The following is a 110766-nucleotide window of genomic DNA, read 5'->3' on the forward strand; positions in this document are numbered from 1 at the left end:
ACTTTGAGAAGAATAAGTTGGCGAGCCGCGGGCGGCGCCGCGTTACCGGTCCCGCTACTGGTCCTTGTGGAGGAACCAGCCGATGGCGCGGTCGCTCCGCCATCGGGAAAGCGGCAATTGCCGCACGGAATGAATCCGGGTGATCGCCCCTTCGTCATCCGTGCCGACATCCATGCAGGCGCAGTCATAGCCGTGACCGGCATTCGTATAGACATATTCGCCGCTCGTCAGGTCGGAAATCTTCAGGCAATCTGGTCGTCGGTCCCTCCGCGCACCACTATGCATACCCCTCGCCGGGCAAGGCAATCGTCCCCAAGCGAAAGACCGCCTCACCTCAGCCGTCCGTCGAACGCCTGTTGCGCCTTACGATATCGCCCGCGTGGAATGGTTGAGGTTCAAGAGCCGTCGTGACCAGCAACCTTACTCCGCCCGCGCAAACAACTGCCGGTCGCGGGCGCGGATGGGGTCGGTCCAGTCGCGTTCGAACCAGGGCGTGCCGCCGGGCTGAGGCGGGCGTTTGAGTTCCAGCGGGCGGGCAGCGCCGTCGCTCGCTTCGGAGGCGACGCGGAAGATGTAGTGGTCGTACATCCTGAGCGCCTCGATCATGTAGCTTGTCGCCACCGTGCGGTCGCGGACGAGGACGAGGTTCTCTCCGTTCTCGTCATCGGCGGGTTCGGAGAAATTGTAGGAGCCGAGATAGACCCGCGCCGTCGGCTTGTCGAAGTCGAGCACGACGAACTTGTGGTGCATCCTCGTGCCGCGCTGTTTGCCGTCGACGCCTGACAGACCCGAGGGCTCGGTCACGAAGGGCGGCGGCACGTTGCCCGTCAACGCCGCCGACCGCACCACCCGCCGACGGTTGTCGGGAGTGAGCACGGTGAGACCCAGATTGCCCGCCCGCACCTCGGCATCGGCAATGCCCATCACATGCATATCGGGACGCTCCAGGGCGCGCCCCAATGCCGGGCCGATCGCTCCCTTGGTCATCTGGCCGAGAAAGGCGAGCGAGAAGAACACGCTGGACCGCGCAGTATCGATATCGGCGCCGATCTCGTCCAGCCGGCCATTGGCGTCGCTGTGCGGAGAGAAAGCGACCTTGGCGTCGACGCCGTCAAGGCCGAGATCGATCCAGCCGGCGGAACTTGGCGAGTCGCGGAAATCATCGGCGCGCTTGGCGGTGAAATAGCTCTCGAAGGCAGCGAAATAATCCTCGATCGCCTTGTCGCTGTGGACGGCGAGGCTGTTGTTCGACTGCACATAGAGCCCGCGCCAGCTGAGATTCGTAGAACCGTAGAGCACGGTCGAAATGGCGCCGCCGCTGACCGCGATCGATTTCTGATGCTGCAGGTTGGCCATATGCTGGCGCTTGACGTTGGCAGCCCCCGCCGAGGCGATCAGCCGCTCTGCCGCCTTGGTCTCCGGCGAATTCGGGCGGCCGTGACCCTTGGTGCGGGCGCTGTCGTCGATGATGATCTTGAGCTTTGGCCCCAGCGCTTCCAGCCGGGTGACCACCTCGGGCAGGTTGAGGTCATAGGCGATGGCGCGCACCTCGGCGCCTGCAGCGTGCGCCCTGTCGAGCAGATCGAGCGTTTCGGCACGCGCCTCGAAACCCATCCAGGCGAGCGCCCGCTCGGCATCGGCATGGGTCAGCACGAAGTCCAGCCCCAGGTCGCCATCCGGTGGCACCAGCGTGATGATGGGTCCGCCGGCGGCAAAATTGTGCACGAAGGCCTGCGACGAGACAAAGCCACGGGTGAAGGCGACGTTGAGCTTGCCGGGAATGGTTTCGCGCATCAGCGCCAGTTCCGCCTCCTGCGCCTCGCCCGATGTCAGCGCGCCTGCTGCGTCCATGAACTTTGGCGTGATGCGATAGGTGAACTTGCCGGGCAGATCGGCATTGAAGGGAAAGTGCACCCAGCGGAACTTCTGGATCGGCGCCTCGGTGGTGCGAATGCCGTCCTCGGGAACCGGCTGGCCGGGAAAACCGATGCGGTTGTGAACGGCCTTGAAGAAGTCCGTGCCCGGCTCGCGATACTGGATGCCGAAGCCGACGAAATCGACCGGCGGCCGACCGTTCTTCCAATCCATGCCGAGCAACACCATGCCGTCGCCGCGATGGATGGTCAGCGCAAAAAGCGCAGCCGCATTCCCGCCGGTCACACGAAAATCCGTATCCATGCCCGCCTCCCCTCAATATCGGAGAAAATCTAGCATGGTTCCGTGACAGTAAGGAGATATGTCGGTGAAATTTTGCGCGCAGAAGGTGCAGGGGGCGACTGCGTGGCGCAAGCGCGTTCTGGGACGGCGCCCCTGTCGCACAGTCGTCAATCGTTGGCTCGATGGTCGACGACCGGCGCCGCCTTGAAAGGAGATTTGCGGTTCGCCAGACTTACAGGCGGACCGCCGTCCTCCTGCCCCCACGGACGGAGGATACGGCGGGGCCGCCCCTACGCTTTGCCTTTGGTGCTCTCGGCCCGAAACGCCGCCTCGCCGGCATCTGACACCTCGACCCATTTCTTGTCTGGCTCGGCGTCCGGCACATAGCTGTCGTGCCAGTTCCACCACTTGTAGGTCGGGGTCTGCGGATAGCCCTCGGGCGAATCCTCCCAGACTTCCTGGCGGCCCAGTGGCGTGATGTCGAGGTAGTTCCAGGTGCCGCCCATCTGCTCGTCGCCGCGGTTGTTGATGAAATAGGTGCGGAAGATGCGCTCGCCGTCGCGGTAGAACACGTTGGTGCCGTGCCACTCGTCGACGCCGAAGTCCTTGTCGAAACTGTCGGTGATCGTGACCCAGGGCATCGTCCAGCCCATGCGCGCCTTCAACCGTACAATGTCGGCCTGCGGCGCGCACGAGGCGAAGACCAGCGTCGTGTCGCGGGCGTTGAGATGGGCGACATGAGCGACCTGATCGGCCACCATCGAGCAGCCGCGGCAGGCATGTTCGGGCCAGCCGAACACGCCGGGCTCGTAGAAGGCGCGGTAAAGGATGAGCTGATGCCTGCCTTCGAACAGCTCGAGCAGGCTGACTTTGCCCTGAGGACCTTCGAACGCATAGCCCTTCTCGACAACCATCCACGGCATGCGTCGGCGCTCGGCGGCGAGCGCATCGCGGGCGCGGGTCTCAGCCTTTTCCTTCACGAGCAGCTGCTCGCGGGCCGCCTCCCAAGCCTGCGGCGACACGACCGACGGTTTGTGCATGGCTTGTTCGCTTTTTCCATTCTCGGCTGAAGCAGTCATGGCTTTCATCTCCTCATCAGGGCGATTTCCCGGGCTTGAAAGCCCGGTTCATCGCGCATTGGTCTGAGATAGTTTCGCATCGGAAATCGAATAGGGGGAGTAACAAGTGTGACCGTATTCCCTGGAACCGCCGGTCGCAGCCGTGGTGCATGAGTGGTGCTGGCGGGGAGCGCATCCATTAGCGTAATCTTGTTTACGAATGGGTCGCGTGCTAAAACGCCACAAAACGGCGCATGCCCCCCAATCAAATCGAGATCGTGCCCGTGAATGTTTTTATCGCGACTGTTGCTGCGTTTGTCATTGGCGTTATGCCCTCATGGGCAGGTCCTTTGCACGAAGCGGCCAAGGATGGCGATATCGCCCGCGTCACACAGTTGCTGGGCCAGAGCTCCGATCTGGCGGAGCCCGATGAGGCGGGCGAGCCGGCGCTGATTATCGCGTCATTGGCGGGCCATGCCGATGTCGTCGCTCTTTTGCTGGATCGCGGCGCCGACATCGAAGTTCGCAACAAGGGTGGGCTGACGGCACTGCATGCGGCAGCCTATGGAGGAAATCTGGAGGTGGTGAAACTGCTTGTCGCAGACGGAGCTGATGTCAACGACAGGAAGAATTTCTATCAGATGTCGCCGCTGCACGGCGCCGCCGAAGAGGGCCGCACCGACGTGGTCGCTTTTCTGTTGACTAAAAATGCGGATGTCGAAGCGACGGAAAGAAACGGGTACACGCCTCTCACTCAAGCCGGGTGGCGGGCGCATTGGGATACGGCCAAATTACTCATGGAAGCCGGTGCTGTTTGCCAGAAAGCCGAGCTTGTGGGCGAACCGCTCTACAAGGAATGCTCCAAACGGCAATAGCATTTCGCTTGAGGTAACAGACCGCGTCCGGGAACGGAGCTTGTTATGTCTTATCATGTGCAAAAATGCGGAAGGCGGATGGGCGTGGCTGTTGGCGCTGCGGTCATGCTGCTTTCCTTCCTTCAGCCTGCGGGGGCGGAGGAATTCGTCAATACCGGCTATTTCGGAGATATCGCGATCAAGGGTTATGATCCGGTTGCCTATTTCACTGAAAACCAAGCCGTCGAAGGATCCGAGACATATTCCTACCACTGGCTTGGCGCGACCTGGTATTTCGCCAGCGCTAGAAATCGCGATCTCTTCAAGGGCGATCCGTCCAGATATGCGCCGCAATATGGCGGCTATTGCGCCGACGGCGTGTCTTTCGGGACAGTGACCACCAATATCGATCCGAAAGCCTGGCGGATCATCGATGGCAAACTGTATCTGAGCTATGATCCCGGGGCGGCGGAAGGCATGGAGAAGAACCCGACCAAGGTGACCGACTCGAAGAAACATTGGTCCGAAGTTCAGCAGACGCTGATTTCGGAGAAGATGCACACCGTCTGGCAGCAACCGGCAACGAAATGAAGCCGCAACGCCTGGCTCCTTCAGGGTGCGGGTGAAAAGAACGTCAGGGCGCGCGGCGTCACATGTATGTACTGCCTGTCGCCCTGCTCGCCTTTGGTATTGCGGTAAACATATCCGCACACCATCCGGTCGAGGAAATAGCCGTCGAATTTTTCACAGATTCTGTCGCCCCGCACCTCGACAATGCCGGTGATGTTGGTATTGGCGCTGCGATAGGCGGTGTTTCCGGCCTTGTCGAAATACTGGATGAAATCCGTGCCGTTCTTGTGCTTGCCGGTCCAGCTCTTGCCGTCGACGAGATTGCGCAGGTCTGCCTCGACGAGCCGGTCGGCTTGATTGCCTGTAAAGCCGAAGGGCCATTCGGGAATGCCGGCCTTGCGCAGTCCGGCCAGATGGCGCTTCAGATCGCCGTCCCGCCAATAATCGTAGAGATAACCGTAATAGGTCAGATTGCTTTCCGGGAAGAGCTCCAGCAGCTTTGCCGTCTCCGCTGCAGCCTTGGTTTCATTGCCCTGGTCGGCATAGGCCGCCGCCAGATATTCGCGCGCCGGCTCGACCTTCGGCAGGCTGTCGAGCGTCGGCTCTATCAGCGAGATCGCGCGCCGATCGTCACCCGCGGTATAAAAGACGATCCCTGCCAGCAGTTGAAAGCTCGACGCGGGCGAAGGATCGAGCCGCAAAGCTTTTTCGATCTCAGTGATCGCCTGCCCGCTGCTTCCGGTGTGGACCAGGATGAGAGCGAGGTTGGCGGCGGCCTCCGCATCGTTCGGCTCCATCGCAACCGCCATGTTGGCGGAGTTCCTGGCCTCCGTCTCCCGCCCGTCCACCCATTGCAGCAGGGCAAGCACGGTGTGCGCCCTGGCATTGTTGGGATCCAGCTTGAGGGCCTGCCCGGCGGCGTCATAGGCGATCTTGCGGGCGACGGCGGCCGACCAAAGGTAGTTATAGTCGTTGCGCCAGACATCGACGGCGACGCGGGCAATTCCCGCATGGGCATTGGCAAAGCCCGGATCGAGGTCGATCGCCTTCTGGTAGAAGGACAGGGTCCGGCGATAGGTGTCGACATCCCTGAAGATGAAGCCTTCCTGCTCGGCCCGCATGTAATAATCATAGGCTTCGAGATTTTCGGTCGGGATCCGGGCCAGTTGATCGCGCTCGCGCGCGCTGAGCTTGACCGACAGGGCCGAGATGATCTTGCCGATCACATCGTCCTGAACGGCGAAGAGGTCGGCATATTGGCGATCGTAGCGCTCGGCCCAGAGCGATAGGCCGGTGACCGCGTCGATCAGTTTGACATTGATCCGCAGCCGTGGCCCGGCCCGCTGCAATGTCCCTTCGAGCACGTATTGAACACCGAGTTCGGCGGCCACATCCTGAATTTTGCCGACGGAGTCCTGGATGGCGAAGACCGAATGGCGGGCGATGACGAAGAGACCCGATACTTTGGACAATTCGGTGATCAGGTCGTCCGTCAACCCCTCTGCCAGATGATCATGCTCGGTGTCGCCGCTGACATTGATGAAGGGCAGAACCGCCACCGAGGGCCTGTCCGGCAGCGGATAGGCGAAACGTTCGCCAGGCCCCGGCGGTTTTGCCGCCATCCACGGCTGCCACCAGAGTGCTGCGCCCGCAAAAGCAAGGACGACGGCCGCTGCTATGCCGGCAACGAGGCGGCGTCTCGGCGGGCGCCTCCGGCTTGGGAGGGTTTTGCCGGCGGCGGTCGGGTCAAGCAGGACGCGATAGACCCGGACCGGTTCGGTGATGCTCTTCAGCCGCTGCTCGCCGAGCGAAGCGAAACCGACTGGGATTTTCGATTTCACCTGATCATATGTCGTGCCTGATATCGCGATGCCGCCTGGCTCGGCCAACGCCTGTATTCGATCGGCGATATTGACGCCGTCACCCTGGATGTCCTCGCCCTCGACAATGATATCACCGAGATTGATGCCGATCCGGAATTGGAGCCAATGCTCCGGCAGCGCCGCGGCACTCTGCGTGGCTTTCAGTTGCTGAACCTCCACCGCGCAGCGCAAGGCATCGACGACACTCTGAAATTCGACCAGCAGACCATCGCCCATGGTTTTGACCAGCCGGCCGTGATGACGCTCGATCGCCGGCTCGAAGATATCGTTCTGGTCCGCCTGAAAACGCGCACGGGTGCCCTCTTCGTCGATCTGGCTCAATCGACTGTAACCGACGACATCAGCGATCAGGATTGCTGCAAGACGGCGCTCCATCCCCGGTCTTTCCTGGAGAGCGAATGTATTGTTAACAATATCCTACAGGAGGTTCCATCGCGATGCTATCGCCGGGCCGTACGATATTCAATTTGGCGGTGATGTCTCTGATCAGGATGGCGCCGGACGAAATACTTCAAGCCATCGTTGTCTTCGATGATTGGGAGAGTTGCCAAAAGCAGGAGAGTGTCGGAAGCTTGTTTTTTGGCTATCAGGCGATGGATTTGGAGATATGACGACAGCCTCATCAAGCGAGCCATCCAGGCACGGCAGCGCCAGGATCTGCCGCGGCTGTTGGGACCAGATGCATATGCCGATTCCGATCGGCGGCCCGCTCGCCTTGCCCTTCCGCGCCTTCGGCATCACCCGCAGCAAGATGAACCCCGATATCTGCACGATCTGCGAGCGCTCCTTCCAATATGTCAAGAAGCAGCGCCAGATCACTGTCGACGCCACCATCCTGTTTGCCGATATCAGGGGTTTCACGGATCTGTCGGAGCGCATCGAGGCTGTGCAACTGAGCGAGATTGTCAGCCTGTTTCAGGATCGCTGCGCGCAGGCGATCTGGGCGCATGATGGCATCGTCAACAAGCAGATGGGCGACGGCCTGATGGCGATTTTCAATTTTCCGATCGTCAGAAAGGATCACGCTGGCGCCGCGATCCTGGCCGCGCAGGAGATCCAGCGAAACTGTGCCGCCGCGCTGAGCGGTCTGGTGCTCGAGGCATTGCCCGGCCGCACCCTCGGCGTCGGCGTCGGCATCCATTCCGGCGAGGTCCAGATCGGCGAATTCTCAAGCTTTCGCAGCGATTTCACCGCGATCGGCGGCGTCGTCAATCAGGCCGCAAGGCTGGAATCCCAGGCCGCAGCCGGCGAGATCCTGATCTCGGCCGAAACGGCCGCAAAGGCGCCCGATCTCACGGCAGGCGCCGAAACGCGCATGCTTGTGCTCAAGGGCATCGAGCAGCCGGTGCAGGCACGAGTGCTGGCCAAGCCCTGAGCTGCCAACCGCGCCGCTCACCTCTGCCAAGCTTCTATACTGCCTTCAACGTGGCAGCCGCCATTGCAGAGCGCCGGTTGCGGATCATTCGAGGGCCTCCGTCTTATGGGGATGGCGTTGATCAAGGTGATGTGTTTTCGCGTGGCGGCGACGATGGCGATCGCCATATAGACTGCCCTGACACATGCGCCTATATCGGTGCTGCGAGAGCATCGCGTCACCGAGAGTGATCGAGAGGTATCGGGAAGCCCATGCCATCCACCTTCGTCGCTAAGGGTGCCGAGGCCTATGAAGCCAGCATGGGGCGCTGGAGCCGGTGGCTGGCCGCGCCCTTCCTCGATTTCGCCGGCGTGCCATCCGGCGGCCGCGTCCTCGACGCGGGCTGCGGCACCGGCAGCCTGACGCTCGCTCTCTCCGCTCACCCTGAACTGGAAGCCGTCGAAGCCCTTGATTTCGAGGAGAACTTCGTGGCGGCTCTGCGCTCTCGCACGGATGATGCGAGGATAAGGGCGCAACAAGGCGATGTCTGCGCCCTGCCCTTCGAAAGCCAGACCTTCGACGCTGCCTATTCCCTGCTCGTACTGCACTTCGTGTCCGATGCACACAAGGCAGCGCGGGAAATGCGCCGCGTCCTGCGATCGGGTGCTGTCGCCGCGGCCGCAGTCTGGTCCTACGACGGCATGCCGAGCTGGCGCCTGTTCTGGGATACGATCCTCATACTTGAGCCGGAAGCCGCCGGCAATGGCGCGCCCTCCGGCAGGCGGCCGCTGACGGCCGAGGGCGAATTACGCGAACTCTTCGAGACTGCCGGCTTCAAGGATATTGCCGAAACCACGCTCGCGATTAGCATGGACTATGCCAATTTCGAAGATTTCTGGCTTCCAAAGCTCTACGGGCAAGGAACCTTCGCAGCCTTTTTTGACGGGTTGCCCGCGGCGAGGCGGGAGCGGCTTCGGGATGCGATGAGAGCAGCCTATCTCACGGGCGAGCGTGAGGATGGTCCTCGTGGGTTTGAGAGCGTGGCCTTTGCGGTGCGGGGCACTGCCTAGCGTCGTTGCACCGATGGCGGCTGCAGCTGGTACTTCCAAAGCCAAACAGTGCCTGGCCGTAAACCAATGCCCTGTCCCACGTTACGCCTTCCTTGTTGAAAGCAGACATAGGGCAGTGAGATTCAGCATTGCCGGATGGAACCATTGGATGGCCCGTCCAAGGCTCCTGTTTCTCTCGTCAGTACTTCATGTTCCGCAATTCCGGAAAATCATAGTAACGCAGCCGCTTATCGTGGCAGCGATAGTCGTTCTTTTTCAGGTACAATATCATGTTGTGTTGCAAGCCCAGGCCGATATAGGACCAGTTTGGGTAGGCACGTTCCGTCGTGCGCGTGCAATAAGCATATATCTGCTTTTCCGGATTAAGCAGAACCACGCTGGAAATCTCGGCCTTTACGAAATTCCCCGATTTAATGGTTCCCCGCAGGGCGTCGACGTACTCGCGTCGAACTGCGCTGGAAGGCGGCTGCTGGGAATCTACAACTGACTGCGGCGCCGGAGTCTGGCAGCCGGCCAGTGCCAGCAGAACAGCGCAAGCAAGGAATTTGATTTTCATTCAGTCGGATCTCCCTCTATTAAAGTTGATGGACCGGGTTTCCCGAAGGCGATGGCTGCAAGCAGCAACGCCGCATCCCATGCCCTGAGCCTCCGCCCCAGGGGCTGCGCACCTCAGCACGAGGAAGGTTGGAGGATGCCGCGCCCCAACGACACTAAATGCCTGTCGCGCGCCGCTCAACAAAGCCTTGAACAACGACGCGGCCGGAGCCCTCGCCCCTGCGTCAGGTCTTCATGCCGGTCAGCTCAGGAAACGGGTAGTAGCGCAGCCGCTTGTCGCGGCAGCGATCGTCATTCACCGTCGCGCCTAATATTTTGCCATCCGTGAAGGAGACGCCGAGATAGGCCCAGTCTCCCCAGCCGCGCTTGGGCACTAAACGCACGCAGTAAGCATAGATATTTTTCTCAGGTTCAAGCACCACCACGCTGGAAATGCGGGCCCATACGACTTCTCCTGCTTCGTGCCGGTAGCTTCTCTTGAACACGATGTTGATGAAGTTCTGCCGGACGTCATTCGAGGGAGGACGCTGGGAATCTGCAACGGATTGCGACACGGGGGCGTTGCAGCCGGCCAGCATCAGCAGAGCGGCACAAGCAAGGACTTTAATTCTCATTCAGTTGAATCCCCAAAGAATCGGAACGCGGCGACGCTGCGTATTTCTTACAAACACAGCGGGAATAATATTTGCAATACATGAAAGGAATATTGTTGGCGCTGCGGAATACCGGGCCGCGTGAAGTCTGGATGTAGCCGGCGTCGCTCCTTCTATGCTGGAGGATTCACAACCGCGGCTTCTGCCCCGTCTTCATCATCATTGATCGACACGCCGGCTTCCAGCGCGGCCAGGATGAAAGCCTGCCGCACCGTCTCGGCCGGCATCCGCCCGGCAAGCCAGGCGCGGCAGAAATCGATCGCCCTTTGCTGGTGGACGCCGCCATTGACCGGCCAGTCGGAGACGAGTGCATACAGCGCATCCTGCGGTGAGCGAAGAACCAGCCGTTCGCCGGAATCAAGGTCGATCGAGATGGGGTTTTCCCAGAAGGCAGAATGATCGCTAATTGCAGTTGCACCTGAAGCTGAAGTGACAGGAAACTAACTGCGGAAGGCCGATTCTGGTTCCGATACGAGGGGCAGACGATTGCCGCGCGGCATTGCACGAATGCCGCCGGGCCGATCTCGATGGTTGCGGCCCCGGCCGTCAGCTGGGCAGCTTGCAGCCCTTGCTCATTCCAGCGGACTGCATGGCCGATACTTTGCCTTTGGACGCGGCAATTTCCCCTTCCTTGTCTCCCCCCGCGACGCTGCCGATGGGGACGCCGACGAGGAAGACACCGAAAGCATCGCCGTTCGCTGCGCTGATCTGCTGCTTGGACAGGTCGTCGAGCTTGGCCTTCTCTTTCTTGAGTTCCACGGCAAGCGCCTCGCAACTGAGGTTCGTATAGGCCGCCATCGGAATATCGACCTGGACGATGGCGTCAGGACGTTTGGCGCAGCCGGCCACTGCCGCGGCCGCCGCGAATGCAATGATTATCTTGTTCATGAATGGTCCCCAATTCCCGCAGCAGCTGTAACATCGGCGCGCGCAATGCGGGAGGCAGCAGAGCCTTCAACCACAGACTTTTATTTATCGACACTTTCCATTTCGGCTTGGCATTGCTGGCGATGCCCCCATTGATATCCGGAGTTTGCATGATAGCCGGCACGCCTACCGCCCCGTTAGTTTCCGCGCTTGATCTCCGCGCACGGCCTCTACCTAAAAGACCGACTGCTATGCAAAGGAGGCTCCGGTGTCGGTACCCATTGAGGACTACGCGCTCATCGGCGATTGCGAAACCGCCGCACTCGTCTCGAAGAACGGCTCGATCGACTGGCTCTGTTTTCCGCGCTTCGATTCCCCCGCCTGTTTTGCCGCCCTGCTCGGCGCCGAGGATAACGGCTTCTGGTCGCTGTCACCGTCAGGTGAAAACGTCCGCGTCACGCGCCGCTACCGCAACGACACGCTCATTCTCGAAACCGAGTTTCAGACCGAGACCGGCACCGCCGTTCTCATCGACTTCATGCCGCTTCGCGATGGCACGAGCGATCTGATGCGCATCGTCGAGGGCAAGAGCGGCACTGTCGCCTTCGATATGGAGCTCAACCTGCGCTTTGATTACGGCCGAACCGTTCCCTGGGTCACGCATGGCGAGGATGGCGGCATCACCGCAATTGCCGGCCCGGACAGGTTAACCCTGAATTGCGCCGTCCCGCTCGAAGGCCGCGGCCTGAGCACGGTCGGCTCCTTCCAGGTTGCCGCTGGCGAGAGCCAGATCTTCACCCTGACCTGGTCCCCCTCGCATATGCCGCAGCCGGCTCAGCGGCAGGTGGAATATGCGCTGCCGGACACGGAGGAATTCTGGCAATCCTTTGCCGCGAAATGCCCGAAAGTGGGCCGGTGGACGGAACAGGTCAAACGCTCGCTCATCACGCTCAAGGCACTGACCTACATGCCGACGGGCGGCATCGTCGCCGCGGCGACAACCTCCCTGCCGGAAAAGATCGGCGGGCCGCGCAACTGGGACTACCGCTATTGCTGGCTGCGCGACGCGACGCTGACCCTGCTCGCCCTGATGAAACTCGGCTATTACGAGGAAGCCAGTGCCTGGCGCAACTGGCTGCTGCGCGCGGTCGCCGGCGCCCCGGCGCAGATGCAGATCATGTATGGCGTCGCCGGCGAGCGCAATCTGCTGGAATGGCAGGTTCCCTGGCTGAGTGGCTACGAGGGCTCGACACCCGTACGCATCGGCAATGCCGCTGCCGAACAGGTGCAGCTCGATGTCTATGGCGAGGTGGCCGACGCCCTGCTGCAGGCCCGCAAGGGCGGGCTTCCGCCGCATCACCGCGGACGCGAACTGGCGGCGGCCATTTTGCCCTTTCTCGAAAAAATCTGGATGGAGCCCGATGAAGGCATCTGGGAGGTGCGCGGCCAGCGCCAGCATTTCACCTATTCGAAGGTCATGGCCTGGGTGGCCTTCGACCGCGCCGTCCAGATTGCCGAGGCGGACGGCGAGCCCGAGGCCGCCGCACGTTGGCGCACGCTCGCAAATCACATCCATGCCGAGGTTTGCGAGAAAGCTTTCGATCCCGAACTCGGCTGTTTCGTGCAGGCCTACGGCTCCAAGGCGCTTGATGCCAGCCTGCTGCATCTCGGTATGGTCGGCTTCATCCCGCCTGATGATCCGCGCTATGTCGCGACAGTCGAGGCGATCGAGCGCAGGCTGCTGCGTGATGGCCTGCTGCTGCGCTACGAGACGCAGGAGGTGGACGACGGCCTGCCGCCAGGCGAAGGCGCGTTCCTCGCCTGCAGCTTCTGGCTCGTCGACGCCCTCGGCATGATCGGCCGCCGCGACGATGCGCTGCGCCTGTTCGAGCGGCTGCTTTGTATCTGCAACGATGTCGGGCTTCTGGCGGAAGAATATGATCCCGCCGCCCGCCGCATGCTCGGCAACTTCCCGCAGGCCTTCAGCCATGTCGGGTTGATCAACAGTGCGTTGAACCTCGCGCGGCTCGGGGGGCCGGCGGACCAGCGTTCGGCTTGATGATATGCTCGGCTTGGTTATTGGGAGACGACCGGCGGGAGAACACCCGCCGCTGCCCAAGGCGAGGTTAGCGCCCTTAAGAGACACCACCCAGAGTTCAGCTCGGAACCGACTTGCGAAACTGGATGTAGCCCGAGCGCTCGGCGACTTTTTCATAAAGCGCGATCGCCGTGGCGTTATCCTCCTGCGTTTGCCAATACACGCGCGACGATCCAGCCGCAGCCGCTTGTTCACACACATGGGCGATCAGCGCCCGGCCATAACCTTTCCCGCGAACCGTCGGCGCGACAAATAAATCCTGTAGATAACAGGAATTGCTGAGAGTCCAGGTCGAGGGATGGAAGATATAATGCACGAAGCCCACCGCTTCGCCGCCAGCCAGGGCTAGCGCACAGTGCATCGGTTCCCCTTCTTTCAACAGACGAGTCCAGGTGCGATCATGGACCCCGGCATCGAGTGTACTGCCATCGAAATTCAGATATTCCGTCCACAACGCTCGCCATTGCGCTTGGTCGTCCTCTTGCAACATGCGGATCATTGCGCTCCTCGCTCCCCTCATCATGCACTGATACGTTGCAGCGAGGCATGGCGCAAGCACACTCTTGGCAGCCCGATCATCGACGGGAGAAGAGGGAGCAAGCCGCGATCTCAGTTATCCCACAGGATAGCGTTTCTCCGGCTTTTCCCGTTTTGGCGATCGTCCTAATTGTTAGCGTTGCGGCGGTATTCCCAATCTGTTTAACAATTTCTGTGTTGAACATTCGAGACAGGGACCAGCCTTCATGACCTATGGTCAGCGTTTAATTTGCAGCGTAGCTTTTGCCTTGACGGCGCTCTCAAGCGGCGCAGCTTGCGCGCAAACGCCGGACGATTTGCACGATTTCAAATTGGGTAGCTCGTTTGCCGATGCCCAGCGGAATGCGAACGAAAAAGGTTGGAAATTGAAGGAGCTTTCTTCCTTCCATCCCGATCTTTCTTCTTTCCTTCCAGGTCAATGGGTTGTGGAAGGGTCGAATCTCGGTCTTTTCGTATGCGACGACAAAATCGCCTCCATCCAACAGCACCGCGATGGCGGAGTTGATGACTTCGCATTGATCGTGCTAGGCTTTCGAACAAAATATGGCGAGCCGGCAACGACCATTGTGACATTCCCGTTTGGGGCGACGTGGATATCGAATATCGATGCCAGATTCGTTTCACCCTCGGGGGAAAGCGTCAACGTCCAGCTCAGCAGTACTGCCGGAAAGCTCGGCATTCATCTCAACTTCTTCAATGCGAATATGAGTTGCTCGACGGAAACCAAGCCTTGAGGGTGCACGACCGCTATTGGCGCAAAGGTGCACTGCCGGTAGGCAGGGGAGCAAGGCGCTGCCACATACCTCTTCTCCCCAGCGGGGAGAAGTGCCGGAGCGATAGCGAGGCGATGAGGGGGTGAGCGGCAGGGCCGCGAATGTCCTGAGCGCAAGCGAAGGGCAATAATGAGTGGCGTGCCGTGCGGTCCCCTCATCCGACCCTTCGGACCACCTTCTCCCCGCTGGGGAGAAGAGGGAGCAAGCCGCCACCTCCGTTATCCCATAGATAGCGTTTCTCACAGCTTCCTAGTTTGGCGCGCTGCCCGCCCGTGCCCAAAACTATTCACGCTTTCGAACGCACAATTCGTTTCCCTTTTGTACTCTTTCCCTCTTCACTTTCGCGCTGACTCTCTCCATATTCGCCGCATGGCCAGATCTCCGAAGAAATCCCCCGCCCCGAATGGCTTCGAGGAAGCCCCTCAATCGTCTTTTGAGGGAGCCCCTCTCTCAGGCTCGGTTGCCGATTGGGTGAAGCAACTGGAGGCCGATGCCGAAGCCTCGGGCGTCGAGACCCAGCGCCAGATCGCCTCCAAGGCCGGCAAACATCGCAAGAAGGTGGAAATCGCCGCCAGGACGAAAACCAGCGACGGCGGCGTCAGCGCCTCGAAATCGGCGCGCGGCACCTCCATGGGCGGCTCCACCGACCCGAAGACGCGCGCCGCCGCCGGCCTCAATCCCGTTTCCGGCATGGATACGACGCTGGAGGAGGCCTCGTCGCTGCAGGCCGGCACCGCCGTTACCGCCACGGTCGAGGCGCTGTCGGCGCTGATCGAGAGCGGCAATCCGCTGCACAAGAACGGCAAGATCTGGACGCCGCACCGCCCTGCCCGGCCCGACAAATCCGAGGGCGGCATCGCCATCCGCATGCAGTCGGATTACGAGCCGGCCGGCGACCAGCCCACAGCCATCCGCGACCTCGTCGAGGGGCTGGAGAATGGCGACCGCAGCCAGGTGCTGCTCGGCGTCACCGGCTCCGGCAAGACCTTCACCATGGCCAAGGTGATCGAGGCGACGCAGCGCCCCGCCGTCATCCTGGCGCCGAACAAGACGCTGGCCGCCCAGCTCTATTCCGAGTTCAAGAATTTCTTCCCCGACAATGCGGTGGAATATTTCGTTTCCTACTACGATTATTACCAGCCGGAAGCCTATGTGCCGCGCTCCGACACCTATATCGAGAAGGAATCCTCGATCAACGAGCAGATCGACCGCATGCGCCACTCGGCGACGCGCTCGCTGCTCGAGCGCGACGATTGCATCATCGTCGCTTCGGTCTCCTGCATCTATGGTATCGGCTCGGTCGAGACCTATACGGCGATGACCTTCCAGATGTCGGTCGGCGACCGGCTGGACCAGCGCCAGTTGCTGGCCGACCTCGTCGCCCAGCAATATAAGCGCCGCGACATGGATTTCACGCGCGGCTCCTTCCGGGTGCGCGGCGACACGATCGAACTCTTCCCCGCCCACTTGGAAGATGCCGCCTGGCGCATCTCGATGTTCGGCGACGAGATCGACGCCATCACCGAATTCGATCCGCTCACCGGCCAGAAGGTCGGCGACCTGAAATCGGTGAAGATCTACGCCAATTCGCACTATGTCACCCCGCGCCCGACACTGAACGGCGCCATCAAATCGATCAAGGAGGAGCTGCGTCTTCGCCTCGCCGAGCTTGAGAAGGCCGGCCGCCTGCTGGAGGCGCAGCGCCTGGAGCAGCGCACCCGCTACGATATCGAAATGCTCGAAGCCACAGGCTCCTGCCAGGGCATCGAGAACTATTCGCGTTACCTCACCGGCCGCGACCCCGGCGATCCGCCGCCGACCCTGTTCGAATACATCCCCGACAACGCCCTCGTCTTCATCGACGAAAGCCATGTCACCGTGCCACAGATCGGCGGCATGTACCGGGGCGACTTCAGGCGCAAGGCGACGCTGGCCGAATACGGCTTCCGCCTGCCCTCCTGCATGGACAACCGGCCGCTGCGCTTCGAGGAATGGGACGCCATGCGCCCCGACACCATCGCCGTCTCGGCCACCCCGGGCGGCTGGGAGATGGAGCAGTCGGGCGGCGTCTTCGCTGAACAGGTGATCCGCCCGACCGGCCTGATCGACCCGCCGGTCGAGGTCCGCTCGGCCCGCAGCCAGGTCGACGACGTGCTCGGCGAGATCCGCGAGACCGCGGCCAAGGGCTACCGCACCCTCTGCACCGTGCTGACCAAGCGCATGGCCGAGGACCTGACCGAATATCTGCATGAGCAGGGCGTGCGCGTGCGCTACATGCACTCCGACATCGACACGCTGGAGCGTATCGAGATCCTCCGCGATCTCCGCCTCGGCGCCTTCGACGTGCTGGTCGGCATCAACCTCTTGCGCGAGGGCCTCGACATTCCCGAATGCGGCTTCGTCGCCATTCTCGACGCCGACAAGGAAGGCTTCCTGCGCTCGGAGACCTCGCTGATCCAGACCATCGGCCGCGCCGCGCGCAACGTCGACGGCAAGGTCATCCTCTATGCCGACCAGGTCACCGGCTCGATGAAGCGGGCGATGGAGGAAACCAGCCGCCGCCGCGAAAAGCAGATGATCTATAACCAGGAACACGGCATCACCCCGGAATCGGTCAAGGCCAGGATCAACGACATCCTCGACAGCGTCTACGAACGCGACCATGTCCGCGCCGATATCTCGGGCGCCTGGGGCAAGGGCTTCGCCGATGGCGGCAACCTCGTCGGCAACAACCTGCAGACCCATCTCAACGCGCTCGAAAAGAGCATGCGCGACGCCGCCGCCGACCTCGACTTCGAAAAAGCCGCCCGCCTCCGCGACGAAATCAAACGCCTCAAGGCTGCAGAACTGGCGGTTATGGACGATCCCATGGCGCGCGAGGAGTCGAAGGCGATGGAAGGCGTAAGACGGAACGCCAAAGCGACCAGCGAGTCCCTTCTCCCGGCGGGGGTCCGAAGGACGGATCGAGACCAGCGGCTCGATCCCGGTCAGGTGCCCGGCAGGGCGGATGAGGGGGCCGCTCCCTCCTACTTCTCCAGACCCAGCCTCGACGACATGGGCCCAGGCACCGACGCCACCACCCCCCTCTTCCGTAAACCCGCCCTCGACGACATGGGTCGCGACATCGCCGAACCCGCCAAGAAGACCCTCTTCCGCAAAAACGACCTCGACGAAATGACCGTCGGCCGAACGGAAAAGCCAGTCATCGGACAGGTGCCGGAAAAGCCCGAAGCCGCCAAGGGCACGAAGCGGTTTTCACCGCTGCTTGAAGGACAGCCGGACCGCGATGACGTGCGGCCGGTCGTGCGCGGGAAGACGGGTGTCGGGAGCTATGAGGATCCGGGCGAGCAGAAGCGCAAGAGCCGGACGAAGGGGAAGACTGGGCGGCCGGGGCGATAACGACAAACGGGCCAACCAGGCGGCCGGGTTTCAGATAGATTGTCAGTCGATTGGTCAGCCGCGCGTTCACAATCCGGCGGGTTGATCGAATCTCGGGTGCTGACGCCATGGGTGCGCGTCTAGGCAGTTGAGGCGTCCTTATGGACGATTTGGCGGATCAGCCCCTCGGGCTTGCTACGTGGCCACAGGACGGAATTCCCATGCCAGACCTCCGCATCGACCCTTTCCCCTCCGCTGGCGAATTCAACGCCCTCTGGTCCGCCGCCTGGGGCACCTCCGCCCCGCGCGACTTCACCCCGATCCTCTCACGCAGCCTCGCCCATATCGGCGCCTACCACGACAGCCAGCTCATCGGCTTCGTCAACGTCGCATGGGATGGCGGCATTCATGCCTTCATCCTCGACACCTCGGTTCACCCTGATATGCGACGACAGGGGATCGCGACGCGGCTGGTCAGGGAAGCGACGCGGGTTGCCCAAGAGCGGGGCGCAGAGTGGCTGCATGTCGATTTCGAACCGCACCTGGCCGGCTTCTACCGTGCCTGCGGATTTGCGTCGACAGAGGCGGGCCTCATCAAGCTCGCATGAGACCGGCCGCAGTGGAGGCGACGCATCTTCGCTTTGCCGTGTTTGACTGGGCTTGACGCTGACAATCCGTTTGGAGCTCCTCAAAAATGCCGCTCCACCTCAGCGCCCGATTCCGCTATGATTCACCGCTCATCGAGGAGAGCCCGCATGCGCCTGCCCACATTCATCCTCGCCCTCGCCGTCTCGGCGCTCGCAGCCTTGCCCGCATCAGCCGCGACCTACAAGACGCCGAAGGCGCTGCTCAAGGCGCTCTATAGCTACGACACCGACAACAGCGACGCCGAGGCGCCCTCACCTTATTCGACCTTCTTTTCCGACCACCTGAACAAGCTCCTCCAGACCGATCTCGAGGGCGATGTCGGCGCGATCGACTTCGATCCCGTCATCGCTGGCCAGGATGGCGCGGCGAGCGACGTCAGGATCGGCCAACCGATCCTGCTGAATGACAAGGCCGAGGTGGAGGTGCAATTCGAAAACGGCGAGGAGGTGACGCTCTTCTACACCCTGGTGCGTGAACACGGCGGCTGGAAGGTCGACGATATCGCCAATCAAAAGGGTGATAATCCGTGGAGCCTCGGCGCGTTGCTGGGCGACGCGCAGTAGGCGGGCGGCCCGGGCGCCCTCGTGGCTCCCTGCGTTTGCCACTGCAATCGATTTCACTGGATCAATTGCTCCGTTCCTCACCCCACCATGAAGACTGATCGGTGTGCCCGCCGCCCCGACCGCCCCACGAAATCCCTGCCCGGCTATCGAATCCGCCCGTCATCTCGTTTCGGCACGGAATCCCGATATGGCACAGCTGTTCAGGAATCCGTTAACCCATGGTCAAGTATCTGAATCTTCGGCATTTCCCGGTATCGATGCGGGCATGCCACAATAATCCCGCTTGCTTTTTGCCCGAAATGCTGGCACGAATTGACTTACTCGGGCATTTGCATGCCGGTGACTGGACTGATGTGGTAATCCCTTCCGTTTGGAAGGCGGCGCGGGACTACCCGCCTACGTAGACGTTCTTTCCCCGTACGTGACTTCTCCGACTGACCCTTCGTCCCAATCGATCGGGGCGAAAGCTAAAGCCGTCCGCTTCCTCTCGGGGGCGCGGATACTACACAGACTAAGGGAAAAGGACGATCCCAATGGCCACCAAGGGCACCGTAAAATTCTTCAACCAGGACAAGGGTTTTGGTTTCATCACGCCGGACGGCGGCGCAAAGGACGTTTTCGTCCATATCTCTGCGCTGCAGGCTTCTGGCATCCAGTCGCTGCGCGAAGGCCAGCAGGTTACCTTCGACACCGAGCCGGATCGCATGGGCAAGGGCCCGAAGGCTGTCAACATCTCGGCTTCGTAAGTCAGACAATCGCTTCGGCGGCATGAACGGCGCTCCGCAAGGGGCGCCGTTTCTGTTTGTGGTGATCGGCGGTCATTTGTGGATCGCATTGGCAAGTGTTATATGCGCGCATTATGGATGCCCGCCCCTGCGGCGGTGGGCGCCGCGCTGCGGCCCCGGTAACAAGGAACAATGGAAACGTCGATGACGCAGAAGAGGCCGATTTTTGCGGTCGCCCCGATGATCGATTGGACGGATCGGCATTGCCGCTATTTCCACCGGCAGATCAGCCGCGAGGCGCTGCTCTATACCGAGATGGTGGTGGCCGATGCGATCATCCACGGCCCGCGCGACCGGCTACTCGGTCATGACGCCGCCGAGCATCCGCTGGCGCTGCAGCTCGGCGGATCGGACCCGGCAAAGCTTGCCGAGGCGGTGAAGATCGCCGAACCCTACCTCTATGACGAGATCAACCTCAATGTCGGCTGCCCCTCCGATCGCGTGCAGTCCGGTACCTTCGGCGCCTGCCTGATGCTGACGCCGGAGACGGTGGCCGCATGCGTCGCTGCGATGAAGGCGGTCGCGACCGCGCCGGTGACGGTGAAATGCCGGATCGGCGTCGACGAGCAGGAGCCGGAACAGGCGCTGCCCGAGCTGATCAGCCGTGTTCTCGATGCCGGCGCCGACGCGATCTGGATCCATGCGCGCAAGGCCTGGCTGAAGGGCCTGAGCCCCAAGGAAAACCGCGAGATACCGCCGCTCGACTATGAGATCGTCTATCGGATGAAACAGCGCTGGCCCGACGTTTTCATCGGCATCAATGGCGGCATCCGCACGCTCGACGAGGCGGCAACCCACCTTGCCCATGTCGACGGTGTCATGCTCGGCCGCGCCGCCTATCAGAATGCCGCGATCCTTGCCGACATCGACCAGCGCTTCTTTGGTGCGCCTGCGGCCGAACCGGATTGGGAGGCGCTCTGTAACCGGATGATGGTCTATGCCGAACGCCACATCGCCAGCGGCGGCCGGCTGCAACACGTGGCCCGCCACATGGTCGGCCTCTTCACCGGCCTGCCCGGTGCCCGCCGCTACCGCCAGATCCTCTCGACCGATGCGGCCAAAACCGGCGCCGGGCCGGAGGTGTTGGCGGCGGCCTTCGCGGCGGTGGATTTTTCGGGGACCGAGCAGGAGGCGGTCAGCGCCTGACGTAAGTGACGTCTTGTCATGGCGCCGAAGCGCGGCGTCATGAGCGCGCCATCGGCAGCAAGATCTTCTTCTCGATCCTGCCCGCCACCGAAAACACCAGGATTTCCGTGTCCCTGCCGATCCTGCTGCCATCCATCAAACGGACGATATCATCGACGCCGCCGACCGGGCTGCCGTCGATGGCGAGGATATAATCGCCCTCCTGCAGCCCTCCCTTTGCCGCTGGCCCCTCCGGCTCGACGCGCCGGATGCGAACGGAGGTCGTCTGCACCGTGCCCGCAGCAAGTGCCACCCGGCGCGGCAGCACGATCGTATCGCCTGCTATGCCGATGAAGGCGCGTCTGACCTGGCCATAGCGGAGAATCTCCGAAACGACGAAATTGGCCGTATTCGACGCCACGGCAAAGGCGATGCTCTGTGCGCCCTGGATGACGGCAGTGTTGACGCCGATGACCTCTCCGCCTGACGACACTAACGGCCCGCCCGAGTTGCCGGGATTGAGCGCCGCATCGGTCTGGATGACATCGTCCATCAGCCGGCCGCTGGCCGCCCGCATCGACCGGCCGAGCGCCGAGACGATGCCGGCGGTAACCGTCCATTCGAAGCCGAGCGGGTTTCCGATCGCGATCGCGATATGGCCCCTGCGCAGGCGCTGGGAGTCTCCGAGCTTCGCCCAGGCGCCGGTGCTTGTATTGGTGCGAATGAGGGCGATGTCGGTATCGACGTCGCGGCCGAGCACGCGGCCCTCGGTAACGAAGCCGTCGGGCGTGGTGATGCGAACGACCTTGGCGTCGTCAACGACATGGTTGTTGGTGATGATCAGACCGTCAGGCGAGACGGCGAAGCCCGACCCGTGCCCTTGCCGGCCGCCCACCCTCTCAATCCGGCTGACTGCCGGCCCGACGATATCAACTGCTGCAGCGATCGATTGCGAATAGGCATCGATCAGCGCCCCATCATTCTGAGGCGCTATGTCCTTATCCATGTAACCCATGATTTGATCCTCAGGCGGCAATAACGGCCGTCCCGCCGCCGGCGAAGCGGTCGCGATTGCGACGGTTCGCCATTGTGCTGTTGTGAGAGGATTAGATGGTTGGGCATAGACCCGTGTTCAAGTGAGCGCCGGCGGCGGTCTGCAATGCGCGCAACGCAGAGAATGCCGACACACCTAGTCGGACAGATATCTTGAACTACCCGGACAGATATCTTGAACGAACGGCAAAAAATTGGCTCATTGCAGCTGCTTTCGCTACGCCATGACGAACCTGCCTGGGGTGTCCAACAGGCCGACATACGGAGATCAAAAGAATGTTCGCAAAACGAAGCAGCCGGGCGAGGATCGCCAAATCCCCGTCCCGACTTGCGAGATGGACGGGCGCTGCACGCCCAATTCGTGGAGACATACAAACTTCTGTTATATCAATAGAATAGAAATAGCAGTTCAATAAGAACATCAGCATATTCAGAGCCGGTTGATCCCCTCAGGCGCGACCTTCTTGCCCCAAGCCTCCGGCGCAACGGCGCTCGTGGCCTTGCCAATTCTGCCGGCAACGGCGCAAACTTCTGACCGCATGATCCAATCCAACCCAAACAACGGAGCCAAAAGATGAGCACAGTCACAACCAAGGACGGCGTCGAGATCTTCTACAAGGATTGGGGGCCGAAGACCGCTCAGCCGATCATGTTCCATCATGGCTGGCCGCTCTGCTCCGACGACTGGGATGCCCAAATGCTGTTCTTCCTTGAGAAGGGCTACCGCGTCGTCGCCCATGACCGGCGCGGCCACGGCCGCTCCACCCAGGTCGGCGACGGTCACGACATGGATCATTACGCCACCGATGCCGCAACCGTCGTCGAGCATCTCGATCTCAGGAACACCATCCATGTCGGCCACTCTACCGGTGGCGGCGAAGCGACCCATTACGTCGCCCGCCACGGCCAGCCGAAGGGCCGTGTCGCCAAGCTCGTGATCATCGGCGCCGTGCCGCCCATCATGGTGAAGACGGATGCCAATCCCGGTGGTCTGCCGATCGAAGTCTTCGATGGCCTGCGCAAGCAGCTCGCCGCCAATCGCGCGCAGTTCTATTACGATCTGCCGGCCGGTCCGTTCTACAGCTTCAACCGGCCGGGCGCGAAGGTCCTGGAACCGGTCATCAACAATTGGTGGCGCCAGGGCATGATCGGCGGCGCCAAAGCGCACTACGACGGCATCAAGGCCTTTTCGGAAACCGACTTCACCGAAGACCTGAAGATCATCACTGTGCCGACCCTCGTCATGCACGGCGACGACGACCAGATCGTGCCGATCGCCGACTCCGCCCTGCTCTCGGCCAAGCTCCTGCAGAACGCCACGCTGAAGGTCTACGAGAAATTCCCGCACGGCATGTGCACCACCCATGCCGACATCATCAATCCCGACATCCTTGCCTTCATCAAAGGTTGATCCGTGATGTTACCGGGCGCCGATCAGGCGCCCGGTAGCCGGTATGGTTTGCCGACCCACACCCAGGCCACCGGGCCACGTCGATCGATTGGCCAATTCCTCATTTTCCATGAAACCGTTTTCGCCGATTTGCGTTTAGCGGCCATGAAAAGAGAACGTGAACCTTCATCAAAGGCTTACCGGCAGGATCGTTTCGAAAACACCGAGCGCGCCGCCAAGGAAACTATCGAGGCGGAGCAACGGGCCCGCCGGGAAAAAACCAAGCGGCTGAAAGAGCTGCGCCTGTCCCAGCAAGACGCCAAAGGCCCCGCAACCAAATAGATCTCACGCCCGCACTATCCGGTCGACAAGCCTATCGGTCTCATATCCATGCCCTGCCGCCCTCGCCCGCATCTTCCCGTGCGTGCCCAGAATTGTTTTTGAATTTCGGACCTTCGCCCATCTTGCAGAGCAAAGATCGCGAAATTATCTTTTTTCACGAAAGCGATTCACGGCATCCAAAAAAGGGCAGATTGCGATGTCAGACAAGCTGTTCAGCACGCGTGACGAACCGCTCGCCTCGGAAGACCTCGATGTGTGCAGGCGTGTCCACGAAGCTCTCTGTAGCGGGCTAAAGATCGACCGATCAGGCAAAGAGGCCGACCGCTTAGGCGCCCTCATCATCGAGCTTTACCGCCAGGGTGTGCATGACGAGAACCAGCTTCGATTGCTGGCCGGCGGAAGGCGAGCCTGATAGCGGCCCCACGTTAGCAAAACGAAGGGCGGGCCGACTCCTCCCGCCATTTACCGGCGCCGACAGGCACATGGAGAGACCCAGGGCGCAGAAACTTGCGCCGCCGCTGCATGAACACACGACGATGGGGTCGGCGCAGTCATTCCAGTTCGGCACCTAGCGCATAAGAATCTTGTCCCTGTCCCAGGACATTCCATCGGAAAAGTCGATCCTTTCAATGCCCCAATAGCCCTCGGCCAAGAACTGCTTCTCGACGGTGATCACTTCGCCCGTGGGCTTGACGATCACCATCAGCTTTGCCGCATCCCGCAGCAACATCACGTCGGAAGCGGTGAGATCGCTCAGGCGAAGCGTGTCGATCTCGTTCGACATGTTGACGATGTCATCGATGACGTCGGAGCCATGGCCGCTGGCATAGACATAGGTGTCGTCGCCAAACGATCCGGAAAGCGTGTCGTTTCCTTCAAGCCCGATGATCACATCGTCGCCCCTCGTGCCTTCCACGGTTTCCTCGCCGGACGTGCCGGCAATACCCCCGGGCTGAACCACGCTGATATGCGCGGCGATGTCCTGCTTCGACCAGATTGTCCCGTCACCGAACCTGATGCTTTCGATCCCCTTCTCGCCGCCTGATCGTTCCGACTCGATGAGGATCGACCCGCCCGCGGCCATACGTGCGGCAGTCCTTTCAAGTGCCCAGGCGAGTCTGCCGTCGCTCTTAGCCGCAAGCCTCGCTTCCTCGAGAATTGATACGTTCTTGGCGGCATCTGCCGCACTCATCCTGATCGCAATGATGAGATCGTCGCCCTCCTGGCGAAGGCCGATATCGCCGGGGCCGATATCGGAAAAGATCAGCGTGTCGGCGTCGCCGCTATCCTCGATCGTTTCCACAATGGTGTCGTTGCCGTCGCCGCGGGCATAGCCGTAGGTGTCGTTGCCGGTGCCGCCGGTCAGAAGATCGTCATCCTCGTTGCCGTAGAGCGTGTCATCTCCCTCGTCACCTCGGATTTCATCCTGTCCGCCTCGGCCATACACCACATCATCGCCCGCACCGGCATGGATCTGTTGGTTACTGTCGGGATCGGATGTAAGGATGATGTTGTTGACGACCCGCCCGCTGTCACGCGATGTCCTATCGTAGATGCTTATCGACAAAATCAGGCCCAACCCAAGGATCAGGGCCGTCCGCCGCACGCGCAAATTCAGCATTCTTCCAGTCCCCGACAAGACACGCCCCGGTGGCATCGATCGCCGCCGGTAGCCAAGCCCTTTTTGGAAGGAATTACCACCCTGAGATGTCTGCTGCGTTAACGGAACTATTGCAAGAATGACCGGTCCCCGCGCTTCTCCAGTAAATCCAGTCCCCCTCTGGGCCTTTTCGGTCCTTTCTAGGGGTGAACATGCTGTTCCACGCCCTGCCACCCTGGTCTTCGTTATGAAGGTGGCCAGCGCCCTCTTCCTTGTCGCACTCGACCTGCGGTTGCTCTGGAGTGCCCGCGAGACGGCGTAGACCTGCCGTTCAGGAACGGTGCGCATCCCTGCTGCGTTAGCATCCACGCACATACACCGCCTCATTTCATCCCAAAATGAAACCTATTCCCTTCCCCTGCGTTATTCCCTCGATACATCCGTTTACCCAAGGTGAGTGAAATGAACAGATTCGCCATTATTGCCCTGTCGATAGCAACGGCCTTCTCCGGAATGCCGGCCTCGGCAGGTCCGGCTTTCGTGCCGAACCCGGCGCAATCGGCGCAGCCGTCGTCTCAAAATACCGATGCCCGCATCATGACCATCGGCTGCAATAACTTCACGAACTGCCCGGGTCAGTTCGGTAATAATGATCGCAGGTGGTATCGCAACCGCCACCACTATCGCGACCGGAACTATTACCGCGACGACCGCTATGGCTGGGATCGTCGCTACGATCGCCGATATCGCCGCCACGACAACACCGGCGCCATCATCGGTGGCCTGGCAGCCGGCGCTATCATCGGCGGCATCATCGCTTCGCAGCCGCGTGCGCGTGCCTATAGTTCTGGTTCGCATGCCGAGTATTGCTATAGCCGCTATCGGTCGTACCGGGCCTATGACAATACCTACCAGCCGAATTACGGCCCACGCCGCCAGTGCCGGTAATCCGGTCTATCCATCAGAGCAAGCCTCGCATGAAGATGCGGGGCTTTTTTGATGGCCGAAAGCCCATTGCGCGGCTTCCCTTCTTAGAATCGTCGCAGTCTAAAAAAAATGGCGATTGTCACGCGCAATGGGCTTTCAACACCGATTGCCTCAGAATTCGTTCTCGCGTATTTCTCGACCCCGCGTGGAGCGCGCCACGCGACACATCTCTAAGTTCATCCGACGCCGTCCAGCAAATCGTTTTGCCTGCTATCACCCCAGCCCTGGATGTGTTGAAAGCATGATACGTTAGTAGTTACGCACATACGCCGCCTCATTCCATCCCAAAATGAAACTTAATCCCTTCCGCCGCGTTATCCCCTCGATACATCCGTTGACCCAAGGTGAGTGAAAATGAACAGATTTGCCGTCATTGCGCTGTCGATAGCGACGGCCTTCTCCGGAATGCCGGCTTCGGCAGGCCCGGTCTTCGTGCCAAGCACCGCGCAATCGGCCCAGCCGGCGCCTCAAAGTACCGATGCTCGGATCATGACCGTCGCCTGCAACCCTTACTCCATCGTCTGCTCGGGCAACGGCGATAACCGCAGATCCTACCGCAACCGCGACCGCGACAACGATCGAGACCGCGACCGCCGCAGCTACCGCGACCGCCGCTACGACCGCGACGACCGTTATGGCTGGGATCGCCGCCACGATCGCCGGTATCGCCGATATGACAACCGATATGACAATAACGGTGCCATCATCGGCGGCCTGGCAGCCGGCGCCCTTCTCGGCGGCATCATCGCTTCGCAGCCGCGCGCACGTGCCTATGGTTCTTCGCATGCGGAATACTGCTATAGCCGCTACCGGTCATACCGCGCCTATGACAATACCTACCAGCCGAACTACGGCCCGCGCCGCCAGTGCCGCTAATCCGGCCCATCCATCAGAGCAAGCCTCGCATGAAGATGCGGGGCTTTTTTGATGGCCGAAAGCCCGTTGCACGGCTTCCGGTCGCCGCTCGGTCTTGTCCGCGCGGCCAAGATTGGTCGGCCCGCTTAGTTAGGCGACGCGAACCTAGGGGCGAAATGACATCGGTAGAAACAGCAAAGCCCGCCGGCCCCGTCGTCCTGCTGCCGCCGGATCTGGAGAACCTGTCGGGCTTCGAATCGGCGCTCGCCGCCGGCTGGTCTCCTGATCCGCGCCGCGCGGGCGATGAAACCTATGTTCGCGGCGAGCTTCAGCGGCTGCGCCGGGACCGGGCGAAGTTCCTCGACGATCTCATTCCTGATGGCAGGCGATGCACCGGATCCGGACCGCCACCTCTGACCACCCGTCTGTTCTGGATCTGGGACGGCGAATTCTGCGGCAGCATCAGCCTGCGCTTTCAAGCCGGCAGCGAGGAACTGCCGCCCGAGGTGTCGGGCCATGTGGGATATTCCGTCGTGCCGTGGAAACAGGGCAATGGCCACGCGACCGCCGCGCTAAGCCTCCTGATGGCCGTGGCATCGAAGGAAGGCCTCGACCGCCTCGTCATCCTCTGCAACGAGGACAACGACGCCTCGCGGCGCGTGATCGAGCGCAATGGCGGCGAATTGTTCATGCGCGGCCCGCATCCCTCCGACAGGCCCGATCAGATCAAACTTTATTTCTGGCTGAAGCCCGGAACCGCCGACTGACGTGAATCGCGACGGATTTCCAGACGGACGGAGCACAAGCCTTGTCCGCCTTTGCTCCGTCCGTCCCGTCAGCCTGGGGCTGGCTGAGTGCTGGTCGCGGAGCGGCTGCCGCCGCCGCCGCGCATCGTCTCTCAATAGGTCGCGGCCGGTTTCGGCTTCTTCTCGGTCCATTGCGGCGGCGCGCCGTATTTGGCAGCCACAGCCCCCATCAGTCCGGGCGGCCGGCCGAAGGCGTCGCAGGCGGCGTATTTCGGTTTTCCGCCGAGCCAGGATTTCATCCGCTGGCCTGAGGGCAGCGAGATATCCAATCCCTTCGGCTCCTTGCCTTTGATCAGCATGCGGGAAAATTCGCTGCTGAATTTCGAAGCTAGGCTATAGGCGTCGCCAACTTCGGAAACGCGGGGATTGTTCTGCAGCGAGTTTGCCCCGCGCGACCAAACGATCGCCGCCCGCTGCACGCCACCGCTGTCGACGGCTTCCGCCTCGACCGCCAGTCCGCCGAGGCCGGCCGGCAGCCGCGGCACGCCAACGGGCAGTACGAAACCGGTGCCGACGGTCACGACGGTCGAAACACCCGCCATCGCCTTGTTGGTCGGCACGATGTCGGTGACGACGGAGCGGATCGTCAGGTCCGCCGGCTGGCCGGCAGAGACCAGCTGGTATTTGTCGCTGAGCGAAATGCAGAGCGCCCGGTCCAGGACGTTTGCCACCATCAGCCGGTCGGCGTCCGATTTGACGCGGGTCGCGGCGTTGAAGGCGAAGGTCGTCGGCACGATGCTGACCGTGTTTGCCGGGCTGAGGCGCATGCCATCGACATAGACGCGCGATTTCGACAGCTTGCCCTTCGGCGCGCCGAGTTTGCCATAAGAAGAAAGCGTGCCGGCCTCCTTCAGCGGCACCGAGCTGCAACCGGCCGCGGCCATGGCGAGCGCCAGCGGCAGAGCGAGCGGCAAGCCTCTCGACGCCAGTGGGAAGGAAAATGGGAATGGATTGCTGCGCACGCTGTCTGGCCTCCGTCGCCGATAAACTCGGGCGAAAGTGGCGGTCGAGAATTGCCGCAACATTACAGTTTTCTTCCCAGAGCCTTTCCTGGTCAGACCCAGGTGGATGCTGATCAGCAGTCCCGACCTTATGCGAGTTCGATCGTCACCCGCGTCCCGGCAGCATTGCTCTCGATACTGACCTCGCCGCCATGGTTTGCGGCGACCTGCTTGACAAGGCTGAGGCCGAGACCGGCGCCCCTGCTCTTCGGGGTGACGCGATAGAAAGGCTCGAAAACCAGCTCCCGATGTTCGGCCGGAATACCCGGCCCTTCGTCGGCAACACTGAGCCGGCCGCCGCCGGAAGGTGCGCGCGATACCGAAACCGTGATCATCCCCCTGTTGCCGCCGTGGTCGATGGCGTTGCGCACCAAGTTGCTTACCGCCCGCGGCAGCGCCGAAGGGCTGCCCCGGCGCTCAAGGCTCTCCGCCTCGCTTAGAAACGAGATTTGATAGCCGTCGGCAATCGCCAGCGGCGCGAGATCGGCAACGACCGTTCGGGCGACTTCGACGAGATCGATCGTTTCGTGCAGATCGATCGCCTGATTATTGCGCTCGAAATCGAGCAGTTGTTCGGCAGTTTCGGCGAGGCGCGCGACGTCATCGAGCAATCGTCTTCGGTCCTGGCCCTCGGGTGTTCCGTCGATCCGCGTCTGCATGATCGCAATCGGCGTCCTGAGTTCATGCGCCGCATCGATCAGGAAGTGTTGCCGTTTGCGGAATTCATTTTCCAGCCGGTCAAGCGCCTCGTTGAAGGCAATCACCAGCGGGGCCACCTCCTTGGGGATACCGTCCAGAGGCAGGCGTGCATCGTAGCGGCGAGGTTCGATCTCCGATGCCTTGCGGGCAACCTCGCTGACACTGGCCAGGGCACGCCTGACAATTCGCGGAACGGCAAGGAAAATTGCCGGCAAGGCAACGGTGAGCAGCGAGACATAGATCGGATAGACGGCGCCCATAAGGACAAGAACGGGCCAACCCTTGTCAGCGACGCCGCCAAACAGAACTCGGAGCTCGCCTATGGCAGTCTCCACGTTTTCAACGGACGCGATCTCGTTCGTGCCGACCGATCCCCTGATATCTGCGCCCTGGAACAAATGGGCGAGATGCGCAATTTCGCCATAGGCTGCAGGGATCGCGCCATAGGATACGGAAGAACCGTTCGTCGTGGCGGCGACATACCAAAGCCCGTCATACTGCTCCTTGAGCGACGCCAGCTCTGGCGTATCGCGTATTTCAAGCTGGCCCTGCGCATCGAGCGCGACGGACCGGGCCAGTACCGCGGTGATATGATCCTCCAGCGCGACATTGGGAGAGAGGATCGTGGCGCCATAAACGCAGAGGCCGAAGATCACCGCCGCCACCACGGCGACGAAGACAATGCTGAGCTGCCAGCTGAGCCGCCACCAAAGCGATGGATTGGCGTATTGCGTCTTGGCCATCATTCTTCCTTCATGAGATAACCGACGCCGCGGATATTGTGGATCGCAACACCGGCGCCGGCATCGATCAGCCGCTTGCGCAACCGCGAAATATGCGCGTCGAGCGCATTCGACTGGATTTCCTCCTCGTAGTTATAAACCGCCGCCTCCAGCGTCGAACGCAGCACGGTCTTCTCCTTGCGCCTTGCAAGTGCCGCCAGCACCAGAAGTTCGCGTCGGGGCAGGTCCAGCGGCACGGCATCGACGGTGACACTCAGATGCAGCGGGTCGATCACCATCCGTCCGGCCGTGATCTTGAGTTCGGCCAGTTCAGGCGATCGCCGCAGCACGGCCCTGAGCCGCGCCATCAGTTCCTCCACCAGGAACGGCTTGCCGAGATAGTCGTCGGCCCCGAGGTCGAGGCCTTCGATCCGCTCCTTCGGTTCGTTGCGCGCCGTCAGCACGATGATCGGCGTATCCTTGCCCGTCCGCCTGAGCTCCGGAATGAAGCTTAGCCCCTCCCCGTCAGGCAGGCGGCGGTCGAGCAGGATCGCATCGTAGCCATTCTGCCGCGTCAACTCGACGGCGTCTGCCAGTTGCATCGTGTGATCGGTGACGATCCCGTGTTTGCCGAGTGCGGCCGACAGCGCCTCGGCCAGCTCCCTCTCATCCTCTATCAGCAGTATCCGCATCGCCCGTCCATTGTCTCGCTCACCCCCTCTGTGTGCCACAAGAGTTGCGGCAGCATTGCGGAGCTTGCAAGGCAGCCGGTCATGCTGCTGCAATTGTTGAAGTCCAGCACAAGGAATATTCGCGGCAGCTGGAGATCAAGATGATCCGACCTATCCTCCGTCTCCTGACGAGACACTTCCTCTCCGCCTTCATCCTCGCCGCACTGCTCGCAGCCCCGCTCGTCATTCTGCACACGCTTCATGAAAAAGCGGCCTTCGAGAGCGGTCTCCTGATGGAGCTGCGATGAGGGAGCGCGAAACTCAGACGCTCTCGCTGCCTGCCATGCAATAGGCCGAGAACGCCTGAAGATAGGCTTGCACCTTGGAGCAGTTCTCCGCTGTTTCGACGGTCCTGAACACATCAGCTGGTTCCAGCTTCATCACAGGAAGCCGGAGGAAGATATCGACCGCGAACCGGTCGGAGATAGTCGCAAGAACGGTGCGAAGACCGGCCAGCATGTCGTCGCCCCGATGCGATGCGTGCAGCAGGGCAATCGGCTTGTGGACGATCTCATCTCCCGATACGAGCCAGTCGATCGCATTCTTGAGGCCGCCAGGAATGGATCGCACATATTCCGGGCTGGCAATGATCACCCCGTCGCTCTTGGCGATCGCATCGATGAAATCCCGCACCGCCGCCGGCAAAGATTCTCCCTCGAGGTCAGGCGAGAATACCGGCAACCGCCCCACGCCGTCGAAGATCGAAACCTCGATATCGCTGGGCGCTATGGCACGGATCGCCCGCAGCATAGCCGTGTTGGTGGAATTGAGCCGGGCGCTGCCGGATATTGCGAGAATCCTCATGATCCTAACAGGAATCGATTGATCATGGCTGTCAACGCAAAAGGCTAGGTTCGATTGAGTAACGCCAAAAAAGCGACTTTTGCTTGAACTGGCCAAGCCCCGCGTTAGCCTGGGTATTGCTGCCGAATCGGCTGGAATTACCCTCGAGGAAATACACATGACGGCTTTGATCGAGGCACGGGGCGTCAGCAAACGCTTCCGGCAGCACAAGCGATTTCCGGGCCTGCTGGGCGCTTTGAAGACGCTGGTGACCAGCGAATACACCGAGGTTCAGGCCGTTTCCGACATCGGTTTCGACATCGCGACGGGCGAGGCCGTCGGCTATCTCGGCCCCAATGGCGCCGGAAAATCCACGATGATCAAGATGATGACCGGCATTCTGGTGCCGAGTGCCGGCACGCTCTCCGTGCTCGGCCGGACGCCGCATCTGAAACGGATGGACAATGCGCGCGAGATCGGCGTTGTTTTTGGCCAGCGCAGCCAGCTGTGGTGGGACCTGCCGCTGGTCGACAGTTTTACCTTGCACCAGCGCATCTATGATATCCCCGTCGCGCGTTATGCGGATAATCTCCGGCGATTCAGCGAATTGCTTGATTTGACGCCCTTTCTCGACCGCGCGGTGCGCCAACTCAGCCTCGGTCAGCGCATGCGCGCCGAGATCGTCATGTCGCTGCTGCACGATCCCAAGATCCTCTTTCTGGACGAACCGACCATCGGTCTTGATGTGGTCGCCAAGGATGCGGTTCGGCGCTTTCTCGCCGAAATCAACCGCGAGCGCGGCGTCACCATCATCCTCACCACCCATGACCTGCAGGACATCGAGACCATCTGCCCTCGGCTGATCATGGTCGATCACAGCAGGCTCATATTCGACGGCGAGTTGAAGAGCCTGCGCGCGGCATTGGGCTCTGCCCGGCGGCTGACACTCGAATTTGCCAGTGACCCTGGACCGCTGCCGTTGCGTACCGCCGCCCTCGTCAGCGACGAGGGCTTGCGCAAGAACTATCTCATCGAGCGTGAAGACATCTCGCTGGTCGCAATCCTGTCGGAGGTCGGCAGTGGGCGCGACCTCAAGGACGTGGCACTGCACGAGCCCGACATCGAAGAGGTCATCCGCACCTTCTACCAGCGCCGCAACGCCGACCAGCGTAGCAATGCCAAGGCCCGGGCATCATGAGCGCCTATTTCGCCTTCGCGCGCAGTTCCTTCCATTCGCAACTCGCCTACCGCAACGAAGTATGGGCCAATATCTTCGGCAAACTCGTGCAGGTTTTCGCGCGTGTCGCCATCTGGCAGGCGGCCTATGCCGGCGTCGGCGCAATCGTGGTCGACGGGGTCTCCCTGCAGCAGATGGTGACCTATGCGCTGCTCGGCGGTGCGGTGATGGGCGCAACCCGCCCCGAAAGGATCATCGGCGAGATCGGCCGGTCGCTCAAGACAGGCGATATCGCGGTTTGGCTGCTTAAGCCCTTATCCTATCCGCTCTATCTCTTCGCCAACGAATGCGGCAGCTTCGGCTATCGCCTGATGACCCAGGTCATTCCGACCGTCGCCTTCACCGCATTGTTTTACGGCATGCTGCCGCCGGCAAGCCTATTCGATGGCCTGATGTTCATCGCCTTCTGGGCGCTGTCCTTTACCCTGCTGTTCCTGATGTCGGCGCTCTTCGGCCTCGTCGCCTTCTGGCTGATGACGAGCTTCTCGCTGGACTGGATCCTGGGCGCCCTGCTGCAATTGTTCTCGGGCCTGCTGATACCGTTCTGGTTCTTCCCCGAACCCCTGGCAACGATTGCCCGCCACCTGCCCTTCGCCTGGGTGGTCTATTATCCCAATGCCGTCTATCTCGGCAGGCTTTCCACCGCCGATGCCTGGCTCCATCTCGGCCTGGGCCTTGCCTGGGCCGCGTTGTTCCTTACCGGCGTCCTCTGGCTGTGGCGCCGAGCCTCCGTCCGCATCACCGTGCAGGGAGGTTGATCGTGCTCATTCATCACCTGCGCGTCCTTCCGCTGCTGGTCCGGATGCATGTCCGCTCCCAGATGGAATATCGCGGCGCCTTCTGGCTCGATCGTCTTGCGCAGATCCTTTCCTATGGCAGCGTCTTCGCCACCATCGGCATCCTGCTCGCCCGCTTCGACACGCTCGGAGGCTGGACCTGGCCGGAGCTTGCGCTGTTGTTCAGCTTCCAGCTGCTGGCTTATTCGCTCGGCGCCGCGATGAGTTTCGTGCAATTGCGCGACCTCGAAGAACTGGTGCGGCTCGGCACTTTCGACACACTGTTGGTCAAGCCATTCAGCCCCTGGGCCTATCTGGTCTTTTCCGGCCTCAATATCGGCTATACCGGCCACGTCATCCTCGCGGTGGCGCTGATGGGCTGGGCCGTTCTGTCCGTCGACTTCGCCTGGTCGGTCTGGTCCGCCTCGTTCCTCGTTGCCGCGCTCATCAGCGCGACGTTGCTGACCGCTGCGCTCATCACCATGATCGGCGCCACGGCGCTGATCTGGGTACGCTCCAACCATCTGTTCTCGATCTTCTTCGGCTTTTGGGAATTGACGCGCTACCCGCTCAACATTTTCCCCGGCGGCATCCAGACCATCCTCATCACCGCGGTCCCGCTCGCCCTTACCAGTTCGGTCCCTGTCGGCGCCCTGCTCGGCAAGCCCATCCCGATCCTCGGGGACTGGGCCGGGGCCGTATCCCTTGTGGCCGGCCCGATTTGGGTGTTGATAGCAATCGCTTATTGGCGGTACGCCACCAGCAAATACCAGGGTGCCGGAGGCTGATCGGGCCGACTACTTTCCTGTATATTCAGGATGCCTGCGACAGTGATCTCGCGCGAACCTCTAGGAACGCCGCCGTCAGCTTCGCCAGTACGGGCGAGGTGCATGTGCCGTTGGCGCCGCCGATCGGATCGACGATGTGGATCTGCCGGAGATCGTCCATGAATTCGTCCCAAAGCGGCGGCCCGCCTTCTTCGAGAAGCTGCGCGCGGATGCTCAGCTCCTCGCTGACCGGTAGATGGCGTCGCCCCCAGGCGCCGATCATGGCGAAGACGGGAACGAGCTGAATCGCTGGCTCCAGGAGGCTGTAGATCGCTTTCTGACTGTGGCTCGGATCGTCCCGCTTGCTGATGAACCCGAGCGAAAGCAGACGCTTCAGCCTGGCGGCGAGAATATTGGAGGCGATCCCCTCCTCCGAATGGGTCAGAAGATCACGGAAATGGCGGCGGTTGCCGAACATGATGTCCCTGATGATGATGAGGCTCCACCGGTCGCCCAGCACTTCCATCGTCAGGTTGATCGGGCAACCCGACCGCACTTCGATATCCACGATATTCTCCTTCGAAAAACTGGTTGCAATATAGGATCACTTATGCGACAACGCAACTAGTTTCATAATGCAATCACATGGAGGAGAGCATGCCCAAGGTGCGTGTCGCAGCATTTTCCCTTTCCGTAGATGGTTTCGGCGCCGGGCCGGAGCAAAGCATGAGCGATCCGCTGGGCAAGCGGGGGACGGAGATGTTTGAATGGTTTTTCCGCACCCGCACCTTCCGCGCGATGATCGGAAAGGATGGCGGTTCTGAAGGCGTTGATGAGCATTATGCGGCTCGCGGCATGGCCAATTTCGGCGCCTTCATTCTCGGGCGCAACATGTTCGGCCCCATCCGCGGCGATTGGCCGGATGACGCCTGGAAAGGCTGGTGGGGGCCGAACCCGCCCTATCACGCGCCGACCTATATCCTGACGCATTATCCCCGCGAATCGATCGTCATGGAGGGCGGCACGACGTTTCACTTCGTCACCGGCGGCATCGAGGACGCGCTTGAAAAGGCCGTGGCTGCGGCCGGCGACAAGGACGTGAAAATCGGTGGCGGCGTCAGCACCGTCCGCCAATATCTGCAGGCTGGCCTGATCGACGAATTGCATTTCGCCATCTCGCCGGTCGTCCTCGGCAAGGGCGAAGCGATGTTCACAGGCATCGACCTCCCCGCCCTCGGCTTCCGCGTCGGCGAGCATGTCGCGACCGAACACGCCACGCATATCGTGCTGGCGAAATAAACGAGTCGAAGCAATCCTGGCAGGTGCCGCCCTGACGGCCGCCTGTCGGGATCGTTCGGCTGTCACCAAGCCGTGTCAAAATGGCCGTGGTATTGCTGCGGAATGAGCGTAGAGTAAACGCCATCGGATCATCGACGCGACCGCTTGAGAGACATAGGTGCTCTTGCCGCTTCATGGAGGATACGAAGATGCTCCTGTCGCTCATCTCGCTCAACGATGATGAAATAACCATCGTCACCGATGCCGTTCGGCAATGGTGCTGCGAGAGGAAGCTCGACATCGACAGCATAGAAGGACGCCACGCCATCACCGTCGCCGTCGATCTCGTCCAGATGAACACTAACCACGACGGGCTTTTTGCCGAGCTGTCGAAGCAACTGGACCACCAGTAGAACCCTCTCCCTCCATCTAAGCACCATAGCATTCTGCGATGACAGGCGCTGGGATGCAGCGCTTTCGCTTACCGCTCCCTCGCGCCGCCGCCCCGGAACACCAGCATCCAGGAGCACCAGGCCCAACAGATCGCAGCCGGAACATCATGCCCCGTCCCGGCCAGCCCTAAGCTGTTCGAGGTAGGCACAGAACATATCGGCCATGGCGTCGGCATAGGCTTCGATCTCCGCATCGCTCCGGGGTGCCTCCGAGAACTGCTTTCCCACTGTGCCGAGGGTCGTGGTGATCAGGTCGCCGGCGAGCACCCGTGTCGCCTCCGGCGCAGAAGGCAGCACTTCCTGCATGAACAGTTCGACGATGCGGTCGCCCGATGCCCTCGCCGCCTGCGCCTCCGGTGCATCGCGATAAAGAGGTGCTGCGTCATGGAGCGCCACGCGCATCGCCGCCTCCTCGCACTCCGAGCGGAGGAAGGCATGGACGAGGCGGCGCAGCCGTTCGAGCGGCGGCCTTTGCGCATCGGCGAGGATGCCGCCGAGCATGTCCGTTGTCTGCCGCCATTCGTCGCTCTGCAGCCGGAAGAGGATCGCCGCCTTGTTGGGGAAATACTGGTAGAGCGATCCGATGCTGACGCCCGCCCTTTCGGCCACCCGCGCCGTGGTGAAGCGCTGGGCGCCTTCCCGCGCCAAAACCTGAGCAGCCGCATCCAGGATCGCCGCCACGAGCTCCGTCGAGCGAGCCTGCTTGGGCTGTTTTCGTGAGGAAATCCGGGCCCTTGGACGATCGGTCATGGCAGCGCTCCGCAATGCGAATAGCAGATGCGACGAATTACTCGTATTTTTTGCTCCACACAAGAAGCTGTCACCAAGGAGATATGACATGACGACACTGACCACCGCCCCGCTGGCACCCCTGCTCAATGGCCTGTTCGAAGAGGCCGCCACGGCGACGAGCCCGGCAATGTCGGCCCTATCAGGTGATGAGCGAATGCGCCTGATCGGCAGCAAGACCGAATATCTCGACCTTTACGGGCGCCTGAAGGATCTTTGGCTTCCCGTCTCCAGGGAGGCCGGCGCGCTGCTCTACATGCTGGCGCGAAGCAGCCGCGCACGAACGATCGTCGAGTTCGGCACATCCTTCGGGATCTCGACCCTGCATCTCGCAGCCGCGCTGCGCGACAATGGCGGCGGCCGGCTGATCACCAGCGAGTTCGAGCCGTCGAAGCTGGTCCGCGCCCGCGCCAACCTGACGGCCGGCGGCCTCATCGACCTCGTCGAGATCCGCGAAGGCGATGCCCTTGAGACCCTGAGCACGGATCTCCCGAAAACGATCGACCTGCTCTTCCTCGACGGGGCCAAGGCGCTCTATCGCGATATCCTGGAACTGGTGGAAGACCGCCTGAGGCCGGGCGCCCTCATCGTCGCCGACAATGCCGACCTCTGCCCGGATTACCTCGCCCGCGTACGCTCGCCCGCAGCCGGCTACCTCTCGACGCCATTCGAAGAGGATATCGAGCTGTCGATGCGGACCTGATGATCCCGGGTTGTCGCCGGCCAAGCGCGCGCCGGCCGGGCGACCGCCCGTTTCATTGTCGGAGCTTCACCGCTGTACAGCGCCGTAGCGCAGCCCGTCGACGAGCAGGGAAACCATACGCCGGGCATGTTCGGACCCTTGGGCGTAGGCGTGCATACTAAGGCTTGCGGCCGCATTCAAAAGATCCTCGGCGGCGATATCGGTGCGCACCTCGCCGGCGGCAGCGGCGGCGTCGAGAAGCGAGCGAAGGGCCGGCTGCAGCCGCTGCTGGAAGTAGGCGGGCAAGGCATCGAAGGCTGGGTTGCCGGAGTGCAGGGCCGCCGCAAGCCCGCGCTTGGCCGCTATGAAATCCACGAAACGCAGCATCCATCTGGCCAGCGCTTCGCCCGGCGCGTGTTCGGCGGCAAGGATCGGCGCAGCGTCAGCGCAGGCGTCGATTTCGCGGCGGAAGACGGCGACGACGAGGTCGGAACGCTCGGGAAAATGCCGATAAACGGTGCCGATGCCGACGCCGGCCTTCTCCGCGATCTCACGCACCGGGGCGTCGACGCCGGAGGTCGCAAATACCGCCATCGCCGCCTGAAGCAGTCCGTCGAGATTGCGCTTGGCGTCGGCGCGCACGGGCCTGTCCGCCCTTTCCCCGGGCTTCAGGCCGTCCCCTTGCTCTTTGCTTTCGTCGTTCATCTTTCATCCGCTTGCAAAACGGAACATCGTTCCGTATATAAACGGAATACGGTTCCGTTTATGCAAGTTAACACGGCGCGACGGTGTTGGCCACATCGATGCGCACGAAGTCCGCCTCCCCAATAAAAGGAACAGACCATGCAATACCGCACGCTTGGAAGAACCGGCATCAAGGTCAGCCCCTATTGCCTCGGCGCGATGATGTTCGGCGCCGCCGGCAATCCCGACCACGAGGATTCGATCCGGATCATCCACAAGGCGCTCGATGCCGGCATAAACTTCATCGACACCGCCGATATCTACAGCCGCGGCGAATCCGAGGAGATTGTCGGCAAGGCGCTCAAGGGACGGCGCGACGACGTCGTGCTCGCCACCAAGGCTCATCTGCCGATGGGCGACGACCCAAACCGGCAGGGCAATTCACGCCGCTGGCTGACTCACGCGGTCGAGGATTCTCTCCGCCGCCTGCAGACCGACCATATCGATCTCTACCTGATCCATCGGCCAGCACCCGATACCGACATCGAGGAGACGCTATCCGCACTCACCGACCTCATGCGGGCGGGAAAGGTGCGGGCGGTGGGATCGTCGACCTTTCCCGTTTCGGAAATCGTCGAGGCGCAATGGGTTTCCGAGCGCCGCGGGCTGGCCCGCTTCCGCGTCGAGCAGCCGCCCTATTCGATCCTCAACCGCGGTATCGAACGCGAGGTTCTGCCCGCCTGCGAGCGTTACGGAATGGGCGCGATGGTGTGGAGCCCGCTGGCGATGGGCATGCTCACCGGCAAATACCGCAAGGGCGCGCCGCAGCCCGACAGCGCCCGCGCCAAACGCTTCCCCAGGCAGATGAACGATGAGCGACGGCTGGACGCGGTCGAACGGCTCATCCCGCTCGCGCAGCAGGCGGGGCTTTCGCTGGCACACATGGCGATGGCCTTCGCTATCGCCCATCCCGCTGTCACCTCGGCCATCATCGGCCCACGCACGATGGAGCACTTCGACGATCTGCTTGCCGGCGCCGGGGTGAGCCTGACGGACGAAATCCTCGACGGGATCGACGCGATCGTCCCGCCCGGCACCGACACCGGCCCGTTGGAGGCGGCCTACAACCCGCCTGCGGTAACGCAGCCTAACCTGCGCCGCCGCCCGATAGCAGAGCGCTTCGCCGCCTGATCCTCAGGGGGTGAGGCCCGGTCCTGCGAAGCAGGAGCGATCGATCCAGTGAATCGATCGCAGGGCCGAACGCCCTGAGCCATGCGAAGGGCCGGGCAGCGGCGCCCCCCTTACCTCCCTCATTCCCGTGCTCGTCACAGGAAGGGAGCTTAAAGGCGCTTCTCAAAGAACGTGTCCGGGTATGGGTCGTCATTGAAACGGTCGATCTCACGCCAGCCGGTTCCGCGATAAAGCTGTGTTGCCTCGGGCAGCGCACTATTCGTATCCAGACGCAGGAGCTTGATGGATAGCTCGCGGGCGATGTTCTCGGCGGCGGTCATAAGGCGCGTTGCGAGCCCAAGGCCACGCGCGGACGGGGCGACCCAGAGCCTTTTGATCTCCCCAACCTCGCCGCTATTGCCCTTCAGCCCGACACAGCCGATCGGCAGGCCATCCGACATGGCCACCAGGAATGCACCGTGCGGACGGATCATATTCTTGGCGTCGGGATCGCGAGAAAGCGATACATCGAAACCCTTCTCGAAGCGGCGTGCAAGTTCGCCGTAATATTCGTTCAGACAATAGCTGGCGTCCTCGTGCCGAGGGTCTTTCTCCTCGAGCACGATCTGCTCACGTCTCAGTGAGGAAGCGACGATATCCATGGCGCGCAGCAGTTCGTCCGGGCGGCGATGGCGCGTCAGAAATGCTTTCGCCTGCGCATTGGAAAGCGCTTCATAAGCCTGAAACTCGGAACGGCCAGTTTCGGTCAGCCTGGCAACGCGCCGACGCGCGTCCTGAGGGTTCGACACCGTCTCGATGAGACCTTCCTCTTCCAGACTACGCAGCAGACGGCTCATCAAGCCGGAGTCGAGACCGAGATAATCGCGGATCACCGCAACATCCGATTGCCCCCGGCCGATCGAATTGAGGACGCGGGCAGCACCCAGCGGACGGCCGCGTCCGAGGAAAGACGTATCGAGAGCGCCGACTTCGGAGGTGACGGCACGGTTGAAGCGACGGACACGAGAGACAGGATCGTAGGTCATATTGTCTGACTTTAGTCAGATATTTGATCCTGTCAATTCAAAGTACTCCTGGGGGCGCGCAAATGAGCCGCGCACTCGCCGCCATCCGCCTTGCGCGCCACCATCCCCTCGCCTATGGGAATGACAGCACTCCCAAGGCCCCTCCCGTGTTCCGTTATGCTCTCCACGCCCTGATCGTTCTCATCCTGACGCTGCTGACGCAGATCGGCGGCATCGCCTATCTCATCGCCCTCGCCGCATCGCGCACCTGGGGCTTACGGCGATTTCTGGCAAAGCTTACAATCTTCCTGCTTTGCTATGGCAGCGCCACGCTTGCCGCGAGCCTTGCCGCGCCGATCTTCGGGCGGGTTCCCCTCTCCTGCGTCGCCGGCGCCGAAGACAGGCTCGTGGTCCGCTCCCCGATCTATTGCCTGCTAAACCGCAACTACGTCACCCCAGGCGTGCGCGATCTCGCAAAGGCGCTTGCCGCCCACATGGACAAGGAGTTTCCGGGAACCGTCACGGTCGCGCTGGATGCGAATTTCCCCTTCGTGAGAGGCTTTCCACTGCTGCCGCATCTGTCGCATGCCGACGGGAAAAAGCTCGACTTCGCCTATTATTACAAGGATGTGGACGGTGCCTTCCTGAATGGCGCCACCCGCTCCCCGATCGGCTATTTCGCCTTCGAGCAACCCGCCCCCGGCGACGAACTGCCATGCGAAGGGCGCAACGACTGGCTGACCACGCGCTGGGACTTCGACGCGCTGCAGCCTCTGTTTCCCGCCTATCGGATCGAGGAGCAGCGCACATCGGCCGCGATCGGCTGGTTGACGAGCGAAGGCGTGACGCGCTTCGGCCTGCAGAAGATCTTCATCGAGCCGCATCTCAAGAACACGCTTGGGATCACCGACAGACATGTCCGCTTTCAAGGCTGCCGCGCCGCCCGCCACGACGACCATATTCATATCCAGGTGGAGTAGTTCTGGTCCGTTAGGAACGGCGTTCGGCCAGCGGCAGGCATTCGCCTCATGGAGTCTCGAAGCGGCCCCATGCCACACTCGGTGACGGGAGGAGGGATCAACAACCTTTACGATTCTTAGGGCATCCGTGAGATAGCGTGCAACGCGCGGGGCGGCCTCCGAGGAAGAGGCAGCACCGCCGGCGCCATCTGTCAGACTTGGAACACGCAATGATCAATCGGATATCCCCCGTAGTTACGTTAGACTAAGCGGCCGCGCTGATGCGCCCTCACCGTTCTAAAAGCATAAGACTGGATCGGATCTGGCCGCCGAATGAAACCACGGAACTGCTGTCGCAGATAGGAGGACGACCGAATCTTCCGCCGGACTGGGTTTGGCCCACGATCGATTTCGAGGATGGCACAACGGCATCGTTGGATTTTCTGGCCCAAATCAATCTGGAGGAACTGCCAGACATCGAGGCTCGGGGCGCGCTTCCGAAATCCGGCATGCTCTATTTCTTTGCATTGTCGCAATCGAACGAGCCGCTCGAGTCATATGGTTCGGATGCCTGGCGCGTCCTCTACTACCCCGACAATCCGGCGGATCTGTCCAGCCGCCCGGCTCCGGAAGACGCCGGATGGAAGATCGATCATCTGGATTACGGTCAAACAGACGCAAGCAGCTACCGAAATCCGGACGGCCCCAGAGGTGAGCTTTTTCCGAGATGCACCGTTCGGTTCACTGTGATCGATGTTTGGGATCTTCCGCGATTTTCTGGACGAGATGATCCTCGGCTTCGGCCTTTCGAGGATGCCATTTGCGGGGAGCCGGCTGATCTCGCAAGCCAGCTGGCATTGCGGATGTCATCCGGAATTTCTGGAAAGATATGAATCCGTTCAAGCCCAAGACATCGAAGGCGCCAGAGCCCCCCCGAAAAGAGGCCCCGCAAGCCAGAGCCGACATCGAGATGCGCGACATCGACAGCCTGGCTTACGATTGCCTCCAAATGTTGTGCGTCGAGGAACAGCGCGATTTTTACCAATCAAGAGTCGAACTGAATCCCGAGAGGCTGCCATACCGTGCAGAAGACGCAGTCATGGTTTTGAACGAAGCGAGAAATACTTGGTTCGAGAATATATTGCCAATCGAAACCGTTCTCGACCACGAGGGCAAATACTCCGACGCTTTGCTGCAAGCCTACAACGATTGGAGGGCGCAAGCTGTCGCCCTCACTCACAACCTCATTGCCATGGGCAGAGAAACCAGGCTTTCGCCCGAAGATCGCGGAAAGGTTCTAGACGTCTTGGAACAGAATGTCCGGCTGCAAAAGCAAGCGAGACAATGCCTCGCACCCGCATCTCGAATTTACTTTGCGTGCATCTCTAACGACCCTCCTTTCTGATTTTACCGGAATCGCCGAAAAGGAACCGGAATTGCTCGCGGTCGGCGATCCTTACAATCGGGTGGAACTGAACGGATTCCTGTCTCACCGAATGTTCGGGAACGGGAAAGGGAAACAAGAAGACCTCGATGATGATGAGGTTCTCTTGCTTCAACTCCGCAGCGATTCCGATGGCCCACGCTTCATGTGGTGGGACGTTGGAGCCATACGATTCTGGATCAAACGAGAAGCGCTCGAAACCTGCCAGTTTCATCTGGCCGAGGCGGAGATCGAAGGTCACTGAGAGCAGCAATGCGCCTTCGGGGCCTCGCCTGACTGACAAGGGACCACCTGTGAATGCAGCCTATCGCAACGGCAGTTCGTAGCTCCGCTTCAGCGTTTCCATCGGCACGTCGGTCTTGACGCTGAGGACGCTCGGAATGCGTGTCAGGTGATCGGCCTGGAAACGCCAGTAGCTGTGCAGATCGGTGGTGACGATTCGAAGCACGGCGTCGCATTCTCCCGTCGTCAGGTAGCATTCCATCACCTCGGGAAACCGCCTGACGGCTTCGGCGAAGCGGAGCGTGACCTCGGCGTCCTGGGTCTTGAACCAGACGCGGGCAAAAACCGTCAGCCCCGCCCCGACCTTTGCAGGGTCCAGCACGGCAACGTAGCGATCGATGATCCCGGCCTCTTCCAGCAACCGGACGCGACGCAGGCACGGTGATGGCGACAGGCCTACCTCCTTCGCCAGATCGACGTTCGAAATACGTCCGTCACGCTGAAGCACACGCAGAATATGGCGATCGATCGGGTCCAGGATTGTTGGCATTTGATAGCTCCGATTGATGCTTCAATGGCATGATATGCCAAGCTTTCGCAATTTTACGGGTTCTTCGCAAGCTCATTTCGCAGGACGTGGCCTATCGTTCCAGCATCGAGATGGATATGGGTTAATGACGAAGATAGAGAAAATTGTGCTTTCTTATTCGGGCGGGCTGGATACTTCGATCATCCTCAAATGGTTGCAGGAAACCTACGGATGCGAGGTGGTGACTTTCACCGCCGATCTCGGCCAGGGCGAGGAGCTCGAGCCGGTGCGCGCCAAGGCTGCGATGTCAGGGGTCAAGGACATCCGCATCGTCGATCTGCGTGAGGAGTTCGTCAGCGACTTCGTCTTTCCGATGCTGCGGGCGAACGCGCTCTATGAGGGGCAGTATCTGCTGGGCAGTTCCATCGCACGGCCGCTGATTGCCAAGCATCTGGTCGGCATAGCCCGGGAGGTTGGCGCGGATGCCGTTGCCCACGGTGCGACAGGCAAGGGCAACGATCAGGTTCGGTTCGAGCTGGCCGTCAATGCGCTCGATCCGTCGCTTAAGGTCATTGCTCCCTGGCGCCAATGGAACATCCGCTCCCGCATGCAGCTTCTGGAATATGCCGAGAAGCATCATATCCCGGTGCCGAGCGACAAGCGCGGCGAGGCGCCGTTCTCGATCGACGCCAACCTGCTGCACACCTCGACCGAAGGTAAGATTCTCGAAAATCCGGCGGAGGTCGCGCCCGATCATGTCTATCAGCGCACGGTCGATCCCGTCGACGCTCCCGACACGCCTGAGATCATCACCATCGGTTTCGAGAGGGGTGATCCGGTTTCGGTGAACGGCAAGTCCATGACACCGGCCGCCTTGTTGACCGAGCTCAATGGACTGGGCGGCCGGCATGGCATCGGGCGGCTCGATCTGGTCGAAAACCGCTTCATCGGCATGAAGTCGAGGGGAATATACGAAACGCCGGGAGGGACGATCCTGCTCGCGGCACACCGCGGCATTGAATCGATCACGCTCGATCGCGCCGCGGCGCATCTGAAGGACGAGATCATGCCCCGCTACGCCGAGCTGATCTATAACGGCTTCTGGTTCGCTCCCGAGCGGGAAATGCTGCAAGCGCTGATCGACCACAGCCAGGCTTTCGTCAGCGGCGAGGTGACACTCAGGCTCTACAAGGGAAGCGCCTCGGTCATCTCCCGCGCCTCTCCCTGCTCACTCTACTCCGCCGACCTCGTCACCTTCGAGGAAAGCGCCATCGCCTTCGATCATCATGATGCCGAAGGCTTCATCAGGCTCAACGGCTTGCGGCTCAGGAGCTGGGCGGCCCGCAACGGCAGATGACCGCTCGATCTTACGTCAGCCAGCGCACTTAACGCTCGGCGGATACCGGACGAAACGGGCCGGTTCGGATACTCATAAACTGCGAGGGTCAGATGGGCCGATAGGTCAATGCCCACATTGACGGCACCTACCCTCGTGGCTGACCGAAGCAATCCCGGCATTTCACGGAGAAGCGCGAATCCAATTTCAAACGATTTTAAAATCGCAGCTCGACAAGTTAATCGATTTTAATTTTATCGTTAAAATTTTCTTGTTGCAGCGCAAAAGAATTTAGACATTAATTTGTGCGGATGCTCAGTTTATTCGTTGGAGAACTCGCATGACTGTGACATTTCCGCTAACCGAAAAGCGCGACGCCGAGACATTGCTGAAACACTTGACGTCGCACAACCTCAGCTTTCCGGGAAACTGCGTCGTGTCGCTCAAGGCGCACGTCGCCCAGGTCTCATCCTCTCATACGACCGCACTCGGCACCGCCCGTACCGCCTGGTAGCGATTGAATGGCCTGGCATCGCCGTCCACAATAGGATCGAGCAATCTCGGCTCCATGCGGAGATGGATGAAGCCGAGCGCGTCGAGAGCTTATCTCGCGGCAGGCAGCCCCATGCCGGCGAGCTTCAGGATATCCTCGACCTTTGCGTCCGGATCGGCGCCGGGTTCGACCTGGCCGTCTATCGTCAGCAAGGCGAGGCCATGCGTCAGCGACCAGAGAAAGAGCGCGGCGTTCGGCACGTTCCCAGGCGTCAGGTGCTTTTCCAGGTCGTCCTTCATCTGCCGGTAGACCTGCATCCGCAGGGCGCGTATCGCCTCGTTTCCTCTAGAATAGGCCTGAAAACCCTCCCCGAACATCAGCCGGTAGAGACCAGGATTCGCGCGGGCAAAGGCGACATAGGCGATGCCGCCGGCGAGCAGATTGCGCCGAGGACCGGCTAGCGCCGCAGCGATGCTTTCGCTGAGTTCGGCAAACCCATGTTCGGCGAGTGCCGCCGCGATGGCGTCCAGGCTGTTGAAATAATGGTATGCCGCCGGAGCCGAGACGCCAGCGCGGCGGCCGATCTCCCGCATGCTCAGCGCAGCCGGGCCTCCCTCCTCCAGCAGCGCCCTCGCCACGGACAGCAGTGTGGAGCGCAAATTATCGTGATGATAGCGGGGCGATCCGTCGTGCGCGGCCATGTTTCGATCCAATCTTTACAGTGTTAAAATCATGCTCTAATCTGCCCGCGATGACAAGGTATCCGCCGCGGTTCTGGTGCCGGCAAGCTTCCTGCCCGCGCCGGCAACAGATTTACGGAGAAAGAGGCTTTCATGCGAGCATCGGAACCAAGCCGCACCGCGATCGGCGCGGCGGCCTATCGAGCAGCGCACCAGAGCGTGGACGGCGGCGCCATCTTCTTAGACCCCTATGCCCGCCGCATCCTCGGCGAGGTGGCCTGCGCCGAGGCCGATCTGAAAGCCCAGGACCCCTCCACGCGATCCTTTCGCCTGTTTATGGCGGCACGAAGCCGATATGCCGAAGATTGCCTTGGCCTCTCCGTCGCAAGGGTCGTCAGACAAGCTGTCATCCTCGGCGCCGGGCTCGACACATTTGCGCTGCGCAATCCTCATGCCGGCCTGAAGGTTTTCGAAGTCGATCATCCCGCCACGCAAAGCTGGAAGCAGATGCGGCTTGACGAGACCGGACTGACGCAGAGCCTGCCGACATTCGTTCCCGTCGATTTCGAACATGAGGATTTGAAAACGCGTCTCATCGATTCCGGCTTCGAGCCCGAAACGCCGTCCTTCTTCATCTGGCTTGGCGTCGTACCATATCTCAGTGAGGCGTCGGTCTTTGCGCTGTTGCGCTTCGTCGCCGGCCTGCCGAGCGCATCCATCGTCTTCGACTACAGCGAACCCCTCGAAAACTATTCGCCCGAACGCCGTGCCCGCGCTACGGAAATGGGAGCGCGCACGGCCGCGGCCGGCGAGCCATGGCTGACGCACTTCAATCCGAAGGAAATTGCGGAGCGATTGCTGAGCCTGGGCTTCACATCCCTGGAGGATATCGGCCCGACCGAAATGGCAAAACGCTTCTTCGGCCTGCCCAGGGATGCGCCGGATCGCGGCGCCGGTCCCCACGTCATATTCGCCGGCAAATAGGGAAATCCCCGAGACGTCGAGTTGCGGCGATCGAGCTGGCCTCAGCCGTCGTGGACGACAGCGATCTTGTTTCCGGCGGGGTCACGCACGTAAGCGGAATACCAGTTCGGCCCGTAGTGCGGACGTAAACCAGGCGCGCCCTCATCCGTTCCGCCGTTGGCCATGGCAGCATCGTAAAAAGCGTCCACCTCGGCGCGGGACTTGGCCATGACATTCGATTTGACGGAATCGATTGCGCCGACGGTTGCGTAGACACTCATGATCTTCCCTTTCGCTGCTCCAAGATCGGGAGAATTCATATCGCGCCGATACGAACATAACGAGAACGATGAGTTGCGGTTTTCGCGATAAATCAGCGGATACCAATCACGCTGTGAACCAGCGATACCGGAGCCGGCAACTCCGGCATGCATCGCTGGAGTAGTCATTGATCGCAGTGGTCGGCAGACAATAATGGTCGGCGTTTCCAGTCGAACATCCTATCGATCTTCAGCCAGCTTCCTGTCCCGTCGATGTGATCGGAGAATTTGTTCAGCCTTTTCAACAGATGGAAGTGGACGCTCTGTTCTGATGATATGAAATGCTCCGCAATTGTCATCGGGGCACCCGCAAGACACCGCATCAACGTGATACCTGGTTTGCCCAGTTCGCTTTTGCAGAGCGTTCGTTCTCTCTTCGCTCTTTATCGTGTCGATGATTGCATCGCGCTTTAGAAACTTCCCAACCATCGCTTCTGCCTCGTGTCGTCTTGTCAGCCTTATAATACAGCATCGTCGAGCGTCGCAACGAGCCGGAAGTCCCGCCGCATCAAACTATTGCAATCTCACAATTAAACGCTTCATTGGCGAGATGAAAAGAGAGTCCTGTACCAATGACCTATCTCAAACAAGGCATACTCGCCGCGGCCATCATGCTGGCAGCAACGATGACATCCATGCATCCGGCGCATGCGCAACCATGCGAGCAGCAAAGCTTCGAAGAGGCGAAATACGTCGTCTGTACGTTGGAACCGGGCAAAGCCGACCTGCGATTGTTCTGGAAGAACGACGATGGCGCTCCATACCGCGCTTTTTCAAGCCTTGCCGAAGCCGTTCGCGCCGAAGGGCGAATGCTGGCTTTCGCCGTCAACGCCGGGATGTACCGGGCCGATTTTTCGCCGATGGGACTTTACGTCGAGAACGCCAGGGAATTGCAGCCCGCCAATACGACAGAGGCCGAAAGCTCCTCGGGCCAGGTACCGAATTTCTATAAGAAGCCGAACGGCGTATTCTTTCTGGGTGAAGCAGGTGCCGGAATACTCCCGACCGATGAATTTCTGAAGCGTCGGCCCAAGGTGCGGTTCGCCACTCAGTCCGGCCCGATGCTCGTCATCGCCAACAAGCTGAACCCGATCTTCATCGTCGGCTCGACAGACCGGACCCGCCGCAGCGGTGTCGGAACCTGCGAGCTCGGCGTGGTTCGTTTCGCGATCAGCGAAGACGGAGTGAACTTTCATGATTTCGCACGGCTCTTCCGCGACCATCTGAAATGCCCGGATGCCTTGTTTCTCGATGGCGGACGGGGTGTCGGACTTTACAATCCTGAAATGGGCCGTAACGACTGGTCCTGGCACGGCGGCTACGGCCCTATCTTTGGGCTGGTCGAATAGCGCGTGAGGGAAGCGTCTTCATCAAAGCCCGCGATTCCGTCAGCGGGCCTTTGGATCTGGCCGGACACGGAGCGGCCGCTGTTCCGCCCGATATGCAAACAAAATCCGGAAGAGGCGCTTTGAAAAGCAATTGCGGCAATCGCTACGATCCTATGTCTTTCTCTGCGCGGCGATTCTAACGTCGATCGGCTGATCGATTGGAAGTCCTCAGGAGGAGATGAGTGTGAATGATCCAGCTTCGATGTTCCTTGATCTCGCCACGGTGCCGCAGGGTTCCAAAGCAAGATCAGTCGAGGTCGCAACGGCAGACAAGGTCGGCCGAACGGCTCTGAGCGTGACGTTCGATGAGCGCACGGCCCGAGGCACCCCGAATATCGACTACATCGACATGCCGACGTTTCTCGAACTGCCGATCGAGTTTGAGAACGGCGAGATTTCGGTCGACATCCTGGGCGAGCTCCGAGCAGATGCGCCCGACTACGCAAGAGCATTCGCAGGGGTCGCCTATCGCATAACCGAAATCGGATTCGAAGCCGTTTACCTAAGGCCTCTGAATGGTCTCCGGCTTGAGCCTGATCCTCCGCGCTCGCGTCGGGCCGTCCAGTATTTCTCCTATCCTGATTGGCGGTTCGAGCGTCTGCGCGAGGAATATCCAGACGGACGCTACGAGGCCGGAGCCGATATCAGACCCGGCGAATGGATAGAGTTGACACTTCGGATTCAGGATGATCACGTCGCCGCGTCCGTAAACGGCGAGACGGTTCTGGAGATAACGAAGGCCAAGTCACCGCCTTCGGCCGGCCGCATCGGCCTGTTCGTCGACATCGGAACCCAAGCCTATTTCTCGAACTTGAGGATAAGCTCCTGGTTCAGGTGAGCCAGCCGTCATCCGATCACTGCAAGACCCGGCAGCGGAAGCCGCCGTCCTCCACAAAGCTAGCTCCTCCCCGCACGCGCCATTTCGGCGCGCATCCAACTTGAATCTCCCCATGTGGAGAGCCAGATCATCAAATCGGTAAGGAGCACCAACGACGGGCAAGAGCAGGGCGTGGCTGAGGCCCCGCCCTTTCTGGCTGCTTTCGGCCTTCCGAAGGTGCGCCAGTTCCTGTTCCTGGATGGACGCGATGAGCGCATGAAGCCCGGGATCGCGCTGCGGAAGGAAAGCCAGTTGATCTTCGAGATGGCGGTGGACCGTGCTTTCGACCGCCTCTGTGCAGATCCAGACCATGTTCCGCCCGCCAAGCGCCGTCAGGAAGCCGAGCACAGAACCGCCGAGGCTCCAGAATGACATGACGCGGCAGGGCTTGGCGCCCCTTGCAGGCATCGCCTCGCGAAACAGGCGACAATGGTCGATCTCGTCCTTACGCATCTCTTCAAGCGTTGGCACGATGTCGGGGAACAGCCGCCGGGCCACCAGAATCTGGGCGCCATAGATCCTGATAGCGCCGAACTCGCCCGCATGGTTGACCTTCAGGATGCGTCGGATGGTGACATCGGGGTCGCGCGTGACTGATCTGCTCGACGGATTGATCATGACCACCCTGCCCCGGTTTCCTTGCGGGCAATAGGCAGGACAGCCGCCGCGATCGTCAAGGGGCAGTGATCGATCAGGTGCTGATCCCGCCAGCTTCTAAGCGCCGGTCTTGCAGTCTGCCGCGGCAAAATGGGCCATCTGGTCGGCATGCGCCTTTGCGAAGGAGGGGCGGGCCATGGCGCGCGAGACATAGTCTCGGCAGGCGGGATATCCCGCCAGCCCGTCGAACCGGTCAATGAGGCGCAGCACATCGGCCATGAGGATGTCGGCGACGGAGAAGGTGCCGGCCAGCCATTCGCCCTGCCAGGACCGGCTCCATGTGCTTCAGCCGGTGGTCCTTGAGGAATGAGTCCATAAGCCCGTATGCCGGCGCGTCACCCGTAATGCCGGAAAAGATCAAAATCGACCAGGGCAGGCTTGCCGCCTCGACGGAATTGAGCGCCGCAAATAGCCATTCCAGAACTTCGGCGCGACCGCGTGGATCGGCAGGCATCAGTGCATCGCTGCGATTGCCGAGATGCAGCAGGATCGCCCCGCTCTCGAAGATCGAGATATCGCCATCGGTCAGCCACGGCACTTGGCCGAAGGGCTGATGCACGAAATGCTCCGGATTGCGATCGCGAAACAGCACGCTCTCGACGTGATAGGGCAAGCCGCTCTCTTCGAGCGCCCAGCGCACACCCAGGTCACGCACATAGCCCCGCGGCATCTCGGGAACCCAGTCGAAGGTGGTGAGGGTAAGGTCGCCCATCCGGCATCTCCATTGTCGCTGCATTCAGGCAAAGGACGAACGAGCGACACGCGCTCCGACATGACCGGCAGGTTTTTTGGCAACACAGGCGCATGTGGCACCATCGCCCCGCCATCCGGGTGCAATGCGGGCATTTCGACCAGGGCAGAGGTCGTCGGAGAAGAGGCCTCGCGTCGCCGTCATAGACCACTCGGTCAGGTCGCAGGCGAGGCCAGCAAGGGATCGTCGATGTCTTCGGGAATGAAGCCGCCGGTCTGGCGTTTCCACAGGCGGGCAAACAGGCCGTCCCGTTCGACCAATTCGTCCGGCCTGCCCTCTTCCACGATGCGCCCGTGATCGAGCACGACGATCCGGTCCATCCTGGCAATCGTCGACAGGCGGTGGGCGATGGCGATCACCGCCTTTCCCTCCATGACGAGGTTCAGCCTTTCCTGGATGGCGGCTTCGGACTCGCTGTCGAGGGCGGAGGTCGCCTCGTCGAGGACCAGTATCGGCGCGTCCTTCAAGAGAACGCGGGCGATGGCCACGCGCTGGCGCTGGCCGCCTGACAGTTTGATGCCGCGGTCGCCGACGAAGGCCTCATAGCCCTTGCGGCCTTCGGCGTCGGAAAGATCGGCGATGAAGGCATCGGCGCTGGCCATCTTCGCCACCGCTTCGATCTCGTCCGTCGTCGCCTCCGGCCGGCCGTAGCGGATATTGTCGCCGACCGAACGGTGCAGCAGCGCGACGTCCTGCGCGATGACGCCGATGGCGCGGCGAAGGCTTGCCTGCGTGACCGCGCGGATGTCCTGCCCGTCGATCAGGATAGCGCCGTCCTCTATGTCGTAAAAACGCAGCAGCAGGCTGACCAGCGTCGTCTTGCCAGCACCGGAGAGGCCGACAAGCCCGACCTTTTCGCCGGGCCGAACCGTCAGCGACAGGCCATCGATGACAGGTTTGCCGGACTTGTAGGCGAAGCGGACGTTCTCGAAATGGATCTCCCCACGGCTGACCGTCAGTTCGGCCGCATCCGGCCGATCGGTGATGGTGGGCGGTGTTGTCATGACCGGCATGGCATCCTTGATCGTGCCGAGCGCGCGGAAGATCTGCTGTCCCATTTGCAGGAAGGTGAAGGACCCTGCCGAGAGGCGTTGGAGGATATAAACCGTTGCGGCGAAATCGCCCACGGTCAGGAATCGGTCAAAAAGCCCCCAGAAACCAATGCCGAGCATGACGAGCCAGAGCACCATGTTGAGGCTGATGACGACGAGTTCGGTTGTCCGGTAGATGCGCTGTTCGTGGTGAAGCGTATCGACCCCCTTGGACATGATCTTTCTGAGCGCACCTGCCTCGCTGTCTTCTGCTGCGAACTGCTTGACCATCTGGATGTTGCCGTAAATGTCCGTCAGGGCACCGGAGATGAGGCTGTTCTGCTTTGCCGAGCGGCGGGCGCGCTCCGTAAAATCCGGAACGACCTTGATCGCAAAGAGCACGTTGAAGGCAACCCAGACGATGACTGGCAGCGCAAGCTGCCAGGAGAGCGCGAGCAGAAGAAGAACGGAGCCGATGATCTGAAGGAGAAAGCGCGGTGCCGTCTGGAACGCGATCAGGATCTGTTGCTGGACGGCATTGGCGACCTGACCGAGCCGGGATGCGACCTGGCCGGCGAAAAGATCATGGAAGAAGGCGAGGTCCTGCCGCTCGACGGCCTTGTGCCCCTGCCATTGAATCGCAACGGGCAGGCTGATGCCGATCGTATGCGAATTGAGAATATTGGTGATGTAGAAGAGAATGGGCATCACCGGAAAAAGCAGAAAGGCGAGGACTGCCAGCAGCCGGAAATTACTGTCGACGAAGAGCTCCACGCCTCGTGTCGTCACTCCGTCGACAATGACCGAAAGACCCCAGATGATCGTAAGGTTGATGGCTTCGATGGCCATCGAGGTCAGCGCCATGGTGATGATGACGCCCCGAAACATCGCGATGAAGTGTATGAGGACTGCCACGGGCCCCTTGGTGGGCATCGGCCGGTAGGGGATGTCGAGCGGCCGGATCAAGGTTTCGAAGGGACGATAGATCGCATCTGAAATCGACATGGGCCACTCGGATCAAAAATCGGGAGGAGGCGTGGACTCAGCTACGCTGGGTCGCAGAAAACCATCCTCCAGCCGCGAACTCAATTAGAAATTTCAAAAAATCTGCCGACAGGAGGTATTGGTTCGCAAGCGCTGGAAGCAGGCGGCGGCGAAAAGCGCCAATTGCGATCGTCACGGGATTGGGGCAGATTGCGATCGTTGTATGGTACAGGACGGAACCTACTCATGCTGACGGGCTCATGTCATTGCGGCAAGGCGAGCTGGACACTTGAGGGTGATCCGGGCTCGATCACCGCCTGCAACTGCACGCTCTGCCGGCGCTACGGCACACTGTGGGCATATGACTACGAAGGAGAGCGCATCGCTCTCACCGGTGAGACCGCCTCCTACACCCGCGCCGACAGGGACGAACCGTCTCTCGAGATCTTATTCTGCCCATCCTGCGCCTGTGTCTTGAGCTGGCGCGGCCTGCGGCTTCGAAAGGATGGCCGCCGGCGCATGGCCGTCAACATGCGGCTTGCGCCGCCGGATCTCGTTCGGGACCTGCCCATCGATCACTTCGACGGCCTGGACACGTTTGAAGACCTGCCTTCCAAAGGGCGCTGCGTGCGCGACCTCTGGTTCTGAGCCGACTGCGAAGATCGCCACCGGGCCGGATCACACCAGATCCGAGCCCTGGCAAAAGATCGTTCTGCGCAAGGCCACCTCAGCCGCGCCGCGCCGCCTCGATCGCCGCAATGTCGATCTTCCTCATGGTCATCATCGCGTCAAAAGCGCGCTTTGCCTGGCCACCACCTGCCGAGAGCGCTTCGGAGAGGACGCGCGGCGTAATCTGCCAGGACACGCCCCATTTGTCCTTGCACCAACCGCACTCGCTTTCCTGGCCGCCATTGCCGACGATGGCGTTCCAATAGCGATCGGTTTCTTCCTGATCGTCGGTTGCGATCTGAAATGAGAAGGCTTCGTTGTGTTTGAACGCAGGACCGCCGTTCAGGCCGATGCAAGGAATGCCCGCAACGGTGAATTCGACGACCAGTACGTCTCCCTGCTTGCCGTCAGGATAATCTCCCGGTGCACGAATGACGGCACCCACGGCGCTGTCGGGAAAAGTCGCGGCATAGAAGCGGGCAGCCGCCTCAGCCTCTTTGTCGTACCATACGCAGATCGTGTTCTTTGCCATTGCGCGGTCCTTTCGCTCTTCGTTTCGCATTGCCCAGTGAAATAAGAGGCAAACTGTCTTTCTCCAGCCCATGGAAGCGATTTCACGCTGGCAACTGCCGAACGCTGTTAAGTGGTCGAAGTGCCCGCTTCGGCCGACAGCCGAAGACCAGGCTTATCTAAATCGCATCAGTTGCGGTCATCATTGATCCGTCGCATCACTTAGCTGCTAAAAGCACCCCTTCGGCTCTTAGTTCATCGAATTGTTGTATTCATCTAGGACAACGCCAGTGATTTACCTGCTTCGCCATGGCGAGACCATTTGGAACACCTTAGGTCGGTTCCAGGGCCAAAAAGATTCACCGCTGACAGAGCGCGGCATCGTACAGGCCGAACAGATGGCGAAGCTTCTGAAGAAGGAAATGGCAGGGAGCGAACAATCTTTCCAACTCCATGTCAGCCCTCTCGGCAGAACGCAGGAGACTGCGGCTCGCATCGAACGTGTATTGCCGCTGACGGCTCGTCCGGAATCGCGGCTAATGGAGGTGACCGTCGGTTCTTGGGACGGCATGACCAAGTTCGAGATCGACAACGAGTTTCCAGGAATGCTGGACGGGTCCGACGCTTTTGATTGGTATTTCAAATCTCCAGACGGGGAGAGCTTCGATGCTGCCTGTGCGCGAGCAAAGGACTGGATCGTAGACATACGTGGACCGACAGTTGCGATTTCTCACGGGCTGTTTGGCAGATTGGTTCGTGGTGTATATGCCGGGCTTTCAAAGCAGGAAATGCTGGAATTGCCCGTTCCCCAAGACGGGTTTTATCGTCTTTGTGACGGTGAGTTCAGCCTGGTAAGCGGTTCGGCTGATATGATATCCGGCGTGGTCGCTTAGGAAGGGTTCATCCCTGAGTGACCGCTCGGCCGCCAAGCGTCATTGCTAATTATAACGCGGCTCAATGCCAGAGATTGACGCCTCGACTTGCGACCATCGACCTTCGGGCCCCTTAGAATGAGGCTCTTTTGGTGCTGCATCACCGGTGGGGTCGAGCCACCGGTGATAAAATTTAACGCGCCTGAGCCACAGGAAAATCATTGGCAAGCGCGTCGCATAGATGAGGTTCGATACGGTTCTAAAACCTATCCCGCGCGTCGCTACGCGGATCGCCCACCACGCGGTGCGGCTCGTAGAGGCCGCTCCGCGCCTTGCGTCGCCACGGCCGGGCAATATCGCCGGGATTGTCGTCGATATCGGCGAGCGATATCGCCGCCGTTCCATCCGCAGGGCATTGCGCCGCCCACCGGCCACCGGGAGCGACGATCCCCGAAGACACCGGGCCGGCTAAACCGGGATGTGCGAGTATGGAAAAACTCACCCAGTACCTGTTGCTCGCCGCATACCCCTGCACCTCGGCGGCGAAGGAGGTATCGTTGGCCGGCGTCCCCCCAGTGGACGAAAACAGCACGCAGTGGACATCGAGCCGCTCGTATTCGGTGAAAATTTCAGGAAAGTTGCACTCCATACCGAGCGAGCAGCCAAAGCGGATGCCGTCGACCTCGAAGGTCACGGGGATCGAACCCGGCGTGTACATAAAGGAGATCTTGGTGTTCGACAGCAGGCGCTCGTCGTAGCGCGTCACCAGTTCGCCTCGGTCGGAGACGACATAGAGGCTGTTGTGCGGCCGGTGCGGCGCCGTCAGCGGATGCACCGAACCGATGACCGTCCAGAGTCCCAACTCACGCGCCAGCCTGCGCGTTGAATCCAACTCCTCGCGAAGCACCGCCCATTCGAACCGTCGCCAATCGGAAAGCCCGATCTCTCGCGGCCCGATTTCCGACATGATGCGCTTGTTCGGCGATGATGTCGCCCCTTCGGGAAAATGGACGAGCCGCGCGCCCGCCTCCCGCGCCTGCCGCATCAGCAGGCGCATCTCCTGGCCGCTCCAGCGAAGCTTGTCGATATCGCGGGGATCGTCCGCATAGGTGGACTGCGCCACGGCGAGACGCAGGCGTCTTGCCTCAGGCGCTGCGTCGTTCGCCGACTTGGGGAGAACATGCATGCGGGCAGTGGTGTAGGATTCACCCGTCTTGGCGGCGCGCGCACGCACCCGCCGTTTGAAATTTCCATTCTCAGTCATATCAGGGCCTCTCACGTTCCGGACATCGTTCCCCAGCAACAGCCCAAAACATCAGGACCAAGATCACGACCCGAGACGAAAGTCCCTTTGCCTCCGGTTGAAGACCCTGCTGGGGAAGGTCTGGAGAGGTTCGGCGTTAGGCCACGCCGAGCCAAAGATGCCGAGGCGGCCGCGATTCGTCAATTCGGGGAAGCCGGCGGTGGCGGCTTGGCACCACGACACACATAAAAACAAAGACCTGAAGCCATCGCATGAATCAAATTCTAAGCGAGCAGTTTTGGTGTCATCGACACAAAACTCGTGTCAGACTGTGCAAGCTGCGCACACGCCGGCGCGCCGATAGAGAAAGCCGAAGCAATGCACAAGTTCACCGTATCAATCACCCGGGAGATCGAGGCCGATACCGCCGAGGAGGCCGCCTTGCTCATGTACCAGGAACTATCAACCGGACCGATCCCTGACCGCTACTCCGTCACCGACGAGACGAAGGTGGCCACGGAGGTGAAGCTGGACCGGGACAAGGCCGACGAATTCGCCAGCATCGATCACACCGCCGATCCCGGCAACTGGTAAGCCTCAGGTGACCCGCTGGGACTGGCCGACATCCCATCGATAGCAGTCTTTGAGAAAGCCTGATGGAATATGATCCGCACTACCCGACAATCCTGCCGGACTTCATCGCGCTTTCGCTCGTCTTCGTTTTGAACATCCTGATACCTGTTTCAGCAATTTTCGCTGCGCGAAGGCTCAAGCGGCTTAGATGGCTGCCACACACAATCGCATTTCCATGGGTGTTCTTCTCGCCATTGACGCTCGCCATATTGACGACGCCGACCATGGCGGCAGACGAAGTTGGCGGCCCCGGCGACAGCCTCCTCGTACTTCCGATCTTGGGGGAACGCCAACGGTACTCGTTGTTTACGCTATCGTTTTGCTTGGTCTGCGCGCAAAACGCCAAAACCCCTCCCAACCACACCTGCCCTCCTGAGTTAGGAAAGACCGTGACCTCACCAATCAAAATAGCCGTCGCCGGCGCGAACGGCCGCATGGGGCGCGCCATCTTGCCGCTGCTGGCGGCCGATCCGGCTTTGGCGTTCGTCGGCGGCATCGGCCGTGAGGGCTCCGCAGGCGCCGGGCTGATCGACCGTTCGGCCGCGATTAAGGCGGCCGACGTGATCTTGGATTTCACGACGGGAAGCGCTGCCGCCGAACTTGCCGGCTTGTGCGCTTCGGCCGGTGGACCGGCCCTGGTGATCGGGGCGACGGGTTTCGAGCCGGATGAACTCGAACGGATCGCAGAGGCTGCTCGCGCGATTCCGATCCTGCGCTCCGGCAATTTCTCCATCGGCGTCAACATGCTGGTCGGCCTGGTCGCCCAGGCGGCCCGCGCCCTTCCCGCGCATGGCTGGGATATCGAAATCCTCGAAGCTCATCACAACAGGAAGATCGACGCGCCGTCCGGCACGGCACTGATGCTCGGCGAAGCCGCCGCCGAGGGCCGTGGAATTTCCCTTGCATCCGTCGAGCGGCGCGGGCGCGACGGCATCACCGGCGAGCGCCCAACCGGCGAAATCGGCTTCGCCGTGTTGCGCGCCGGCGGGATCGTCGGAGAACACAGCGTGCTCTTTGCCGCCGCCGAGGAAGTTGTGACGCTCTCGCATTCGGCTCTCGATCGCGGCATGTTCGCCCGCGGCGCGCTTGCCGCCGCCCGTTGGATCGCAGGGCGCGCACCCGGCGAATACGGCATGGGAGATGTTCTGGGGCTGGCCTGAGAACTGGCTCACTGCATATCCAGGATTGCCGAAGCGACGACGACTTCGGTTCCGGCCAGCCCGACGGAGCAAAACAGGGTCGTATCCTCGGGCGATCCCCGACCGGCCACTTTCCCGGCAATGATATCGGCAAGGTCGGCCATGCGATGCTCATTGCCGGAGCCGGTGAGGAAAAAGGGCGAAGCATAGGCGCGCGTCTGTTCGGGAGAGTCCGTCGCGATCACGGCTGCGACATCGGCGATATCCAGGCCGAGTTCGTATCCCTCATGTGTTTTCGGGCCGACGGTGTTGACGTGCACGCCGGGTTTCAAATCCCGCGCATGGATGACGGGCATCTGGCTCGTCGTCGCGCAGATGACGATGTCGGCACCATCGACGGCTTCAGAGGCGCTGCCGGCAGGCTCCACTTCAATATCGAAGGCCTGCTGCATCTCAGCTGCAAAGGCGGCGCAACTTTTCTCGTCGCGGCTAAAGACGCGGGCGCGGTCCAGTTTCCGAACGGCGGCAGCCGCGGCAAGCTGGGTTCGTGCTTGGGCTCCACTGCCGACGATCCCGACGATCCTGGCATCCGGCGCACTAAGGTGGCGGATCGCGACTCCTCCGATCGCACCGGTTCTGAGGTTGCCGAGACGCTCTCCGAGAACAATGCCCTTGAGCTTCGCATTGTCAGCCGACCACACCGCGACGATCTGCGAATGCTCCGCCCCGTCGAATGTTTCATAGACCCGGAAGCCCGCGAGCGGTGTGTCGCCGAGGATGCCGCCGACGGTGAAGACAAGATCGCCGCGATCGGGAAACGAGACATGATGCCGGGGCGGAGAGATCAGCCGATTGCCGGCTCTCGCGAGAAAGGCGGTCTCGAGCGCATCGATTGCGACCGCCATCAACGCGCTGCCGACCAGATCCTCGTCTTTCAGAATTTTCGTCACGGCCGAACCTCCAGCCCATGCCGGCATGCTGCAACCCCAACCCCGCTTGAGGTTAATAGGTGAGGCAAGCCGAAATGCGCTGAAACCTAACCGACCAGACGGCGAGCCATCATGACGTCGTCGATCTCCCTGCCCTCCTCCAGAACCCCGGCGGGAATCCTGCCGATCTCGGAAAAGCCTTCCCGCTGATAGAACCGTATTGCCGCCGGGTTCTCCGCGCTGACGAAGAGTTCCAGCTGCAGGATGCCGATATCGCGCGCGTGATCGGCAACCGCGCTGAGCAGCTTCCCAGCAAGGCCCGTTCCGCGCAGGCTCCTTCTTATGTAAACCATGATGATCGTCGCGCGATGGACCATCTTGCTCGACCGCTGCCGAAGCAGGCCCGTTATGCCGACAGGTTCGCCATCCTGAAAGGCGATGAAAACCGGCTCGTTCAGGCGATTGCGCCACTCCTCGAGAGAAAGAGCCGCCCAGTCTTCGTAGCGGCTTGCAAAGAGGGAAGGTTCGGTGCGAAGCGCTTCCAGACGGATGCGCCGGAAAGCCTCCACTTCGTCTGCCTGGATATGTCTGATCGTCGTGCCGCTTCCATCCATCGGGACCTCCTGCAAGATGAGAGGTACTCTCAATACAGATGGCCCCAGCCGTCAACCGGTGTCAGGAAGCTTGGTACTTTAGCATATGCTCGGAGTTACGAGATCGAACGGAATCCATCATCTCAAGCGCCGATCACTGCGCTGGGCTCCCCAGCCGACCGCCCTTCCGGATGACCGGTCCATCGGTTGGCCCGACTGCCGATTGATCGGTCGGCCTCACGGCCGGTTCGTCGGTCGGTCCGCCCACTGGTTTACCAGTTGGCCCGTCGACCGGCTGGCCGGTGGACCGGACGACCAAGGGATCGGCTGGCTGGACGGCGGATTGATCGGTTGTTGGCCCGGGCACCGACTCCCCGGTTGCCGCGGGCGCCGGCTCGCCGGTTGCCGCGTTCAACGGCTCACCGGTTGGTCCGGCCGCTGATTGCTCGGTTGGCTTGTCGATCGCGAATGGTACAACTTCACGGATGATGAAGAGAAGAACTATCCCGACCAACGTGCACGTAAGCGCGTAGAGAAGGAAATATTTCAGTGCACATACCCCGTTGATTGGCAGCACCAACTTGACAATGGTGCAAATGATATTTCCACATTATTGAACGATACTTGAAAAAAGGCAATCATTTTTAACAAGAGCCACGAAATTTCAAAAATGCACAGAACGGGATAAGGTAGTTATTGTAGATATTTAGGAAGCGCCTCCCCGATGCTCAATTTGTCTTGAGGTCTCGGCACGCCCAAGGAAGGCCCCGGAACCCAGATCCGGGATCTGCCAGGCGAAGACAGCCCCGGCGATATCGGCTAGATTGCGTGTGCCGGCAGCCTGCTTTCGAGGGTGAGGCCCTCCAGGATCGGTGGCGGCAGGGGGATCCGCATGACGGCAATTGCATCTCTGTTTCAGGAAGCCGCCCGCCTTGCGGCGGGATTCCGGCAGGCAGCGCCCGCCCGCCATGTGCCTGTCCACGATTACGCAGCCTCGCTTGCCTGTTTCGAAGAGCCGCTGCCGGCGGCCGGTTCCGATATGCTTGATGTCATCAGGCGTCTCTCGGACGGCGCCGAACCCGGGCTGCATGCGACCACAGGGCCGCGCTTTTTCGGCTGGGTCATCGGCGGCTCCCATCCGGTCGGCGTTGCGGCTGATTTCCTCACCAGCGCCTGGGGCCAGAATGCCGGAAACCATGCCGTTGCCCCGGCCGCGTCTGCCGTCGAGACCGTCGCGGCGAGATGGCTCCTCGATCTCCTGCAACTGCCGGCCGAAAGCTCGGTCGGTTTCGTCACGGGTGCGACGGTGGCGAACTTCACCTGCCTTGCCGCCGCACGCCGCGAGGTGCTGCGCCAGGTGGGTTGGGATGCCGATGCCAACGGCCTGTTCGGCGCCCCCGAGATTACCGTGCTGATTGGCGACGATGCCCACACAACGGTGTTCTCCGCGCTGCAATTCCTAGGCCTCGGCCACGATCGCGTGCTGCGCGTGCGCACCGATCCGGTCGGCCGGATAGACCCGGCCGCGCTGGCGGGCACACTCGATACCGTCTCTGGACCTGCCATCGCCATTCTCCAGGCGGGGCAGATCAATACTGGCGCCTTCGACGATTTCGCCGCCATCATCCCGTTGGTGAAGGCGAAAGGCGCCTGGGTGCATGTCGATGGTGCCTTTGGCCTCTGGGCGCAGGCATCGATGAAGACCAGCCACCTCAGCCGCGGCATCGAAGCGGCCGACAGCTGGGCGACTGACGGCCACAAATGGCTGCAGACGCCCTATGATTGCGGCTATGCCATCGTCCGCGACGAACTCGCCCATCGCCGCGCGATGACGATCGCCGCGAGCTATCTGCCGCTCGCCGGGCAAGGCGAACGCGATCCCTCCCATTATGTGCCCGAGCTTTCGAGAAGGGCACGCGGCTTTGCCACCTGGGCGATGCTGAAACATCTCGGCCGCGACGGCATCACCACCCTCATCGATCAGTGCTGCGCCTCAGCGCGGCTGATCGCCGATCTCCTGTCGCGGCAACCGGGCATCGGCATACTGAACGACGTCGTGCTGAACCAGCTCGTCATCCGCTTCGGAACGGACTTGCCCCCCGAAGAAGGCGACGCGCTGACGCGAAAGACGATCGAAAAGATCCAGGCGGACGGCATGATCTTCGCCGGCGGCGCCAAATGGCGCGGCCGCGACGTCCTGCGCCTCTCCGTCACCAATTTCCAGACGACATCAGATGAGGCGCAACTCGCCGCACAAAGCATTATCACCGCGTTCAAGAGTGTCAGTCGAGGGTGACGCATCAACTCCCTTGGTTCGCCCGAACACGGAATTGTGCTATCGCCGGCCCTGTTCGCTTGAAGAGAGAAGAAGCGTGAAAAACGTCCTGTTCGTCTGCAGTCAGAACAAGCTTCGCAGCCCGACGGCCGAACAGGTCTTCGCGAGCTGGCCTGATATCGAAGTCTCCTCGGCCGGCACCAACAATGATGCCGAAAATCCGTTATCGAACGAGCTGATCGAATGGGCCGATATCGTCTTCGTCATGGAGAAGGCTCACCGCACGAAGGTCCAGGGCAAGTACCGGTCAGCTCTCAAGGACAAGCGATTGATATGCCTTCATATTCCCGATGACTACGATTTCATGGACCCCGCGCTCGTGCAACTGTTGAAGGCAAAGGTGCCTCGGCATCTCTAGGTTCGATGGTCTCGATCCCGAGACCTATCTAGGCGACGTCCTTCCCGATTTCGGCGATGAACCTTCCGTTTACGCTGCCCATTTCTTGACCCTATATTTCTGCTGTCAGCGGCAGATGCCAGAACGGCAGGAACCGAGCGAGATGCCAAAAAATGCCCGGAAGAAAGTCATCAGAGCACCTTTTGTCGGCGGAATCGTCCACTTCGACCACCGCAAACCACTGCTTTGAGCTTCTGGTCGGATAATAGTCCTCGGTCGGATAATAATACCTCGTGTAGCATTGAGACGGCCGTGTTCCCTTCGGCAAAATTCCAACCCGAATGAGATCCTGAAGGGTATCCCGTTGAGCCGATATCTCCTTGTCGATGAAATCGGCGACAATCGCCCGGAGTTCAGGATAACTGGCGACGCAATGGCTTAAGGCTTGCTCCTCGTTGCCCCGATGTGCGGAGACGATGTAACCGACGCTGCCGGCGACTGGCTTGTGCGCGCCAAGCTTGCTTCCATCCAGAACCGTGTGACCTTTCAGGACGCCGAGCTTTTCGATCAGCGACCGATATCATTCGATCTGGTCGTCCACCCGATCCGAACAAAGAACCAAAGTCTGTGGCGTCATCTGGTCTTTCAGATCGGGCGTTGACCACTCAATCGCCCAGGGGGCGCCGGCGTCGGCAGGGGCTCCAGTGCGGGGATTTCTCGCACCGCCGCAACGGCGGGCGAATATGCCGTGAGAAGGGCAATGGCAAACATCGTGCCCTTATATAACATAAGCGCTGCCTGCGAACGTGGTCCCAACTGCCTTCATCTAACAGCCCGTCTCTCTATCATCCATTTCTCATGCCTCGCGATTAGAAAGAACGTGGCTTCTGATCATGTGAATCGAGATATTCAGCAATTTCACCCCGACGCGTCCCCGACCATTGCCCTGACCAAATACACTTGCGAGTAAATGATCATAAACTTCCAGTAGAGAGAGCCACAATTCGTCACCGCCTACCTCTTGCTTCACCTCTGCACCTTTCTGAAGTGCCTCCCAATACTCCATGACAAGATGAACGATCTTAGGATCACGCTCTGCCAGTTCAACCAATTGCCGTAACATCCCGGCAGTTCCCTGTTCAAAGCGCGTTTCACCGGACGCTTCATCGCGATACGAGAGATCGACCACAAGTTCGTCGTCGGGCGCAACCTCATAATGGGCCAATTTTTCTGGCGCGCATTCGGGCGGCACATATATTGCGAAGCCGTTGTCTTGATTGTCGTTGAGCTTGAGAAACGCGTCGCGCATAAAACTTGGCAGTTTCTCCACTTCTTCGGGCGCGATTTCTTGCAGCCGGGCGAACCAGGCTCGGAAGTCTCGACTGTGCCATAAAGCTCTCAATTCGCTCTGTTGTTCATCTGCAAGAGCAGTCACAATCCTTCCCTCCATTTCTCCACGTGGCTCAAACCTGCATTACACCGCGCCTGGGAAAAGAGCTATGTCGGGGCGCATCACCGCCTTCGCCGGCCTTGAGCGCTCCGAAGTGTAAAGGCTTCGCTTCCGTCCCTGACGCGGACGCAGCAATGGATGCCCAATCCGATGTTCTGTACCGGGCGATTAACGTTCCCGAATGTCCAGGCAGGCAGCATTGCCTGCCTCCTTTTAGTCGCCCGTCTTCCCATTGCCACACGCTCCGCTTATAGCTCCCCGCCCGTTCCGATCGCGCGAGGAGGAGAGCCATGAACGCCAATGATGTCGCCGCCCATTGGGAGAGCAATGCCGAGACCTGGACGATCTATAGCCGCGCCGGCTACGACAAATACCGCGACGCGCTGAACACGCCGGCCTTTCTGGAGATGCTGCCGACGGTAGCAAACCTTGCCGGGCTCGATCTGGGCTGCGGCGAAGGCTCCAATACTCGCGCGGTCGCCCGCCTCGGCGCCCGCATGACCGGGCTCGACATCGCCCCGACCTTCATTCGCTATGCCCGCGAGAGCGAGGCAGAAGCGCCGCTCGGCATCGACTATGCGCTCGGCGACGGCCAGAGCATCGATTTCCCGGAGGCAAGCTTCGATTTCGTCACCGCCTTCATGTCGATGATGGACATGGCCGACCAGCGCGAGGTGCTGAAGGGCATCCATCGGGTCCTGAAGCCGGACGGCTTCCTGCAGTTTTCGATCCTGCACCCGTGTTTTGTGCCGCCGACGCGCCGCAATATCCGCAATCAGGCCGGCGAGCCCATCGCGGTGGAGATCGCCGATTATTTCGATGAGAGCGACGGCCGGATCGATCGCTGGATCTTCTCCTCCATCCCCGAGGCCGAACGGGCGAGGCTGACGCCGTTTGCCGTCCCGCGTTTTCACCGGACGCTGTCGACCTGGGTGTCGATGATCGTCGAAGCGGGACTGACGATCGAAGCTTTCGGCGAGCCCATGGCCTCAGTCGAGGTGGCGCTCGCCGAGCCAATGGTCGCCGATACCCGCATCGCGCCGATCTTCCTCCACGTCAGGGCGCGCAAGACCTGAAAGCCCAGTTGCCGGGCAGCTGCCGTCGAGGTTGGAACGATTTTTAAGAAGCCAAACTTTTCCGGGAAAGCCCGAAACATCAGCGGCAAAAACTGCCTGCCTGTTTTATTTAAAGTTATCCCCTTAAAAACCTCTCTATCAACGGCAAGATATTGAATTCAATTATCTTTTGCAGACAAGAGGTTTTTAAGGAGCGATACTTCGCCTTTTTCAGAAGCGATGCCTGCTCCCTTAGGCCGGCATCATCGTCGCACCGCGACGACCGAACTGGCGCGATAGCGCGACAGCTGCACCCGGTTGGATTGGTTGCCGCCGAACAGGTAGACGTACTGCCGGCGCTGGTCGATGTGATCGAACAGGCTGACATGAAAGCGCCGACCGGTGCGGATCACCACGACATCCCCTCGCCTGGCGGAGCGGACACCGACCGGCTTGCCGAACTTCCTCCAGGACACCGCCATGTTGGGGTTGGGCGGCGGTTGCCGCGAAGATCGCTTGGCGACAAAGGCCAGGAACGCCCCGCACCACGATACTCTGCGCGGATTGATGCTGAGGAAGGAGATGGAGCGTTCGTGCATGCTCTTGTACTTGGACGCCGTGCCGAGCATGTCCGCCTCACAGGGCACGGCAAGCGCCATGAGGACGATGACGAGAATAACCTTCATAGTTACCCACCATTGTTTGTATAATGTTGAAATTCCGAAATGTGGCGAAGAATAAAACAGGCGCGGCAACGTAGATGCGAATTATGGCGTGATTTAGAGACAACTAATACTGGCATTTTGGCGGCAGAAATTTGTCCGAAGCGAGGCGCGGAGCTGCGGAGGCGAGCCTCCCTTTGCGGCCGGACACGGCCATCGCAAACCCCGCAAAACATATGTTTTGCTAGGCCGAAAGGCTGGAGTTTCACCATACCAACCAGGTCCATTCAAAGGAGATGGACTGCGTTCGCAATGCTTGAGCAGCAAAACCATTCGCCAAGAGTTGACGACAGCGCGCGGAATTAGCTCCTCACCTATACGAGCTATATTTCCGATGTCCGTTCATAATACTTCGACGTGATGGGAAATACATTGCGCTCGCCCAATTCACCAGCGAAAGCCGGAGGTTGCCCCTCCGGTTGCGGACGTGAACGACCTTACGACAGAGGAGGCCGGCGTGGCGTGTCAACCGTGTGGTTGCGCCGGTTCGGGTTGGCCTGTGACCGGGGCGGGATCAGCAGCAAGTGCCCTGGTGACCAGGAGTGCTGCGGCGAGAACAGGGACGACCGCCCAGTACGAAAAGCGGATGCCGAAGTGTTCGGCAACGAAACCGAGCAATGGCGGCCCGGCGAAAAACACAAGGAACGTCGTCTGCCCGAGCGCTGCAACGTTGACGGGTGCGGGTCGATCCGTGCGTCGGGCCGCAGCCGAGATGGCAAGCGGATAGATTGAAGAGCAGCCGATACCTGTCAGGCCAAAGCCTGCGAGCGCGACAACAGGGTGTGTCGCCGTCGCAACCATGACAACACCGATGGTCGCGATCCCAAGGAGAGTGATTGCGACCGGCCGCGGATTGAAGCGGTCGATGAGAGGGTCCATCCCGAGACGCCCGATGGCGATAAACGAGGAGAAAATGGTCACGCTAAGCCCGCCGACGAAGGGTTCGACCGCGAATACGTCGCGCATATAGATCGCCGACCAATCGACGCTTGCGCCTTCGGCAAGAAGCGGTGCTGCGGCGACAAGGCAAAGGGGGAGCAGTCCGATCGTGGGAAAAGCAATGATCGGCGTATCTCCGGGGTGAGCGTCCTGCCGCAGGGGCGCATTCTCGATCCCGGAGAAAACGATCGACCCGGCAATCAAGACCGTCACGAGGACGATGAAGGTATGCAGTTCGATGGAGACGGCAGCCTGCCGCATGCCGGCGGCAACAAGGGCGGTGATGCAGAAGCCGAGGCTCCACATACCGTGAGCCCGGCTCATGATGTGGTACCCAAGCAGCGCCTCATGGCGATCGGTTTCGATATTGGCGTTGATCTCGAATGCTCCGGTGAAAACGCCGGCAATGAAGAACAATGGTACCGCCAGAAGAGCTGAAGGCATCCAGGGGGGCAGCGCGAAAAACAGCGACGCACCGAAGACGGTGACGAAGGCGGTCGTGCGCGCACCGAGCCTCTCGATGAACCTCACCGAGAACGTCAACCCGCAGAGAACCCCGGAGGACAGGACGGCGAGCAGAAGGCCAAGCTCCCCTTCCGTCAGGCCAAACTTGAGCTGAAGGTCGGGCAGCCGCGAAACAAACGCCCCCAGAGAAAGAGCCACGGCAAACTGAATGAAGAAAATACGGTGGTGCGGCTTCATCTCGGGGACACTGCTCCGATTGGGGCGGGATTGAAGCCCAGGCATCCGACGGCATAGCTGGGCATTCCGACGAAATGGCGACCGGCTCGGACACCCGCGGCCTCAGCATTATCGACCACCTTTGCTGACAGCCCCTGTCAGCATGATGCAGCCGCCCGTAATTTCGCAGTGGTTGGCAGCCGCTCACGACTGATGTCCACTTATTGGCGCCACCAGCGATCACCATTCGGCGCTGCCAAGCAGCAACTCTCGCTCCCTGCATCAACGGGAGGCTGCACTGCATAAGATCGCGGATCACCTCCGCGGAACGGGAACGAAACGCTTGCTTTGGCGGGGCGACGCACTCAGTTCTTTGAGTGGAACGTCTCAAAAATCAGCGCCCTCAGCCAGCGATGCACGGGATCTGCATCCATGCGGGGGTGCCACGCCTGCACGATGTTGAAACCCGACACGGCTATGGGCAGATCAAAGGTCTTGATATGGCTTATCGCGGCAGACTTACAATATGACTTCGGAATCGAGCCGATCAAATCGGATGCCGCAGCAACTGCTATCACCGCCGGAAAGCTTGGCACGATCAGCCTGACATCACGGACATGGCCCAATTCGGCGAGCGCCCTGTCGATCGGACCGGCGAAATCCGCTTGCATCGAGAAGAGCACGTGGCCCCAGGCGGCATAGCGCTCGGCCGTTATCCGATCTGCATCGAAGATCGGGTGCCCTACCCTTGCGAGGCCGACATACTGATCCTCGAAAAGGGTTTGGCAACGCAGCTCCCCGCTGTCTCGCGGGAGGACACCGATGTCCAAATCTATGGCCGCGTCCCTCAAGGCCTGAACGTCCTTGTCCGATCTCGGCGCAAAGCGAAGCCTTATCCCCGGCGCAGCGTTCGTCACAGCGGCGCTCAGAACTGCGGCGTAGAGAAGCACGAATGCCTCATTGGCACGGATCGTGAAATGGCGCCGCACCTCCCGAATCTCCACCGTCGACGGCGGACTAAGCACGGCTTGCACGGCTTCTTTCAACAAATGTACCTCGGCACCAATCGCCAGGGCATGAGGCGTCGCAACCATGCCGCGCCCCGCCGGCACAAGGATCGGATCACCCAGCGCGGTCCTCAACCGTGACAGCGTCCGGCTCATGGCGGACGTGCTGAGGCCAAGCCGACGAGCGGCGGCCGATACGCTCTGCTCGCGCAGCAACGCATCCAGCGCCACCAAGAGGTTAAGATCGAGATCAGACATGGCTCAATTCTATTCAGGCATGGCGCCATACGCAACGGTCAATTGATTTTGTTGCGTCTGGCGCGGGCAATCAGCAAAGCCTAAGTAGTCGACCGTCCAACAAACATCGAGGAGTTTTCATGTCCCTCACCTACACCGCACCAATTTCTCAAGACGGCCTGGCGTCGCCTCGACGGTACCTGGCTATTGCCATGTTGCTTCTTACGCTTGTTCTTGTCGTTTTGGACGGAGCCATTGCCAATGTCGCCTTACCCTCGATCGCGGTCTCTCTGCACGCCGACGCGGGTAGCACCGTATGGGTCGTCTCGGCCTATCAACTGGCCGTGCTCGTTGCCATTCTTCCATGTGGTGCGCTGGGTGAAATCTACGGCGCGCGGCGGGTCTTCCTGATCGGCGTCGCGCTGTTTACCGTGGCTTCCGCGGCCTGCGCCTTCGCGGGCGACCTTCCCTTGCTGATCCTTGCTCGTTTCGTGCAGGGCTTGGGAGGTGGCGCGATCATGGCGCTTGCCATGATGAACTTGCGCTCGGCCGTGCCGCAGCACATGCTGGGTCCCATCATCGGCATCAATGCCATGGTCATCGCAATTTCTTCCGCTGCCGGCCCCGGCATTGCCGGTGCCATCCTTTCCGTCACCACCTGGCCTTGGCTGTTTGCAGTCAATATACCACTCGGCGTCATCGTTCTGCTCGGCGGCGGTCTGCTCGGGCAAATTCAGGGCGCGAAGCGTAAGCTGAACGCGAAGGCGATTCTGGCCAACACGCTGATGTTCATCCTTTTCTTCTGCGGCGCCGACCGGATAGCGATCGCGCCGATAAGCGGCGCCGTCCTCATTGCCGCCTCGCTGGCCTGCCTTTTCGTCCTGCTGCGCCTTGAACGGAACAGTGACGCACCAATCGTTCCCACGGACCTGCTGGCGGCACCGGCATTCCGCGTGGCGGTCATCGCCTCGATAGCGTGCTTCTGCGGCCAGATGCTAGGCTACATCGCGCTACCCTTTTACCTTCAACACACGTTGCACATGACGCCGGTTCTGGCCGGTCTATACATGATGCCCTGGCCTGCCGCGACCGCGATCATCGCGCCCATTTCGGGACGTTTGGCAAACCGCGTCAAGACGGCATGGCTTTGCGCCATCGGCGGCGCGCTGCTCGCCCTGGGCCTCCTGGTGGTCGGATTCGCCCCGCCCGACCCGAGAGGTATCGCGTTTCTCGTCGGCACTGTGATCGCCGGCCTCGGTTTCGGACTGTTCCAAACGCCGAACAACCGAATTCTCCTTCTGTCGGCACCGAAAGCCAGAAGCGGCGCCGCCGGCGCCATGCAAGGCACCGCGCGGCTTCTCGGCCAAACCCTGGGTGGGATCTGCATGTCGATCATCTTCGCAACATTTTCGTTGTCGAGCGCGCTCGAATTTGCGGTCGTCACTGCGGGCGGCTGCGCGGCAATAGCGAGCCTGGTCAGCCTGAGCCGGGCTCGCTACGAAGTGGCGAGACAGCCTGGAGCGGCTTGAACAGGCGGTGCGCGGTCGTCCGGGTGAACGAGGGCGTTCTGCCCTCGGCTGTTCTCTCTCGTTGCATGAAGACCGCTGCCGCACACGCTGCCAGATCAAGCTTGTATCCATGGGAGCGCGACAAAGTGGTCGACTTGGCCCGCTCCCCGAATTGAAGACACCACACTAAACCGACTGAAGGAGGACCTGTCGCTTCTTGCCGACCGATAGCCGGATCACGCCGTCCTGAACGTCGGAGTCGCCAAGCCGCATTGCCTCGTCGTTTACACCGCCGCCGTTCACCCGAACCCCGCCACCGACGATCAATCGCCGTGCTTCGCTTTTCGATTTGGCGAGCCCGGCGGCGACCATGGCGTCGACAAGCGGAAAATCGCCGCGAAGGTTATCCGGGAGCCTGACCGTCGGGAGACCAGCCGGTACCTCGCCCGCTTCGAAGGTGCGCCGGGAGGTTTCGGACGCTTGCGCTGCCGCATCTGCCCCGTGGCACAGGCTGGTGATCTGGTCGGCAAGGATCTTTTTCGCTTCGTTGATCTCGGAATCCCGAAGCACGTCGAGGCGTGCAATTTCACCTAAGGGTAACTCGGTGAACAGCCTGAGAAAACGACCCACATCGGCATCCCCGGTGTTTCTCCAGAATTGCCAGAACTCATAGGGCGTCAACCGGTCGGCGTTTAGCCAAACCGCCCCCGAAACGCTCTTGCCCATCTTCGCGCCCGACGACGTCGTCAGCAGCGGGGCAGTCAATCCAAACAGGGTGCGTCCGCCAATCCGCCGTCCAAATTCAACGCCGCTGACGATATTGCCCCACTGGTCGGAGCCACCCAGTTGAAGCAGGCAGCCGCGGCTTTCTGCGAGGACATGAAAGTCGTAGGCCTGCATGACCATGTAGTTGAATTCCAGCAATGACAGTGATTGCTCTCGTTCCAACCGTTGGCGCACGCTCTCTGATGTGAGCATCCGGTTGACTGAAAAATGCGGCCCGATATCGCGCAGGAAATCGAGGTAGTTGAGCCCGCCCAACCAGTCGGCATTGTTGACCATGACTGCATCGGTCGGGCTGTCCCCGAAAGCGAGGAACCGCTCGAAGACACGCCGGATGCCGATCAGGTTTTTCGTGATCTGCTCTTCGCTGAGAAGGGGACGCGACGTGTCGCGGAAGCTCGGATCGCCCAGGCGGCTTGTTGCACCGCCAAGCAACGCAATGGGTTTGTTGCCGGTCTTCTGGAACCACCGCAGCATCATGATCGGAATGAGATGCCCGACATGCAGGCTGTCGGCGGTGAGATCGAAGCCGTTATAGGCTCTGCCGGCTCCTGAACAAAGCCAATTGTCCAATGCTTCCAAGTCGGTGCATTGATGCAGGAAGCCGCGCTCGCTCAAAGTGCGAAGAAAGTCGGATCTAGGTCCGGTGGGCTGAGAGGATAGTATCACGAGGGTCTCCATTTGGGCCGATGAGGCCGGAGACCATCTGTTGACACACGTGCCGCCGACCGTGCGGCGTCTCGAGTGTCAGGAAATGACCTTGCGCCGCTCTATGGGAGCAGCGTGTAATAGAAGCTCGAAAGGTTCAGGGCGCAGGTCATGCATCCTTTTTATCATGCGACAGCGCAATCGCAAGGGGATGCGAACTGACGACATTGAACGGATCGCAACGCCACCCTCCCATCCCCGCATCCACCCCTCACAAAAATATTCGCACCCGCATCAATTTGCTTGCCGTTCTGCAATGCGGCATATGTTTGTTCTCATAGGCAAGTGGCATGAGCGGGGAACCATGACGTCGACGCATATGGATAAGACGGGGGATGGCGTCGGCAGGAAGGGCTTTGTCGGGCTGGTCATCGGCGCGGTCGGCGTCGTCTACGGCGATATCGGCACTAGCCCGCTCTATGCCTTTCGCGAGGCGCTGAGGCCGTTTGCCGCCGATGGCGTGCATGAGACCGAGGTCATCGGTCTGATTTCGCTGATGGTCTGGACGCTGACGATCATCGTGACCTTCAAATATGTGCTTTTCCTTCTCAGGGCGGACAATGACGGCGAAGGCGGCGCGCTTTCGCTCCTTGCCCTCCTGATGAAGAAGATGGGACGAAACGTGCCGGTGCTCTTCTTCGCCGGCCTGATCGGCGCTGCCCTCTTCATCGGCGATGCGATGATCACGCCGGCCCTGTCGGTGATGTCGGCGCTCGAGGGCCTGAAATTGATCACACCCGCCTTTGCCGAATACGTCCCGCTTGCATCGGCGGCGATCATGATCGTCCTCTTTGCCGTCCAGTCGAGGGGAACGGCCGCCGTCTCCAAGCTTTTCGGGCCGATCACGGTGTTGTGGTTTCTGGCCATGGCGGCCGGCGGCCTGATCCATATCGGCGATGACTGGAGGATTCTGGCCGCGCTCAATCCGGCCAATGCATTCCTGTTCCTCACCCATGCCGGCAGCGTCGGCCTCATCGTGCTCGGCGCCGTTTTTCTGACGGTGACGGGTGCCGAGGCGCTCTATGCCGATCTCGGGCATTTCGGACGCCGCCCGATCCAGATGGCATGGTTCGTGCTCGTCTTTCCCGCATTGCTGCTGAACTACCTCGGGCAAGGCGCGCTGGTTCTCGCTCATCCCGAAACGGCCGGCAACCCGTTCTTTCTGATGTATCCCGACTGGGCCTTGCCGCCGATGGTTCTCCTGGCGACGATGGCAACGATCATCGCCAGCCAGGCGGTGATAACAGGCGCATTTTCGCTGTCTCGCTCGGCGGTTCACCTCGGCTTCCTGCCGAGGCTCAGGATCAAGTTCACGTCGGAGACCAATACCGGCCAGATCTACGTGCCGGCCGTCAATCTTCTCCTGCTGGTCGGCGTACTGATGCTGATCTTTTCCTTCGGCGACTCCGAGTCGCTGGCGACCGCCTACGGCATCTCCGTGACTGGAACCATGGTCATCTCGACCATGCTGGTCTTCCAGTTCCTTCGGGTCGTCTGGGGCTACTCCCTCGTGCTCGCCGCCGCCTGGCTGCTGCCGCTCTTCACCATCGAAGTCATGTTCCTGGCGGCCAACCTGCTGAAGATCTACGATGGCGGCTGGGTTCCGGTCGCCCTTGCGCTGGCGATCATGATCCTGATGTGGACATGGACCCGAGGCCAAGCCTATCTGAAGAGACTGCGGGCCAACAACGAGATCCCGCTCGATTCCTTCATCAGGTCGATCGAGCGAAAATCGGACCATTCGCCGGTGACCGTTCCGGGAACGGCAGTCTTCCTGACCAGCGTTCCGGACCGGACGCCGAACGTTCTGCTCCACAATCTCAAGCACAACCACGTGCTCCACGAACAGAACGTCATCCTGACCGTGTGGACCGAGGACGAACCTTATGTCCCCGACAGCCGCCGCATCAAGATCAGCCAGCTCTCGCCGCGTTTTGTGCGCCTCGACATCACCTTCGGCTTCATGGACGACCCTGATGTCACCAGGGCATTGGCTCTCTGCCGCGAGGGCGGCTTCAAGTTCGAGATCATGAGGACTTCCTTCTATCTCGGCCGCCGGAACCTCGTCAGAACGCCGAACACTGGGCTGCCCGCCTGGCAGGAGCGCATATTCATGGCGCTGGAGGGCTTGGCCATCGATCCGTCCGACTATTTCAACCTGCCGTCCAACCGCGTCGTCGAACTCGGCGAACAGATCGCCATTTAGGGCAGGACGCCGCTTGGCGGCGACATCAGGATCGCGCCGGTATCAGCCCCGGTATCGCAATGCGTTGACGATGATGTCGAAAGCGCGAGGCGCTGAACATCACGCCTTGGCCGAGATCGCGCTCAGTTCCTCGAGATCGAGATCCCGTTCCAGCTCCCGTAGCGTCTCGTCATCGATGTCGCCGGCCCGGTGGAGCCGGATGAGTTCCCGGCGTCCAATTGCCACCGCTTCGAGAATGACGTCGAAATGCGCATGCAGCACCGGCATGTATTGCTCGGTTTTCTCGGCATAGTCGACGATCGACGTGGCCCGGCGCTGGTAGCGCTCCAGCAATTGCGGGTGGATGAGTTTTCCCTCCGCGTCATAGGCCAGGCTCTGGACGATCCCGAACTGCGCCTGCGCCATGGCGGCTTCGGCCTGGCTCATCGTCAGGCGCGCTCTTTCCGACTCCGGCTCCACCAGCCGCGCCCAGGCAATCACCCGCCCCAATGTCGTGCCCTGTATGAGCACGGTTCCGAGAATGACGGCGAAGGCCGTCACGAGGATGAAGTCGCGGCCGGGAAATCCTTCCGGCAAGCTCAGCGCCAAAGCAAGCGTCACCACGCCGCGCACGCCGGCCCAGCTGAGAACGGTGGCGCCGCCGACGCCGAGCGGCGCGGCGCGTGTGAACCCCAGGGCAGTGCATAACCTGATGACGAAATCGGCGGCGAAGACCCAGGCAAAACGCGCGAGCACGAGCGCCACGAGGATCGCCAGCATCGGCAATCCCATGGTCGCGATCACGGTGGCAAAGCCGCCGCCGCGTTCGACGACATCCCGGAGCGACAGCCCGATCAGGATGAACACCGCCGCTTCCATCAGGAAGATCATCACCGTCCAGAACGAGATGCCGCGCATGCGCATTGCGGCTGAGAGCACGGTGTGCTGGTGCCAGCTCATGATCAGGCCGGCGGTAACCGTGGCGATGACGCCGGAAACATGCAGCTGCTCGCCGAGCAGATAGGCAATCCAGCCGAGCAGCACCGAGGCTGCGATGATGAGATATTCGTCGCCGAGACGCCGGACGAGTTTGACCCATGCCGTTCCCACAACGATGCCGACGACGGCGCCGCCGAGCGCCAGCACGAGGAAGCTGCCGGCCGCCTCCCCCGCGCTGAAGGCGCCCGTTGCGGCAGCGGCAACGGCAAAGCGGAAGAGAACCAGGCCGCTGGCATCGTTGAGCAGGCTCTCGCCTTCCAGCAGAATCTGAAGCCGCCGCGGCAGCCTGACCCGCTGCAGCACAGCGCGCGCCGCAACCGCATCAGGCGGCGCAACGATCGCGCCAAGGGCAGCGCACGCCGCCCAGGGAAGCGACGGAAAGATGAGGTGGGCCACAACGGCGACGACCGCGCAGGTGAAGAACACCGCGCCGACGGCAAGCGAGGCGATGCCGATCACATGCCGCCGCAACCGCCCGGCGGCAATGGACCAGGCGCCGTCCATCAACAGCGGCGGCAGGAAGATGACCAGCACTAGCCCGGGATCAATTGATATCGCCGGCAGCCCCGGCACAAACGCCAGCGAAGCACCACCCGTCAGCAACGCCACGGACGGCGGCAATCCGAGCCTGTGGGCGGCATAGTGCAGCGCGATGATCGCAAGAAACATCGCGATGACGAGCTCGAACAAGTGTGTTGGTTCCATATGCCTCTGCCCCGGCTCGGAAACGAATCTTGGATGCCTACGGCATTCTTCCTTAAATCGAAATCGATCTAGGGAAGAATGCAGCAATTCAAAGTGTTACAGCGTCCTTGCACATCTGAACAGACGCGTGGCGCTGCAAACGCCGCCGGCCTGGCAACGGCTGCTCCCGAGGCAGCCGGAGACAATTTTCGCTTTGTGCTATCAACGCTCGGTCTACACCTAGCGATTTCCTTCAGAGCTAGCCGTATTGAGCTTGCTTGGAACCGCCCTCACCTCAATCACACCTCAATGATCCGCCCGGCACATGTCATGTGGCGACGCTGAATCTCCGCGCGCCATTTGAGTTGCGCCTGATCGCATTAAGGAGGATTCTGCCTGGCACCGCGATGCCAGGTTCGGTCTCGGCTGACCTCAGCCATGGCGACGATATACGGCGACTTGACTTGTCCAAGCCTCAAACGTCTTTCGCGGCTCATTCCGACTTGCGTGATCTAGATCTGAGACATCTGGCCCGAAAGGGCATCAACACCGACCCGAAGGGGCGTCAAAAGGGAGGTTCGTCATGAAAATCGTTCTTATCGGCGGCACCGGGCTCATCGGGTCCAAGACCGCGGCGCGTCTGCGCGCTAAGGGCCACGAGGTGCTGGCCGTCTCGCCAAGCACCGGCGTCAACACCATCACCGGCGAGGGCCTGGCGCAAGCGCTGGCCGGCGCCGACGTCGTCGTCGACCTTGCAAACTCACCGTCGTGGGAAGACAAGGCAGTCCTCGATTTCTTCGAAACCTCGGGCCGCAATCTGCTCGCTGCGGAAGCCAAGGCCGGCGTCAAGCACCATATTGCGCTCTCCATCGTCGGAACGGAGCGATTGCCTGAGAACGGCTACTTCCGGGCCAAACTCGCCCAGGAGAAACTCATCAAGGCATCGCCTATCCCCTACACGATCGTCCATTCCACCCAGTTCCTAGAATTCCTGAAGGGCATCGCTGATGAAGCCACCGTCGGCACCGTCGCGCGTCTTTCTCCCGCAGCTTTCCAGCCCATCGCATCGGACGACGTTGCCAATGCGATGGCGGACGTCGCGCTTTCAAAGCCGCTTAACGGCACGATCGAGATTGCCGGGCCTGAGCGCGGCCCCATGCACGAGATCGTTGCCCGTTATCTCAAAGCGATCAACGATCCTAGAAGGGTCGAGGCAGACGTTCATGCGCGCTACTTCGGGTCTGAACTGGACGATCGATCGCTTGTGCCCGGCGAGGGCGCGAGGCTCGGCAAGATCGGCTTTGAGGATTGGTTTCGACAGTCCCAACGGCCGACCTAAATCAAGGCATCAAACCCACATCCGCGTTCAACGAGCAGAAGGATTACGGCAATGAATTCAGCTTTGTCATCGCTATGTGTGTCGGCCACGGTTTGCCTTTTTGGCACTTTGGCGGTTGCCGCCGAAGACGGCGCAGCCGTCACACCGCTCGTGAAAAAGAACCTTCCGAATTATCCCGGCAAGGAAGGGCTGATGATATCGGTCGAGTATGAGCCGGGAGGTTCCTCGCCTATTCACAAACATGAGGCGAATGCATTCGTCTACGTTCTGGAGGGCTCGATCGTGATGCAGGTCAAGGGCGAAAAAGAAGTCACCTTGTCACCGGGAGAGACCTTCTACGAAGGTCCTTCCGACATTCACCTGGTCAGCCGCAATGCGAGCAAGTCCAAACCGGCGAAGTTCATCGTCGTGCTGCTGAAGAAGAAGGACGCTCCGGTTGTCATGCCGGTGAAGTGACATTCAGATGGGTGGCGACGAACCCGGGTGTCCTTGAGGCGACCAATTCCTCTTTCGTCATGCTCGGGCTTGTCCCGAGCATCTGCTGTCGGCGTAGCAAATGTCAGGCACAAGGCCGAGGATGACGTCGAGTAAAGAGCGAGGTTGTCGGCAACCCCCGAGGCGTCCTTGGCAGCCAAGGCGTCCAGATCGCAGTTCAGCACAACAAATGGAGCAAGCAGATGAAAATTACGGTCATGGGAGCGAGCGGGCGCATCGGAACGCGGCTCGTCGAGGATCTTCGACAGGCAGGTATCGAAGCGGTCAGCGCATCCCCGTCTCTTGGCGGAGTCGACAGCGTGACAGGAGAAGGCCTGAGGTCAGCCATAGCAGGAGCCGACATCGTCATCGACGTCACCAACGCCGCGTCATTTGGCGACAGCTCGGCGCTGGCGTTTTTCAAGGCCTCCACCCGGAATCTGCTGGCGGCTTCCGCGGATGCAGGCGTCGGCCACTATATCGCCCTTTCCGTGGTGGGAACGCCTCGCCTTGTCGAAAGCGATTATTTCCACGCCAAGATGGTGCAGGAAAATCTCATCCGGGCAGCGCGGCGGCCCTATACCATCCTCCATTCCACGCAATTCTTCGAGTTCATCGGCGGCGTGGTCGACATGGCGGCGGATGGAGACGGCTTCCGGCTTCCCTCGGCGTCCATACAGCCCATAGCTGCCGACAACGTTGCCGAAATTCTGGCCGAACTGGCGATGGGAGCAGCAAGGAATGACACGATAGAGATCTGCGGGCCTGAGCGATTCGGCCTCGACGAAATTGCCCGCATGCACCTCACCGCGAACGAAGACACACGCCAGGTCATGACCGACAACAGCGCCCGCTACTACGGCGTCGAACTGAACGACGACACATTGCTGCCGCGCAAGGGGGCACGGACGGGTTCGCTGCGCTATGGCGAATGGCTGTCTATGTCAGACTGACCGTTGATGCGCTAGGAAATGGCTGCGTCACCGACGCTCCGGCTTCAGTCTCCGGAGCGAGGGCCACCCATGGCTCGCGTTCAGCGACGATACCGCCGCCAGAACCAGCGGTGGCTACTGGTATCACCGCGAACGGCACAGGCCCACTGCTGACGTTCTGGACCCGGCCTTCCAGGACCAGCTCATGGACAAGCTCGCTGAGCTGACAGGCATAAAGCTTTTCTGCTCAGATTTAATTGGAATTTCTGGTCTACCCTCCTTAAATCCTGCGTCTTGAGGCAAAGGAAGACAGATGAAAAGGCGGACCCTTGTGCTTGGGGGTGCGGCCATTGTCGCATCATCGGTGACTGCGGCGGCAATCTGGCCGCGGCGGCATATCACTGTTGCCGCCGGGACATTCGACTGGAAGGGAACGGATTTCGCAAGCGGCGGCACAAAGTCAATCGCCGTGGAAAAGCTGCCCGCGCCGCTCTTTCGCACCCGTCCGAATTGCGTCGTGACCGTCGCCCAGACCCTTGGCCCCTGCCATGTCAACAATATTCCGACCCGTCAGGATGTCTCGGAAGGAAAGGCAGGACTCCCTTTGCGGCTGGCCGTTCGTATCGTCCATGCGGCCGATTGCCGGCCGGTCGAAAACGCCGATATCGAGATCTGGCATACCGATCACCGCGGTATCTATTCCGGCCGTGAGGCTGCGCAGATGTGTACGCTTGGCGATGCCGAGGCCATCAGCGGGCTCGCCTTTCGCGGCCGCCAGCTGACGAATGGAAACGGGCAGGCAAGCTTTCTGACGGCCTATCCCGGATGGTACCAGGGCCGCACGCCGCATGTTCACTGCCGCATCCTTGTCGAAGGCAAGGAGCTTCTCGTCAGCCAGATCTATTTCGACGATGCGCTGAGCGACATCATCTATGGCGAGCATCCCGACTATCTCGGGCGCCCTGCCCGCGATACATGCAACGACGAAGACGGCATCATCCCGGAGGACGCTGCTGATCACATCTTCGATTTCGAAAAGCTCGACGGCGGCGTGCTGTCCGCCACCATCACGATCGGCCTTTCTGCCTGAGCTCCGCACCCACGACCACGACTACCTCGCCGGCCGTGGAATCCAGCACGAGGAAAAGGTCAAGATCGGCATGTCGGTCGGAGCACGCCGCCTATATGCCCGCATACCATTCATAACCGCGATCCTCCCAGAAGCCGCCATTGCCGCCGTAAAGCTGGCCGAGATCGGCGACGGCCTCGATGCCGGTCAGGTATTTTGCCTGCTTGTAACCGAGCTGCCGCTCGACCCGGAGCCTGAGCGGCGCGCCATGGGCGACTTCGAGATCGCGGCCGTTCATGGTGTGGGCAAGGATCGTCTGGGGGTGGAACGCATCGATGAGATCGATACTTTCATAATACCAGCCGCTGCCGTCGAGCGTCTTTTCGTATTCGTCGGCGCAGTGGAAAACAATGTAGCGGGCTTCGGGTTTCAGACCCGCCGTTTGCAGCAGCGCGCCGAGCGGCACGCCGGTCCATTTGCCGATCGCGCTCCAGCCTTCGACGCAGTCATGCCTGGTGATCTGCGTGCGGGCCGGCAGGGCTTTCAGCTCCGCCAGCGACAGCTGCATCGGCCTGTCGACCAACCCGCCGACCTCAAGCCTCCAGCTCGAAAACCGTTGGTTCATCCAGTCGATATAGCGGGCATTGTCGGGCATGCTCGTGCCGTTGGCGCGGAAGGACGGCGAGATATCGTCTTCCGTGAACTCGCGGGCGAGCGCGTCGTCGCCGAGCAGAAAGCGCTGCGTCTTCATGCTGAAGCCTTCGGCGATCTTGAGCACGGATTTCGTCCGATGGCTCTCGACGAGGGCATCGCAGCCGGCAAGCCCCAGCGCCGATGCCGTCATGGTCGCGCCGATCAGGAAACGACGCCTGGTAATAATGCGGCTCATGATTTTCCTCCCTGCCCGATGTCGTAATAACCGGTGATCATCGAGCGCAGATTGTTGAATACGCCCGAAACCAGCACCATCGCCACATGCACGGCCACGAAGGCGACGAGCGAGAAAGCGGTCAGGAAATGTAGCGTGCGGGCCGATTGCCGGCCGCCGAACAGATCGAGCAGCCAGGGCGCGACCGCATTGAAGCCCGGCGACATGGTAAGCCCGGTCCCGATCATCAGCGGCAGCAGCACGAAGATTACGGCGACATAGGCAAGTTTCTGCAGCGTATTGTAGTGGCGTGCTTCTGGCCCCTTGGGAAAGCGCAGCCGGGCGTGACTGACGATCTCATGGCCGAGATGCGAAGGCTTCAGCTCTTCGGCCGCCGGCAGCAGATCGCGACGGAAATGCCGGCTGACAAAACCATAGGCGAGATAGATGAAGCCGTTGATGACGAACAGCCAGGCAAAGAAGAAATGCCAGCGCCGGCCAGAAGCCAGATCCTGGTAACTCGGCAAAGTCAGCCAGTTCGGAAAACCGCGCACAGTAGCGTCGCCGTCGACGTTCGAAACTCCGAGAACGCCGGTCGTTGTAAAGGCGAATGCGCCGACGCGCGTCACACCCTTCAGCCCATCGCCTTCCTGCTCCGCCTCCATGGAAATGAAGGACGGATCGTTGTCTGCGCCGTACTGGCCCCAATAGAGCGCCGGATGGGCGTTGAAGATCTGCAGGCCGCTGTAAAGCAGCACCGTCATGCACAACACATTCACCCAGTGCGACAGGCGCACCAGCAGGCCATGGCGATAGAAGAGCGTGCCTCCGCTCCTCATGCCGGCATCGGTCGTGGCCATCGTAATTCCTCCGGATCGGCGTAAAAGGTCTTCGCGAGAACAGACGCGGCCGCTGGCGATAAAGTTTCAGCGGCCGCGGCCAAAGCTTACTTCATCGCGTCGCAGGCCTTCATCATCGTGTCCTTCTTCATGGTGTCCTTCTCCATGCCGGCATTGTGCGTGCAGTCGGCCTTGGTGCTGCCGGTCGCCATGTTGTCCTTCTTCATCGCGTCCTTGGACATCGCATCCTTCGACATGGCGTCGGTCTTCATGCTGTCTTTCTTCATCGCATCGCTGCTTTGGGCGTTGGCGACGCCGGCAAGCGACAGGCCGATGACGAAGGTGCAGGCGGCAAGGCTGGAAAGGATCTTGGTCATGAGGGTCTCCTCGGATCGATTGACATGTCCGCCGACACTCGCCGACGGCTCACAGTCCTGAATTCGATCCCCTTGCGAAGGCGGTTACAGCCCTCACGCTTATGTGATAGCGCTAACCCGCCGGAAGATTTTTGAATCGGCCTGTAACCAAAGCGTCATCCACGCGAATGACATTGCAGACGACATGACGAGCGCCCATTCGGAACAAGCACTGAAGATGCTGATGCTTCTTTCCCTTGACGGGGACGAGGCGGCCTATCGACGTCTGCTCGTGACGTTGCGGACCCTGCTCGTCGGTTATTACGGCGGACGTATCGGCACTACCGCAAAATCCGACACGGAAGATCTCGTGCAGGAGACGTTGCTGGCGCTGCATTCGCGCCGGGCGACTTATGACAGGGAGCGGCCGTTCACCGCGTGGTTCTTCTCGATTGCCCGTTACAAGCTGATCGATCATCACCGGAAACATGGCGGCCGGTACAAGGCGGAAATGGAGCTGGACGAGGAGATCGAAGACGATTTCAGGGAGGATGCGATTGCAGCGCGCATGGATGTCGAACGGCTGTTGAGCGGCCTGCCGCAGCACCAGCAGGAGCTGATCCGTCAGGTCAAGCTCGAGGGGCAGTCGGTGGCCGATACGGCAAGCCGCACCGGACAGTCGGAATCGGCGGTCAAGGTCGGCGTTCACAGAGGCATCAAGGCGTTGGCGGCAAGATTGCGAGGTGGAATGTGAGAGAGACTGAGGACGTGATCGACAGCCTTGTCCGGGATCTGAAGCCGGTGCCGAGACATGCGCTCGAACGCCGCTTCGCGCTCGCCATCCTGACTGCTCTGGCAATCTCGCTGCTACTGATGCTTGTCGTCGTCGGCCTTCGCACCGACATGGCGCAGGCGCTGATGCTGCCCGTCTTCTGGATCAAGTCTGCCTACAACGCCCTGCTCGCAATCGCCGCCTTCGCAACCGTTTACCGCCTGTCCCGGCCGGATGGCTCGGAAGGCCGCTTTTTCGGGATTGCCGCGGCCATCGTACTCGCCCTCGCCGTCATGGCAGTCATCCAGCTCGCTTTGTCGCCGGCCGCAAGCTACCCCGTGCTGGTGCTCGGCTCCTCCGCCCTGCATTGCCCGTTGCTGATCTTTGCCTTTGCCATGCCGATCCTGATTGCAAATACCTGGGTGCTGCGCGGCGGCGCGCCGAGCAACCTCGGCATCACGGGATTCATCGCCGGCATTGCCGCCGGCGCATCCGGCGCCTGGGTCTATTCCTGGTTCTGCACCGAAAACGGCCTGCCCTTCGTCACCCTCTGGTATTCGCTCGGCATCCTGCTCACCGGCGCAATCGGCGCCCTCCTCGGCCCCCGCCTCCTGCGCTGGTAGCACCGGCCATTTGCGGCGCCGCGCCGACAATCCTTCATCCGGCATGAAACCAGACGCAGCATTCCTGCGTACTACTCCGGGGATGAGTTCTGCGTACCCCCCGGATAGGAAAACACAGGCAGCGAGGGATGATGGCATGGTCAGGAAAGAAGGGGTAGCCCACCTCACCAGGCGAGCCGCTGAGCAAGGGTTGGCCAGGCTGATGATGAGGCTACCTGCGACGCGGGCAACGATCAGAGCGACCGCGGCGAGCCAGCCCCATTTTTATGAATTATGCGGTACCTACGGCGAAGCCTGCGCCGTCCTCGATCGAATGCGCCGGGATAGATCGGCCGATCCCGCAATCATCACCGAATACGAGATAATCTGCACGGAAATCGAAGTCGACGTCATCAGGATCCTGCTCGGCGATCAATGAGCCCCGCAAGCGCCGGGGCGGACCGCCACCGCGATGATTCAACGCCGTATTAGGTTTGTGGTCCACAGCAGCATCGAACCGGGTAATGCAACGTTTGCTGCCGGATCCCTATCAGCCCAGCAAGCCATCCACATGGATGGATATGCTCAGCGTATCCGTGTCGAAATGATGCGCAGTCCCATCGGAGATCTTATAGTGGAAAGTGTCGCTCACGTCTCCGCTAAGCCCAGCGAGCTTCGCCGCGTCGGCCGTATAGGTGTAGTCGCCATCACTGTCGACATGGATGGTGCCGTAATTGCCGGTCAGCGTCAGGCCGTTCTTGTCGACGATTGCACCCTCGAAGCGGCGAAGCAGCACGGTTCCATTGGCTGAGCTGTCGTTTTCGAGCAGATTGCCATGATGAGCGCTGTCGATGTCGGATGAGATCTTCAAGCTGTCATGGGTTGCGACAATCGTCGGAACCGCTTCCGCATGCGTCGTATCGCTGGCCGCGAGACTATAACTCGCAAGCGTTGCCGCCTGGGCCTCTTCGAGCGTCGTGTTGTTGCTGACGGGAAAGGTGTTCGCGGCGATGATGGCGGGGGATATGCTATAAGGCGTCACATCGCTGGCGATGACATTGTCGTGGAAGGAGCCGGATGCTGGTCTGTCGACCTTCAGCGCAGCCTGCGACAGGTCGTCGAAGACGTTGCTGTAGATATTGATATCTTCGCGAACATAGGTGGGGGTGCCGGCGGCGCTGACCGCCACGCCCCATACGCCATCATGGATGTAATTGCCCGAGATATCGTAGTCCCGCGTGTCGCCCGTGTCGCCGAGACCGATGGCGTAGGACCAGCTGTAACCGCCATATCCGGATATATCGTTGTCGTGGATGGCAACGTTCGTGCCCGCCTGAGCGCTGACCCCGAAGCCACCGCCAACCAGCGTATTGTCCTCGACCACCGCATTCACAGGCCGGATGAGCGTCAGGACGCCCTTTGGACTGGCGGCACCCGTCTGGTCGATATAATTGCCGCTGATCAGGATATTGCTGCTGTCGTTCATCTGCACGGCATCTGCCGTGGTGCCGTGGCTGTTCGTGATGGTGTTGTTGAGGAGATTGACGCCGTTGATCTTCTCGATCCAGACGCCGTCGCCGTTCACGTCGTTGATCGTGCTGTTCTCGATGGTGATGTTCGAACCGGTCCTGAACGTGACGGAACCTGACTTGCCCGCCAGTCCGGTGTGATCCACCTCGACATTGCGCACGGTCCAGTTCGAAACATAGCCGCCGTAAATGGCCGCGCCGCCGGTGTCCGAGATCTTGAGGTTCTCGATGACGATGTTCGATGCATAGAGGCTGTGGATGCCGTCGCCGGGGCTATGGATGACCGGCGCATCGCCGACCCCGTAGCTGCCGATGGTGACCGGGGCATTCACTGTGCCGGAATATTTCAGGTCGAGCTGATCGTTGAACACGCTTCCGGCGGCGAGCAGCACGCTGTCGCCCGGCTGCAGCTTCAAGTTTTCCACCGCCCAGAACGATGCAAACGGCGTGTCCTCGCTCGTTCCACTGTTGCCGTTGGAGCCTATCGCTGGATTCACATAATAGATTGTCATATCGCCTTGTTCTCGAATTGCCGCGCAGCCCTCTGGATCGGCTGCGACGCGTGGATCGGATGCGGTCGGGGCTAAAGGCCATGCTAAGAGGGCCTTCGATATTGCCTTCACGACGGTTGGCAGACCCTGTGGGCCGGCCTTGGTCCCGAGAAACGCCTGGCGGTGGCGATATCCTACGAACTACAACTTATACGAAAACAATCTACTAAAAAGCGACCGAAAGGTGAATGAACGATAATCGTACCCCTCGGCGACGTATGGTCGCAGAAGCTGTAGACGTCCTGTTTCAGGTCAGTCGTAAGCCAGAAAGGCGAGGCCGTGTGGCATGCCCCTTACCCTCACCCGGCTGCAGCCGGATGAGGGGCGCTGCGGAGACATTTGGTGGCGAGAGCAACACTTCCCTGGGGGAGTCACGCTTCCCGGAAGCAACGCCTCCCCGGCGTAGCGCCGCTCCCGGCACACTCGCCTCAGCTCAGCAAGCCATCCAGATGGATGAAGACGGTCAGCGTATCCCCGTCGCTGTGATGCGAGGTTCCATCGTTGATCGCGTAGCTGAACGACTCGCTCACATGTCCGCTATGGTCAGGGAGCTTCGTCTCATCGAGCGTGTAGGCATAGTTGCCTTCCCGGTCCACGTGGATGTCACCGTATTCCCCGGTCAGCGTCAGGCCGTGCTTGCCGACGGTTTCGTCCCCGAAGCGCCGAAGTACCAGGGTGTCATTGTCCGAGCTGTCGTTTTCAAGGAGGTTGCCATGATGGGCGGCACCCGTATCGGTCAGGATCTTCAAATTGTCATGGACAGCGACAACGGCAGGATCCGCGGCCGCCTCCGTCGCTGCGGCAGTCTTGGCAACCGGGCTGGCCAGCGCCGTCTCGACATTGGCAACCGTATGGTTGTTGCTGACGGAGAAGGTGTGGGCGTCGACGATGGAAGGCGATATGCTGTAGGCCTTGACGCCGCTCTCGATGGTATTGTTGAAAAAGGAGCCGGATGCCGGCCTGTCGACCTTTAACGCCGCCTGTGAGAGGTCGTCGAAGACATTGTCGTGGACCTTGATATTCGTGCGGACATAGCTGGGGCTGCCGGCAGCGGAGATAACCACGCCCCAGGCGCCGTCATGGATGTGGTTGCCCGCAATATCGTAGTCTCTCGTATTGCCCGTGTCGCCGAGACCGACAGCGAAGGACCAGCTGTAGCCGTGAAATCCCGATATGTCGTTGTCGCGGATGGCAACATTCTTGCCGGCCTGCGCGCTGATGCCGAAGCCGCCGCCGGTGAGCGTATTGTCCTCGACCACGGCATTCACCGGCCTGATGAGCACGATGACGCCCTTCGGACTATCGGCATGCGTCTGGTCGAGATGGTTGCCGCGGATCAGAATGTTGCTGCTGTCGTTCACCTGCACGGCATCGGCCGTCGCGCCATGGGCATTGGTGACGGTGTTGTTGAGAAGCTTGATGCCGGTGACCTTTTCGATCCAGAAGCCGTCGCCCTTGACGTCCGATATCTTGCTGTCTTGGATCGTGACATTCTTGCTGCTCCGGAAGGTGACGGCGCCTGCGTTTTCCGACAATCCCGTCTTGGCGATCTCGACGTCGCGGACCGTCCAGTTCGTGACACTGCCGCCATAAATGCCCGCACCTGATGTATTCGATATCTTCAGGTTCTCGATGACGATGTTCGAGGCATAGAGACTGTGGATACCGTCGCCACTGCTGTGGATGACGGGTGCCGCACCCGTGCCGTAACTGCCGATCTTGATCGGCGCACTCTCGCTGCCGGAATATTTGATATCGAGCTGCTCGTTGAACATGCTCCCCTTGGCAAGGAGCACGCTGTCGCCGGGTTTCAGCTTCAAGGATTCCACTTTGGACAAAGTCGCAAAAGCCGAATTCTGGCCCGTTCCGCTGTTGCGGTCGGAGCCACTCGCTGAGTTCACATAGTAGACTGTCATATCGCCATGTTGCCCTGTTCGTCGGATCGCTATGTCGCCGCCGGGATCGTCCAGGATCGGCCGATCGGATGCGGCGGGGGCAAACCGGCCACGGCAAGAAGGCGATAAGATGTTGTCAATGGGGCAATGGGCGGGCTCTCAGGCCTTATTCCACAGCCAATTCCCTGGTGTGACGAAAGTTACAACTTGGGCCGAGAAATCGGCGACTTCGAGGTGAATAAATCGCGGCGTGTTTGCGCGAGGCTGACGTCGCCTTCGGTCTATGCACCATGTGATTCTTGCCTTCGCTTGCGCTCAAGGGGTGAGGAGCGCCAGCGACTGAAAACCTACCCTCTCGCCCGCAACGCCGCCCTCAGGGGCAACCGCGTCGCCGCAAGCGCCGGCAACGCCCCGCCGATGATGCCGATGGCAAGACCCAGCAGGCCGGCGGTGAGTGCCACGTCGGCGGTGACGTCGAGCTGGAAGGCCATCTTGGTATTGTCAGCGCCCATCGTGCTTGCCTGCCAGCCGCTAAAGGCGAGCCATGAGACGAGGATGCCGAGCGCCGACCCCGCGACAGACAGCAGCACGGCCTCGACCCAGGTGGCAGTGAAGGCCGGCAGGCGGCCGAAGCCGAGCAGGCGCAGCGTGGCGATCTCGACGGTGCGGTCGGAAACCGAGCTCATCATCGTGTTCAGCGCTCCAGCCGTTGCGCCCACTGCCATCAGCAGCGCGAGGGGCCAGCCGAACAGGCGAATGAGGCGGCTGGTGCGCTCGGATTGCGCGGCATAGAGATCGGCCTCGGAGACCGCGGTGAGTGGGGCGCCGGGAATTGGGGAAAGATGCTGTCTCAGCGCGTCCAGACCACCCGCCCCATCAAGGCGCATACGCAGGCTCTGCACCTGCCCCTGCCGGTCAAAGCCCGATTGCACCGCTTCCAGATCCGCCCAGATCTCGGATTCGAAGGCGCTGCCACCCGAGGTGAAATGCCCGACGACAATCCAGTCGACCGCGCCGAGCCGCACCCTGTCGCCGACAGCGAAGTCGGAGAACTCGTCGGCAATCTGGGCACCGACGACGATTTCGCGGGCGCCTTGGGAAAACAGCCGCCCCTGCGAAAGCATCGCTCGATCGCGCAAGCCAGAGCCGGCCGGATCCATGCCGCGTAGCGACAATGTCTGCTCGGCGCCATCGCTTGCCCTGATGACATCGACCGGAACAATGACCTCGCGCGACAGCGCCAATCCGCCCGCCGCGTCGCGCGCCACGCCGATATCGCCGGTCATGGCGCTTAGGCTGCGGATCGCCTCGGCCGGCACGTCCGAGCCGGTCTCCTGGTTGGTGCCGCCGCCAAGGACGACCGCGATGCCGGGCGAACCGGCGCCGGCAAGCGCCCTCTCAAAACCGCGCACCATGGCGAGAAACCCCGACAGCACCGCCACGACGAGGGCGACCGACAACACCATCGACAGCGAGATCCAGAGCCGCCGCGGCAGGCTGCCGAGATTGACTCTGATCATGAGAAATATCTGCTTGAGCGCTGATGACATTGGATTATCTCGATCTGAAGGCGTTGACGATGGGCAGGCGCATGGCGTTGAGGGCGGGCAACAGCCCGGTCAGGAGCCCGAGACCAACGATGATGGCGACGGACTTCAACAGCACCGACAGACTGAAGGCGAGGCCGAACTCGGGGCCGATCAACAGCGTCGCAAGCTTGGCGAGAAGGAGCCCGCCCGCCCCACCGGCGGCGAAGATGAACAGCGTCTCGCCGAGCACCAGCGTCATGATCCGACCGCGCGAAAAGCCCAGCACCTTCATGACGCCGATCTCGAAGCTGCGTTCCCTCACGGCAAAGAGCATGGTGTTGACAGCGATCATCAGGATGGTCACGAAGGCCGCGCCGACGACGAGGCCGACGATCAGGCCGACATCGGCGAACTGCCGCAGGAAGGCTTCGAGGAACTGCTTTTCCGACTGTGTCCGCGTCTGCGCCGCCGAGTTGGCAAACAGCGCATCGATCCGCGCCGCCAGCACGCCCGGCGACACGCCCTGGCGCGGGCGCACCACGAAGGCGTCGACCGTATCCTTGTCGCGCGCGCGGGCCGCATTGATCGCGTCGTAGCGGGCGAGCATGAAATAAGTATCGGTGCTGGGATTGGCACCCTCGAAGATGCCCGCGATCACGAAGCTCCAGTCACGACTGCCATCGGTCTTCATCAACTGGCTGGTGACGCCGATGCGCTGGCCGACCGACCAGCCCTGCGCCTCCGCCAACGCCCGGCCGACGAGCACTCGGTCGCGGCCCTCTTCCAGCGTTCCGATCAGATCGGGCGTCAGCCCGAGCTCGTCGCCATTGGCAGCGGCAATCGAGCGCGGATCGACCGCGCTCGTCGTGACGACATTCTTCTCCACCGCTACGAACCCACGCATGCGCGCGGTATAGGCGACGGCGGCGACATCGCCGTCCGCAGCGATCCGGCTGAGATAGGCAAGCGGCAGCGGCAGCCCCCGGCCCGATTTGTTGAAGACGCCGAGCAGATTGTCGCTCGCGCCCGCCGCCCCTTGGCTGCCGCCGAGGAAACTCGCCGTCAGGGCGTAGATCAGGAAGGCGATACCGACCGAGAACATCAGCAGCGCGGCCCTAAGCCGCTTGCGCCAAACATTACGCCGCATCAGTTGAAAGAAGGTCATCGGCTCCTCCCCTGCTGCTCGACGAATTCGCCCTTGTTGAGATGCAACGTGCGCCGGGCAAAGGCGGCGGCCTCGGGATCATGCGTGACCATGATGATGGTCTTCTGAAGCTTGCGATTGAGAAAGCCCAGCATCTCGAGAATATCATTGGCGGATTTCCGGTCGAGATCGCCGGTCGGTTCGTCGCAGAGTAAAAGGTCGGGATCGCCGACGATGGCGCGGGCGATGCCGACGCGCTGCTGCTGCCCGCCGGACATGCTCGATGGAAACTGCCGCTGCCGGCCCGCAAGACCGACGAGCTCCATGACGGTCTCAACGCGGGCGTGCCGCTCCTTTCGCCCGAGCGGCTTCAAGAGCAGCGGCAGCTCGATATTCTCGCCGGCATTCAACATCGGCAGCAGATTGTAGAACTGGAAGACGATGCCCATGCCATGCGCCCGCCACGCGGCTCTGGCGCCCTCGCCCATCTGCTCGATATGGCTGCGGCCGATCCTGATCTCCCCGGCATCAGGGCTGTCGATGCCGCCGAGCATGTTGAGCAGCGTCGATTTCCCCGAGCCCGACGGCCCCATGACGGCAACGAAATCGCCGCGCGCGATGGAAAGGTCGAGCCCGGAAAAGATCGGGATCGTCTCCGCGCCGATCCTGAATGCCTTCCGGACGCCGCGAAGCGCGATATAGGGTTCTTGAGAGTCGGTCATCGCTCTGCTCCTTGCTGGTGGTCTGTGGTATACCCGGCCTCACCCACCACCAGGCGGATGCGCGCAACCATGGCGGGGCGCATGTCTGGCGGCGGCGAGGAGAGCGACAGGCGAAGCGTCACCGTCCCCTTCTCCCGCGAAATCATGGGCGCGATCTTCGATACCTCGACCGCAAACGGCTGGTCGGGAAAGCCGTCGAGCACCGCCTCCCCACGCAAGCCCGGCCGCATCTGTGCAATATTGGCCTCGGCCACATCGGCATCGATGACCATGTTTGTCATGTCGGCAATCGCAAGCAGGCTTTCATTCTCCCGCACGCTGTCCTCGCGCGACAGCACGGTGTCGCCGACATGCGCGGTAAGCCGCGTGACGGTGCCCGATATCGGCGCCCGGACGGCCAGTGCGTCCACCTGCTCGCGCGCCCTCTCGATATCGAGATCCGCCTTGGCCACATCTTGCCGTGCCTGCAGGGCGGCATTTTCGGCAGTGTCGAACATCGTCCTCGCCTCCTCCAGCGTCTGCGCCGACATCGCATCGCGCCCGGCCAGCCGCTCGGTGCGCGTGAGGGAAGACCGCGCCTGCGCCAATTCTATAGTCTTCGCCGCCAGCGCCAGCCCCGCCGATTGCCGGGCGATCTCGGCCCCCTGAAGCGTGAAGCGGGCGCCGGCATCATCGAGCCGCAGCAGCACCTGCCCCGCCGCGACCCTACCGCCCGCCTCGACTTCGACGGCGACGATCCGGCCCCCATATTTGGAAAAGACGGTGGAGATATCGGGTGCCACGACGTAGCCGGAGCTGGTGACTTCCCGGGTTGGCAAGGCCGAGCTCGCAGCTTCATCGGCAGGCAACGCCCGCCCATGCTCGGCAGCAGCGCCGCCCTCGGCCGGCGCCTCCGCTTCACGAACGGATATCGTAGGGCCGCTATTCGCGAAGCCTGCAAGCATGGTCTCGATGCGCTCAAGCGCCTCGGGCGGATAGAAAAGAACCACCGCCAGCGATGCAGTCGCGGCAAAGGCCACCTTTGCTCCAGGGATCACACGCCGCCGGACACGGGCCGGCGGCTCTGCCTTGAAGGCCGCAGGCTCGATCGAAAGCGATCTCAGCTTGGCGGCAAGGTCTCGGTCATGTTCTGATGTCGTGTTCATTCCGCAAGCATCGCCGATCCGGCTGAAATCGCGACCTCAAACGCGTTTCTGGCAGTCCTCGATCGCGATCGTGTACGTGGCACGGCAAGGCGCCCGCCGTCGGCCCTCATGGTAGGCAGGCCCGAAGGGCCGTTTCGAACCACGAGGGCGGGTGATTGCGTGGGTGCAGGCTGCAGGCTGGCTGGATGAAGCGCTGGTGGCCAGCCCTCCCCGGGGGCCCTTAGGGGCACCTCAGGACGAGGCTGGAGAGAGGACGGGCGTCAATTCAGGACGACACTGGAGGAAAGCCCGCGCCACCCTTTTTCTGCCGCCAGGCAAGCGGCGTCATATCCGTAACCCGGCGGAATTCGCGGTTGAAATTGGACTTGGTCTGGAAGCCGACCTCGAACATCACTTCGGTCACCGATTTCTGGGTAGCGGCAAGCAGCCGGCAGGCCTCGCCGATCCTGTAGTCATTGACATATTGCGAGACGTTCTTGTCGATCGCCCGGTTGATCGCTGCCGAGATCTGGCGGGCGGGAATGCCGGCCTTACGGGCCAGCCGGTCGAGATTGAGATTTGCGTCGCGATAGAGCCTCTTTGCCTCCATCAGCGCATCGACCGTGGCGATCGTCTCCTTGTCCTCGGTCGTTTCGGGCTTCAGCGCCGCCTCCACCGTCTCGGCCGGCGCCCGGCTTCGGCTGGCAGCGGCCGCCGCAATGCCGAGGATGACGAGGACGGCGAGGTTGCTGACGCTGATCAGCGTCAGCGCATGCTCGCCATGCGCCCATGTGAAATCGAGAAAGACGAAGATATCGACCGAGGCCGACAGGCACAGCGCCACCGCCGCGAAGATGATTGCCCGATAGGCCGGCACCGCTCCCTCGAAGGGCGCAAGCCGAAGCGCATCGGCGCCCGGCCGCATCAGAAGCAGGATCGCCAGGGCATAACCGACGAACACAAGCACCAGTGCTATATCGATCACATCCCGCCGGACCACCATCAATAAGAGGATGACGGCGGCGGGCACGGCATGCAGCGCAATCCGCGCCGCCGGCGGCCGCCGGCTCGTCCTCACCAGCCCGGAAACCCCGGCATAGGCAAGCGGGGGCACCATCGCCGCGGTGACGGGCGCAATCACCCCCACCGCCTGTACCCCGTAGCCCCAGCGCAGCCCGGAGAGGACAGATTGCAGCACGGCGAGCAGGATCAGTGCCAGAAACGGCCGATTGGGCTGCGCCTCCTCGTCGCGCCGGAGGACGGTGACGAAGAGGACAAGCAGCAGAAGGGCAACGACGAAGGGAAGCGGAATGAACAGCATGGCCTGATGGGATCGGAGTGGCGAACAGATGGCCATCATTGCCGAGATCCTGACCCGGCGCGACCTCCATCATGTTTTAGGACGCGTTTTAGGCTGGGCTTTTTTGTGAATGCCTGCAGTGATACCCTCGTCCGACCCTTCGGTCGCCGGCCACAAGTCTCAATCCGTCGTTGAGGTCGGTATGGTTGTTTTCCAGCCAACCCGACAGGCTGTCGAGATCGGCGACATCGCAAGTCCCGTGATCAGCGCGGGCACGACCGCTTGCATCGTGTCTTTCGGAAAGTTGTTCTACGCGGACCTGCCTAGCCGAGAGCGCTTTGCGCAGCGCAAATCCGATCGACCAAAGCATCAAGATCGCCCCTTGGCGGGCGGTTCTTGGCCAGGCGCTGCTTGAGATGCATGATCGGCTCCGCCAGAATTTCATCCAGGCTGTCGGCGCAGGTGAAATCGCCTGCCACGCTTTTGACCTTTGAATTGTCAAAGATCGCCGACCATGCCTTGTCGCCCCGCAGCGGCCCAACCCACTCCGGATTGTAGCGGACCAGGGTGTCCGTCGGCACGTGTACGATCCTGGCCTCGACATCCAGCAATCTGGCGATCGTCGATTGAATATCGTTCCAGATGTGGGCGCGATCGGAGGTGATGTGGAAGATCTCGTTCAACGCCGCCGGCTTGCCGAAAAGCCCCACAAAGGGCACCGCAAAATCAACCGAGCGGGTCAGCGTCCAGGGCGTATGGCCATCGCCCGCCACGATGGTGGGCTCGCCATCCAGCATGCGTCTCGCCATGACATCGCTGTCGCCCATCATGATCGGCAGGCCCGTGCGAACGGTGTGACTGGGACGGACGATGGTCCAGGCGAGCTTCTGGGAATTCTTGAGCAGCGTCTCGCAGGCAATCTTGTCCTGGCTATAGCGCCAGTACGGGTTGATCGCCGGTGTCTGCTCGGTAATCACGTAGTGGCGCGGCGGCTTTTCATAGACCGAGGCCGAAGAGATGAAGATGTACTGGCCACAGTGCCCCGCAAACACATCGATATCACGCGCGATCTGATCGGGTGTAAAGGCAATGAACTGGCAGACAACGTCATAATTGGCCTTGGCGAGATCCACATAGTCGGGCGCCGCGAGATCACCGACGATCGAGGTGACCCCCGCAGGCAAAGGGTCGCCTCTCAAACTGCGATTATAGACGCTGACATGGTGGCCCTGAGCCACAGCGCGCTCGACGCAAGGATATGAAATCTGGCCGGTACCGCCAACGAAAAGGATTTTCAAAGCCATGTGAAGGACCTCGGTGTCGGATGTGGCGGGGATATGCGGTCAGTCTTCATAGCGCGAAAGAAATTGGTCGTCTCCTGCAAAATCAGGCGCACCGGCTCACGTCATTTGGGTCGACCTGTCCCGTAAACCAACGTGGTGGCATTCCGCATAGGCCGATCGGTCGACGTGAGGTTCGGCCGCAACCAGCCATTGCCGATACCGCAAAGATCTCTATCTCAAGCCAATAATGCCCCTTCTGTTTGAGATCAGCACAAGACGGAGGCATTCTTGAAGGATTATCTGCCCTATGCAGCCGGGGTGCTGGCAGGATTATTGGTCGCCTTCCTCATGTCTAGCCTGTTGGCGCTGACGGAGACACCGCAGCTCGTGCTTTTCGCATTGCTGCCGGCCATCGGTGGCACCCTCGTTGAACGCGTTTGCCGTCGCCGGCCCAACAATTCTTGAAGGGTCCATGGCAAGGCTGAAAGAAATCGTCATTGATTGCGACATTCCCTCGCGCGTCGCCCGGTTCTGGGCGGAGGCGCTCGATGGCTACGACGTGATGCCATATGACGACGAAGAACTGGCCCGCCTGGCCGCCCTCGGACTGACGCCCGAGACTGACCCGACCGTGATGGTCGAAGGTCCCGGAACCCGCCTTTGCTTCCACCTTCGCCAGGGGGAACGTCCTGCCCGCAACCGACTTCATCTCGATATTGCCACCCCCGATCGAGCCAGGGAGGTCGAACGGCTTTTATCCCTCGGAGCGACCTTCGTCCGGGAGGCGGATGGCTACACGGTGTTGAATGATCCCGAAGGCAATAATTTCTGCGTGGCGTCCGAATAGTCCGCTCCGGGCCCCATCTCAGGATGGCTATACCAGAGCTAAACCGGATCTCCCGCGGAATGTCGGGATCAGACGCGATTCAGGAATTCGATCACACGGAGGGTCAGCAGCGCGGTCGCATCCGCGTCATAGGACGGCAACGAGCTGTCAGCGAAGTAGTGCTGATCGCCCGGGTACAGGAAAAGCTCCGCGTCCTCGACCTTCGCGATGATCTCGCGGGCGGCGTCGATGTCACCCTCGCCGACGAAAATCGGGTCGTTGTCCATGCCGTGGATCTGTACCGCGACGCCGTCCGGCCAGGGTCCGAAGGCCCACTCACCGCTGATCGGCAGGCAGGAATAGAAGAGCAGAGCCCCGCGGGCGCCGGGACGCGTCTGCGCCAGCTTCTGCGCCGGCAGCACGCCGAACGAGAACCCGGCATAGACGAGCCCGGGCGGCAATTCGTCGGCGACGCGGACGCCGCGCTCCCTGACCTCGTCGAATCCGATCTCACCGATATAGCCCAGCCCCTCTTCGATGCTCGGGAACGTGCGCCCATCAAACAGATCGGGCGTGTGCACGATATGGCCGGCTGCCCTGATGTCATCGGCGAACGCATGCACACCTGGGGTCAGCCCCTGCGCGTGGTGAAACAACAGGACCTGAGCCATACGGAGCCTCCATGTGGGATGGTCGGGCAAACATTCTGCAACTCTACAGCGTCATTCCCTCGCCGGGAAGACGTCAGGTGCGGGCCAGGCCGTCGATCGCCCTCGCCAGCTTCACGAGATCTGCGGCGTAGAACCCGGCGGCGTTGAGACAGTTCGTCTCCAGCAGCTTCAGTCCCTCTTCGGTCCGACAGATATCGATGACATAAGCTTGGGAGTAGCCGGGATTGATGTCGACCATGCGCTGCCCGAAGTTCAGCGCATCGTCATCGATCTCGTGGCGGTGGACGACACGCGATCCATCTTTGTAGAGCGAATAGGTGACAATCCGACCGTCGACGACCCAGAGACGCCATTCGCGCAGGATGCGAACAGGCTCAGTGAGCATCAGCAGCGTGTCGTGACGAAGCGAACCCTTGGGGATTTCATCTTCGTCGAGCGCCAGCACCCTCTCTGCCATACGGATGATCTCGCCGGTCGATTTGACATTTCCGGGCTCCTCCTTGCTGTCGTCGACCGGGCGCAGGAACCAGTCCCTGCCGTCATCCGCCAGACGCTCGGGGACATCCCGGAGTGTCAGGAACAGCGCATCGGCGCCATTGAGGAGGTAAGGATGCCACACCTGTTCGTGAACGAAAGGACGCAGCTTAAAAACACCCGGCCGGTAACCGTTCGCCTCAGCGTTCTTCCACAGCGTGTAGGAGCCGAACATGACCACTGAACCTGGATCAGCAACGACCGGCTTGGGGATGAGCTCGCCGACGAACGGTACGACCTTGTGCCATGTGTAGGAGATTCCGAGCTGGTCGAGAGCCTCGGCCAGCTTGTTGGTATCTTCGAACTGCTGGAGAAGCCACTGCATTCTGTTCCCTGCCCTTCTTACATCCGTCGGACTGCCAAAAAGCTACTTAAAAAGGAACAGCCGTAGCATTGCAGCTATGTATGGCAGCAGGAACCGTTTCCGGTGTCATCGGGCGAAGGCTGCAGGCGATTGTCGACACTCTGGCCGTGTCCTTCCGGCGGCAGGTCCATGGCGATGTTGGATGCGAAGAAGCCATTCGGTTTCAGCGTGAAGCCGGCATATTCCACGGGCATGATCGGAAAATCCTCGGGCTTGCAGACATGGGTATGGCCGAAGGAATGCCAGAGCACGACGTCGGCATTCTCTATTTTACGGTTCTGCCTGACATAACCCGGCAGGCCGTCGCCGCCGGCATGCACGTTCGGATAATCGCCGCTCGCATATTTTTCCCTGGCATCGAAGGCGGTGACCCAGATGTGTTTCTTGGCAAAGCCGCCGCGCTGGGCAACGGTCGAATCCGGCTGGGCAAGCATAACAGGCGACGGCATGACGACAATCTTGTAGCCCGGCGCCTTGCCGACGCTGTTCTGGATGTTGGGGTTGGAGACCTTCCAGTAACGGCCGGTCTCGCCATTGGCGAGTGCCGGGGAATCGAGTTCGCGCTTCAGCACACGAGTCTTGGTATCGAAGACATTGCCATAGGGATTGTCTTCACCCCAGGGACGCGGCACGAACTCATGCTCGGTCACGGTATTGTCGCCGCCGTCGACATCCATGTGCAGGCGCGCATTGAAGAAATGCTGGTGGGTCGGACCGCCGAGATTGTCATCGACCATGCCGCCCCATGGATAGGTTTCGCCGGTCGCGACCGCCGCCGTCTGGATGATGCCCGTGAGCTTGGCTTCGAGCTGGATCGTGCCGTCCTGGTAAAGATACCAATAGAAGCCGTAATCGTAGTTGCCGACGGTTGCGAAAAAGGAGATGACGAGGCGGCGCGAACGGCGCACTTCGAAAATACCGTTGCGGAATTCGTAATGCTTCCAGAGGATGCCGTAATCCTCCTCATGCATGCAGATGGCATTCTTCATGATGAAGGGCTGGCCGAAATCATCCGCCGCCGGCACATCGAAATAGTGAATATGGCCGAGGCAGTCGCAGCCGAGTTCGAGGCAATTGGCCAGGCGTCCGAGGCCATATTCGCCAGCATCGAAGGCGCTCTTCCAATAGTGGTTCGCCGTCGGATCGGCATAGGGCACGACCATTTCGGTGACACTGGCGCGAAAGACGACGGGCCGTAGCCTTCCCTGATCCCTGATGCCGAGTTCATGCAGAACGAGCCCCTCGCGCGGGGTGAACCCGACACGGAAACTCCAGTTCTGCCATTCGACTTTCCAGCCGTCGACAGTAAAGCTCGACCCTTGCGGCTGAACGATCTGCAGCGGCTTGAGATCGGGCCGCGGTTCCGGGAAGGTTTCGCGGCCATAATTGCGCTTCTTCCTCGGGACCGGAATGATCTTCTCATCGTCGACGAGATCGACCACTTGGTTGGTGATCAGATCGACCACCGCCACCACGCCCTCGATCGGATGCGCGTAGCCGTTGTCACGGATATCCTCGCGCCAATAGGACACCGCGCGGACGATGCGCTTTCCCTTCTCGAATTCGCGGCCAAAATAGCCCGAAGAAAAAGGATCGATCTGGATGAGCGGAATATCCTCGTCGGTAATGCCGCGCTTTTTGACGGCAGCGATCCAGCGCGGATCGGATTTGACGGTGCCTTCAACGGTTTCGAATTCGCACAGCATGATCGGCGGCTGGCCATAGGGCAGCTCATCAAGAGGCAGCCGGATATAGGAGGACACCGTGCCGGCAGTCAGGTCTACGACGCCCTCGAAGGTTTCGCCATTGCTGATGTCGATTGCCAGGATGAAGGCGAGCCGCGGCAGCCTGTCGCCCAAGCGATGGGCGGCAAGATCCGCCTTGGTCGGCTCCTCCAGCCGGATTATCGGAAAGCGGAAGGTGGCTGCGAGTGTCTGCGTATCCTTGAGGATGGCAACGGCAGAAGCGATCTCGTCGAGACTCAGAGGGTCGAGCGGATGGGTGGCTGCAACAACGGCGTCCATTGGTATACCTCTTGTTTTTGGAAGAGACGACGCACCATGGCGCGTCGCAAGCTGCGGTGATCAGGATCGACCGGAGCAGATCTGGGTATCGATCATCATCTGGTTTGCATGAATGCAGAACACCGAGCAGAAGGCGTGGGCCTCGACGGCAACCAGCACTGTTGCGCCGGCAAGGATCGCGACCGCGAGAACCAGGAGGCGATCGAGGGGTGCAAATTCAGCAACGGCACTCATTCGAAGACCTTTCCAAGGGAAGCATAGAGAGCGGGCTTGGATCTCTTGACCCGGACCGCAAACAGCGCACCAAGAATGCCCACCAGCACCATGGCATAGGGGAAAGCCTTGACGATCGGGCTTTCACTGCCGGAAAGGAGTGAAAGATTGGAACTGACCAGCACCAGCGAACCGATGAGGCCGAGGAGCGCCAGCGCCGGAGCGATCATCGTGGTCCAGGCGCTGTAGCTGTTCGGCGTCTTGCGAAAGAACATGACGATTGCGACGGAGACAAGCACCTGCACCAGCAGGATACCAATACCCGCCAGCGCTGCCATCCACGAGAACACGACGGTGTAAGGATCGGCACCGAAGGTCACGAACAGGCCAAGGACGACGGCCGCGATCAGACTTTGCAGCAGACCTGCAGCATAGGGTGAGCCATGCCTGGCGTGAACCTTGCCAAGCACCTGTGCGGCCAGACCTTCACGGCCAAGGGCGAAGAAATAGCGGTTGAGCGTATTGTGGAAGGACAGGATGCAGGCAAACAGGCTGGTGATCAGCAGCACGTTCATCGCCTGGCTCGACCATGCGCCAAGCACGGAATTGGCGGCGGTGAAATAAAAGCTGTCGAGGCTGGAAGCCGCAGCAGCCTGCACCTTGCCCGGACCGTAGAATTGCACGATTGCCCAGGTGGAGAAGGCATAGAAGAGGGTGATGAGCAGCACGGCAACATAGGTGGCGCGGGGGATGGTCTTTTCCGGATATTCGGCTTCCTCGCCGAAAATGGCCGTAGCTTCGAAGCCGATGAAGGAACCGATGACGAAGACCAGCGCCACACCGAGACCGGGCGCAAAGACCGACGATGGCGCGAAGGAGGAGAAGCTGATGCCTTCTGGTCCGCCGCCTGAAAAGACGATGGCAAGATCCAGAACCAGCAATATGGCGATTTCGGCAATCATGCAGACGCCGAGGATCGCACCTGAGAAGGCGATGTTGCGCTGACCGCAGACCAGCACGACGACGAGTGCTGCGAAGGCCCAAGCCCACCAGGGCAGGACCAGCCCAAGCGGCGCTATGGCATTGGCCATGAAGAAACCGAACAGGCCATAAATGGCGATCTGAACCGCGCTATAGGTGACCAGCGCCATGAAGGCGCCACCCACACCCGCCGGCTTGCCAATGCCGTGGGTGATATAGGTGTAGAACGCCCCTGCCCCGCCCACATGCCGGCTCATGGCGGTGAAGCCGACCGAGAAGAGCAGGTAGAGCAGGCCGGCAAGCACGAAGGCGCCGGGGACGCCTGCACCATTGCCAACAGCGAAGGCGGCCGGCGAAGCGCCGACGACGGCCGTCAGCGGCGCGGCCGCGGCAACGACGAAGAACACGATGTGGGCGAGGCCCACCGAGTTCCTGGCCAGACGACGCTCCGGCGATGATGGTGCGGGCATGCTTGCTTCCAGTGTCATGGAGAACCCCTCTTTGCTTGTTTGTTGCCAAGAAGGTAAGCGCGGCGATCTGGCCCCGAAATTGCAGTTTATGCCAATGAATCGATAATTCGCGCCACGAAGGTCACCGGAGACGCTGAAAATGGCAATTGCATCGCATTTGATCAGCCGCATGCCCGCAGTTGCTTCAATTCGCGCCTCCGTCTTGATCCCGCTGGTGCAACAAATCGATAACAGATCCGGGAAAACCGACCTACTTCTGGCTTCGCATGGCATTCTGCGCTCGCAATTGGAAGATCCCTACGCTGTCCTGCCCATGGCGCGCTATGTCGCGCTGTTCGAGGAGGCCGCGACGATAACCGGCGAACCGGCACTGGGAGCTCGCATGGGCACCGGGTTCAAGCCCGCCGACATCGGCCCCATCGGCATGCTCTTTGCGCTCTCGCCGACCATTCGCAGCGCTTTCGAACGGCTGTCGAAATATGTGAACGCGGTCCAGGGTGCGACCAGTTCCGGCGTGTTCGAGGAGAATGGCGATTTTATCTGGAGCTACCGGATCGTCGATCCAGCGATGTGGCCGCGCCGGCAGGACAGCGAATTCACGATCGCCGCCTCCTGTCAGCTCGTCCGTTCATGCTTCCGCCGTGGCTGGCGGCCGATCGAAATCCAGCTCGAGCATCACGCCCCGCGCGACGCCAGTGCGCTGGAACGCATCTGTGGCGCGCCCATCCTGTTTGGCCAATCCGGCAACCGGATCGTCATGAACAGGGCGGAGGCTGATCGTGTGCACCGTGCGGAAGACAAAAGCCTGATCGAAATCCTGGAGCGGCATATCGGTGATCTGGTCAACGAGCCAGCGGCCGGCGATCTCGTCACGGAAAAGGTCCAGGCTCTGATCAGCATCTATCTCGGCCGCAAGCCGATCACGGTCGCAACCCTTGCCGCCGAACTGAAGATGTCGCCGCGAAGCCTGCAGCGCCGGCTGTCGGAGGAAGGCGTGTCGCTTCGCGATCTCGTTCGCCAGCATCGCCAGACACTCGCCGCCCACTATCTCGGCGACCAACATGCCGCACCGATGTCCGAAGTTGCGCGTGTCCTGGGTTATGCAGACAACACCGTGCTCTGGCGTGCGCTGCGATCCTGGGAGAAGAAGGGGAACTACCCATCTTCGACAGGCTGAAGATGTAACAGTCAGGTAAATGGACGATCGGAACGCTAACGGAGACCGCCCGATTGCTGCCCTACGGCCCAGCCCCAAAAAACGCCAGCCGGGTGAATATCGTGTAGTCCGCTTCCGATACCATCAGCGCCACGAAAACCAGCACCAGCAGCGGCGGCAGCAGGATGGCGTAGACGAGCGCCAGCCGTTCCCAGGCCATATGCATGAAGACGGCGACGATCAGCCCGGCCTTCAGCATCATGAACACGAGGATCAGCGTCCACCTCAAGTAGCTCTGGACGCCGAGATAATCGACCATGTAGGACGCCGCGCTGAGCACGAAGAGCAGGCCCCAGACGAGGAAATAGAGCCGGAGCGGATGCTGCTGTCCGGTGTGTGCCTGTACATGCGCCGTTTGCACTTGTGCATGCGCCGTTGTCTCGCTCATGACGACCTCACCACAGATAGAAAAACGCGAAGATGAAGACCCAGACTAGGTCGACGAAGTGCCAGTAGAGGCCCATGATCTCGACGGCTTCGTAGCGGCCTTTCCGGCTGGTGAAGAAGCCGCGCCGTTCCTCATCGAAATCGCCCCGCCAGACCTTGCGGGCGACGATGATGAGGAAGATGACGCCGATCGTGACGTGGGTGCCGTGAAACCCTGTTATCATGAAGAAGGTCGATCCGAACTGTGCCGCCCCCCATGGGTTCTCCCAGGGGCGCACGCCTTCGGTGATCAGCTTCGTCCATTCGAAGGCCTGCATGCCGACGAAACATGCCCCGAGAACCGCCGTCAGCAGCATCAGGATCGCAGTCGTGCGGCGGTCGCGGCGATAGCCGAAATTGACCGCCATCGCCATGGTGCCGCTGCTGGAGATCAGCACGAAAGTCATAATCGCGATCAGGATCAGCGGCACGTCCTGCCCGCCGATATGGAGCGCGAAGACCTCGCTCGGATTGGGCCATGGAACGGGCGTCGACATGCGGGCGGTCATATAGGCGATCAGGAAACAGCCGAAGACGAAGGTGTCGCTGAGTAGAAAGATCCACATCATCGCCTTGCCCCAGGAGGCGGTCTTGAAGGCGCGCTGATCCGAGCTGAAATCGGACGCGACACCGCGCAGGCCTGCCGGTCTGAGGTCTGCTCCGCCGTGTGTCTCGATAGTCTGTGCCATCTGTAAACCCCTTAGTTCAGTAGTGTGCGGCAGAGATCGACGAAATCATTCGCCCAGCCGGCAAAGAGCGCGAAGAGCAACAGCCAGACGGCGAGCATGAAATGCGAATAAATGGCGGAAAGATCGACGCTGAGGCGCAGCCTCTCCGGCGCAACGTCGGTTGAAAATGCCCTGACCGTCGTGTGCGCAAGCACGGCAAGCCCGCCGAGGATATGCAGCCCGTGCAGGCCGGTCAGCATGTAGAAGAAGCTGTTGGCGGGATTGTCGACAAGCACGTAGCCGGCCGCCACCAGCTCCCGCCATGCCTGGACCTGCCCGACGAGAAAAGAGACGGCAAGGACAAACGCGGCGGCAAGCGCCGGCCGCAGGTTTTCCATGCGGCCCTGCCCCGCTTCTCGTTTTGCCCATTGCAGCGCCGCACTGCTCAAGGCGAGTGCCGCGGTGTTCACCCAGAGGAGGCGCGGAACCGGCATCGCCCACCAGTCGGCAGACGCCGCACGCATGAAATAGGCGCTGACGGCAAGGCTGAAGAGCGCGCCGACGACGCCGAGAAACACGAAGAGGCCGATCTTCACTGCCGGCACCGGCGGCCGCTCACTGCCGTGATGATCCGGCAGCTGCACCGATCCGGTTTCCAGCCAGGGCTTCGAGGTCAGCCGCTGCCCGGAAAGCCACCAGATGATGATCGCGCCGATCGCAGCAAGGAAGACCAGGATGACGTTCATGCGTGGACCTCCCGGGTGACGCCGTCGCTTGACGGCACATTCTGCGGGATGAAATCCTCGGCCGCCCCCGGCACGCTGTAGTCATAGGCCCAGCGGTAGACGATAGGCAGGTCCTTGCCCCAGTTGCCATGCGCGGGCGGCGTCTGCGGCGTCTGCCATTCGAGTGTCGTTGCCCGCCAGGGATTGCCGCCTGCCTCCCTGCCCCGGAAAAGGCTCCAGACTAGGTTGAACAGGAAGACCATCTGCCCGGCGCCCACGACCAGCGCCATGACTGTGATGAAGATATTCAGCGTATGCGCAGAAGGCGGAACGAAGGCCGTCTCTCCCATCTCGAAGTAGCGGCGCGGCATGCCGAGCAGGCCGAGATAATGCATCGGAAAGAAGATCGCATAGGTGCCGAGGAAGGTGATCCAGAAGTGGATCTGGCCGAGCACCTCGTCGAGCATGCGTCCCGTCACCTTGGGATACCAGTGATAGATCGCCCCGAAGATGACGAGGATCGGCGCGACCCCCATGACCATGTGGAAATGCGCAACGACGAACATCGTATCCGACAGCGGCACGTCGACGACGACATTGCCGAGGAAGAGGCCGGTCAGGCCGCCATTGACGAAGGTGACGATGAAGGCAAGCGCAAAGAGCATGGGCAGCGTCAGGTGAATGTCGCCGCGCCACAGCGTCAGCACCCAGTTATAGACCTTGATCGCCGTCGGCACGGCGATGATCAGCGTCGTGGTGGCGAAGAAGAAGCCGAAGGCCGGGTTCATGCCGCTGACATACATGTGGTGCGCCCAGACGACGAAGCTGAGCGCGGCGATGATGACGATCGCCCAGACCATCATGCGGTAGCCGAAGATGTTCTTGCGCGCATGCGTGCTGATCAGGTCCGAAACGATGCCGAAGGCCGGCAGCGCCACGATATAGACCTCCGGATGCCCGAAGAACCAGAACAGGTGCTGGAACAGGATCGGACTGCCGCCGCCATGCTGGAGCTGCGTGCCCATTTCGACGATGGCGGGCATGAAGAAGCTGGTGCCGAGCAGGCGGTCGAACAGCATCATGACGCAGGCGACGAAGAGCGCGGGAAAGGCCAAGAGCGCCATCACGGTGGCGGTGAAGATGCCCCAGACGGTGAGCGGCATCCGCATCAGCGTCATGCCGCACGCCCGCCCCTGCAGCACCGTCACCACATAGTTCAGCCCGCCCATGGTGAAGCCGATGATGAAGACGATCAGCGAGGAGAGCATCAGCAGGATGCCCCAGTCCTTGCCGCCCGGCGTACCGGAGAGAACGGATTGCGGCGGATAAAGCGTCCAGCCGGCCCCCGTCGGGCCGCCGGGCGCGAAGAAGCCCGCAGCGAGGATCAGCACTGCGAGCAGATAAATCCAGTAGCTCAGCATGTTGGCGTAGGGAAACACCATATCGCGCGCGCCGACCATCAGCGGAATGAGGTAATTGCCGAAGCCGCCGAGGAAGAGCGCGGTCAGGAGATAGATCACCATGATCATGCCGTGCATGGTGATGAACTGGTAATAGTGATCGGCATCGATGAAGGAGAGAGCGCCGGGAAAGGCGAGCTGAATCCGCATCAGCCAGGAGAGCACCAGCGCCACCAGGCCGATCGCGATGGCGGTGATCGAATATTGCACGGCGATGATCTTGGCGTCCTGGCTGAACACATATTTGGTCCACCAGCTGTGTGGATGATAGAGCTCGACATCCTCGACTTCGGCGGATGGGATGCTGCCGGATGGAATCTCGACCATGATCTCTCTTCCCTTTCCCCGTTCCCCGCCCGTTCAGTTTGCCGGCGGCAGCTCTCCCGATGACGCCGTCAACTGGGTGAATGTCTGCTGCTGCCCAAGCCAGGTCTGGTAGTCCGCGTCATTATCGACGACGACGGTGCCGCGCATTTGCGGATGACCGACACCGCAGAGTTCGGCGCAGAGGATCTCGAAGGTCCCCGTGCGCGTCGGCGTGAACCAGAAATAGGTGATCATGCCGGGGATCATGTCCATCTTGGCGCGGAACTCAGGCACGTAGAAATCGTGGAGCACATCGACCGAGCGCAGCAATATGTGCACCGGCTTGCCCATCGGCAGATGCAGCTCACCGCCCTCGATGATGACGTCGTCGAGGCCGCTTGCGTCATTTTTGTCGAGGCCGAGCGGGTTTTCGGGAGTGACGTCGCGCGTCTCGGCGCGGCCGAGCTTTCCGTCCGCTCCGGGCAGCCGGAAGCTCCACAGCCACTGCTGGCTGACGACCTCGACCGATGCGGCATCGGCAGGCACCGTGATGAACTGGTTCCAGACGATGAGGCCGGGCGCCAGCATCGCCGCGACGCCGACCGCCGTTCCCCCTCCCAGCAGCAATTCCAGCCTGCGGTTCTCAGGCTCATAATGCGCCTTGTTGCCCGGCTTGTGCCGGAAGCGGAAGACGCAATAGGCCATGAAAGAAACCACCGCCACGAAGACGATGCCGGTGATCCAGAAGGTGATGACGAGGGTGCTGTCGATATAGGTCCAGTTGGACGCGATCGGCGTCCACCACCACGGGCTCAGCACATGGAACAGCACGGAGCCGACGACAATCAGGACGAGGATCAGCACGACAGCCATGTCCGCTCCTCCTCGAGCAGGTCGACCCGTGAAACCGCATTCCGCAAAAAGTCCGTGTTTATTATCGCACAGATAGAAAATATCGGCAATTACGGCAATTTAGGCACGCGCCACCGGCCGCGACCCGTCATTTGGAGTATTGCCTGTCAGTTGGAATATTGCCCATTCATTTGGAATATTGTTTGAGATAGGCGATGAGATCGGTGATCTCCTGGTCGTCCTTCACGCCGACAAAGGCCATCTTCGTGCCCTTCACCTTCGCCTTCGGATTGTGCAGATAGTCGCGCAGCACCGTCTCGTCCCAGACGAGACCACCCTCGCCAGCCGCCTTCATTCCGGCCGAATAGGCAAAATTAGGATGCGTTCCGGCCTTGCGGCCGAATAGCCCGTTCAGCGACGGGCCGACCTTGTTTGTATCGGAATCGGCGACATGACAGGTCGCGCATTTTTTGAAAACGGCAGCACCCGCCGTAGCATCGCCCTCCTGCGCCCCGGCGTTACCGGGGAAAAGGGCAATCACGAATGCGCCGATCAGCAGAACAACACGGTAATCCATGGCAAACCTCATCCTCCTCAAGGTTGCCAGCCACTCGCACCCTCCGCTATCTCTCGCGTGTGAGTGGTGGTTGTATAGCGTAAAGCTTAGTCCTTCACGATAGCAAGTCAATCGGTTCCACAATTTGGACGCGGGCCAGGCCTGTTCCAGTCCTCCCGGGAGGGTCCGTCACCCTCGAGGATTGGATATTGACGCCGGTATCGGCGACGACATACTTGACCGCCGGCTTCAAAGCCGCCCTCGAAACCAGCCCAGGAAAGGTGCGCAATGTCGATTGCTGAAATTCTGTCTTTTGCTTTCGTCACCTCGCTGCTGATCATTTCCCCTGGGCCCAACGGCGTCCTCATCGCCAAGACGGTGCCGGCCTCGGGGCGTGGCGCCGGTTTCGCCAATATTGCCGGCTTCGTCGCCGCCTTCTATGTGCACGGCACCCTGTCGATCTGTGGCATTTCCCTGCTTCTGGCGCAGTCGGCGCAGGCCTTCCTCGTCGTCAAGATGATTGGCGCCGCCTATCTCTGCTGGATCGGTATCAAGGCGCTGGTCGGCGCTTGGCGCGGTTATGCTGCCGTAACGTCAGTGGCCCCTTCCCGTAAGGTAAGGCACCTCCCCCACGCCTTCCTCGAGGGGTTCCTCACCAACGCCCTGAATCCCAAGGTGTCGATGTTCTACCTCGCGGTTTTCCCGCAGTTCATCTATCACGATGCCAATGGCCGGGCCGCGATCGGCGAGGCTTTCCTTCTGGTCACCGTCCATGCCAGCCTCAACGTCATCTGGTTCGGCTCGATGGTCATGCTCTTTGCGAGGCTCGCCAGAGCTGCGCGCAACCAGCGCTTCCAGCGCTGGCTGAAAGCCGCGACAGGCGTAGTCTTCATCGGCTTCGGCGCCAAGATGGCGACATTGCAGGCCGGATAGCGAAGACGGGCAAACCACGGAAAGGCTGGGCGAACGTCCGCAGGGCGGCAACAGGATCAGCGACCTGCCGCCGGGACTGGATATGATACTGGCCTCGCGCAACCTCAGTTGCCGCCGTTTAACTACGCCCCGATCGAAAGCGCCTCTTTTACCGCCAACTCAGCCATGGCGAGAGCGGCCTCGCGAGTCTTAGCGGCGGCGATGAAGCGGCCGTTGTGGCAGAAGCTTGCGCCCTCTATGCCGCAAACCGCCTCCAGTGCGCCATTGGTGAGTCCGGCCCAGGCCGCCGGCAGGTCGGCCCTGAGGTCGAACCCCTCCTCGGCGCGGCGAATGCCGGTCACGCACCAGTCCTTTTCGCGCGGATGAACGACGAACAGCAGGTGATCGGCGCCCGCCTTGACGATGGCGGGACGGAAGGGCATGCCCCTCGGCAATTCCAGAACACGCCCCTGCCCCGCAGCTTCGATTGCCCGATGCACGATCGCCTCGGCCCGCAATTTCGCGGCACTCTGGGCGATCCTGGCCTCAACGAAACTGCGGGCAATGGCAAGGGCCGCGTGGAAGGCGCGGTTATCGGCCTCAGGGTCCGCTTCGTCGAAAACCGGTTTCAGGGTCTCCAGCAGCGCCGGCAGCGTCAACCCGGCCAACGGCCCCGAGGGGCTGAGCGCGCCATTATCGGTCAGATCGACCGGCAGCACGAAGCTGGCGTCGAAAAAGCCGTGCATCGCTTCCACATGCGCTTCGGGAAGGCCGAAGGCTGTGAGATAATCACGGCCGTAATGCTTCCAGATCAGGCCGAACGAGCTGTAGGGCTGGCCATCGTCGCGCAGCGGCGCGCCGCGCTGGTGGTGATCGAATATCCCGGCAGCGGGATCATAGGTTCCGCCGACATCATAGATGATCCGGCCTTCGCCCGGCGTAATCCACTCCGGCGCCCGGCTGCGGACGATACGCGCCTGCGGGAAAAGCCTGGTCAGGATGACGCTCGACAGCAATTCGTCGGCATGAAAGCCACCGGAATGGGTGACGAGGAAATCGGGGATCATGGGAGCTATGCGCCTTGTCGTTCGCGGAGAGTCCGCTTGCAGGTCGGCACCAAATAACCGTTGCCGGCTGCTATCTCAACCCATACCTTAAATCGGAGACGATTTTAGAATAAAATGATGCAGCAATCCAATGTGTTACAGCGTCCTTTCTCATATCACCGAGATACCGGCCTCTAGCGGGATTCATCGAAGCCCCTGAAGGATGCATCAGGAGTAGGTCCGTGGAGATTCCCCAGCACTTTCATGTCGCCGAGACGGCCGGATGGCTTGTGAACCACCGCATCAATTCTGCGCTTCCCGGTTACCTCATGATCAGCTCCAAGACCGACACCAACGATCTGTCGGATTTGTCCGAAGATGCTTTGGCTGAATTCGGCCCATTACTCGCAAGAGCTCAGAGTGCCCTGAAGCAGCAATTGAATGCTCAGCGCGTCTATATCGGCCGATACGGGCACACGTCTGGTTACCCGATCCATTTTCATGTGATCCCGATATATGACTGGGTGGAGGAGTTGTTTTGGAAGGACGCTCGCTATCGCCTGCTCGAGAATTTCGCAGAGGGGCCAGGGGAAACCGCAACGGATGGCGCGGAACTGACGCTGTTTGTCTGGCGCGAGTTCTGCGAACGCGCAGAGCCGCCACCGGTCAAAGGGCCATCGGTCTCAGAGGCCATCGAGCTGCTGCGGGAGGCGATGCGGTTTTCGGCGCCTGAAGCCTAAGACAACACCGCTCCCGGCTGTCTTGCGACAAGCGCCCGGCCGGCTGCCGCGCCGGCATGCAGGCAGATGAGCCCGATCGCCGCGAGAGAATTGATCAGCAGAACATCAGCGACTACCGCTGCCGAAAACGCGCCCTCACCTGACGGAAGCACCGCCGTTGCGGCAAACAGCACGCCTTCATAGACAACGAACCCGGCCAGGAAGGCGCCGGCCATCGTGACGGTAAGATCTGTCGAGAGACGAAGTACCCCGAGCGCCGTAGCCAGGCATGCAAATGCCGCGATACCGATCGCCAGACCCCAGGCATAGCTGTCCCAGGTCTGGGGATAGCCGAGCACGAGATATCCGACCATCTGGTTGGCAAGCCAGGCCAGCAGAACCGCCGTCACCGCCATCCGCCGGCGAAGAATGACCGCCGATACCGCCGCCAAGGCCACAAAGGGCGTGATGCAGGCAAAAAGCAGGCTGAGAGCGACGCTCGCACCTGAAATGACGACGACCCAGGCGACAGCGAAGCCGGGTGCGACAGGGCGTAGGGGAAGCTGATTTCGTTCGAGCATCTCGAAACTCCATTCGACCGCCGGAAATAATACGCCAGTCCGGGAAAAAGGCTAGCGAGGCCATACCTCCTCTTGTGATCGAAATTCCCGGCCATTCCTCAATCCATGATGTATTGGATATGATGCCGGCCGTGCACGGCCGATTTCTGGACATGGGCGCGAACGCCGAAGACCCGGCCGATCATATCCTCCGTCAGCACCTCCTCCGGCGCTCCCGAGGCGACGACCTCGCCTTTCTGAAGCACCGCCAGCCTGTCGCAGAACATCGCCGCCAGATTGAGATCGTGCAGCGCGACGATGCAGGTGATGCCGAGCTTCGAGATCAGCGAGAGAATGTCGAGCTGATGCTGGATATCAAGATGGTTGGTCGGCTCGTCGAGCAGCAGTTCGCTCGGCGCCTGCGCCAGCGATCTGGCAATATGGACGCGCTGGCGCTCGCCGCCCGAGAGCGTCTGCCAGAGCTGGCCCGCCCTCTCCTGCATGCCCGTCCGCGACAGGGCCTCGTCGACGGCGGCGTCGTCTCCCGCGCCCCAGGACGACAACAGCCCGCGATGCGGCGTGCGGCCGAGCCGCACCACGTCGCGCACGGTCAATTGCGTATCGGTCGTCGACTGCTGCTCGACAAAGGCGACGCGACGCGCAAGGGCTGCGCGCGGCAGCGAGGAAATGTCGTCGTCACCCAGCCGGATGATGCCGCTGCGAACCTTGCGCAGCCGGCAGATCAATCTGAGAAGGCTGGATTTGCCGGAACCGTTCGGTCCGAGTAGGCCGAGCACCTTGCCCTTTTCCACCGTCAGGCTGACGCCGTTGACGATGACGATATTACCGGCGGCAAAGCTCACCTCGTCGATGCTGATGCTCATGCCTTCGCCCGCACACGATAGAGGATGACGGCGAAGGCCGGTGCGCCGAAGAGAGCGGTGACGACCCCGATCGGCAGGATCTGCTGCGGGATGATGATGCGCGAAATGATATCGGCTCCGACCATGTAGATCGCGCCGCCGAGCGCCGTTGCCGGCAGCAGCCGCCTATGCGCCGGCCCGACGAGGAAGCGGGCGGCATGGGGAATGACGAGGCCAACGAAGCCGATCGAACCCACCATGCTGACGACGCTTGCCGTCATCGCCGCCGTCATGGCGAACAGCACGATCTGGACGCGGCGTACGGCAATGCCGAGTGAGGCGGCGGCATCCGTGCCGAAGGCGAAGGCGTCGAGCGCCCGCACATGGGCCATGCAGATGACGAAACCCGTAAGCGCGATCGGCACCGACAGATAGAC

The 110766-nt window shown here is 61.1% G+C and carries 115 protein-coding genes and 2 pseudogenes (1 of these 117 running past the window's edge); 55 read left to right on the forward strand and 62 right to left on the reverse strand.

Annotation, left to right across the window (positions count from 1 at the left end; translation table 11 throughout):
• Positions 1 to 54: 54 nt before the first annotated feature.
• The 3 genes from CUJ84_RS13035 to CUJ84_RS13045 form a co-directional block, all read right to left on the reverse strand.
• Entirely contained in the window at positions 55 to 285 is a 231-nt protein-coding gene (locus tag CUJ84_RS13035; protein ID WP_105008182.1) for a DUF4087 domain-containing protein, read from the reverse strand.
• Positions 286 to 420: 135 nt separating this feature from the next.
• Positions 421 to 2178, reverse strand: coding sequence for a phospholipase D-like domain-containing protein (locus tag CUJ84_RS13040; protein ID WP_105006514.1), 1758 nt, complete (start codon positions 2176 to 2178; stop codon positions 421 to 423).
• Positions 2179 to 2447: 269 nt separating this feature from the next.
• Positions 2448 to 3236 carry a DUF899 domain-containing protein gene (locus CUJ84_RS13045; protein WP_105006515.1) on the reverse strand — a complete coding sequence of 263 codons (789 nt, stop codon included), beginning with the start codon at positions 3234 to 3236 and terminating at the stop codon, positions 2448 to 2450.
• A 233-nt stretch (positions 3237 to 3469) separates the two neighbouring features.
• Between CUJ84_RS13045 and CUJ84_RS13050 the strand changes: the two genes are divergently transcribed.
• A complete protein-coding gene (locus CUJ84_RS13050; RefSeq protein ID WP_432444866.1) occupies positions 3470 to 4090 on the forward strand; it encodes an ankyrin repeat domain-containing protein in 621 nt (206 codons plus the stop codon).
• A 78-nt stretch (positions 4091 to 4168) separates the two neighbouring features.
• Positions 4169 to 4660, forward strand: coding sequence for a YHS domain-containing (seleno)protein (locus CUJ84_RS13055; RefSeq protein ID WP_105006516.1), 492 nt, complete (start codon positions 4169 to 4171; stop codon positions 4658 to 4660).
• Between the two features lie 20 nt (positions 4661 to 4680).
• Here the strand turns inward: CUJ84_RS13055 and CUJ84_RS13060 are convergent, their stop codons facing one another.
• Positions 4681 to 6897 carry an adenylate/guanylate cyclase domain-containing protein gene (locus tag CUJ84_RS13060; RefSeq protein WP_105006517.1) on the reverse strand — a complete coding sequence of 739 codons (2217 nt, stop codon included), beginning with the start codon at positions 6895 to 6897 and terminating at the stop codon, positions 4681 to 4683.
• A 232-nt stretch (positions 6898 to 7129) separates the two neighbouring features.
• Between CUJ84_RS13060 and CUJ84_RS13065 the strand changes: the two genes are divergently transcribed.
• Positions 7130 to 7897, forward strand: coding sequence for an adenylate/guanylate cyclase domain-containing protein (locus CUJ84_RS13065; protein WP_105006518.1), 768 nt, complete (start codon positions 7130 to 7132; stop codon positions 7895 to 7897).
• Positions 7898 to 8148: 251 nt separating this feature from the next.
• On the forward strand, positions 8149 to 8946 hold the full coding sequence (locus CUJ84_RS13070) for a class I SAM-dependent methyltransferase (RefSeq protein ID WP_105006519.1): 798 nt from the start codon (positions 8149 to 8151) through the stop codon (positions 8944 to 8946).
• 178 nt (positions 8947 to 9124) lie between these two features.
• Here the strand turns inward: CUJ84_RS13070 and CUJ84_RS13075 are convergent, their stop codons facing one another.
• The 4 genes from CUJ84_RS13075 to CUJ84_RS13090 form a co-directional block, all read right to left on the reverse strand.
• Positions 9125 to 9502, reverse strand: a complete 378-nt coding sequence (locus tag CUJ84_RS13075; protein WP_105006520.1) for a hypothetical protein — start codon at positions 9500 to 9502, stop codon at positions 9125 to 9127.
• A gap of 223 nt (positions 9503 to 9725) precedes the next feature.
• Complete coding sequence (locus tag CUJ84_RS13080) at positions 9726 to 10115, reverse strand: hypothetical protein (RefSeq protein ID WP_105006521.1); 390 nt, start codon at positions 10113 to 10115, stop codon at positions 9726 to 9728.
• A gap of 152 nt (positions 10116 to 10267) precedes the next feature.
• Positions 10268 to 10561: a DUF982 domain-containing protein gene (locus CUJ84_RS13085; RefSeq protein ID WP_226532166.1), complete on the reverse strand. Its 294-nt coding sequence runs from the start codon at positions 10559 to 10561 to the stop codon at positions 10268 to 10270.
• Positions 10562 to 10700: 139 nt separating this feature from the next.
• A complete protein-coding gene (locus CUJ84_RS13090; RefSeq protein WP_105006522.1) occupies positions 10701 to 11042 on the reverse strand; it encodes a hypothetical protein in 342 nt (113 codons plus the stop codon).
• Between the two features lie 247 nt (positions 11043 to 11289).
• Between CUJ84_RS13090 and CUJ84_RS13095 the strand changes: the two genes are divergently transcribed.
• Positions 11290 to 13080, forward strand: a complete 1791-nt coding sequence (locus tag CUJ84_RS13095; RefSeq protein ID WP_105006523.1) for a glycoside hydrolase family 15 protein — start codon at positions 11290 to 11292, stop codon at positions 13078 to 13080.
• A gap of 97 nt (positions 13081 to 13177) precedes the next feature.
• On the opposite strand, the gene CUJ84_RS13100 is transcribed toward CUJ84_RS13095, so the two are convergent.
• Positions 13178 to 13618 carry a GNAT family N-acetyltransferase gene (locus tag CUJ84_RS13100; protein ID WP_105006524.1) on the reverse strand — a complete coding sequence of 147 codons (441 nt, stop codon included), beginning with the start codon at positions 13616 to 13618 and terminating at the stop codon, positions 13178 to 13180.
• A gap of 244 nt (positions 13619 to 13862) precedes the next feature.
• On the opposite strand from CUJ84_RS13100, the gene CUJ84_RS13105 reads away from it, so the two are divergent.
• The 6 genes from CUJ84_RS13105 (at position 13863) to dusA (ending at position 20949) form a co-directional block, all read left to right on the forward strand.
• On the forward strand, positions 13863 to 14390 hold the full coding sequence (locus tag CUJ84_RS13105; RefSeq protein WP_029870592.1) for a hypothetical protein: 528 nt from the start codon (positions 13863 to 13865) through the stop codon (positions 14388 to 14390).
• A gap of 408 nt (positions 14391 to 14798) precedes the next feature.
• The gene (uvrB, locus tag CUJ84_RS13110) at positions 14799 to 17828 is read left to right on the forward strand and encodes an excinuclease ABC subunit UvrB (protein WP_105006525.1); all 3030 of its coding nucleotides are present in this window, start codon (positions 14799 to 14801) and stop codon (positions 17826 to 17828) included.
• A 200-nt stretch (positions 17829 to 18028) separates the two neighbouring features.
• Positions 18029 to 18415 (forward strand): GNAT family N-acetyltransferase, encoded by a 387-nt coding sequence (locus CUJ84_RS13115; protein ID WP_105006526.1) that lies wholly within the window; start codon positions 18029 to 18031, stop codon positions 18413 to 18415.
• A gap of 147 nt (positions 18416 to 18562) precedes the next feature.
• Entirely contained in the window at positions 18563 to 19018 is a 456-nt protein-coding gene (locus CUJ84_RS13120; RefSeq protein ID WP_105006527.1) for a DUF3828 domain-containing protein, read from the forward strand.
• Positions 19019 to 19551: 533 nt separating this feature from the next.
• The gene (locus CUJ84_RS13125; protein ID WP_003540801.1) at positions 19552 to 19764 is read left to right on the forward strand and encodes a cold-shock protein; all 213 of its coding nucleotides are present in this window, start codon (positions 19552 to 19554) and stop codon (positions 19762 to 19764) included.
• Between the two features lie 183 nt (positions 19765 to 19947).
• On the forward strand, positions 19948 to 20949 hold the full coding sequence (gene dusA, locus CUJ84_RS13130) for a tRNA dihydrouridine(20/20a) synthase DusA (protein WP_105006528.1): 1002 nt from the start codon (positions 19948 to 19950) through the stop codon (positions 20947 to 20949).
• A 37-nt stretch (positions 20950 to 20986) separates the two neighbouring features.
• On the opposite strand, the gene CUJ84_RS13135 is transcribed toward dusA, so the two are convergent.
• The gene (locus CUJ84_RS13135) at positions 20987 to 21943 is read right to left on the reverse strand and encodes a S1C family serine protease (protein ID WP_105006529.1); all 957 of its coding nucleotides are present in this window, start codon (positions 21941 to 21943) and stop codon (positions 20987 to 20989) included.
• 612 nt (positions 21944 to 22555) lie between these two features.
• On the opposite strand from CUJ84_RS13135, the gene CUJ84_RS13140 reads away from it, so the two are divergent.
• The 3 genes from CUJ84_RS13140 (at position 22556) to CUJ84_RS13145 (ending at position 24125) form a co-directional block, all read left to right on the forward strand.
• A complete protein-coding gene (locus CUJ84_RS13140; protein ID WP_105006530.1) occupies positions 22556 to 23392 on the forward strand; it encodes an alpha/beta fold hydrolase in 837 nt (278 codons plus the stop codon).
• A 6-nt stretch (positions 23393 to 23398) separates the two neighbouring features.
• Entirely contained in the window at positions 23399 to 23713 is a 315-nt protein-coding gene (locus tag CUJ84_RS37950; protein ID WP_158686933.1) for a hypothetical protein, read from the forward strand.
• A 196-nt stretch (positions 23714 to 23909) separates the two neighbouring features.
• Positions 23910 to 24125, forward strand: a complete 216-nt coding sequence (locus tag CUJ84_RS13145; RefSeq protein ID WP_065282493.1) for a hypothetical protein — start codon at positions 23910 to 23912, stop codon at positions 24123 to 24125.
• Positions 24126 to 24281: 156 nt separating this feature from the next.
• Here CUJ84_RS13145 and CUJ84_RS13150 read toward each other — a convergent pair whose 3' ends face one another.
• Positions 24282 to 25334, reverse strand: a complete 1053-nt coding sequence (locus CUJ84_RS13150) for a calcium-binding protein (protein WP_105006531.1) — start codon at positions 25332 to 25334, stop codon at positions 24282 to 24284.
• Positions 25335 to 25775: 441 nt separating this feature from the next.
• Between CUJ84_RS13150 and CUJ84_RS13155 the strand changes: the two genes are divergently transcribed.
• The 3 genes from CUJ84_RS13155 to CUJ84_RS13165 all read left to right on the forward strand — a co-directional run bounded on the left by CUJ84_RS13155 (position 25776) and on the right by CUJ84_RS13165 (position 27922).
• Positions 25776 to 26261, forward strand: a complete 486-nt coding sequence (locus CUJ84_RS13155) for a BA14K family protein (protein WP_105006532.1) — start codon at positions 25776 to 25778, stop codon at positions 26259 to 26261.
• Positions 26262 to 26654: 393 nt separating this feature from the next.
• Positions 26655 to 27176 carry a BA14K family protein gene (locus CUJ84_RS13160; RefSeq protein WP_105006533.1) on the forward strand — a complete coding sequence of 174 codons (522 nt, stop codon included), beginning with the start codon at positions 26655 to 26657 and terminating at the stop codon, positions 27174 to 27176.
• Positions 27177 to 27331: 155 nt separating this feature from the next.
• Positions 27332 to 27922 (forward strand): GNAT family N-acetyltransferase, encoded by a 591-nt coding sequence (locus CUJ84_RS13165; protein WP_105006534.1) that lies wholly within the window; start codon positions 27332 to 27334, stop codon positions 27920 to 27922.
• A gap of 131 nt (positions 27923 to 28053) precedes the next feature.
• Here the strand turns inward: CUJ84_RS13165 and CUJ84_RS13170 are convergent, their stop codons facing one another.
• The 3 genes from CUJ84_RS13170 to CUJ84_RS13180 form a co-directional block, all read right to left on the reverse strand.
• Entirely contained in the window at positions 28054 to 28986 is a 933-nt protein-coding gene (locus CUJ84_RS13170) for a DUF3313 domain-containing protein (protein ID WP_245457472.1), read from the reverse strand.
• A gap of 65 nt (positions 28987 to 29051) precedes the next feature.
• A complete protein-coding gene (locus CUJ84_RS13175) occupies positions 29052 to 30407 on the reverse strand; it encodes a sensor histidine kinase (protein ID WP_105006536.1) in 1356 nt (451 codons plus the stop codon).
• Entirely contained in the window at positions 30404 to 31075 is a 672-nt protein-coding gene (locus CUJ84_RS13180) for a response regulator transcription factor (RefSeq protein ID WP_105006537.1), read from the reverse strand. The genes CUJ84_RS13175 and CUJ84_RS13180 overlap by 4 nt, the downstream gene beginning before the upstream one ends.
• A 140-nt stretch (positions 31076 to 31215) precedes the next feature.
• Here CUJ84_RS13180 and CUJ84_RS38305 point away from each other — a divergent pair, with 140 nt between their 5' ends.
• Positions 31216 to 31362: a hypothetical protein gene (locus tag CUJ84_RS38305; RefSeq protein WP_196237525.1), complete on the forward strand. Its 147-nt coding sequence runs from the start codon at positions 31216 to 31218 to the stop codon at positions 31360 to 31362.
• A gap of 13 nt (positions 31363 to 31375) precedes the next feature.
• Here the strand turns inward: CUJ84_RS38305 and CUJ84_RS13185 are convergent, their stop codons facing one another.
• Complete coding sequence (locus tag CUJ84_RS13185; RefSeq protein WP_105006538.1) at positions 31376 to 31918, reverse strand: NADPH-dependent FMN reductase; 543 nt, start codon at positions 31916 to 31918, stop codon at positions 31376 to 31378.
• Between the two features lie 157 nt (positions 31919 to 32075).
• Between CUJ84_RS13185 and CUJ84_RS13190 the strand changes: the two genes are divergently transcribed.
• Genes CUJ84_RS13190 through CUJ84_RS13200 form a run of 3 tightly spaced genes read left to right on the forward strand, consistent with a single transcriptional unit; the run spans position 32076 to position 34698 of the window.
• Positions 32076 to 33095, forward strand: coding sequence for an ABC transporter ATP-binding protein (locus CUJ84_RS13190; RefSeq protein WP_105006539.1), 1020 nt, complete (start codon positions 32076 to 32078; stop codon positions 33093 to 33095).
• Positions 33092 to 33892, forward strand: coding sequence for an ABC transporter permease (locus CUJ84_RS13195; RefSeq protein ID WP_105006540.1), 801 nt, complete (start codon positions 33092 to 33094; stop codon positions 33890 to 33892). Before CUJ84_RS13190 ends, CUJ84_RS13195 begins: the two co-directional genes overlap by 4 nt.
• 2 nt (positions 33893 to 33894) lie before the next feature.
• The gene (locus CUJ84_RS13200; RefSeq protein ID WP_105006541.1) at positions 33895 to 34698 is read left to right on the forward strand and encodes an ABC transporter permease; all 804 of its coding nucleotides are present in this window, start codon (positions 33895 to 33897) and stop codon (positions 34696 to 34698) included.
• 25 nt (positions 34699 to 34723) lie between these two features.
• On the opposite strand, the gene CUJ84_RS13205 is transcribed toward CUJ84_RS13200, so the two are convergent.
• Entirely contained in the window at positions 34724 to 35245 is a 522-nt protein-coding gene (locus CUJ84_RS13205; RefSeq protein ID WP_105006542.1) for a winged helix-turn-helix transcriptional regulator, read from the reverse strand.
• 89 nt (positions 35246 to 35334) lie between these two features.
• Here CUJ84_RS13205 and CUJ84_RS13210 point away from each other — a divergent pair, with 89 nt between their 5' ends.
• Positions 35335 to 35976 carry a dihydrofolate reductase family protein gene (locus tag CUJ84_RS13210; RefSeq protein ID WP_105008184.1) on the forward strand — a complete coding sequence of 214 codons (642 nt, stop codon included), beginning with the start codon at positions 35335 to 35337 and terminating at the stop codon, positions 35974 to 35976.
• Between the two features lie 188 nt (positions 35977 to 36164).
• The gene (locus tag CUJ84_RS13215; RefSeq protein WP_026157402.1) at positions 36165 to 36368 is read left to right on the forward strand and encodes a hypothetical protein; all 204 of its coding nucleotides are present in this window, start codon (positions 36165 to 36167) and stop codon (positions 36366 to 36368) included.
• Positions 36369 to 36512: 144 nt separating this feature from the next.
• Here CUJ84_RS13215 and CUJ84_RS13220 read toward each other — a convergent pair whose 3' ends face one another.
• Positions 36513 to 37157, reverse strand: coding sequence for a TetR family transcriptional regulator (locus tag CUJ84_RS13220; protein WP_105006543.1), 645 nt, complete (start codon positions 37155 to 37157; stop codon positions 36513 to 36515).
• An 88-nt stretch (positions 37158 to 37245) separates the two neighbouring features.
• Between CUJ84_RS13220 and CUJ84_RS13225 the strand changes: the two genes are divergently transcribed.
• On the forward strand, positions 37246 to 37899 hold the full coding sequence (locus CUJ84_RS13225) for an O-methyltransferase (RefSeq protein WP_105006544.1): 654 nt from the start codon (positions 37246 to 37248) through the stop codon (positions 37897 to 37899).
• A 66-nt stretch (positions 37900 to 37965) separates the two neighbouring features.
• On the opposite strand, the gene CUJ84_RS13230 is transcribed toward CUJ84_RS13225, so the two are convergent.
• Positions 37966 to 38583: a TetR/AcrR family transcriptional regulator gene (locus CUJ84_RS13230; RefSeq protein ID WP_105006545.1), complete on the reverse strand. Its 618-nt coding sequence runs from the start codon at positions 38581 to 38583 to the stop codon at positions 37966 to 37968.
• Positions 38584 to 38721: 138 nt separating this feature from the next.
• On the opposite strand from CUJ84_RS13230, the gene CUJ84_RS13235 reads away from it, so the two are divergent.
• Positions 38722 to 39753, forward strand: a complete 1032-nt coding sequence (locus tag CUJ84_RS13235; protein ID WP_105006546.1) for an aldo/keto reductase — start codon at positions 38722 to 38724, stop codon at positions 39751 to 39753.
• A 149-nt stretch (positions 39754 to 39902) separates the two neighbouring features.
• On the opposite strand, the gene CUJ84_RS13240 is transcribed toward CUJ84_RS13235, so the two are convergent.
• Positions 39903 to 40778 carry a bifunctional helix-turn-helix transcriptional regulator/GNAT family N-acetyltransferase gene (locus CUJ84_RS13240; protein ID WP_105006547.1) on the reverse strand — a complete coding sequence of 292 codons (876 nt, stop codon included), beginning with the start codon at positions 40776 to 40778 and terminating at the stop codon, positions 39903 to 39905.
• A gap of 62 nt (positions 40779 to 40840) precedes the next feature.
• On the opposite strand from CUJ84_RS13240, the gene CUJ84_RS13245 reads away from it, so the two are divergent.
• From CUJ84_RS13245 to CUJ84_RS38765, 4 genes are all read left to right on the forward strand, one after another.
• Entirely contained in the window at positions 40841 to 41737 is an 897-nt protein-coding gene (locus CUJ84_RS13245; protein WP_105006548.1) for a hypothetical protein, read from the forward strand.
• 260 nt (positions 41738 to 41997) lie between these two features.
• Positions 41998 to 42609, forward strand: a complete 612-nt coding sequence (locus CUJ84_RS38755) for a DUF1963 domain-containing protein (protein WP_245457473.1) — start codon at positions 41998 to 42000, stop codon at positions 42607 to 42609.
• Positions 42606 to 43121, forward strand: coding sequence for a hypothetical protein (locus CUJ84_RS38760; protein ID WP_245457474.1), 516 nt, complete (start codon positions 42606 to 42608; stop codon positions 43119 to 43121). Before CUJ84_RS38755 ends, CUJ84_RS38760 begins: the two co-directional genes overlap by 4 nt.
• A 91-nt stretch (positions 43122 to 43212) precedes the next feature.
• Positions 43213 to 43404, forward strand: a complete 192-nt coding sequence (locus tag CUJ84_RS38765) for a DUF1963 domain-containing protein (protein ID WP_245457559.1) — start codon at positions 43213 to 43215, stop codon at positions 43402 to 43404.
• A gap of 60 nt (positions 43405 to 43464) precedes the next feature.
• On the opposite strand, the gene CUJ84_RS13255 is transcribed toward CUJ84_RS38765, so the two are convergent.
• Positions 43465 to 43932, reverse strand: coding sequence for an Lrp/AsnC family transcriptional regulator (locus tag CUJ84_RS13255; protein ID WP_105006549.1), 468 nt, complete (start codon positions 43930 to 43932; stop codon positions 43465 to 43467).
• A gap of 124 nt (positions 43933 to 44056) precedes the next feature.
• Here CUJ84_RS13255 and CUJ84_RS13260 point away from each other — a divergent pair, with 124 nt between their 5' ends.
• Together CUJ84_RS13260 and CUJ84_RS38310 are read left to right on the forward strand one after the other, a co-directional pair.
• A complete protein-coding gene (locus tag CUJ84_RS13260) occupies positions 44057 to 45268 on the forward strand; it encodes an argininosuccinate synthase (RefSeq protein WP_105006550.1) in 1212 nt (403 codons plus the stop codon).
• Positions 45269 to 45587: 319 nt separating this feature from the next.
• Positions 45588 to 45761, forward strand: coding sequence for a hypothetical protein (locus CUJ84_RS38310; protein ID WP_017994486.1), 174 nt, complete (start codon positions 45588 to 45590; stop codon positions 45759 to 45761).
• Between the two features lie 89 nt (positions 45762 to 45850).
• Here CUJ84_RS38310 and CUJ84_RS13265 read toward each other — a convergent pair whose 3' ends face one another.
• Positions 45851 to 46441 (reverse strand): TetR/AcrR family transcriptional regulator, encoded by a 591-nt coding sequence (locus tag CUJ84_RS13265; RefSeq protein WP_105006551.1) that lies wholly within the window; start codon positions 46439 to 46441, stop codon positions 45851 to 45853.
• A 132-nt stretch (positions 46442 to 46573) separates the two neighbouring features.
• On the opposite strand from CUJ84_RS13265, the gene CUJ84_RS13270 reads away from it, so the two are divergent.
• Entirely contained in the window at positions 46574 to 47404 is an 831-nt protein-coding gene (locus CUJ84_RS13270) for a class I SAM-dependent methyltransferase (RefSeq protein ID WP_105006552.1), read from the forward strand.
• A 41-nt stretch (positions 47405 to 47445) separates the two neighbouring features.
• Here the strand turns inward: CUJ84_RS13270 and CUJ84_RS13275 are convergent, their stop codons facing one another.
• A complete protein-coding gene (locus tag CUJ84_RS13275) occupies positions 47446 to 47664 on the reverse strand; it encodes a hypothetical protein (RefSeq protein ID WP_105008185.1) in 219 nt (72 codons plus the stop codon).
• Between the two features lie 611 nt (positions 47665 to 48275).
• Here CUJ84_RS13275 and CUJ84_RS13280 point away from each other — a divergent pair.
• Both CUJ84_RS13280 and CUJ84_RS13285 read left to right on the forward strand, forming a co-directional pair.
• On the forward strand, positions 48276 to 49052 hold the full coding sequence (locus tag CUJ84_RS13280; protein ID WP_105006553.1) for a phosphodiester glycosidase family protein: 777 nt from the start codon (positions 48276 to 48278) through the stop codon (positions 49050 to 49052).
• A gap of 241 nt (positions 49053 to 49293) precedes the next feature.
• Positions 49294 to 49929: a family 16 glycoside hydrolase gene (locus CUJ84_RS13285; protein WP_105006554.1), complete on the forward strand. Its 636-nt coding sequence runs from the start codon at positions 49294 to 49296 to the stop codon at positions 49927 to 49929.
• 59 nt (positions 49930 to 49988) lie between these two features.
• Here the strand turns inward: CUJ84_RS13285 and CUJ84_RS13290 are convergent.
• The 3 genes and pseudogenes from CUJ84_RS13290 to CUJ84_RS13300 form a co-directional block, all read right to left on the reverse strand.
• Positions 49989 to 50586, reverse strand: a pseudogene (locus tag CUJ84_RS13290) (demethoxyubiquinone hydroxylase family protein).
• Positions 50587 to 50682: 96 nt separating this feature from the next.
• Positions 50683 to 51337: pseudogene (locus CUJ84_RS13295) on the reverse strand (glutathione S-transferase family protein).
• 194 nt (positions 51338 to 51531) lie between these two features.
• Positions 51532 to 53412, reverse strand: coding sequence for an ABC transporter ATP-binding protein (locus tag CUJ84_RS13300; RefSeq protein ID WP_105006555.1), 1881 nt, complete (start codon positions 53410 to 53412; stop codon positions 51532 to 51534).
• A gap of 225 nt (positions 53413 to 53637) precedes the next feature.
• Between CUJ84_RS13300 and CUJ84_RS13305 the strand changes: the two genes are divergently transcribed.
• Positions 53638 to 54039, forward strand: coding sequence for a GFA family protein (locus CUJ84_RS13305; RefSeq protein WP_105006556.1), 402 nt, complete (start codon positions 53638 to 53640; stop codon positions 54037 to 54039).
• Positions 54040 to 54118: 79 nt separating this feature from the next.
• On the opposite strand, the gene CUJ84_RS13310 is transcribed toward CUJ84_RS13305, so the two are convergent.
• A complete protein-coding gene (locus tag CUJ84_RS13310) occupies positions 54119 to 54592 on the reverse strand; it encodes a VOC family protein (protein WP_105008186.1) in 474 nt (157 codons plus the stop codon).
• Positions 54593 to 54860: 268 nt separating this feature from the next.
• Here CUJ84_RS13310 and CUJ84_RS13315 point away from each other — a divergent pair, with 268 nt between their 5' ends.
• Entirely contained in the window at positions 54861 to 55463 is a 603-nt protein-coding gene (locus tag CUJ84_RS13315; RefSeq protein WP_105006557.1) for a histidine phosphatase family protein, read from the forward strand.
• 238 nt (positions 55464 to 55701) lie between these two features.
• Here CUJ84_RS13315 and CUJ84_RS13320 read toward each other — a convergent pair whose 3' ends face one another.
• Positions 55702 to 56706 (reverse strand): carbon-nitrogen hydrolase family protein, encoded by a 1005-nt coding sequence (locus tag CUJ84_RS13320; protein WP_105006558.1) that lies wholly within the window; start codon positions 56704 to 56706, stop codon positions 55702 to 55704.
• A gap of 357 nt (positions 56707 to 57063) precedes the next feature.
• Between CUJ84_RS13320 and CUJ84_RS13325 the strand changes: the two genes are divergently transcribed.
• Both CUJ84_RS13325 and dapB read left to right on the forward strand, forming a co-directional pair.
• On the forward strand, positions 57064 to 57279 hold the full coding sequence (locus CUJ84_RS13325) for a hypothetical protein (RefSeq protein WP_105006559.1): 216 nt from the start codon (positions 57064 to 57066) through the stop codon (positions 57277 to 57279).
• A gap of 428 nt (positions 57280 to 57707) precedes the next feature.
• On the forward strand, positions 57708 to 58478 hold the full coding sequence (dapB, locus tag CUJ84_RS13335) for a 4-hydroxy-tetrahydrodipicolinate reductase (protein ID WP_105006561.1): 771 nt from the start codon (positions 57708 to 57710) through the stop codon (positions 58476 to 58478).
• An 8-nt stretch (positions 58479 to 58486) separates the two neighbouring features.
• Here dapB and CUJ84_RS13340 read toward each other — a convergent pair whose 3' ends face one another.
• From CUJ84_RS13340 to CUJ84_RS38770, 3 genes are all read right to left on the reverse strand, one after another.
• Positions 58487 to 59407, reverse strand: a complete 921-nt coding sequence (locus CUJ84_RS13340) for an ornithine cyclodeaminase family protein (protein WP_105006562.1) — start codon at positions 59405 to 59407, stop codon at positions 58487 to 58489.
• A gap of 86 nt (positions 59408 to 59493) precedes the next feature.
• Positions 59494 to 60000 carry a GNAT family N-acetyltransferase gene (locus CUJ84_RS13345; protein WP_105006563.1) on the reverse strand — a complete coding sequence of 169 codons (507 nt, stop codon included), beginning with the start codon at positions 59998 to 60000 and terminating at the stop codon, positions 59494 to 59496.
• Between the two features lie 133 nt (positions 60001 to 60133).
• Positions 60134 to 60559, reverse strand: a complete 426-nt coding sequence (locus tag CUJ84_RS38770) for a hypothetical protein (protein WP_105006564.1) — start codon at positions 60557 to 60559, stop codon at positions 60134 to 60136.
• Positions 60560 to 60871: 312 nt separating this feature from the next.
• Here CUJ84_RS38770 and CUJ84_RS13355 point away from each other — a divergent pair, with 312 nt between their 5' ends.
• Together CUJ84_RS13355 and CUJ84_RS13360 are read left to right on the forward strand one after the other, a co-directional pair.
• Positions 60872 to 62275 carry a pyridoxal phosphate-dependent decarboxylase family protein gene (locus CUJ84_RS13355; protein ID WP_105006565.1) on the forward strand — a complete coding sequence of 468 codons (1404 nt, stop codon included), beginning with the start codon at positions 60872 to 60874 and terminating at the stop codon, positions 62273 to 62275.
• 76 nt (positions 62276 to 62351) lie between these two features.
• Positions 62352 to 62672 (forward strand): low molecular weight protein tyrosine phosphatase family protein, encoded by a 321-nt coding sequence (locus CUJ84_RS13360; protein ID WP_105006566.1) that lies wholly within the window; start codon positions 62352 to 62354, stop codon positions 62670 to 62672.
• 835 nt (positions 62673 to 63507) lie between these two features.
• Here CUJ84_RS13360 and CUJ84_RS13370 read toward each other — a convergent pair.
• Positions 63508 to 64086 carry a hypothetical protein gene (locus CUJ84_RS13370; protein WP_245457476.1) on the reverse strand — a complete coding sequence of 193 codons (579 nt, stop codon included), beginning with the start codon at positions 64084 to 64086 and terminating at the stop codon, positions 63508 to 63510.
• 305 nt (positions 64087 to 64391) lie between these two features.
• On the opposite strand from CUJ84_RS13370, the gene CUJ84_RS13375 reads away from it, so the two are divergent.
• Positions 64392 to 65177, forward strand: a complete 786-nt coding sequence (locus tag CUJ84_RS13375) for a class I SAM-dependent methyltransferase (RefSeq protein WP_105006568.1) — start codon at positions 64392 to 64394, stop codon at positions 65175 to 65177.
• A gap of 242 nt (positions 65178 to 65419) precedes the next feature.
• Here the strand turns inward: CUJ84_RS13375 and CUJ84_RS13380 are convergent, their stop codons facing one another.
• The 3 genes from CUJ84_RS13380 to CUJ84_RS13395 form a co-directional block, all read right to left on the reverse strand.
• Entirely contained in the window at positions 65420 to 65842 is a 423-nt protein-coding gene (locus tag CUJ84_RS13380; protein WP_105006569.1) for a TIGR02594 family protein, read from the reverse strand.
• Between the two features lie 501 nt (positions 65843 to 66343).
• Positions 66344 to 67519 (reverse strand): MFS transporter, encoded by a 1176-nt coding sequence (locus CUJ84_RS13390; protein WP_105006570.1) that lies wholly within the window; start codon positions 67517 to 67519, stop codon positions 66344 to 66346.
• A 344-nt stretch (positions 67520 to 67863) separates the two neighbouring features.
• Positions 67864 to 68763 (reverse strand): LysR family transcriptional regulator, encoded by a 900-nt coding sequence (locus CUJ84_RS13395; protein ID WP_105006571.1) that lies wholly within the window; start codon positions 68761 to 68763, stop codon positions 67864 to 67866.
• Positions 68764 to 68954: 191 nt separating this feature from the next.
• On the opposite strand from CUJ84_RS13395, the gene CUJ84_RS13400 reads away from it, so the two are divergent.
• Positions 68955 to 70271: an MFS transporter gene (locus CUJ84_RS13400; RefSeq protein WP_105006572.1), complete on the forward strand. Its 1317-nt coding sequence runs from the start codon at positions 68955 to 68957 to the stop codon at positions 70269 to 70271.
• A 165-nt stretch (positions 70272 to 70436) separates the two neighbouring features.
• Here CUJ84_RS13400 and tyrS read toward each other — a convergent pair whose 3' ends face one another.
• Positions 70437 to 71714, reverse strand: coding sequence for a tyrosine--tRNA ligase (gene tyrS, locus CUJ84_RS13405; RefSeq protein WP_105006573.1), 1278 nt, complete (start codon positions 71712 to 71714; stop codon positions 70437 to 70439).
• Positions 71715 to 72045: 331 nt separating this feature from the next.
• Here tyrS and CUJ84_RS13410 point away from each other — a divergent pair, with 331 nt between their 5' ends.
• A complete protein-coding gene (locus CUJ84_RS13410) occupies positions 72046 to 73947 on the forward strand; it encodes a potassium transporter Kup (protein ID WP_105006574.1) in 1902 nt (633 codons plus the stop codon).
• A 99-nt stretch (positions 73948 to 74046) separates the two neighbouring features.
• On the opposite strand, the gene CUJ84_RS13415 is transcribed toward CUJ84_RS13410, so the two are convergent.
• Positions 74047 to 75630: a Na+/H+ antiporter gene (locus CUJ84_RS13415; protein WP_105006575.1), complete on the reverse strand. Its 1584-nt coding sequence runs from the start codon at positions 75628 to 75630 to the stop codon at positions 74047 to 74049.
• Positions 75631 to 76192: 562 nt separating this feature from the next.
• Here CUJ84_RS13415 and CUJ84_RS13420 point away from each other — a divergent pair.
• From CUJ84_RS13420 to CUJ84_RS13440, 4 genes are all read left to right on the forward strand, one after another.
• The gene (locus CUJ84_RS13420; RefSeq protein WP_105006576.1) at positions 76193 to 76948 is read left to right on the forward strand and encodes an SDR family oxidoreductase; all 756 of its coding nucleotides are present in this window, start codon (positions 76193 to 76195) and stop codon (positions 76946 to 76948) included.
• A 51-nt stretch (positions 76949 to 76999) separates the two neighbouring features.
• Complete coding sequence (locus tag CUJ84_RS13425; protein WP_199788708.1) at positions 77000 to 77404, forward strand: cupin domain-containing protein; 405 nt, start codon at positions 77000 to 77002, stop codon at positions 77402 to 77404.
• A 221-nt stretch (positions 77405 to 77625) separates the two neighbouring features.
• On the forward strand, positions 77626 to 78375 hold the full coding sequence (locus tag CUJ84_RS13435) for an SDR family oxidoreductase (protein ID WP_105006579.1): 750 nt from the start codon (positions 77626 to 77628) through the stop codon (positions 78373 to 78375).
• A gap of 292 nt (positions 78376 to 78667) precedes the next feature.
• On the forward strand, positions 78668 to 79444 hold the full coding sequence (locus CUJ84_RS13440; protein WP_105006580.1) for a protocatechuate 3,4-dioxygenase: 777 nt from the start codon (positions 78668 to 78670) through the stop codon (positions 79442 to 79444).
• Positions 79445 to 79535: 91 nt separating this feature from the next.
• Here the strand turns inward: CUJ84_RS13440 and CUJ84_RS13445 are convergent, their stop codons facing one another.
• From CUJ84_RS13445 to CUJ84_RS13455, 3 genes are all read right to left on the reverse strand, one after another.
• Positions 79536 to 80312: a molybdopterin-binding protein gene (locus CUJ84_RS13445; protein WP_105006581.1), complete on the reverse strand. Its 777-nt coding sequence runs from the start codon at positions 80310 to 80312 to the stop codon at positions 79536 to 79538.
• Complete coding sequence (locus CUJ84_RS13450) at positions 80309 to 81151, reverse strand: cytochrome b/b6 domain-containing protein (protein WP_105006582.1); 843 nt, start codon at positions 81149 to 81151, stop codon at positions 80309 to 80311. Before CUJ84_RS13450 ends, CUJ84_RS13445 begins: the two co-directional genes overlap by 4 nt.
• 86 nt (positions 81152 to 81237) lie before the next feature.
• A complete protein-coding gene (locus CUJ84_RS13455) occupies positions 81238 to 81507 on the reverse strand; it encodes a pentapeptide MXKDX repeat protein (protein ID WP_105006583.1) in 270 nt (89 codons plus the stop codon).
• A gap of 184 nt (positions 81508 to 81691) precedes the next feature.
• Here CUJ84_RS13455 and CUJ84_RS13460 point away from each other — a divergent pair, with 184 nt between their 5' ends.
• The 3 genes from CUJ84_RS13460 to CUJ84_RS13470 all read left to right on the forward strand — a co-directional run bounded on the left by CUJ84_RS13460 (position 81692) and on the right by CUJ84_RS13470 (position 83299).
• Entirely contained in the window at positions 81692 to 82240 is a 549-nt protein-coding gene (locus tag CUJ84_RS13460) for a sigma-70 family RNA polymerase sigma factor (protein ID WP_027683988.1), read from the forward strand.
• The gene (locus CUJ84_RS13465) at positions 82237 to 82881 is read left to right on the forward strand and encodes an NrsF family protein (protein WP_105006584.1); all 645 of its coding nucleotides are present in this window, start codon (positions 82237 to 82239) and stop codon (positions 82879 to 82881) included. The genes CUJ84_RS13460 and CUJ84_RS13465 overlap by 4 nt, the downstream gene beginning before the upstream one ends.
• Positions 82882 to 83017: 136 nt before the next feature.
• Positions 83018 to 83299, forward strand: coding sequence for a nodulation protein (locus CUJ84_RS13470; RefSeq protein WP_105006585.1), 282 nt, complete (start codon positions 83018 to 83020; stop codon positions 83297 to 83299).
• 111 nt (positions 83300 to 83410) lie between these two features.
• Here the strand turns inward: CUJ84_RS13470 and CUJ84_RS13475 are convergent, their stop codons facing one another.
• The 8 genes from CUJ84_RS13475 to CUJ84_RS13510 all read right to left on the reverse strand — a co-directional run bounded on the left by CUJ84_RS13475 (position 83411) and on the right by CUJ84_RS13510 (position 93958).
• Positions 83411 to 84901, reverse strand: coding sequence for a right-handed parallel beta-helix repeat-containing protein (locus CUJ84_RS13475; protein ID WP_105006586.1), 1491 nt, complete (start codon positions 84899 to 84901; stop codon positions 83411 to 83413).
• Between the two features lie 467 nt (positions 84902 to 85368).
• Positions 85369 to 86856, reverse strand: coding sequence for a right-handed parallel beta-helix repeat-containing protein (locus CUJ84_RS13480; protein WP_105006587.1), 1488 nt, complete (start codon positions 86854 to 86856; stop codon positions 85369 to 85371).
• A 326-nt stretch (positions 86857 to 87182) separates the two neighbouring features.
• Entirely contained in the window at positions 87183 to 88385 is a 1203-nt protein-coding gene (locus CUJ84_RS13485) for an ABC transporter permease (RefSeq protein ID WP_105006588.1), read from the reverse strand.
• Positions 88386 to 88389: 4 nt separating this feature from the next.
• Positions 88390 to 89529, reverse strand: coding sequence for an ABC transporter permease (locus tag CUJ84_RS13490; protein WP_105006589.1), 1140 nt, complete (start codon positions 89527 to 89529; stop codon positions 88390 to 88392).
• The gene (locus tag CUJ84_RS13495) at positions 89526 to 90230 is read right to left on the reverse strand and encodes an ABC transporter ATP-binding protein (protein WP_105006590.1); all 705 of its coding nucleotides are present in this window, start codon (positions 90228 to 90230) and stop codon (positions 89526 to 89528) included. Before CUJ84_RS13495 ends, CUJ84_RS13490 begins: the two co-directional genes overlap by 4 nt.
• Positions 90227 to 91375 carry an efflux RND transporter periplasmic adaptor subunit gene (locus tag CUJ84_RS13500; RefSeq protein WP_245457477.1) on the reverse strand — a complete coding sequence of 383 codons (1149 nt, stop codon included), beginning with the start codon at positions 91373 to 91375 and terminating at the stop codon, positions 90227 to 90229. The genes CUJ84_RS13495 and CUJ84_RS13500 overlap by 4 nt, the downstream gene beginning before the upstream one ends.
• Before the next feature lie 265 nt (positions 91376 to 91640).
• A complete protein-coding gene (locus CUJ84_RS13505; protein ID WP_105006591.1) occupies positions 91641 to 92714 on the reverse strand; it encodes a helix-turn-helix domain-containing protein in 1074 nt (357 codons plus the stop codon).
• A 263-nt stretch (positions 92715 to 92977) separates the two neighbouring features.
• On the reverse strand, positions 92978 to 93958 hold the full coding sequence (locus CUJ84_RS13510) for an SDR family oxidoreductase (protein WP_105006592.1): 981 nt from the start codon (positions 93956 to 93958) through the stop codon (positions 92978 to 92980).
• Positions 93959 to 94225: 267 nt separating this feature from the next.
• Here CUJ84_RS13510 and CUJ84_RS38315 point away from each other — a divergent pair, with 267 nt between their 5' ends.
• Both CUJ84_RS38315 and CUJ84_RS13515 read left to right on the forward strand, forming a co-directional pair.
• Entirely contained in the window at positions 94226 to 94402 is a 177-nt protein-coding gene (locus CUJ84_RS38315) for a hypothetical protein (RefSeq protein ID WP_199788709.1), read from the forward strand.
• A gap of 7 nt (positions 94403 to 94409) precedes the next feature.
• Entirely contained in the window at positions 94410 to 94784 is a 375-nt protein-coding gene (locus tag CUJ84_RS13515) for a VOC family protein (RefSeq protein WP_105006593.1), read from the forward strand.
• Positions 94785 to 94852: 68 nt separating this feature from the next.
• Here CUJ84_RS13515 and CUJ84_RS13520 read toward each other — a convergent pair whose 3' ends face one another.
• The 5 genes from CUJ84_RS13520 to CUJ84_RS13535 all read right to left on the reverse strand — a co-directional run bounded on the left by CUJ84_RS13520 (position 94853) and on the right by CUJ84_RS13535 (position 100038).
• Positions 94853 to 95434 carry a dienelactone hydrolase family protein gene (locus CUJ84_RS13520; protein WP_245457478.1) on the reverse strand — a complete coding sequence of 194 codons (582 nt, stop codon included), beginning with the start codon at positions 95432 to 95434 and terminating at the stop codon, positions 94853 to 94855.
• A 73-nt stretch (positions 95435 to 95507) separates the two neighbouring features.
• Positions 95508 to 96293 (reverse strand): ATP-grasp domain-containing protein, encoded by a 786-nt coding sequence (locus CUJ84_RS13525; protein WP_003540916.1) that lies wholly within the window; start codon positions 96291 to 96293, stop codon positions 95508 to 95510.
• Positions 96294 to 96367: 74 nt separating this feature from the next.
• On the reverse strand, positions 96368 to 98356 hold the full coding sequence (locus tag CUJ84_RS13530) for a primary-amine oxidase (RefSeq protein WP_105006595.1): 1989 nt from the start codon (positions 98354 to 98356) through the stop codon (positions 96368 to 96370).
• A gap of 60 nt (positions 98357 to 98416) precedes the next feature.
• Positions 98417 to 98590 carry a hypothetical protein gene (locus tag CUJ84_RS38320; protein WP_199788710.1) on the reverse strand — a complete coding sequence of 58 codons (174 nt, stop codon included), beginning with the start codon at positions 98588 to 98590 and terminating at the stop codon, positions 98417 to 98419.
• Positions 98587 to 100038 carry an APC family permease gene (locus tag CUJ84_RS13535; RefSeq protein ID WP_105006596.1) on the reverse strand — a complete coding sequence of 484 codons (1452 nt, stop codon included), beginning with the start codon at positions 100036 to 100038 and terminating at the stop codon, positions 98587 to 98589. The genes CUJ84_RS38320 and CUJ84_RS13535 overlap by 4 nt, the downstream gene beginning before the upstream one ends.
• A gap of 121 nt (positions 100039 to 100159) precedes the next feature.
• Here CUJ84_RS13535 and CUJ84_RS13540 point away from each other — a divergent pair, with 121 nt between their 5' ends.
• On the forward strand, positions 100160 to 101197 hold the full coding sequence (locus CUJ84_RS13540) for an AraC family transcriptional regulator (RefSeq protein ID WP_105006597.1): 1038 nt from the start codon (positions 100160 to 100162) through the stop codon (positions 101195 to 101197).
• A gap of 61 nt (positions 101198 to 101258) precedes the next feature.
• Here CUJ84_RS13540 and CUJ84_RS13545 read toward each other — a convergent pair whose 3' ends face one another.
• The 6 genes from CUJ84_RS13545 to CUJ84_RS13570 form a co-directional block, all read right to left on the reverse strand.
• Positions 101259 to 101624, reverse strand: coding sequence for a cytochrome C oxidase subunit IV family protein (locus CUJ84_RS13545; protein WP_018074376.1), 366 nt, complete (start codon positions 101622 to 101624; stop codon positions 101259 to 101261).
• A 7-nt stretch (positions 101625 to 101631) separates the two neighbouring features.
• Positions 101632 to 102351 carry a heme-copper oxidase subunit III family protein gene (locus tag CUJ84_RS13550; protein WP_105006598.1) on the reverse strand — a complete coding sequence of 240 codons (720 nt, stop codon included), beginning with the start codon at positions 102349 to 102351 and terminating at the stop codon, positions 101632 to 101634.
• An 11-nt stretch (positions 102352 to 102362) separates the two neighbouring features.
• A complete protein-coding gene (locus CUJ84_RS13555; protein ID WP_105006599.1) occupies positions 102363 to 103076 on the reverse strand; it encodes a cytochrome c oxidase subunit 3 in 714 nt (237 codons plus the stop codon).
• Positions 103073 to 104842 carry a cytochrome c oxidase subunit I gene (ctaD, locus tag CUJ84_RS13560; protein ID WP_105006600.1) on the reverse strand — a complete coding sequence of 590 codons (1770 nt, stop codon included), beginning with the start codon at positions 104840 to 104842 and terminating at the stop codon, positions 103073 to 103075. The genes CUJ84_RS13555 and ctaD overlap by 4 nt, the downstream gene beginning before the upstream one ends.
• 33 nt (positions 104843 to 104875) lie before the next feature.
• On the reverse strand, positions 104876 to 105694 hold the full coding sequence (locus CUJ84_RS13565) for a cytochrome c oxidase subunit II (protein WP_105006601.1): 819 nt from the start codon (positions 105692 to 105694) through the stop codon (positions 104876 to 104878).
• Positions 105695 to 105860: 166 nt separating this feature from the next.
• The gene (locus tag CUJ84_RS13570) at positions 105861 to 106250 is read right to left on the reverse strand and encodes a c-type cytochrome (protein WP_105006602.1); all 390 of its coding nucleotides are present in this window, start codon (positions 106248 to 106250) and stop codon (positions 105861 to 105863) included.
• Positions 106251 to 106517: 267 nt separating this feature from the next.
• Here CUJ84_RS13570 and CUJ84_RS13575 point away from each other — a divergent pair, with 267 nt between their 5' ends.
• Positions 106518 to 107162: a LysE family translocator gene (locus CUJ84_RS13575; RefSeq protein ID WP_105006603.1), complete on the forward strand. Its 645-nt coding sequence runs from the start codon at positions 106518 to 106520 to the stop codon at positions 107160 to 107162.
• Positions 107163 to 107284: 122 nt separating this feature from the next.
• Here the strand turns inward: CUJ84_RS13575 and CUJ84_RS13580 are convergent, their stop codons facing one another.
• The gene (locus CUJ84_RS13580) at positions 107285 to 108208 is read right to left on the reverse strand and encodes an MYG1 family protein (protein ID WP_105006604.1); all 924 of its coding nucleotides are present in this window, start codon (positions 108206 to 108208) and stop codon (positions 107285 to 107287) included.
• A 221-nt stretch (positions 108209 to 108429) separates the two neighbouring features.
• Between CUJ84_RS13580 and CUJ84_RS13585 the strand changes: the two genes are divergently transcribed.
• Positions 108430 to 108927 (forward strand): HIT family protein, encoded by a 498-nt coding sequence (locus tag CUJ84_RS13585; RefSeq protein WP_105006605.1) that lies wholly within the window; start codon positions 108430 to 108432, stop codon positions 108925 to 108927.
• Here CUJ84_RS13585 and CUJ84_RS13590 read toward each other — a convergent pair.
• From CUJ84_RS13590 to CUJ84_RS13600, 3 genes are all read right to left on the reverse strand, one after another.
• Entirely contained in the window at positions 108924 to 109487 is a 564-nt protein-coding gene (locus tag CUJ84_RS13590; protein WP_105006606.1) for a hypothetical protein, read from the reverse strand. The two genes, CUJ84_RS13585 and CUJ84_RS13590, sit on opposite strands and share 4 nt — an antisense overlap.
• A 98-nt stretch (positions 109488 to 109585) precedes the next feature.
• Positions 109586 to 110350 (reverse strand): ABC transporter ATP-binding protein, encoded by a 765-nt coding sequence (locus CUJ84_RS13595; protein ID WP_105006607.1) that lies wholly within the window; start codon positions 110348 to 110350, stop codon positions 109586 to 109588.
• On the reverse strand, positions 110347 to 110766 hold the 3' end of the coding sequence (locus CUJ84_RS13600) for a FecCD family ABC transporter permease (RefSeq protein ID WP_105006608.1). 621 nt of this gene lie beyond the right edge of the window; the window shows 420 of its 1041 coding nt (coding positions 622–1041); its start codon lies beyond the right edge, outside the window; its stop codon occupies positions 110347 to 110349. Before CUJ84_RS13600 ends, CUJ84_RS13595 begins: the two co-directional genes overlap by 4 nt.

This window comes from Rhizobium leguminosarum, from assembly GCF_002953715.1.
GTDB lineage: Bacteria > Pseudomonadota > Alphaproteobacteria > Rhizobiales > Rhizobiaceae > Rhizobium > Rhizobium leguminosarum_V.

Bases quoted from the DNA above. Each gene is read 5' to 3' on its own strand.
- CUJ84_RS13035 (WP_105008182.1), bottom strand. From the start codon at position 285: ATGCATAGTGGTGCGCGGAGGGACCGACGACCAGATTGCCTGAAGATT.
- CUJ84_RS13040 (WP_105006514.1), bottom strand. From the start codon at position 2,178: ATGGATACGGATTTTCGTGTGACCGGCGGGAATGCGGCTGCGCTTTTT.
- CUJ84_RS13045 (WP_105006515.1), bottom strand. From the start codon at position 3,236: ATGACTGCTTCAGCCGAGAATGGAAAAAGCGAACAAGCCATGCACAAA.
- CUJ84_RS13050 (WP_432444866.1), top strand. From the start codon at position 3,470: ATGCCCCCCAATCAAATCGAGATCGTGCCCGTGAATGTTTTTATCGCG.
- CUJ84_RS13055 (WP_105006516.1), top strand. From the start codon at position 4,169: ATGGGCGTGGCTGTTGGCGCTGCGGTCATGCTGCTTTCCTTCCTTCAG.
- CUJ84_RS13060 (WP_105006517.1), bottom strand. From the start codon at position 6,897: ATGGAGCGCCGTCTTGCAGCAATCCTGATCGCTGATGTCGTCGGTTAC.
- CUJ84_RS13065 (WP_105006518.1), top strand. From the start codon at position 7,130: ATGACGACAGCCTCATCAAGCGAGCCATCCAGGCACGGCAGCGCCAGG.
- CUJ84_RS13070 (WP_105006519.1), top strand. From the start codon at position 8,149: ATGCCATCCACCTTCGTCGCTAAGGGTGCCGAGGCCTATGAAGCCAGC.
- CUJ84_RS13075 (WP_105006520.1), bottom strand. From the start codon at position 9,502: ATGAAAATCAAATTCCTTGCTTGCGCTGTTCTGCTGGCACTGGCCGGC.
- CUJ84_RS13080 (WP_105006521.1), bottom strand. From the start codon at position 10,115: ATGAGAATTAAAGTCCTTGCTTGTGCCGCTCTGCTGATGCTGGCCGGC.
- CUJ84_RS13090 (WP_105006522.1), bottom strand. From the start codon at position 11,042: ATGAACAAGATAATCATTGCATTCGCGGCGGCCGCGGCAGTGGCCGGC.
- CUJ84_RS13100 (WP_105006524.1), bottom strand. From the start codon at position 13,618: ATGATCCGCATGTTGCAAGAGGACGACCAAGCGCAATGGCGAGCGTTG.
- CUJ84_RS13105 (WP_029870592.1), top strand. From the start codon at position 13,863: ATGACCTATGGTCAGCGTTTAATTTGCAGCGTAGCTTTTGCCTTGACG.
- uvrB (WP_105006525.1), top strand. From the start codon at position 14,799: ATGGCCAGATCTCCGAAGAAATCCCCCGCCCCGAATGGCTTCGAGGAA.
- CUJ84_RS13115 (WP_105006526.1), top strand. From the start codon at position 18,029: ATGCCAGACCTCCGCATCGACCCTTTCCCCTCCGCTGGCGAATTCAAC.
- CUJ84_RS13120 (WP_105006527.1), top strand. From the start codon at position 18,563: ATGCGCCTGCCCACATTCATCCTCGCCCTCGCCGTCTCGGCGCTCGCA.
- CUJ84_RS13125 (WP_003540801.1), top strand. From the start codon at position 19,552: ATGGCCACCAAGGGCACCGTAAAATTCTTCAACCAGGACAAGGGTTTT.
- dusA (WP_105006528.1), top strand. From the start codon at position 19,948: ATGACGCAGAAGAGGCCGATTTTTGCGGTCGCCCCGATGATCGATTGG.
- CUJ84_RS13135 (WP_105006529.1), bottom strand. From the start codon at position 21,943: ATGGGTTACATGGATAAGGACATAGCGCCTCAGAATGATGGGGCGCTG.
- CUJ84_RS13140 (WP_105006530.1), top strand. From the start codon at position 22,556: ATGAGCACAGTCACAACCAAGGACGGCGTCGAGATCTTCTACAAGGAT.
- CUJ84_RS37950 (WP_158686933.1), top strand. From the start codon at position 23,399: ATGTTACCGGGCGCCGATCAGGCGCCCGGTAGCCGGTATGGTTTGCCG.
- CUJ84_RS13145 (WP_065282493.1), top strand. From the start codon at position 23,910: ATGTCAGACAAGCTGTTCAGCACGCGTGACGAACCGCTCGCCTCGGAA.
- CUJ84_RS13150 (WP_105006531.1), bottom strand. From the start codon at position 25,334: ATGCTGAATTTGCGCGTGCGGCGGACGGCCCTGATCCTTGGGTTGGGC.
- CUJ84_RS13155 (WP_105006532.1), top strand. From the start codon at position 25,776: ATGAACAGATTCGCCATTATTGCCCTGTCGATAGCAACGGCCTTCTCC.
- CUJ84_RS13160 (WP_105006533.1), top strand. From the start codon at position 26,655: ATGAACAGATTTGCCGTCATTGCGCTGTCGATAGCGACGGCCTTCTCC.
- CUJ84_RS13165 (WP_105006534.1), top strand. From the start codon at position 27,332: ATGACATCGGTAGAAACAGCAAAGCCCGCCGGCCCCGTCGTCCTGCTG.
- CUJ84_RS13170 (WP_245457472.1), bottom strand. From the start codon at position 28,986: ATGTTGCGGCAATTCTCGACCGCCACTTTCGCCCGAGTTTATCGGCGA.
- CUJ84_RS13175 (WP_105006536.1), bottom strand. From the start codon at position 30,407: ATGATGGCCAAGACGCAATACGCCAATCCATCGCTTTGGTGGCGGCTC.
- CUJ84_RS13180 (WP_105006537.1), bottom strand. From the start codon at position 31,075: ATGCGGATACTGCTGATAGAGGATGAGAGGGAGCTGGCCGAGGCGCTG.
- CUJ84_RS38305 (WP_196237525.1), top strand. From the start codon at position 31,216: ATGATCCGACCTATCCTCCGTCTCCTGACGAGACACTTCCTCTCCGCC.
- CUJ84_RS13185 (WP_105006538.1), bottom strand. From the start codon at position 31,918: ATGAGGATTCTCGCAATATCCGGCAGCGCCCGGCTCAATTCCACCAAC.
- CUJ84_RS13190 (WP_105006539.1), top strand. From the start codon at position 32,076: ATGACGGCTTTGATCGAGGCACGGGGCGTCAGCAAACGCTTCCGGCAG.
- CUJ84_RS13195 (WP_105006540.1), top strand. From the start codon at position 33,092: ATGAGCGCCTATTTCGCCTTCGCGCGCAGTTCCTTCCATTCGCAACTC.
- CUJ84_RS13210 (WP_105008184.1), top strand. From the start codon at position 35,335: ATGCCCAAGGTGCGTGTCGCAGCATTTTCCCTTTCCGTAGATGGTTTC.
- CUJ84_RS13215 (WP_026157402.1), top strand. From the start codon at position 36,165: ATGCTCCTGTCGCTCATCTCGCTCAACGATGATGAAATAACCATCGTC.
- CUJ84_RS13220 (WP_105006543.1), bottom strand. From the start codon at position 37,157: ATGACCGATCGTCCAAGGGCCCGGATTTCCTCACGAAAACAGCCCAAG.
- CUJ84_RS13225 (WP_105006544.1), top strand. From the start codon at position 37,246: ATGACGACACTGACCACCGCCCCGCTGGCACCCCTGCTCAATGGCCTG.
- CUJ84_RS13230 (WP_105006545.1), bottom strand. From the start codon at position 38,583: ATGAACGACGAAAGCAAAGAGCAAGGGGACGGCCTGAAGCCCGGGGAA.
- CUJ84_RS13235 (WP_105006546.1), top strand. From the start codon at position 38,722: ATGCAATACCGCACGCTTGGAAGAACCGGCATCAAGGTCAGCCCCTAT.
- CUJ84_RS13240 (WP_105006547.1), bottom strand. From the start codon at position 40,778: ATGACCTACGATCCTGTCTCTCGTGTCCGTCGCTTCAACCGTGCCGTC.
- CUJ84_RS13245 (WP_105006548.1), top strand. From the start codon at position 40,841: ATGAGCCGCGCACTCGCCGCCATCCGCCTTGCGCGCCACCATCCCCTC.
- CUJ84_RS38755 (WP_245457473.1), top strand. From the start codon at position 41,998: ATGCGCCCTCACCGTTCTAAAAGCATAAGACTGGATCGGATCTGGCCG.
- CUJ84_RS38760 (WP_245457474.1), top strand. From the start codon at position 42,606: ATGAATCCGTTCAAGCCCAAGACATCGAAGGCGCCAGAGCCCCCCCGA.
- CUJ84_RS38765 (WP_245457559.1), top strand. From the start codon at position 43,213: ATGTTCGGGAACGGGAAAGGGAAACAAGAAGACCTCGATGATGATGAG.
- CUJ84_RS13255 (WP_105006549.1), bottom strand. From the start codon at position 43,932: ATGCCAACAATCCTGGACCCGATCGATCGCCATATTCTGCGTGTGCTT.
- CUJ84_RS13260 (WP_105006550.1), top strand. From the start codon at position 44,057: ATGACGAAGATAGAGAAAATTGTGCTTTCTTATTCGGGCGGGCTGGAT.
- CUJ84_RS38310 (WP_017994486.1), top strand. From the start codon at position 45,588: ATGACTGTGACATTTCCGCTAACCGAAAAGCGCGACGCCGAGACATTG.
- CUJ84_RS13265 (WP_105006551.1), bottom strand. From the start codon at position 46,441: ATGGCCGCGCACGACGGATCGCCCCGCTATCATCACGATAATTTGCGC.
- CUJ84_RS13270 (WP_105006552.1), top strand. From the start codon at position 46,574: ATGCGAGCATCGGAACCAAGCCGCACCGCGATCGGCGCGGCGGCCTAT.
- CUJ84_RS13275 (WP_105008185.1), bottom strand. From the start codon at position 47,664: ATGAGTGTCTACGCAACCGTCGGCGCAATCGATTCCGTCAAATCGAAT.
- CUJ84_RS13280 (WP_105006553.1), top strand. From the start codon at position 48,276: ATGACCTATCTCAAACAAGGCATACTCGCCGCGGCCATCATGCTGGCA.
- CUJ84_RS13285 (WP_105006554.1), top strand. From the start codon at position 49,294: ATGTTCCTTGATCTCGCCACGGTGCCGCAGGGTTCCAAAGCAAGATCA.
- CUJ84_RS13300 (WP_105006555.1), bottom strand. From the start codon at position 53,412: ATGTCGATTTCAGATGCGATCTATCGTCCCTTCGAAACCTTGATCCGG.
- CUJ84_RS13305 (WP_105006556.1), top strand. From the start codon at position 53,638: ATGCTGACGGGCTCATGTCATTGCGGCAAGGCGAGCTGGACACTTGAG.
- CUJ84_RS13310 (WP_105008186.1), bottom strand. From the start codon at position 54,592: ATGGCAAAGAACACGATCTGCGTATGGTACGACAAAGAGGCTGAGGCG.
- CUJ84_RS13320 (WP_105006558.1), bottom strand. From the start codon at position 56,706: ATGACTGAGAATGGAAATTTCAAACGGCGGGTGCGTGCGCGCGCCGCC.
- CUJ84_RS13325 (WP_105006559.1), top strand. From the start codon at position 57,064: ATGCACAAGTTCACCGTATCAATCACCCGGGAGATCGAGGCCGATACC.
- CUJ84_RS13345 (WP_105006563.1), bottom strand. From the start codon at position 60,000: ATGGATGGAAGCGGCACGACGATCAGACATATCCAGGCAGACGAAGTG.
- CUJ84_RS13355 (WP_105006565.1), top strand. From the start codon at position 60,872: ATGACGGCAATTGCATCTCTGTTTCAGGAAGCCGCCCGCCTTGCGGCG.
- CUJ84_RS13375 (WP_105006568.1), top strand. From the start codon at position 64,392: ATGAACGCCAATGATGTCGCCGCCCATTGGGAGAGCAATGCCGAGACC.
- CUJ84_RS13380 (WP_105006569.1), bottom strand. From the start codon at position 65,842: ATGAAGGTTATTCTCGTCATCGTCCTCATGGCGCTTGCCGTGCCCTGT.
- CUJ84_RS13390 (WP_105006570.1), bottom strand. From the start codon at position 67,519: ATGAAGCCGCACCACCGTATTTTCTTCATTCAGTTTGCCGTGGCTCTT.
- CUJ84_RS13395 (WP_105006571.1), bottom strand. From the start codon at position 68,763: ATGTCTGATCTCGATCTTAACCTCTTGGTGGCGCTGGATGCGTTGCTG.
- CUJ84_RS13400 (WP_105006572.1), top strand. From the start codon at position 68,955: ATGTTGCTTCTTACGCTTGTTCTTGTCGTTTTGGACGGAGCCATTGCC.
- tyrS (WP_105006573.1), bottom strand. From the start codon at position 71,714: ATGGAGACCCTCGTGATACTATCCTCTCAGCCCACCGGACCTAGATCC.
- CUJ84_RS13410 (WP_105006574.1), top strand. From the start codon at position 72,046: ATGACGTCGACGCATATGGATAAGACGGGGGATGGCGTCGGCAGGAAG.
- CUJ84_RS13415 (WP_105006575.1), bottom strand. From the start codon at position 75,630: ATGGAACCAACACACTTGTTCGAGCTCGTCATCGCGATGTTTCTTGCG.
- CUJ84_RS13420 (WP_105006576.1), top strand. From the start codon at position 76,193: ATGAAAATCGTTCTTATCGGCGGCACCGGGCTCATCGGGTCCAAGACC.
- CUJ84_RS13425 (WP_199788708.1), top strand. From the start codon at position 77,000: ATGAATTCAGCTTTGTCATCGCTATGTGTGTCGGCCACGGTTTGCCTT.
- CUJ84_RS13435 (WP_105006579.1), top strand. From the start codon at position 77,626: ATGAAAATTACGGTCATGGGAGCGAGCGGGCGCATCGGAACGCGGCTC.
- CUJ84_RS13440 (WP_105006580.1), top strand. From the start codon at position 78,668: ATGAAAAGGCGGACCCTTGTGCTTGGGGGTGCGGCCATTGTCGCATCA.
- CUJ84_RS13445 (WP_105006581.1), bottom strand. From the start codon at position 80,312: ATGAGCCGCATTATTACCAGGCGTCGTTTCCTGATCGGCGCGACCATG.
- CUJ84_RS13450 (WP_105006582.1), bottom strand. From the start codon at position 81,151: ATGGCCACGACCGATGCCGGCATGAGGAGCGGAGGCACGCTCTTCTAT.
- CUJ84_RS13455 (WP_105006583.1), bottom strand. From the start codon at position 81,507: ATGACCAAGATCCTTTCCAGCCTTGCCGCCTGCACCTTCGTCATCGGC.
- CUJ84_RS13460 (WP_027683988.1), top strand. From the start codon at position 81,692: ATGACGAGCGCCCATTCGGAACAAGCACTGAAGATGCTGATGCTTCTT.
- CUJ84_RS13470 (WP_105006585.1), top strand. From the start codon at position 83,018: ATGGTCAGGAAAGAAGGGGTAGCCCACCTCACCAGGCGAGCCGCTGAG.
- CUJ84_RS13475 (WP_105006586.1), bottom strand. From the start codon at position 84,901: ATGACAATCTATTATGTGAATCCAGCGATAGGCTCCAACGGCAACAGT.
- CUJ84_RS13480 (WP_105006587.1), bottom strand. From the start codon at position 86,856: ATGACAGTCTACTATGTGAACTCAGCGAGTGGCTCCGACCGCAACAGC.
- CUJ84_RS13485 (WP_105006588.1), bottom strand. From the start codon at position 88,385: ATGTCATCAGCGCTCAAGCAGATATTTCTCATGATCAGAGTCAATCTC.
- CUJ84_RS13490 (WP_105006589.1), bottom strand. From the start codon at position 89,529: ATGACCTTCTTTCAACTGATGCGGCGTAATGTTTGGCGCAAGCGGCTT.
- CUJ84_RS13495 (WP_105006590.1), bottom strand. From the start codon at position 90,230: ATGACCGACTCTCAAGAACCCTATATCGCGCTTCGCGGCGTCCGGAAG.
- CUJ84_RS13500 (WP_245457477.1), bottom strand. From the start codon at position 91,375: ATGAACACGACATCAGAACATGACCGAGACCTTGCCGCCAAGCTGAGA.
- CUJ84_RS13505 (WP_105006591.1), bottom strand. From the start codon at position 92,714: ATGATGGCCATCTGTTCGCCACTCCGATCCCATCAGGCCATGCTGTTC.
- CUJ84_RS13510 (WP_105006592.1), bottom strand. From the start codon at position 93,958: ATGGCTTTGAAAATCCTTTTCGTTGGCGGTACCGGCCAGATTTCATAT.
- CUJ84_RS13515 (WP_105006593.1), top strand. From the start codon at position 94,410: ATGGCAAGGCTGAAAGAAATCGTCATTGATTGCGACATTCCCTCGCGC.
- CUJ84_RS13520 (WP_245457478.1), bottom strand. From the start codon at position 95,434: ATGGCTCAGGTCCTGTTGTTTCACCACGCGCAGGGGCTGACCCCAGGT.
- CUJ84_RS13525 (WP_003540916.1), bottom strand. From the start codon at position 96,293: ATGCAGTGGCTTCTCCAGCAGTTCGAAGATACCAACAAGCTGGCCGAG.
- CUJ84_RS13530 (WP_105006595.1), bottom strand. From the start codon at position 98,356: ATGGACGCCGTTGTTGCAGCCACCCATCCGCTCGACCCTCTGAGTCTC.
- CUJ84_RS38320 (WP_199788710.1), bottom strand. From the start codon at position 98,590: ATGAGTGCCGTTGCTGAATTTGCACCCCTCGATCGCCTCCTGGTTCTC.
- CUJ84_RS13535 (WP_105006596.1), bottom strand. From the start codon at position 100,038: ATGACACTGGAAGCAAGCATGCCCGCACCATCATCGCCGGAGCGTCGT.
- CUJ84_RS13540 (WP_105006597.1), top strand. From the start codon at position 100,160: ATGGCAATTGCATCGCATTTGATCAGCCGCATGCCCGCAGTTGCTTCA.
- CUJ84_RS13545 (WP_018074376.1), bottom strand. From the start codon at position 101,624: ATGAGCGAGACAACGGCGCATGCACAAGTGCAAACGGCGCATGTACAG.
- CUJ84_RS13550 (WP_105006598.1), bottom strand. From the start codon at position 102,351: ATGGCACAGACTATCGAGACACACGGCGGAGCAGACCTCAGACCGGCA.
- CUJ84_RS13555 (WP_105006599.1), bottom strand. From the start codon at position 103,076: ATGAACGTCATCCTGGTCTTCCTTGCTGCGATCGGCGCGATCATCATC.
- ctaD (WP_105006600.1), bottom strand. From the start codon at position 104,842: ATGGTCGAGATTCCATCCGGCAGCATCCCATCCGCCGAAGTCGAGGAT.
- CUJ84_RS13565 (WP_105006601.1), bottom strand. From the start codon at position 105,694: ATGGCTGTCGTGCTGATCCTCGTCCTGATTGTCGTCGGCTCCGTGCTG.
- CUJ84_RS13570 (WP_105006602.1), bottom strand. From the start codon at position 106,250: ATGGATTACCGTGTTGTTCTGCTGATCGGCGCATTCGTGATTGCCCTT.
- CUJ84_RS13575 (WP_105006603.1), top strand. From the start codon at position 106,518: ATGTCGATTGCTGAAATTCTGTCTTTTGCTTTCGTCACCTCGCTGCTG.
- CUJ84_RS13580 (WP_105006604.1), bottom strand. From the start codon at position 108,208: ATGATCCCCGATTTCCTCGTCACCCATTCCGGTGGCTTTCATGCCGAC.
- CUJ84_RS13590 (WP_105006606.1), bottom strand. From the start codon at position 109,487: ATGCTCGAACGAAATCAGCTTCCCCTACGCCCTGTCGCACCCGGCTTC.
- CUJ84_RS13595 (WP_105006607.1), bottom strand. From the start codon at position 110,350: ATGAGCATCAGCATCGACGAGGTGAGCTTTGCCGCCGGTAATATCGTC.